Source organism: Tamlana sp. I1 (assembly GCF_015355625.1).
In the GTDB taxonomy this organism is placed as follows: Bacteria; Bacteroidota; Bacteroidia; order Flavobacteriales; family Flavobacteriaceae; genus Pseudotamlana.
On record NZ_JACLAF010000009.1, the window covers coordinates 57,672 to 173,014 of the forward strand.

The 115,343-nt window shown below is 33.2% G+C and carries 95 protein-coding genes and 1 pseudogene (2 of these 96 cut by a window edge); 39 read left to right on the forward strand and 57 right to left on the reverse strand.

The genetic code is table 11. From position 1 onward, the window contains the following. Both H6X70_RS09535 and thrA read right to left on the reverse strand, forming a co-directional pair. A protein-coding gene (locus H6X70_RS09535; protein ID WP_194767583.1) for a homoserine kinase crosses the window boundary here: on the reverse strand, positions 1–428 show its 5' portion. The gene continues 496 nt to the left of window position 1, outside the view; only the first 428 of its 924 coding nucleotides appear in the window; the start codon lies at positions 426–428; its stop codon lies beyond the left edge, outside the window. Between the two features lie 66 nt (positions 429–494). Further along, the gene (gene thrA, locus H6X70_RS09540; RefSeq protein WP_194767452.1) at positions 495–2,939 is read right to left on the reverse strand and encodes a bifunctional aspartate kinase/homoserine dehydrogenase I; all 2,445 of its coding nucleotides are present in this window, start codon (positions 2,937–2,939) and stop codon (positions 495–497) included. A gap of 342 nt (positions 2,940–3,281) precedes the next feature. Here thrA and H6X70_RS09545 point away from each other — a divergent pair, with 342 nt between their 5' ends. Beyond that, entirely contained in the window at positions 3,282–4,856 is a 1,575-nt protein-coding gene (locus tag H6X70_RS09545; protein WP_194767453.1) for an NAD(P)H-hydrate dehydratase, read from the forward strand. A 177-nt stretch (positions 4,857–5,033) separates the two neighbouring features. Here H6X70_RS09545 and H6X70_RS09550 read toward each other — a convergent pair whose 3' ends face one another. From H6X70_RS09550 to H6X70_RS09580, 7 genes are all read right to left on the reverse strand, one after another. Then, complete coding sequence (locus H6X70_RS09550; RefSeq protein WP_194767454.1) at positions 5,034–6,407, reverse strand: TlpA family protein disulfide reductase; 1,374 nt, start codon at positions 6,405–6,407, stop codon at positions 5,034–5,036. Between the two features lie 199 nt (positions 6,408–6,606). Further along, a complete protein-coding gene (locus tag H6X70_RS17020; RefSeq protein ID WP_194767455.1) occupies positions 6,607–8,250 on the reverse strand; it encodes a polysaccharide lyase family 7 protein in 1,644 nt (547 codons plus the stop codon). 228 nt (positions 8,251–8,478) lie between these two features. Next, positions 8,479–9,333 carry a substrate-binding domain-containing protein gene (locus tag H6X70_RS09560; RefSeq protein WP_194767456.1) on the reverse strand — a complete coding sequence of 285 codons (855 nt, stop codon included), beginning with the start codon at positions 9,331–9,333 and terminating at the stop codon, positions 8,479–8,481. Positions 9,334–9,346: 13 nt separating this feature from the next. Continuing rightward, positions 9,347–10,216 carry a nucleoside phosphorylase gene (locus H6X70_RS09565; protein ID WP_194767457.1) on the reverse strand — a complete coding sequence of 290 codons (870 nt, stop codon included), beginning with the start codon at positions 10,214–10,216 and terminating at the stop codon, positions 9,347–9,349. Beyond that, positions 10,206–11,147 carry a DUF1835 domain-containing protein gene (locus H6X70_RS09570; RefSeq protein WP_194767458.1) on the reverse strand — a complete coding sequence of 314 codons (942 nt, stop codon included), beginning with the start codon at positions 11,145–11,147 and terminating at the stop codon, positions 10,206–10,208. The genes H6X70_RS09565 and H6X70_RS09570 overlap by 11 nt, the downstream gene beginning before the upstream one ends. A 3-nt stretch (positions 11,148–11,150) precedes the next feature. Next, a complete protein-coding gene (locus H6X70_RS09575; protein WP_194767459.1) occupies positions 11,151–11,483 on the reverse strand; it encodes a translation initiation factor in 333 nt (110 codons plus the stop codon). Between the two features lie 65 nt (positions 11,484–11,548). Next, positions 11,549–12,496, reverse strand: coding sequence for an isopenicillin N synthase family dioxygenase (locus H6X70_RS09580; RefSeq protein WP_194767460.1), 948 nt, complete (start codon positions 12,494–12,496; stop codon positions 11,549–11,551). 159 nt (positions 12,497–12,655) lie between these two features. Between H6X70_RS09580 and H6X70_RS09585 the strand changes: the two genes are divergently transcribed. From H6X70_RS09585 to H6X70_RS09595, 3 genes are all read left to right on the forward strand, one after another. After that, the gene (locus H6X70_RS09585) at positions 12,656–14,632 is read left to right on the forward strand and encodes a thiamine pyrophosphate-dependent enzyme (protein ID WP_194767461.1); all 1,977 of its coding nucleotides are present in this window, start codon (positions 12,656–12,658) and stop codon (positions 14,630–14,632) included. Between the two features lie 31 nt (positions 14,633–14,663). Beyond that, positions 14,664–15,065, forward strand: a complete 402-nt coding sequence (locus H6X70_RS09590) for a 3D domain-containing protein (RefSeq protein ID WP_228530324.1) — start codon at positions 14,664–14,666, stop codon at positions 15,063–15,065. 184 nt (positions 15,066–15,249) lie between these two features. Continuing rightward, positions 15,250–15,921, forward strand: coding sequence for a hypothetical protein (locus tag H6X70_RS09595; RefSeq protein ID WP_194767462.1), 672 nt, complete (start codon positions 15,250–15,252; stop codon positions 15,919–15,921). Between the two features lie 87 nt (positions 15,922–16,008). On the opposite strand, the gene mgrA is transcribed toward H6X70_RS09595, so the two are convergent. Both mgrA and H6X70_RS09605 read right to left on the reverse strand, forming a co-directional pair. Beyond that, the gene (gene mgrA, locus H6X70_RS09600) at positions 16,009–17,022 is read right to left on the reverse strand and encodes an L-glyceraldehyde 3-phosphate reductase (RefSeq protein ID WP_194767463.1); all 1,014 of its coding nucleotides are present in this window, start codon (positions 17,020–17,022) and stop codon (positions 16,009–16,011) included. Between the two features lie 120 nt (positions 17,023–17,142). Continuing rightward, positions 17,143–19,428, reverse strand: a complete 2,286-nt coding sequence (locus H6X70_RS09605; protein ID WP_194767464.1) for a S9 family peptidase — start codon at positions 19,426–19,428, stop codon at positions 17,143–17,145. A gap of 284 nt (positions 19,429–19,712) precedes the next feature. Here H6X70_RS09605 and H6X70_RS09610 point away from each other — a divergent pair, with 284 nt between their 5' ends. The 10 genes from H6X70_RS09610 to H6X70_RS09655 all read left to right on the forward strand — a co-directional run bounded on the left by H6X70_RS09610 (position 19,713) and on the right by H6X70_RS09655 (position 30,788). Continuing rightward, positions 19,713–21,266 carry a DEAD/DEAH box helicase gene (locus H6X70_RS09610; RefSeq protein WP_194767585.1) on the forward strand — a complete coding sequence of 518 codons (1,554 nt, stop codon included), beginning with the start codon at positions 19,713–19,715 and terminating at the stop codon, positions 21,264–21,266. Positions 21,267–21,368: 102 nt separating this feature from the next. Further along, positions 21,369–21,821, forward strand: coding sequence for a cold-shock protein (locus H6X70_RS09615; protein ID WP_194767465.1), 453 nt, complete (start codon positions 21,369–21,371; stop codon positions 21,819–21,821). 43 nt (positions 21,822–21,864) lie between these two features. Next, positions 21,865–22,779: an EamA family transporter gene (locus tag H6X70_RS09620; RefSeq protein WP_194767466.1), complete on the forward strand. Its 915-nt coding sequence runs from the start codon at positions 21,865–21,867 to the stop codon at positions 22,777–22,779. Continuing rightward, positions 22,769–23,608, forward strand: a complete 840-nt coding sequence (locus H6X70_RS09625; RefSeq protein WP_194767467.1) for a DMT family transporter — start codon at positions 22,769–22,771, stop codon at positions 23,606–23,608. The genes H6X70_RS09620 and H6X70_RS09625 overlap by 11 nt, the downstream gene beginning before the upstream one ends. Positions 23,609–23,751: 143 nt before the next feature. Beyond that, a complete protein-coding gene (locus H6X70_RS09630) occupies positions 23,752–24,756 on the forward strand; it encodes a glycosyltransferase family 9 protein (RefSeq protein ID WP_228530325.1) in 1,005 nt (334 codons plus the stop codon). A 339-nt stretch (positions 24,757–25,095) separates the two neighbouring features. Then, positions 25,096–26,496 (forward strand): copper-containing nitrite reductase, encoded by a 1,401-nt coding sequence (gene nirK / locus H6X70_RS09635; protein ID WP_410529868.1) that lies wholly within the window; start codon positions 25,096–25,098, stop codon positions 26,494–26,496. A gap of 12 nt (positions 26,497–26,508) precedes the next feature. Beyond that, positions 26,509–27,282: a formylglycine-generating enzyme family protein gene (locus H6X70_RS09640; protein WP_194767470.1), complete on the forward strand. Its 774-nt coding sequence runs from the start codon at positions 26,509–26,511 to the stop codon at positions 27,280–27,282. Between the two features lie 3 nt (positions 27,283–27,285). After that, a complete protein-coding gene (locus H6X70_RS09645; RefSeq protein ID WP_228530326.1) occupies positions 27,286–27,996 on the forward strand; it encodes an SCO family protein in 711 nt (236 codons plus the stop codon). 340 nt (positions 27,997–28,336) lie between these two features. Further along, positions 28,337–29,800 (forward strand): circularly permuted type 2 ATP-grasp protein, encoded by a 1,464-nt coding sequence (locus tag H6X70_RS09650; RefSeq protein WP_194767471.1) that lies wholly within the window; start codon positions 28,337–28,339, stop codon positions 29,798–29,800. Between the two features lie 10 nt (positions 29,801–29,810). Continuing rightward, a complete protein-coding gene (locus tag H6X70_RS09655; protein WP_194767472.1) occupies positions 29,811–30,788 on the forward strand; it encodes an alpha-E domain-containing protein in 978 nt (325 codons plus the stop codon). A gap of 18 nt (positions 30,789–30,806) precedes the next feature. On the opposite strand, the gene H6X70_RS09660 is transcribed toward H6X70_RS09655, so the two are convergent. The 4 genes from H6X70_RS09660 to H6X70_RS09675 form a co-directional block, all read right to left on the reverse strand. Beyond that, complete coding sequence (locus H6X70_RS09660; protein ID WP_194767473.1) at positions 30,807–31,724, reverse strand: transglutaminase N-terminal domain-containing protein; 918 nt, start codon at positions 31,722–31,724, stop codon at positions 30,807–30,809. Then, a complete protein-coding gene (locus H6X70_RS09665; RefSeq protein WP_194767474.1) occupies positions 31,725–34,286 on the reverse strand; it encodes a circularly permuted type 2 ATP-grasp protein in 2,562 nt (853 codons plus the stop codon). It abuts the gene before it with no gap. A gap of 62 nt (positions 34,287–34,348) precedes the next feature. Then, positions 34,349–37,681: a DUF2126 domain-containing protein gene (locus H6X70_RS09670; RefSeq protein ID WP_194767475.1), complete on the reverse strand. Its 3,333-nt coding sequence runs from the start codon at positions 37,679–37,681 to the stop codon at positions 34,349–34,351. Positions 37,682–38,051: 370 nt separating this feature from the next. Continuing rightward, complete coding sequence (locus tag H6X70_RS09675) at positions 38,052–38,867, reverse strand: DUF1853 family protein (protein ID WP_194767476.1); 816 nt, start codon at positions 38,865–38,867, stop codon at positions 38,052–38,054. 65 nt (positions 38,868–38,932) lie between these two features. Between H6X70_RS09675 and H6X70_RS09680 the strand changes: the two genes are divergently transcribed. The 5 genes from H6X70_RS09680 to H6X70_RS09700 all read left to right on the forward strand — a co-directional run bounded on the left by H6X70_RS09680 (position 38,933) and on the right by H6X70_RS09700 (position 44,064). Next, positions 38,933–39,523, forward strand: a complete 591-nt coding sequence (locus tag H6X70_RS09680) for a DUF4251 domain-containing protein (RefSeq protein WP_194767477.1) — start codon at positions 38,933–38,935, stop codon at positions 39,521–39,523. A 93-nt stretch (positions 39,524–39,616) separates the two neighbouring features. Continuing rightward, a complete protein-coding gene (locus tag H6X70_RS09685; RefSeq protein ID WP_194767478.1) occupies positions 39,617–40,963 on the forward strand; it encodes a DEAD/DEAH box helicase in 1,347 nt (448 codons plus the stop codon). Beyond that, the gene (locus tag H6X70_RS09690) at positions 40,963–42,276 is read left to right on the forward strand and encodes a DEAD/DEAH box helicase (RefSeq protein ID WP_194767479.1); all 1,314 of its coding nucleotides are present in this window, start codon (positions 40,963–40,965) and stop codon (positions 42,274–42,276) included. The genes H6X70_RS09685 and H6X70_RS09690 overlap by 1 nt, the downstream gene beginning before the upstream one ends. Positions 42,277–42,355: 79 nt before the next feature. Then, positions 42,356–42,805 carry a KTSC domain-containing protein gene (locus H6X70_RS09695; protein WP_194767480.1) on the forward strand — a complete coding sequence of 150 codons (450 nt, stop codon included), beginning with the start codon at positions 42,356–42,358 and terminating at the stop codon, positions 42,803–42,805. Between the two features lie 266 nt (positions 42,806–43,071). Continuing rightward, a complete protein-coding gene (locus tag H6X70_RS09700) occupies positions 43,072–44,064 on the forward strand; it encodes a metal-dependent hydrolase (protein WP_194767481.1) in 993 nt (330 codons plus the stop codon). On the opposite strand, the gene H6X70_RS09705 is transcribed toward H6X70_RS09700, so the two are convergent. The 9 genes from H6X70_RS09705 to H6X70_RS09745 form a co-directional block, all read right to left on the reverse strand. Beyond that, complete coding sequence (locus H6X70_RS09705; RefSeq protein ID WP_194767482.1) at positions 44,061–44,960, reverse strand: DMT family transporter; 900 nt, start codon at positions 44,958–44,960, stop codon at positions 44,061–44,063. The two genes, H6X70_RS09700 and H6X70_RS09705, sit on opposite strands and share 4 nt — an antisense overlap. A 265-nt stretch (positions 44,961–45,225) precedes the next feature. Continuing rightward, on the reverse strand, positions 45,226–47,448 hold the full coding sequence (locus H6X70_RS09710; protein ID WP_194767483.1) for a nitric-oxide reductase large subunit: 2,223 nt from the start codon (positions 47,446–47,448) through the stop codon (positions 45,226–45,228). A gap of 540 nt (positions 47,449–47,988) precedes the next feature. After that, positions 47,989–48,942: a tRNA dihydrouridine synthase gene (locus tag H6X70_RS09715; protein ID WP_194767484.1), complete on the reverse strand. Its 954-nt coding sequence runs from the start codon at positions 48,940–48,942 to the stop codon at positions 47,989–47,991. Between the two features lie 62 nt (positions 48,943–49,004). Then, positions 49,005–49,913 (reverse strand): alpha/beta hydrolase, encoded by a 909-nt coding sequence (locus H6X70_RS09720; RefSeq protein ID WP_194767485.1) that lies wholly within the window; start codon positions 49,911–49,913, stop codon positions 49,005–49,007. 393 nt (positions 49,914–50,306) lie between these two features. Next, positions 50,307–51,467 (reverse strand): iron-containing alcohol dehydrogenase, encoded by a 1,161-nt coding sequence (locus tag H6X70_RS09725; protein WP_194767486.1) that lies wholly within the window; start codon positions 51,465–51,467, stop codon positions 50,307–50,309. Between the two features lie 20 nt (positions 51,468–51,487). Beyond that, on the reverse strand, positions 51,488–52,486 hold the full coding sequence (locus tag H6X70_RS09730) for an NADP-dependent oxidoreductase (RefSeq protein ID WP_194767487.1): 999 nt from the start codon (positions 52,484–52,486) through the stop codon (positions 51,488–51,490). An 11-nt stretch (positions 52,487–52,497) separates the two neighbouring features. After that, positions 52,498–53,130 (reverse strand): NAD(P)H-dependent oxidoreductase, encoded by a 633-nt coding sequence (locus H6X70_RS09735; RefSeq protein WP_194767488.1) that lies wholly within the window; start codon positions 53,128–53,130, stop codon positions 52,498–52,500. Positions 53,131–53,134: 4 nt separating this feature from the next. Further along, positions 53,135–53,800, reverse strand: a complete 666-nt coding sequence (locus tag H6X70_RS09740) for an NAD(P)H-binding protein (protein WP_194767489.1) — start codon at positions 53,798–53,800, stop codon at positions 53,135–53,137. Between the two features lies 1 nt (position 53,801). Beyond that, on the reverse strand, positions 53,802–54,386 hold the full coding sequence (locus H6X70_RS09745) for a TetR/AcrR family transcriptional regulator (RefSeq protein ID WP_194767490.1): 585 nt from the start codon (positions 54,384–54,386) through the stop codon (positions 53,802–53,804). Positions 54,387–54,611: 225 nt separating this feature from the next. Between H6X70_RS09745 and H6X70_RS09750 the strand changes: the two genes are divergently transcribed. From H6X70_RS09750 to H6X70_RS09780, 7 genes and pseudogenes are all read left to right on the forward strand, one after another. Further along, positions 54,612–55,541, forward strand: a complete 930-nt coding sequence (locus H6X70_RS09750; RefSeq protein WP_194767491.1) for a DNA/RNA non-specific endonuclease — start codon at positions 54,612–54,614, stop codon at positions 55,539–55,541. Positions 55,542–55,550: 9 nt separating this feature from the next. Then, positions 55,551–56,495, forward strand: coding sequence for a CHAT domain-containing protein (locus H6X70_RS09755; protein ID WP_194767492.1), 945 nt, complete (start codon positions 55,551–55,553; stop codon positions 56,493–56,495). A gap of 18 nt (positions 56,496–56,513) precedes the next feature. After that, positions 56,514–57,545, forward strand: a complete 1,032-nt coding sequence (locus H6X70_RS09760; protein WP_194767493.1) for a LytR C-terminal domain-containing protein — start codon at positions 56,514–56,516, stop codon at positions 57,543–57,545. A gap of 41 nt (positions 57,546–57,586) precedes the next feature. Next, a complete protein-coding gene (locus H6X70_RS09765) occupies positions 57,587–59,365 on the forward strand; it encodes a patatin-like phospholipase family protein (RefSeq protein WP_194767494.1) in 1,779 nt (592 codons plus the stop codon). 386 nt (positions 59,366–59,751) lie between these two features. Further along, positions 59,752–61,293 (forward strand): SLC13 family permease, encoded by a 1,542-nt coding sequence (locus H6X70_RS09770; RefSeq protein ID WP_194767495.1) that lies wholly within the window; start codon positions 59,752–59,754, stop codon positions 61,291–61,293. Positions 61,294–62,137: 844 nt separating this feature from the next. Further along, positions 62,138–63,646, forward strand: coding sequence for an SLC5 family protein (locus H6X70_RS09775; protein ID WP_194767496.1), 1,509 nt, complete (start codon positions 62,138–62,140; stop codon positions 63,644–63,646). A gap of 140 nt (positions 63,647–63,786) precedes the next feature. After that, positions 63,787–65,370 (forward strand): annotated as a pseudogene (locus H6X70_RS09780) (RagB/SusD family nutrient uptake outer membrane protein). 325 nt (positions 65,371–65,695) lie between these two features. Here H6X70_RS09780 and H6X70_RS09790 read toward each other — a convergent pair. Then, positions 65,696–66,409: a GntR family transcriptional regulator gene (locus H6X70_RS09790; RefSeq protein ID WP_194767498.1), complete on the reverse strand. Its 714-nt coding sequence runs from the start codon at positions 66,407–66,409 to the stop codon at positions 65,696–65,698. Positions 66,410–66,723: 314 nt separating this feature from the next. Between H6X70_RS09790 and H6X70_RS09795 the strand changes: the two genes are divergently transcribed. The 5 genes from H6X70_RS09795 to pbpC all read left to right on the forward strand — a co-directional run bounded on the left by H6X70_RS09795 (position 66,724) and on the right by pbpC (position 77,570). Continuing rightward, on the forward strand, positions 66,724–68,469 hold the full coding sequence (locus H6X70_RS09795; RefSeq protein ID WP_194767499.1) for a hypothetical protein: 1,746 nt from the start codon (positions 66,724–66,726) through the stop codon (positions 68,467–68,469). A gap of 23 nt (positions 68,470–68,492) precedes the next feature. Beyond that, positions 68,493–68,861: a hypothetical protein gene (locus tag H6X70_RS09800; protein WP_194767500.1), complete on the forward strand. Its 369-nt coding sequence runs from the start codon at positions 68,493–68,495 to the stop codon at positions 68,859–68,861. A 63-nt stretch (positions 68,862–68,924) separates the two neighbouring features. After that, the gene (locus H6X70_RS09805; protein ID WP_194767501.1) at positions 68,925–69,446 is read left to right on the forward strand and encodes a hypothetical protein; all 522 of its coding nucleotides are present in this window, start codon (positions 68,925–68,927) and stop codon (positions 69,444–69,446) included. Positions 69,447–69,718: 272 nt separating this feature from the next. After that, entirely contained in the window at positions 69,719–75,223 is a 5,505-nt protein-coding gene (locus H6X70_RS09810) for an alpha-2-macroglobulin family protein (protein ID WP_194767502.1), read from the forward strand. After that, the gene (gene pbpC / locus H6X70_RS09815) at positions 75,213–77,570 is read left to right on the forward strand and encodes a penicillin-binding protein 1C (RefSeq protein ID WP_228530329.1); all 2,358 of its coding nucleotides are present in this window, start codon (positions 75,213–75,215) and stop codon (positions 77,568–77,570) included. The genes H6X70_RS09810 and pbpC overlap by 11 nt, the downstream gene beginning before the upstream one ends. Positions 77,571–77,613: 43 nt before the next feature. On the opposite strand, the gene H6X70_RS09820 is transcribed toward pbpC, so the two are convergent. Next, entirely contained in the window at positions 77,614–78,057 is a 444-nt protein-coding gene (locus tag H6X70_RS09820; protein ID WP_194767504.1) for a TlpA family protein disulfide reductase, read from the reverse strand. 279 nt (positions 78,058–78,336) lie between these two features. Here H6X70_RS09820 and H6X70_RS09825 point away from each other — a divergent pair, with 279 nt between their 5' ends. After that, positions 78,337–78,516 (forward strand): adenylosuccinate synthetase, encoded by a 180-nt coding sequence (locus H6X70_RS09825; protein ID WP_194767505.1) that lies wholly within the window; start codon positions 78,337–78,339, stop codon positions 78,514–78,516. 57 nt (positions 78,517–78,573) lie between these two features. Here H6X70_RS09825 and H6X70_RS09830 read toward each other — a convergent pair whose 3' ends face one another. From H6X70_RS09830 to H6X70_RS09840, 3 genes are all read right to left on the reverse strand, one after another. Then, positions 78,574–79,359, reverse strand: coding sequence for a LytR/AlgR family response regulator transcription factor (locus tag H6X70_RS09830; protein WP_194767506.1), 786 nt, complete (start codon positions 79,357–79,359; stop codon positions 78,574–78,576). A gap of 6 nt (positions 79,360–79,365) precedes the next feature. Further along, positions 79,366–81,075, reverse strand: coding sequence for a tetratricopeptide repeat protein (locus H6X70_RS09835; RefSeq protein ID WP_194767507.1), 1,710 nt, complete (start codon positions 81,073–81,075; stop codon positions 79,366–79,368). 62 nt (positions 81,076–81,137) lie between these two features. Continuing rightward, positions 81,138–81,686: a hypothetical protein gene (locus H6X70_RS09840; RefSeq protein WP_194767508.1), complete on the reverse strand. Its 549-nt coding sequence runs from the start codon at positions 81,684–81,686 to the stop codon at positions 81,138–81,140. 228 nt (positions 81,687–81,914) lie between these two features. On the opposite strand from H6X70_RS09840, the gene H6X70_RS09845 reads away from it, so the two are divergent. Then, complete coding sequence (locus H6X70_RS09845) at positions 81,915–82,262, forward strand: hypothetical protein (protein WP_194767509.1); 348 nt, start codon at positions 81,915–81,917, stop codon at positions 82,260–82,262. 486 nt (positions 82,263–82,748) lie between these two features. On the opposite strand, the gene H6X70_RS09850 is transcribed toward H6X70_RS09845, so the two are convergent. Further along, positions 82,749–82,997: a hypothetical protein gene (locus tag H6X70_RS09850; RefSeq protein WP_194767510.1), complete on the reverse strand. Its 249-nt coding sequence runs from the start codon at positions 82,995–82,997 to the stop codon at positions 82,749–82,751. Positions 82,998–83,113: 116 nt separating this feature from the next. After that, a complete protein-coding gene (locus tag H6X70_RS09855) occupies positions 83,114–83,362 on the reverse strand; it encodes a hypothetical protein (protein WP_194767511.1) in 249 nt (82 codons plus the stop codon). A gap of 807 nt (positions 83,363–84,169) precedes the next feature. On the opposite strand from H6X70_RS09855, the gene H6X70_RS09860 reads away from it, so the two are divergent. From H6X70_RS09860 to H6X70_RS09880, 5 genes are all read left to right on the forward strand, one after another. Then, the gene (locus H6X70_RS09860; RefSeq protein ID WP_194767512.1) at positions 84,170–87,271 is read left to right on the forward strand and encodes a metallophosphoesterase; all 3,102 of its coding nucleotides are present in this window, start codon (positions 84,170–84,172) and stop codon (positions 87,269–87,271) included. A 952-nt stretch (positions 87,272–88,223) separates the two neighbouring features. Next, entirely contained in the window at positions 88,224–88,844 is a 621-nt protein-coding gene (locus tag H6X70_RS09865; RefSeq protein ID WP_194767513.1) for a YqaA family protein, read from the forward strand. A 59-nt stretch (positions 88,845–88,903) separates the two neighbouring features. Next, complete coding sequence (locus H6X70_RS09870; RefSeq protein WP_194767514.1) at positions 88,904–89,206, forward strand: nucleotidyltransferase family protein; 303 nt, start codon at positions 88,904–88,906, stop codon at positions 89,204–89,206. A 164-nt stretch (positions 89,207–89,370) separates the two neighbouring features. Continuing rightward, positions 89,371–89,667, forward strand: coding sequence for a DUF3817 domain-containing protein (locus H6X70_RS09875; protein ID WP_194767515.1), 297 nt, complete (start codon positions 89,371–89,373; stop codon positions 89,665–89,667). Then, on the forward strand, positions 89,664–90,908 hold the full coding sequence (locus tag H6X70_RS09880) for a mechanosensitive ion channel family protein (protein WP_194767516.1): 1,245 nt from the start codon (positions 89,664–89,666) through the stop codon (positions 90,906–90,908). Before H6X70_RS09875 ends, H6X70_RS09880 begins: the two co-directional genes overlap by 4 nt. A 193-nt stretch (positions 90,909–91,101) precedes the next feature. On the opposite strand, the gene leuB is transcribed toward H6X70_RS09880, so the two are convergent. The 5 genes from leuB to H6X70_RS09905 all read right to left on the reverse strand — a co-directional run bounded on the left by leuB (position 91,102) and on the right by H6X70_RS09905 (position 96,620). Then, positions 91,102–92,160, reverse strand: coding sequence for a 3-isopropylmalate dehydrogenase (leuB, locus tag H6X70_RS09885; RefSeq protein WP_194767517.1), 1,059 nt, complete (start codon positions 92,158–92,160; stop codon positions 91,102–91,104). Positions 92,161–92,415: 255 nt separating this feature from the next. Beyond that, positions 92,416–93,939, reverse strand: a complete 1,524-nt coding sequence (locus H6X70_RS09890; protein ID WP_194767518.1) for an alpha-isopropylmalate synthase regulatory domain-containing protein — start codon at positions 93,937–93,939, stop codon at positions 92,416–92,418. A gap of 3 nt (positions 93,940–93,942) precedes the next feature. Next, entirely contained in the window at positions 93,943–94,539 is a 597-nt protein-coding gene (leuD, locus tag H6X70_RS09895; protein ID WP_194767519.1) for a 3-isopropylmalate dehydratase small subunit, read from the reverse strand. An 88-nt stretch (positions 94,540–94,627) separates the two neighbouring features. Continuing rightward, complete coding sequence (gene leuC / locus H6X70_RS09900) at positions 94,628–96,022, reverse strand: 3-isopropylmalate dehydratase large subunit (RefSeq protein ID WP_194767520.1); 1,395 nt, start codon at positions 96,020–96,022, stop codon at positions 94,628–94,630. A gap of 211 nt (positions 96,023–96,233) precedes the next feature. Next, complete coding sequence (locus H6X70_RS09905; RefSeq protein ID WP_194767521.1) at positions 96,234–96,620, reverse strand: acyl-CoA thioesterase; 387 nt, start codon at positions 96,618–96,620, stop codon at positions 96,234–96,236. Between the two features lie 236 nt (positions 96,621–96,856). On the opposite strand from H6X70_RS09905, the gene H6X70_RS09910 reads away from it, so the two are divergent. Next, positions 96,857–97,273: a glyoxalase gene (locus H6X70_RS09910; RefSeq protein ID WP_194767522.1), complete on the forward strand. Its 417-nt coding sequence runs from the start codon at positions 96,857–96,859 to the stop codon at positions 97,271–97,273. 177 nt (positions 97,274–97,450) lie between these two features. Here H6X70_RS09910 and H6X70_RS09915 read toward each other — a convergent pair whose 3' ends face one another. The 21 genes from H6X70_RS09915 to efp all read right to left on the reverse strand — a co-directional run. Further along, positions 97,451–98,131, reverse strand: coding sequence for a DUF2461 domain-containing protein (locus H6X70_RS09915; protein WP_194767523.1), 681 nt, complete (start codon positions 98,129–98,131; stop codon positions 97,451–97,453). A gap of 102 nt (positions 98,132–98,233) precedes the next feature. Further along, the gene (locus H6X70_RS09920) at positions 98,234–98,422 is read right to left on the reverse strand and encodes a hypothetical protein (RefSeq protein WP_194767524.1); all 189 of its coding nucleotides are present in this window, start codon (positions 98,420–98,422) and stop codon (positions 98,234–98,236) included. 37 nt (positions 98,423–98,459) lie between these two features. Continuing rightward, positions 98,460–98,621, reverse strand: a complete 162-nt coding sequence (locus tag H6X70_RS09925) for a DUF1328 family protein (protein ID WP_194767525.1) — start codon at positions 98,619–98,621, stop codon at positions 98,460–98,462. Positions 98,622–98,931: 310 nt separating this feature from the next. Next, positions 98,932–99,477 carry a hypothetical protein gene (locus H6X70_RS09930; protein ID WP_194767526.1) on the reverse strand — a complete coding sequence of 182 codons (546 nt, stop codon included), beginning with the start codon at positions 99,475–99,477 and terminating at the stop codon, positions 98,932–98,934. A 6-nt stretch (positions 99,478–99,483) separates the two neighbouring features. After that, positions 99,484–100,068 carry a hypothetical protein gene (locus H6X70_RS09935; RefSeq protein WP_194767527.1) on the reverse strand — a complete coding sequence of 195 codons (585 nt, stop codon included), beginning with the start codon at positions 100,066–100,068 and terminating at the stop codon, positions 99,484–99,486. Positions 100,069–100,208: 140 nt separating this feature from the next. Next, complete coding sequence (locus H6X70_RS09940; RefSeq protein ID WP_194767528.1) at positions 100,209–100,985, reverse strand: tRNA pseudouridine synthase A; 777 nt, start codon at positions 100,983–100,985, stop codon at positions 100,209–100,211. 9 nt (positions 100,986–100,994) lie between these two features. Then, complete coding sequence (gene hisIE / locus H6X70_RS09945) at positions 100,995–101,594, reverse strand: bifunctional phosphoribosyl-AMP cyclohydrolase/phosphoribosyl-ATP diphosphatase HisIE (protein WP_194767529.1); 600 nt, start codon at positions 101,592–101,594, stop codon at positions 100,995–100,997. 38 nt (positions 101,595–101,632) lie between these two features. Beyond that, the gene (hisF, locus tag H6X70_RS09950; protein ID WP_194767530.1) at positions 101,633–102,388 is read right to left on the reverse strand and encodes an imidazole glycerol phosphate synthase subunit HisF; all 756 of its coding nucleotides are present in this window, start codon (positions 102,386–102,388) and stop codon (positions 101,633–101,635) included. A gap of 68 nt (positions 102,389–102,456) precedes the next feature. Then, positions 102,457–103,191 carry a 1-(5-phosphoribosyl)-5-[(5-phosphoribosylamino)methylideneamino]imidazole-4-carboxamide isomerase gene (gene hisA / locus H6X70_RS09955; protein WP_194767531.1) on the reverse strand — a complete coding sequence of 245 codons (735 nt, stop codon included), beginning with the start codon at positions 103,189–103,191 and terminating at the stop codon, positions 102,457–102,459. 37 nt (positions 103,192–103,228) lie between these two features. Beyond that, on the reverse strand, positions 103,229–103,588 hold the full coding sequence (locus tag H6X70_RS09960; protein WP_194767532.1) for a four helix bundle protein: 360 nt from the start codon (positions 103,586–103,588) through the stop codon (positions 103,229–103,231). A 17-nt stretch (positions 103,589–103,605) separates the two neighbouring features. After that, entirely contained in the window at positions 103,606–104,199 is a 594-nt protein-coding gene (gene hisH, locus H6X70_RS09965) for an imidazole glycerol phosphate synthase subunit HisH (protein WP_194767533.1), read from the reverse strand. Between the two features lie 61 nt (positions 104,200–104,260). Next, positions 104,261–105,397, reverse strand: coding sequence for a bifunctional histidinol-phosphatase/imidazoleglycerol-phosphate dehydratase HisB (gene hisB / locus H6X70_RS09970; protein WP_194767534.1), 1,137 nt, complete (start codon positions 105,395–105,397; stop codon positions 104,261–104,263). Further along, on the reverse strand, positions 105,397–106,431 hold the full coding sequence (gene hisC, locus H6X70_RS09975; RefSeq protein WP_194767535.1) for a histidinol-phosphate transaminase: 1,035 nt from the start codon (positions 106,429–106,431) through the stop codon (positions 105,397–105,399). The genes hisB and hisC overlap by 1 nt, the downstream gene beginning before the upstream one ends. 51 nt (positions 106,432–106,482) lie before the next feature. Beyond that, positions 106,483–107,769 carry a histidinol dehydrogenase gene (gene hisD, locus H6X70_RS09980; RefSeq protein ID WP_194767536.1) on the reverse strand — a complete coding sequence of 429 codons (1,287 nt, stop codon included), beginning with the start codon at positions 107,767–107,769 and terminating at the stop codon, positions 106,483–106,485. A gap of 102 nt (positions 107,770–107,871) precedes the next feature. Further along, on the reverse strand, positions 107,872–108,729 hold the full coding sequence (gene hisG, locus H6X70_RS09985) for an ATP phosphoribosyltransferase (RefSeq protein WP_194767537.1): 858 nt from the start codon (positions 108,727–108,729) through the stop codon (positions 107,872–107,874). Between the two features lie 307 nt (positions 108,730–109,036). Continuing rightward, positions 109,037–109,852 carry a prohibitin family protein gene (locus tag H6X70_RS09990; protein WP_194767538.1) on the reverse strand — a complete coding sequence of 272 codons (816 nt, stop codon included), beginning with the start codon at positions 109,850–109,852 and terminating at the stop codon, positions 109,037–109,039. Between the two features lie 14 nt (positions 109,853–109,866). Continuing rightward, positions 109,867–111,903 carry a VWA domain-containing protein gene (locus tag H6X70_RS09995; protein ID WP_194767539.1) on the reverse strand — a complete coding sequence of 679 codons (2,037 nt, stop codon included), beginning with the start codon at positions 111,901–111,903 and terminating at the stop codon, positions 109,867–109,869. Between the two features lie 62 nt (positions 111,904–111,965). Then, the gene (fabG, locus tag H6X70_RS10000) at positions 111,966–112,712 is read right to left on the reverse strand and encodes a 3-oxoacyl-[acyl-carrier-protein] reductase (protein ID WP_194767540.1); all 747 of its coding nucleotides are present in this window, start codon (positions 112,710–112,712) and stop codon (positions 111,966–111,968) included. A gap of 191 nt (positions 112,713–112,903) precedes the next feature. Next, positions 112,904–113,776 carry a succinate--CoA ligase subunit alpha gene (gene sucD / locus H6X70_RS10005; protein ID WP_194767541.1) on the reverse strand — a complete coding sequence of 291 codons (873 nt, stop codon included), beginning with the start codon at positions 113,774–113,776 and terminating at the stop codon, positions 112,904–112,906. A gap of 69 nt (positions 113,777–113,845) precedes the next feature. After that, positions 113,846–114,787 carry a UDP-3-O-(3-hydroxymyristoyl)glucosamine N-acyltransferase gene (locus H6X70_RS10010; protein ID WP_194767542.1) on the reverse strand — a complete coding sequence of 314 codons (942 nt, stop codon included), beginning with the start codon at positions 114,785–114,787 and terminating at the stop codon, positions 113,846–113,848. 6 nt (positions 114,788–114,793) lie between these two features. Then, a protein-coding gene (efp, locus tag H6X70_RS10015) for an elongation factor P (RefSeq protein ID WP_194767543.1) crosses the window boundary here: on the reverse strand, positions 114,794–115,343 show its 3' portion. 17 nt of this gene lie beyond the right edge of the window; 550 of the gene's 567 nt are visible here — the last part of the coding sequence; its start codon lies beyond the right edge, outside the window; the stop codon is at positions 114,794–114,796.

Below are 115,343 nucleotides of genomic sequence, written 5' to 3' on the forward strand. Positions count from 1 at the left end.
GCAGGGGCTAGGTTATCTGCGTGTTCACATTTACTAGCTAAAGCTTCTCCTTTTATAGCAAATTCAGTAAGTTCTGTTTTATTAAATGGTCTTCCGAGAAGCTCGTTCATACCAAAAACACTGCCCACAGCACTTGCTGCACTGCTTCCAATACCACTACCAGGTTTTATGTTTTTGTAGATTTCAATTTCAAAACCATAATCAATGCACAAGGTGTTATACATCGCTAAAGCAGATACACCTGCTACGTTTAATTCGGCTTCTTTAGGTAAATCGAAACCTTCTATATGTGTAATATGAATGCCTTTTTTTTCAACCTTTCTTATCACCATGTCGTCGCCAACACTGTCTAAGCAAAAGCCTAAAACATCGAATCCACAAGCCACATTAGCAACCGTTGCCGGCGAAAATATTTTTATTTCATTCATACTGTCTAGTAAATAACCTTCTGGGGCACTAGAACAAAAACAAGAATCTTTTTTATGTAACATGATTTAGTCGTTTGCAATTCTAATAATATCGGCAAATAATCCAGAAGCCGTTACGTCGGCTCCAGCTCCAGCTCCTTTAATAATCATAGGGTTCTTAGGGTAACGTTGTGTGTAGAACATCACAATATTATCACTACCCTCTAGGTTATAAAAAGGATGTCCCTCTGGAATTTCTTGTAAACTTACGCTTGCTTTTCCTTGGTCGAATTTTGCCACGTATTTTAACTGACAGTTGCTCGCTTTCGCGGAAGCATATAAGGATTGATAATGCGCTTCATCAGCAATTAGAGTTTCATAGAAATCATCAACAGTATCACTTTTTAATCCAGCTTCAGATAAAAATGATTTATTGTCTATATCTTCTAAATTCATCTCAACACCACTTTCTCTAGCAAGGATTAAGATTTTACGAGCCACATCAACACCACTTAAATCAATTCTAGGATCTGGTTCGGTATAGCCTTCAACGCCTGCTTGCTTAACCACATCATAGAATTTAGTAGTGTCGTTAAAATTGTTAAATACAAAATTCAAACTTCCCGATAAAACGGCTTGAATCGAATGGATTTTATCACCTGAAGCTACCAAATTATTAAGGGTATCAATAATTGGTAATCCTGCACCAACATTAGTTTCAAACAATAATGGTGCATTATATTTTAGAGATAAACGTTTTAGTAATTTATAGTTTTCAAAATCACTAGAACAAGCGATTTTATTACAAGCAACCACACCAATACTTTCTCTTAAATACTGAGCGTAAAGGTCGGCTACGTTTTTATTTGCTGTTACATCAACAAAAATACTGTTGCGTAAATTTAAGCTTTTAGTTTTTTCAAAGAAACCTTGTAAAGTTGCAGCTTCACCTTCCTCTAATTGTGCTTTCCAATTGGCTAAATCGATACCTTCTTCAGCAAAAATCATTTTTCTAGAGTTCGATAAACCAACAACGCGCATTTTTATTTTTAAGTTGTCTTTAAGGAATTTCTTTTGTTGATGGATTTGCTCCACCAAACGCTCGCCAACATTTCCAACACCTGTAATAAACACGTTAAGTTGCTTTGTTTTCGACTCAAAAAACTGCTCATGTAACGTATTTAATGCCTTTTTTACATCTTTTTCTGCAATTACAGCCGTGATATTTTTTTCTGAAGCCCCTTGAGCAATAGCCCTAACGTTCACGTTATTTTTTCCTAAGCTGCTAAACATTTTACCACTAATACCTTGGTGATTTTTCATATTATCACCCACAAGAGCAATAATAGATAAACCAGTTTCTATAATGATAGGTTCAATTTTATTAAGTGCGATTTCATTTTCAAAAACAGCATCAATGGCAACTTTAGCATTTTCAGCATCTTTCTCTTCAATTCCTAAACAGATAGAGTGTTCAGAAGAAGCTTGAGTAATCATAATGATGTTGATTTTCTCCTGCGATAACGTTTCAAACAAACGTTTTGAAAACCCAGGAATACCAACCATTCCACTGCCTTCTAAAGTTAATAGTGCAATATTACTTATATTACTTATCCCTTTAACTGGCGCGGTAGAATTGGTTTCATCATTAGAAATAATAGTACCCACAGCTTCTGGCTCTAAAGTGTTTTTAATATGAATTGGAATCCCCAAATTTAAAACCGGTTGTACTGTTGGTGGGTACAATACTTTGGCTCCAAAATGCGATAATTCCATCGCTTCTTGATATGAAATTTTATCGATAGGGTAGGCCTGTTTAACCAATTTCGGGTTGGTTGTAAACATACCACTTACGTCGGTCCAGATTTCAAGTTGGTCTACTTTCAAAGCGGCTGCAATAATGGCTGCTGTAAAATCGGAACCACCACGACCAAGGGTTGTTTGTTCGCCTGCTGCAGATTTCGAAATAAAACCTGGAAGAATCGTGATTTTTTGAGAAGCCGATTTAAAATAATCTTGAATATTTTTATTGGTAACAGTATAATTAACTTCTGCTTTAGTAAAATTAGCATTGGTAACGATAAGCTCTTGAGAATTCTTTCTTTCAGCTGAAAGCCCTCTATTTTTCATCGTTTCTGCAATAATGAAAGACGACGATAATTCGCCAAAACTCACTAATTTATCCGATGTTTTAGGAGACAATTCGTTAATTAGGAAAATACCTTCCAACAAACTCTTTAAACTGTTAAGTTTATCTTCTACGTATTTTAAAATGGTTTCGTTATTGTTAGGGTTTAATGCTTTAACAATTTCGAAATGTCTTTCTTTAATATCTTCAAACGTTTCTAGAAAAGCCTGATCTTTATTTTGCGCTTGTTTTCCTGCTAAAAGTAATTTGTCTGTAATACCACCAACCGCTGAAACCACACAAATTACAGCATCACTTTTACTGTAATTTTCTAAAATACTTATAACGTTATTTATGTTTTTTGCAGAACCTACTGAAGTTCCTCCAAATTTTAAAACCTTCATTTTTTAATGAATTGATAATTAGAAATAATAATTGAAATGTTGCGATTTATAAAACCGCAAAAATAGCCCGAAGAATATATAATTAGCAACCCCAAAGGGTTGTAATGTTTGTAGTTGTACCAAAAAATGTAACTGTTCCTTTTAAAGAAAAGGAGTTTGACAGGGCTGTATTTTGGTTGAATAGATTCATTATAGTTATATAATACACTTCAAAAGTATTATTTTTAAACTTATAAAAAAACTAAAATATATTTTTTGCAGTATTCTTATATTGTATCGTGTTTGATAGAAAAAACGAGGCAAACACTAATAAGTACTGAAAAATTCATAATAAAATAACCCATGAAAATATTTTCAAAAGCACAAATTTACGAAGGCGATAAATTAACTTCCGAAAGGCAAAATATAAGTTCAACCGATTTAATGGAACGCGCCGGAACACAAATTTTTAACTGGATGCATATGCGTATGCAGGGCGCCCAAGTCCCTATTCATATATTCTGTGGTATTGGAAACAATGGTGGTGACGGTTTGGTTTTAGCACGACTTTTAACCATACATGGTTACAACGTAAACACTTATATTGTTGATTATAATGATAAGCGTACCAAGGATTTTTTAGTGAATTATGAGAGATTAAAGTCTGTTACAAAAACCTGGCCTGAACCTTTAAAAAGCGCCGATGATTTCCCTGAAATAGCCTCTAAAGACATTATAGTTGATGCTATTTTCGGAATCGGATTGAACCGTCCGGTTGTAGATTGGGTAAAAGCTTTATTTGCTTATTTTAAAACTTCGGGGGCTTTTACATTATCGATTGATATCCCTTCGGGACTATTTGTTGATAAACCTGTGGAAGATGAAAACGATGTGGTTTGGGCGGGATTTACTTTAAGTTTTGCGTCGCCAAAATTGGTCTTCTTTTTGCCAGAAACCGCTAAATACACCCAGCAATGGGAGGTTTTAGATATCGGTTTAGATCCGGAGTATTTAATAAACACAGAAACCGACACCGAATTGATAGGTAAATTGGATGTATTGCAACATTATATTCCTAGAGAAAAGTTTTCGCATAAAGGCCAATTTGGACACACATTAATTATTGGTGGTAGTTATGGTAAAATAGGAGCAGTAACTTTGGCGAGTCGTGGCGCCTTATCAGCAGGATCAGGACTGGTTTCTGCATACCTTCCTAAATGTGGTTACACGCCATTACAAGCGTCTTTTCCTGAAGCTATGGTGATAACCGATGCAGATGAAGAAAAAATAACAAGTATTAAATTTGATATTGAACCTACGGTAATTGGCTTTGGAATAGGAGTGGGGACAGATACAAAAACGATAGCTGCTTTTGAAGCTTTTTTAAAAACCAACAAAACCCCTTTAGTAATTGATGCCGATGGGTTGAATATTCTAGCAAAGAAAAAAGCTTTACTAAAATTGCTGCCTGAAAAAACCATTTTAACACCACACCCTAAAGAGTTGGAACGTTTAATTGGCTCTTGGGCAAATGATTTTGATAAGCTTGAAAAAGTGAAAGCTTTTTCAAAAAAGCACAAAGTGATTGTCGTTATAAAAGGTGCTTTTTCTATAACTGTTTCAAATGAAAATCTTTACATAAATTCTACAGGAAACCCTGGTTTATCAACCGCAGGAAGTGGTGATGTGCTAACGGGGATTATTTCAGGATTAATTGCCCAAGGCTATAACGCCATAACAGCAGCCATTTTTGGGGTTTACCTTCATGGGAAATCTGCTGATATTGCTGTAGAACAAACCGGTTATGAGAGTTTAATAGCTAGTCATGTTTTAGACTATTTGGGTGATGCGTTTTTAGATTTATTTAAACAACCAGAATTACCAGCTCCAGCTGAAGCACCAAATGAAGAAGCAAAACAAGAGGCTAAAGAAGAATAGAAACAAAAAAGCTGTTTAAAAGATTATACACTTTTAAACAGCTTTAAGCTTAATTATACTGATGCCTTTATTTGAAGAAAATTTGTTGTTCCTAGTGAGTTTTACATTGGCATATAAGTAAAATCAGTATCGAGAATCAAATTTTAGGTTTCAAATAAGCTTTATAATTTACAGATATTAAATACTCAATGCTGTAAATAAATCAACCAACTTAGGGTCTGAAGGTCTTGGAGCATTAGGATCTACAATGTTTCCATCAGTATCAATTAAAATAAATCTTGGAATGCCTTGAATTTGATATTCTTGAACAAAAGACGATTTCCAATCGTTATCGGCTAATAATTGCACGCCTTTTAAGTCTTCAGTTTCAATCATTTTTTTCCACTTCTCTCGATCTGAAACTTTATCAATAGAAAGACTTACAAATTCGATGTTTTTATCGTGGTATTTTTTTTCTAATTCTTTTAAGAAAGGAATCTCACGTTTACATGGTCCGCACCAAGTAGCCCAAACATCAATGTAAACATATTTACCTTTTAAATCGTCCAAAGAGGTAGTGCCGCCTTTGTAATTTTCATAATTTACAAATTTGGGAGATGGTTTTCCTTTTGTAACAGCCGTTAATTTGTTGTACTGTTCTGTAATTAAAGTATTGTTTTTTTCGTTGGTAGAGATTTCATTGTAGGTTTTATAAAACGCTTCAATGTCTTTTGAATGTGCTATACTTTGCTTTGCATAATCAAATAAAATACTGTTTTTAATGCTTTCATTCGGAATTTCGCGAATGGTTGTAAAAAAGGCCTCTTCTTGTGATAATGAATCATTTTTTATTAAAGCTTCAATTTGTTCTTTATAATGACTAGTAACAATGCTTTTATAACTTCTTGATGTTTCATAAGCTTTTTCATCGGAATAATCGAAACCTTCAAGTTCATTTAAAAAATCATCTGAAACTTTAAAGTCGTTATTTTTTGAAAAATATTGATGAGCCTTTTCATAAATGTTTAATGCTGCTAAATAAGTGTAGTTTAACTCCTTTTCTTCTTTAGTTTTGAAGGTTTTAGAAATGCCTTTAGTGTTATTTAATAGGTTTTTTAATGAATCTACCACAGCACGTTGTTTGTTTTTATAATCGTCTTCATTTAAAGTATAAAGTGTTTGATTATCGCCTAATAATTGCTGCCCTTTTTTTAGTTTTTGAACTAAATAATTATTTTCAGGAGCACCTTCACCTGTAATAATAAGTGTGTTCTCGAAATCGTTAGCATCGTAATTTATGTTCAAGTTGTAACCAGGTTCTACATATAAGAAAATAGGATTTTTCCCGTCGAAAAACACATACGATTCGTGTTCTAAATCTAGCGTGTCTTTAAAAGTTCCATCGCTAGATGTTTCTATTTTTTCAGTAAACGTTCTGTCGTAAGTATTAATGGTAAGTTCGCCTGGTAATTTATTGGTTATGGTTCCAGAAATAATAGCATAGTTCGGTTTTTGTTCATTTTTGCATGCAAACACCGAAATAGCTAGTGTTAATAAAAGTAGTTTTCTCATTTTAAAATTATTGATTTGCCCAAATGTAATAATTTGAAATATGGTTGAGTCTATTTTAAAAATATATTAACATTTGGTTTATTCCTTTTTTACTGAATTACAAGATGTTATAAATTGTATTTTAAATAATTGATGATTTTAAAGCATAAAAAAAGCAGATGAAAAATTCCATCTGCTTTTAAATGTATGTATTTAACGCTTATTTTTTAATAACACGTTTGTTTACTGTACTATTTTTTCCTGAAAATTTGAAAATATATAAACCAGATTTTAAGTTTGATATATCCATTGAACTTCCTTGAATAGCTTGTTTTGAAACTAATTTACCCACTAAGTTGTATATTTCAACAGTTTCAAAATCTTTTGCATTAGAAAAGTTTATAGTGTTTCCTGCAGGGTTTGGATATATGGATAATGTATTAGTATTAGCATGTACATCACCAGTACTTAATGTTGAACAATCTGCATTTTCACCATAAAGTCTTATTTCAGCAATACTAGTCCAACCTGTATTGGCGCTATTGCCGTTTCCTGTAATTTTCACATAACGCCCATTGCTTCCTGTTAAATCAAATAATTGTTGATCATTAACAGTATGCCCCGCAACAGCACTATTTTGGTTTGCAATAACGGTGGTAAATGCATTTCCGTCTTGAGAAACTGCAACATCAAAATTAGTGGTTCTTTCGTCTGCTTTTAAGAAATAAATTCCAATATCGGTTAAATCACGATTACAACCTAAATCTAATGTAATAGAAACTTCAGGCTCTGTTTTGGCATCTCCAGTCCAATAATAACCCGTATCAACAATACCATCATAAGCGTAATGCGGACTAACATATTCTTTTCCTGCGCCAACTTGGGTGCCAATCGCAGTAGCATCAAGAATTGTAATTTCATCAACTGCAGGATCTGTAGAACCTGGAGGCGGAGGGTTAACACCACCTTCGCTACCACCATCAGCAACACCATTATGAATCACACTAAAGTTATAAACTTCAACCTCACCGTAATTTAATGCACTAGGGTCGTAAGTAAGTCCATCCTTTTTTGCATACTCTTCTTCTTTAGAAACATTAGATTGGGTATAATTCCCAACTTTAAAGTAAGATTGGTCATAATTACGATCCAGCACGTAATCTCTAGTAGCTATTGGGTTACCATCTTCATCTTCATTCGTTGTAACTAAATACTGAGCAGCATTAGCTCTACCGCTATCATAAAGTGCTTTTAGGCCACCTGCTTCAGAATAATAACAATAATGTTTACCGTCGATAACTTCAAAAATCACTTCATGTTTAGTACCTAAAACATAATCTGGTATAATGGTAACATCATCTCTTAATACACCACCATTAAATGATAAAAACAAATGTGATCCTTCTAAACGCAGTACCATGGCATCATCAATTCCTGCGGCTTTATCTCCATGGATTTGAGTCGCTACCAAATGATCTTTATAAGTTGGTAAGTGCGTAATCGCTTGCTCCACATAAATAACATGTTGTCCAGCTGTAGTCCAGTAGATATCTAAAGTTCCATCAGGAAGTCTTTCACGAAGCTCCGATCTGATGTAATTTGAGTTTGCTGTAGATCCGTTACTTCCGTTAATTTCTACTCGAAAAACAATGGCATCTTCTGCATTATTTACATAGAAGTAGTCTTGATTTGGGTATTCACACAATGGTTTTTGTTCAGAACCATCGGGTTTTGTAATCTTCCATTGGCTACAGTTTGTCATTAAATCTGCAGGAATGGTTTGTGCAGATACGGGAGCCATGAACGACAAAAGCATCAAGCAAATTGTGAATAAGCGTATGCTGTTTTGTAAGTTTTGTTTCATTTTTATTAATTTAGGGTTTGTTGGTTTTTAGTTTAAAAACTGGTAAACCTAATTGGTTAACCAGTTTTAATTTCAGCGAATTTATATAAAACTACCTAAATAGCCAAATGAATTTTTACGATATTAATAAGCTAGCATAAATTATAATATAATTATGTGCGACTTAATTCGTAAACGATAAATAAAGATTTAGAAAACCAGTCTTGCGTTGATGGTTTACAAAGATAGTTACAAAAGGTGAGTTAAAACTTTGTAGTCAACTATTTCAGGTATAATATCTAAGGCGAATAATTGATTTTGAACTTCCATTATGGTAGCTTCATCAATTAAGCTTTGCGACCATTCGGTAAGTGTTAACCATTCTTGCACATCTTCTAATTTTAAACTATGACGCTTAGCAATACTTTTATCAATATTAGGAATGGATTTAAATTTTGAAGTGGTGTTATTAATAATTTGGAGTATGGTTTTTAAATGTGAAGGGTGCTGTTCAATAAATTCTTCACGAGCAGCAATCACAAAACATGGCCAAGGGGTAGGGCAATTGGCTATGCGTCTAAATACACCAGCATCTACTATGGGTTTAGTCATAAACTTTTCCCATAAAAAATAATCAGCTTTGCCTTCAGTTAACCCTTTAACAGCACCTTCTAAAGTGTTTATAATTTCGAAATCTAATTCGGTTTTTAAATCCCAACCATGGTTTTCAGCATTAATATACGCCATTAAATGTGAGCCGGAACCGTAACGACTAATTGCGGCTTTAGTCCCTTTTAAATCGTTAACAGTTTTATAAGTTGATGTATTTGCAACATGAACGCCCCAAATTAAAGGCGACTGCACAAAAGTTTGAATAATTTTACTTGGGTTGCCTGCGATAATGTCTTTAACAATACCTTCGGTTAAAATAACAGCCATGTCGATATCACCGCTTCTTAAAGCCTTACACATAGCGCCTGTACCATCAGGATAATCCTGCCATCTTAAATTGATGCCTTCTTTCTTGTATGCGCCTTCTTTTAGAGTTAAATTCCAAGCTAAGTTAAAATGTTCTGGAACACCGCCAATGTTTATTTTTTTCATAGTATAAAGGGATTTAACCAATAAGCTTATTTAGTGTATATAAAATAAGCTGCTCTATAGTTGCTGAAGGATTTTTACTGAAAGTACCATTTGCACGATTCGCAATAATAGCATTTAAAGATAAAGCTTCATGACCGAGTAATTTTGATAAGCCATATATCGCTGAAGTTTCCATTTCAAAATTTGAAATGCAGATGCCATTAAAATTGAAAGCATCCATTTTGGTGTTCAAATTAGGGTCTTGAACAGCTAATCGCAATACACGCCCTTGTGGACCATAAAATCCGCCAGCAGTTGCTGTTAAGCCTTTATGTGTAAGATCGCTTTCTAACAGTTTTTCTAAAGTAGTACTCCCTTTTATAACAATTGGTCTCGCTTTATTCGCACTCCAATTGGTGTGTTTTATAAAAGCGTTTTCTATATCGGGATTGGAAATCGTTTCCGTTTTATAAGCGTGTAACATACCATTAATATCTAGGCCATGCGTGCTTAACACAAAAGCATCTACAGGAATGTGTTTTTGTACAGAGCCCGAAGTGCCAATTCTAATGATATTTAGTTTTGTGATATGCTTTTTAGGTTGTCTTGTTTCAAAATCGATATTAACAAGCGCATCCAATTCATTTAAAACAATATCGATGTTGTCTGGGCCAATTCCTGTTGAAACTACTGTTATGCGTTTGTTTTTGAAAGTACCAACATGAGTTTTAAATTCACGTTTTTGAGTTTCGAATTCTATAGCATCAAAATGCTTAGATATTTTATTGACACGATCTTGATCGCCCACCAAAATAATGGTATCTGAAATATGTTCGGGTTTTAAATTTAAATGATAAATACTTCCATCTGGATTTAAAATAAGCTCTGAATCTTTAATCGTCATAATGCACAGATTTGATGAGTTTGTTTTCAGTACGACTAAAATGAAAAGCTGCTTTTTTTACTCCGCCATAAATCATTTGATTATCAATTGTATCGGCGAAATTGTGCTGATTTTGAAGTGCTAAATGGCCGTCTCTATTCAGTTCTAAATGGTCCTCTTTTATTGTGTAAAACACACCTAACTCATCAATGATTCGTTTTAACTGAAAATCTCCATAGCCAAAAAAACCTTGATAATTTAAAATGTATCCTAGCAAATGATTTTTCGATGTTATTTTTTGTGTATTTAAAATGACTAAAATATTACGCTCCAAATCATTTAAACCCGAAACAGCATCAGGAAAACGTTCTAAATGTGCTTTAAGGCAATTGCTTAAATAATCGAAAGAAGAACTTTTTACAATTAAAGGTTTTAATAAATTATGATCTACACCACAATATATACTCCACACATTTGTTGCCATTTCTAGGTCTTCCGCGTTAAGCAGGACTTTGTTTTTATAATGCTGAAGGAGTTGTTCTGAAGATAATTCCGAAAGGCCTTTTAAGTTCTTACTCCCTTTAACACGGCCACTGCAAACTAAATAGATGGGCAAATTAATTTTCTTCTGCTTTATTAAACTGATAACTGCCACCATATTAATATGGCAAAACAAATCATACTCAAACCACAAAACGATTTCAGAATAACGACTTGAATGATTTAACTTCTCCAATTCGTTTTCAATAAGTTCGTTATCGACTTCAACATCATAAAATTTTTTAAAATGAACTTTTCGCAATTCTAAAAATTCTTCCGAAAATACTTTTTCAGTTGTTGGGCCTTCACACAACATGGCCTGCCAAGTTAAATAGTCGCCTTCAACCTTTAATTCGGTTAAAAGGTTGGTTAAAACCGAACCATTTGTAATATGAAGTGTTTGTTTTTCCATTTTTTAACCGCCTACGCGTTTTACATTAAACCCTTTTTCCTTAAGCATTTGCATGATTTTATCGCGGTAATCCCCTTGAATAATAATTTTATCATCTTTAAAACTACCACCTACACTTAATTTGGTTTTGATTTCTTTTGCTAATATTTTAAAATCTTCGGTAGCCCCCGTATAGCCTTCTAAAATGGTAATGGGTTTGCCTTTTCGTTTTTCATATTTACATAAAATCGGGTCGTCTTGCATCCAGATTTTAGTTGAATCGGCTTCATTTTCAGTGCTGCTTTCTTCCTCGATATGATCAGGAAATAAATTTTTTAATTGGTCTTGTAAATCCATAAGATTCAATACTATTTATAATTTGAAGTTACGCTAAAAAAAGGGTAGGGAATAGCTTCAATCTTTTATTTTATTAACCCTAATTCTTTTAATCGTTCGTTTAAAAATTCGCCAGCTGTAATATCTTCAAAAGCTTTCGGATTTTCGGCATCCACACAAACATCTAAAACATCAAGTTTCATAGCACTAATCGGGTGCATAAAAAACGGAATGGAATATCGCGAAGTTCCCCAAAGCTCTTTAGGCGGATTAATTACACGATGAATGGTCGATTTTAATTTATTATTAGTGTGTCTGGAGAGCATGTCGCCTACATTTATCATCAATTCATCGGGCTCGGCTATAGCGTCAATCCATTCGCCTTTATGGTTTTGCACTTGTAAACCACGGCCTTGAGCGCCCATTAACAATGTAATTAAATTAATATCACCATGAGCTGCAGCACGTTCGGCGGCTTTTGGTTCTTCGGTTATTGGCGGATAATGAATGGGGCGTAAAATAGAATTCCCATTATAAATATATGTATCAAAATAAGTTTCTTCTAATCCTAAATGTGTTGCAAGGGCTCTTAAAACATATTTTGCTGTTTTTTCAAGCATTTTATAAGCTTCTTTTCCTGTTTTATTGAATTCTGGAAGTTCTTCAACAATAACATTTTCAGGATATTCTGCTTTTAGCTTGTCGTTATTTTCAACATACTGTCCAAAATGCCAAAACTCCTTTAAATCGGCTTCTTTTTTGCCTTTTGCACTTTCTTTTCCAAAAGACACATAACCACGTTGGCCACCAATGCCCGGAATTTCATATTTCTGTTTGGTTTCAAGAGGTAAATCAAAAAAGTTTTTAACTTCTTTATATAGATTTTCAACTAAAGTGTCGTCTAAAAAATGACCTTTTAATGCTACAAAACCAATGTCTTCGTAGGCTTTACCAATCGCGTCTACAAATTTTTGTTTTCGATTAGAATCATTAGAAATAAAGTCGTTTAAATCGACACTAGGAATTGTATTCATGAGGAATCATTTAAAAATGTGGTTTACACAAATGTACAAAAACATTGCAAAAATTGTACGCCTACGGAAAGGCTTATGTACTAATTAATAATTCGCATTTTATGGTATATTTGATAAAGCATACAAGCGAGAATTTATAAACAAAACGGCTACATACACATGGAATATAATTGTGAAAACCTTGAAAACTCGACCTTAATTAACTTGTACAAAAACATGCTGTTACCAAGGTTAATTGAGGAAAAGATGCTGGTTCTATTACGTCAAGGCAAAATAAGCAAATGGTTTTCTGGTATTGGCCAGGAGGCTATTTCTGTTGGTGTTACTATGGCTTTACATCCGGAAGAGTATATTTTACCTATGCACAGAAATTTAGGCGTTTTTACAAGCAGGAACATCCCATTACACCGTTTGTTTGCACAGTGGCAAGGTAAAACTTCAGGTTTTACAAAAAGGCGTGATCGTTCGTTTCATTTTGGAACTCAAGACTATAAAATAGTGGGGATGATTTCGCATTTAGGTCCGCAATTAGGGGTTGCCGATGGTATTGCTTTGGCAAGCAAATTGAAAAACAAAAAGCAAGTTACAGCAGTTTTTACAGGAGAAGGCGGTACCAGTGAAGGCGATTTTCATGAAGCTTTAAATGTGGCTTCCGTTTGGCAATTACCAGTTCTGTTTTGCATTGAAAATAACGGTTATGGTTTATCAACGCCAACTCATGAACAGTATAATTGTGAAAATTTAGCCGACAGAGGAGCTGCTTACGGCATGGAATCGCATAGTATTGATGGTAATAATATTGTTGAAGTATTTTTGGAAGTCAGTAAAATTACCGAAAGCATGAGAAATAATCCAAGACCTGTTTTAATCGAGTTTAAAACCTTTAGAATGCGTGGTCATGAAGAGGCTAGCGGTACCAAATATGTTCCAGAATCGCTTTTTGAAACTTGGAAAACTAAAGACCCGATTGCAAATTATGAAAGCTTTTTAAAAGCTGAAAATATTTTAAATGAAGCAGAAATTATTCAAATAAAAGAAGCATTTAATAATAGTATTCATAAAGAATTAGAGCTTTCATCAGAAGAAAATGAAGCTATTTATAATGAAATAGATGAATTAAATGATGTTTACAAAACATTTGATTATCAGAATATTAAAAACAATTCAGAAGCAAAAGAAATACGATTTATTGATGCGATTTCTGAAGGTTTAAAACAAAGCATGCAGCGGTATCATGATTTAGTAATTATGGGGCAGGACATAGCAGAATACGGTGGTGTTTTTAAAATAACAGAAGGTTTTTATGAGGAATTTGGTAAAGACCGCATTCGAAATACGCCCATTTGCGAATCGGCAATAATTGAAACTGCTATGGGGCTTTCCATAGCAGGGATGAAAAGTGTTGTAGAAATGCAATTTGCAGATTTTATTTCATCAGGATTTAATCCCGTGGTTAATTATTTAGCAAAATCGCATTACCGATGGGGACAGCATGCCGATGTGGTTATAAGAATGCCTTGTGGTGGCGGTGTTGGAGCAGGGCCATTTCATTCGCAAACCAATGAAGCTTGGTTCACAAAAACCCCAGGCTTAAAAGTAGTATATCCAGCTTTCCCTTACGATGCCAAAGGCTTACTAGCAACAGCTATTAACGACCCCAATCCCGTCTTGTTTTTTGAACACAAAGGTCTATATCGAACGGTGCGCCAAGATGTTCCTAGTAATTATTTTACTTTGCCTTTTGGAGAAGCTTCATTAATACGTAAAGGGGATGCTATTACGATAATTTCATACGGAGCAGGTGTACATTGGGCATTAGAAGTTTTAAATAACAACCCCGATATTTCGGCAGATTTAATAGATTTGAAAACCCTTCAACCCTTAGATGAAACTGCAGTTCTTACTTCAGTTAAAAAAACAGGAAAAGCCATTATTCTTCAGGAAGATTCTCTTTTTGGAGGGATAGCAAGCGATATTTCAGCATTAATCATGGAGCAAAGTTTTGAGTATTTAGATGCCCCTGTAAAGCGTGTCGCGAGTTTAGATACGCCCATACCATTTGCAAAACAGTTGGAAACTCAATATTTAGCGAAATCTAGATTTGAAAAGGCTTTAAAAGACTTATTAGCGTATTAATGCTTATCTTAAACACACTAAAACAATAATTTTGAGACTATTTTTACTTTTTATTTTATGTGTAGTTTGTAGCTGTAAAGAGGAAGACAAAACAGTGGTTGATCATTTTGTGTGGGGCTCAAAAATAGTAACAGCATCGGCATACAATTCTATTCCTGCACAAACGAGTCCGAATCCACACATCACAGCTTTTGGAGATAGTTTATATCCTGGACTTAAATATATCGCCGTTTCAAGAGATTTACTACATCACGAGCTAAAATACAATACGCTTGTTAAAATCGAAGGGCTTGAAGGCGTGTATATTGTAAAAGATAAAATGCATTCCAGATGGAAAAACCATATTGATATTTATATGGGACTTGATGTAGATGCCGCATTGCAGTGGGGCAGAAGAAAGGTTTGTATTGATTACGGAATGCCTGAAAAATAAGTGCTATTTTCTATTTATAAACTTAATTTTTGATTAAATCTACCTGTTTCATGCTAGTTGTATTTTGGAATGATAATTGTTAAACATCTACTAAAAAAGTAACGGCAATTCGTTGTGTTTCAAAGAAAAAAATATCTTTGTTGTTATTAAAACAGCGAACCCCAACAAAAAAATTAGAAGATTAATGAAATCTTATGTTTTATATATTTTAATGATTTTATTCTCACTATCAGGTTATTCTCAGATAGATAGTAGAAAAAAGTCTTTTAGCATCCCTGCTGTCGAAGCCCCTAAAGCACCTTCAGAAGTAAAACCAATTGAACCCGAAAAAGAAGAAAATAAAGAACTTGATTTCGAACTTCCAAAACCCTCTCAAAACTTAGATTTTCCTAAAAAAGAGTTTTCCATGTTTTCTGACGAACAATTTGGAGACCCAGGTGAGTTGTATATCGATAATATCAACAAAAACATAGAAGATATTAGGTTGAGCAAAAGAGAATTAGAACTTAGAAACGGTAGTTCGGTCGACCAATTTTTAGGAGACTTTAATAGTAAGGCAAAATCTGTAAACGTGGTTTATAGAGATCATGGTTACCCCGATGGTGATGTCATTCAGGTTTTGGTTAATGACGATATTGTTCATGCTCGAATTTTTTTAAACCGAGGTTTTCAAGGCTTTAAACTAGAATTACAACCAGGTATTAACAAAATAGATTTTCTTGCTTTAAACCAAGGCCAATCCGGTCCTAATACGGCAGAATTTAAGGTCATGGATGATACTGGTGCTGTAATTACCCACGATCAATGGAATTTATCTACAGGGGTAAAAGCCACGGTTATTATAACAAAAGAGTAATGGCGGTTTTCACTCTTCATGAATTATAAATAACCCCCAAATAAATTCAGGGGTTTGTTTTATTAATGCGCTATAAACAATGAAGAATTAAGAAATAATCTTTTCAATAGCGCTAAGTTCTTCACTTGTAAATATTAAATTATCTAAAGCTTTCGCGTTTTCTTTTAGTTGATTTGGTGAGCTTGCACCCACTAAAACAGAAGCAACTTGTTGCTGTCTTAAAATCCAAGCAATAGCCATTTGCGAAAGTTTTTGTCCGCGATTTTTAGCTATAGCATTAAGTTTTTGGATTTTACCAATATGATTAGACACCACGTCTTTATCTAAATACGATAAATCTTTTGAAGCTCTAGAACCTTCAGGTATTCCGTTTATATATTTATCGGTAAGCATACCTTGCGCTAAAGGTGAAAACGCTATACAACCCGCCCCAGTTTCTTCTAATGTATTTAAAAGACTGTCTTCAATCCAACGCTCGAACATTGAATATCTGGCTTGATGCAAAATAAATGGCACATTTAATGCTTTTAATATTTTAGCAGCTTTTTGTGTTTCGGCAGGTTGGTAGTTTGAAATCCCAACGTATAAAGCCTTTCCTTGGCGTACAATATCGGCCAAAGCGCCCATGGTTTCCTCTAATGGTGTTTCGTAATCTGGTCTGTGATGATAAAAAATATCAACATAATCTAAACCCATACGCTTTAAACTTTGGTCTAAACTAGAGATTAAATATTTTCTAGAACCGTTGTTTCCGTAGGGACCAGGCCACATATCATATCCTGCTTTGGTAGCGATGAATAATTCATCTCTGTACGACTTAAAATCATTTTTATAAATGGTTCCAAAATTTTCTTCAGCCGAACCATAAGGCGGACCATAATTGTTGGCTAAATCGAAATGGGTAATACCTAAATCGAACGCTGTTCTAAGAATGTTTCTACCTTTTTGAAGGTTGTCTATAAATCCGAAATTATGCCACAAACCAATAGACATAGCTGGTAAAAGCACGCCGCTTTTTCCGGCTCTTTTATAAGTCATAGATTCGTAACGTTTTGAATCGGCTAAGTAGTTTTGAACGCCCGATTTATCATTTATTTGCATGATCATTAAGTTTAGTTACTGTAAAAATAGTTAATATTTCACGAAAAGAAATGATAAAAAAAGCCTTATGTTGATTAAAACATAAGGCTTAAGCTGTATTAAAATTTAATTTAAAGCAGATTAATTATTTAAATGCTTCGCATAAAAACCTAACATGGCTTTATATAAATCTAATCTATTTTCTTCTTTATGAAACCCATGTCCCTCATCGTATTTCACCATATAAGGTACATCATTACCTTTAGCTCTTAAAGCTTCAACAATCTGGTCGGATTCATCAATATTAACCCTAGGGTCATTTGCACCTTGAACAACAAGTAGTGGTTTTTTTATTTTATCAATATGAAAAGCAGGAGACACCTCTTCCATAATCGTTTTTTCTGAAGCTACGGCTTCATCATACCAAATTTCTTTAAGGATTTTTAAGTATGGCTTCCAATACGGAGGAATGGTTTGCATGAACGTAAATAAATTTGAAACCCCAACATAATCAACTCCGCAGGCATATAAATCTGGCGTTTTAGTTAATCCTCTTAAAACTGCGTAACCACCATGACTTCCGCCGTAAATTGCCACATTCTTTTTGTCTACCCAGCCTTTATCAATCACATATTGCAAGCCGTCTTCAACATCGTCCATAGCCTTTCTTCCTATTTGTTTAAAGCCAGATTCTAAAAACGCTCTACCATAGCCACCAGAAATCCTAAAGTTAACTTGCAATGTTGCATAACCACGACTTGCAAAAAGTTGTGCTTCAGGATTAAAACCCCATGAGTCTCTAATACCTTGTGGGCCACCATGCGGATTTACAATAACTGGTACTTTTTTACCTTTTAATGCTTCTTTTGGTAAAGTGATGTAACCGTGTATATGTTGGCCATCTCTACTTTTAAACGAAATAGGTCGCATTTCAGCCATATCGTCTTCTTTAAGATTTGGCATGAGGTTATAAAGTAGTTTGAATTCGTCTTTTACAGCATCGTAAGCATAGTAAGTGCCGTATAATTTATCACTTTGAATGAAGATTAAATATTTATCCTCTTCATCGGTTACGCCTGCAATAGAGTAATTGTAATCAGGAAATTTAGATGTGATTCTTTTATGTAATTTTTTGTAATAATGACTTACAGGAACAATTTCTTGCTTTTCACCTTCATAAGAGAAATAATCCAATTCATAGCCTCTTTTTCTAGATAATCGTAAACCTGAAACATCATAATCTTTGTTAGAAAACAATTTTTTAATAATCTTGTCCTCTTTTAAATCATATAAATAAACCTCAGATTTATCGCTGTCTAAATTTGAAATCACATAAGCGTCATCAGGGTTTTCGCTAGCATAATTAAAAGATGAAATACTAAAACTATCTTTCCAGTTTAATTTCTTTTTAATCTCGTAATTTTTTCCGTCTGTTGTGTAATATAAATCAACATTTACACCATCACGTAATCTTGTAAATCCACGAAGATTTCCATCTTTATCAAATTCATAGCCATCAATAGGATTCGCAGCATCATCATTTTTATAAAGCTGAACTAACTCTCCAGTTGTAATGTTGATTTTATAAGGCTCGAATATTTGAGGGTTGTTTTGATTCATAGAAATAATCATATGGTTTTTGTCTTCTTTTAAACCATTAAGAATATTCACTTTTACTCCATCAAAAGGAGTTAATTCAACTTGATCTGTACCGTCTAAATTCACGGCAAATAAATGGTAATTTTCATCACCACCTTTGTCCATAATATATACCAAACGATTGTCGTTAGCCCATCCAAAACCGCGAATTAACTCGTCTTCTTCTTTTATAACCTGTTTAACTTCGTCGGTTTCTAGGTTTTTAACATAAACATGGTTTTTTGCTTCGGCATCTTTTTCTTTATACGCTAAGTAATTGCCGTTTGGCGAGAAAGAAAATGCACTGGCTTTAGGTTTTTCAAAATAATCTTCAACCGAATATTTGTATGTCCCTGTGCTAAAACTTGCAAGTTTGTCTAAATCTTCATCGGAAGTTGGTAACGTAATGTTTCCTGGAAGCGTTTTTACAGTTTTTTTCAATGTTAAGGGATGGTCTTCAGTACCTGTTTGAGACAAAGTACCTTCAAAAGTATGGTTTGTATAAGTACCTACATATTTTAGACCAACTTGTTTAAATTTAATAGTTAAAATATTATCTGCGAATACAATTTCATCCATCGGAATATCAGTCACCCCTTGCGTTGGACTATCCATGGTACATGTTAATCCTGTTCCTTCGCTTTTAATGTTAAAAAGTATGGGCACTTCTGTTTTTTGGAGCGCTATATTTCCTGCCCAAGCTCCGGTAATATCTTGTGCGTTTGCTTGTAAAATCATGCCTAAAAATAAGCATAATGTACCGCATAATTTAATAATTGATGTTTTCATTTGAGTGATTTAAATTAAAAAATGGATTAAAAGTTAATTAAAATACTAAGTTAGAAGTAGGGAATTACAATTTGTTACAAATTTTCAATAAAATGTTGAATTTTTATTAATGAAACATAAATATATCACTTTTTAAAACAACTTTTTGCGTTTTGGTTTAGCTATTAACATGTTAATACTCTTACGCTTAATGCATTCTATGAAAATGTGTTTGAATTTTAAATGAAATCATGCTTGCTAAACCCTTTAAAGATGTTATTTTTGCACGTCATAAAAATTTTAGCATGTCGGCAACAAGAGCGGAATTAGCAGAAAGGAAAGAAGGAAAAGATTTATATAGCTACCAAAAAGGGGCTATAGACAAAATATTTAATGCTTTTGAGGAATCTCCAGATGATTATCATTTGCTATACCAATTGCCTACAGGTGGAGGGAAAACGGTTATATTTTCTGAAATCGTTAGGCAATACCTGAAAAACCACAAGAAAAAGGTATTGGTGATGACGCACCGTATTGAGTTGTGTCGCCAAACTTCTAAAGTTTTAACCGAATTTGGAGTGCACAATAAAGTGGTGGACAGTAAAGCCGATTTAAGTGATCAAGCAGATTATAGCTGTTTTGTAGCTATGGTTGAAACTTTAAATAATAGGTTGAATGATGATAAACTTGATATTTCGGATATTGGTTTAGTAATTATTGATGAAGCGCATTACAATTCTTTTACGAAGTTGTTTAAATTCTTTAGTCAGTCTTTTATTTTAGGTGTTACTGCAACGCCATTAAGCTCGAGTATAGAGTTGCCAATGACTGATAATTACGATGAATTAATTGTTGGTGAAAGTATTGAGTCTTTAATTGAAAACGGCTTTTTAGCACGTGCCGAAATGTTTACCTATAACGTTGGTTTAACCTCTTTAGTAGTTGGTGCTAACGGCGATTACACAGTTAAATCATCGGAAGACCTATACACAGATAACGATATGCTATCCAAGTTGTTACAAGCTTATGAAGAACGTTCAAAAGGTAAGAAAACTTTAATATTTAACAACGGTATTAACACCTCTTTACATGTTTACGATACCTTTAGAAGAGCAGGGTATCCTATTGCGCACTTGGACAACACAAATTCTAAAAAAGAACGTGCTGCCATTTTAAAATGGTTTAAAAATACACCAGATGCTATTTTAACTTCTGTAAGTATTTTAACAACTGGATTTGATGAACCTACAGTAGATAGTATCATTTTAAATAGAGCAACAAAATCGTTAACCCTTTACTATCAAATGATTGGTCGTGGTTCGCGTATTCTAAAAAACAAGAAAACTTTTTCTGTTATCGATTTAGGGAATAACTTCCACCGATTTGGCCCATGGGGAGAAGATTTAGATTGGCAACGTATTTTTAAATCGCCTACTTATTATCTAGATTCTATTTTAAGCGACGAAGATTTAGAAAGCAATTTCAGATACGAAATGCCCGATGAATTGCGTGAAGAATTTGCCAAATCTAAAGATGTGTATTTCGATGTGCAAAAAACCTATGTGGACTCTATTCGCAATGGCGAGTCTTCAAAAGTGGTTTTAGAGCGTTCTATCGAGCAGCATGCCAAAATATGTATAGAAAACAGTGAGGATGTTTATGATGCCTTAGCATTAGCTAAAATGCTTGGCGATGATATCGATTTTAGAATTCAGCGCTATACAAAATGCATCAGTAAAAGCACTTATAACTTTGTTGATTGGTTAAAAGGAGACTACCGAAAAAAACTAAATGCTTATTTGCGATCAAATTTTGATGAAGTTTTTGAGGAAATCCACGGATATGCGCCAGAAGAATAGTACATATTAGCAATTATAACATATATAATTATCGCATCCTTAAAATAAGGTTTATCTTTGCAGTATTATTAACTCACAAAAATCTCCACGATTAAATAAACTATGGCAAAGTCGCAAGTAACCTTTAACAAAATTGAAAAAGAAAAAAAACGTTTAAAGAAAAGAGAAGAAAAGCAAAAAAAGAAAGACGCTCGTAGAGCTGAAGCTAAAGAAAACCCACAAGGTATTCAATTTGCTTATGTTGATTTCAACGGAAATTTAACAGACACACCACCAGATCCAGCTATGCGCGAGAAAGTAGAAGCTGAAACCATCGAACTGGGTATTCCTAAAAAAGAAGATAGAATAGAAGAGGAGCCAGCTGCAAAAGAAGGTAAGGTGTCTTTTTTCGATCATTCTAAAGGTTTCGGATTTATTATTGACAGCATTAATCAAGAGAAATATTTTGTTCATGTTAGTGGGACATTAGAGCCTATTGAAGAAAATGACAAAGTAACTTACGAATTAGAGCGTGGTCAAAAAGGCATGAACGCGGTTAGAGTTAAAAAGATTTAACATCCTATTATTGTAGTACACACTACACATCCATTAACATAATATGAGTATATCGCGAAAATCGATTCTTATAATTTTAGCTTTTTTTGCCATTTATGTTATTTGGGGTTCTACTTATTTACTTAATAAAATAGCGGTTACAGAATTACCTCCGTTTTTTCTGGCAGCCGTACGGTTTCTTACCGCTAGTATTTTAATTTTTATTATAGCTAAAACCTTAAAAATTAGTTTAAAAATTAGTTTGCCGCAATTAAAAAATGCGGCTATAGCTGGTTTTTTGTTTTTAACCTACGGCAACGGCGTAGTTGTTTGGGCATTAAGATATGTAGATAGTGGCTTTGCTGCTTTAGAAATTTCTGCACAACCTTTAGTTGTACTTGTGTTGCTAAGAATTCTTAAGGGAAAACGTATTTCACTTATGTCTTATGTTGGAGTCGTTTTAGGATTTATTGGTATTTTTCTATTGGTTGACCAAAAAGAACTCTTAAACCAAGAAGGTCAAATAGTAGGCATGATTACCATATTTACCTGTATGATGAGTTGGGCTTATGCCAGTATTTTTGTGGGGAAAGCAGATTTACCTACTAATCCTTTTGTAAATACAGGCTATCAAATGTTAATGGGCGGCCTTTTTCTTGCTGTTATCAGTTTGGTCTTAAATGAACCATGGTCGTTACCCGCGACATGGGAAACTAATGTACAATGGGCTATGCTAGGCTTAGTGCTGTTTGGTAGTATTATTGCTTTTACTGCTTTTAATTTTTTATTAAGAAACGTGTCTCCAGAAAAAGTTTCCACTTCAACCTATGTAAACCCTATTATCGCCTTGATATTAGGCTGGTGGATTTTAAACGAACATATTACATTACAATCTATTTGTGCTGCTGTTGTTTTGCTAACAGGGGTGTATTTTATTAATTCAAACCGACAATTTAAACTCAGGCCACATGGACGTTAAAAAAGCAATACAATTCATGCTAATAAGCACTTTAGCGTTTGCATGTATGAATGGTATCGTTAAACAATTGGCACATATAGATGCTTTTCAGATCGTATTTTTTAGATCGGCGAGTTCCTTGTTTTTCACATTCGGATTCTTAATTAAGCATAAAATCCCCGTTTTAGGAAATAAAAGAACCCTTTTAGTTTTACGCGGTTTAGTAGGGGTAACCTCTATGGCGCTTTTCTTTATGGCTACCAAATTCTTGCCTATTGGTACAGCAGTTTCTTTACGTTATATGGCACCAATTTTTGCCGCCATATTCGCGGTACTTCTATTAAAAGAAAAAGTAAAACCCATTCAATGGTTCTTTTTCTTTGTTGCATTTGCTGGGGTTATTGTTTTAAAAGGTTTTGACGCCAATTTAGATGTATATGGCTTATTCTTAATCTTTGTTTCTGCAGTATTTAGCGGATTAGTTTACATTTTAATTAGTAAAATAGGGAAGGCAGACCATCCAGTTGTTGTTGTAAATTATTTTATGGTCATTTCAACTATAACAGGTGGTATTTTGTCAATTTTTAATTGGACAAACCCCGTAGGCATTGAATGGCTGTTTTTGTTTGGTCTTGGAGTTTTTGGTTATTTCGGACAAGTATACATGACCAAAGCTTTTCAAATAGCTGCAACCAATCAGGTAGCGCCACTTAAATATTTAGAAGTTATTTTTACGGTACTTTTTGGCGTATTTATTTTCGGCGAAATTTATTCTTTATGGAGTTTATTAGGTATAGCCATGATTATTGGCGCTCTTATTTTAAACGCGTTGTACAAAGAAAAGAAGTAGGCGGATTTTGTTTGATAAAATATAAAATGCCGTTAAATATAACTTTCATTGATTTCATAATTACTAGTTTTACAAATTATCATTTTAGAAATAGCTTATAAATGACATTTAAATCACGGATAAACAATATAAGACGACGTATTATGCGCAGTCTTACTAAACGCGTAGGAAGCTCATATACAGAACCTCAAAAAGGTGACCTTAAAATTGAAGCCATTAAAAAAGTACTCATTATAAGGCCAAATCACCGTTTGGGCAATCAATTATTACTAACGCCTCTTGTACAGGAAGTCATTAATACTTTCCCTAATTGTAAAATCGATTTATTCGTAAAGGGTGGAGTCGCACATCCTGTTTTCGAAAATTATAAGGAAATTTCAGAAATTATAAAGCTTCCTAAGAAACCCTGGAGCCATATTTATAAATACATAAAATGTTGGGTTTCTATTAAAAGCAGGTCTTATGATTTGGTAATTAATGGCGATAAAAATTCGTCTTCAGGGCGATTACTTACGGAAATAGCCAAAGCGAAATTTAAAATTTTTGGTGATGTTGATGAAGCTATCATTAAAAAACATGCCGATTATAAGCATATTTCAAAATATCCCATTTATAATTTAAGACATTTTTTACAGCAGTTAGGTGTTGAAACTAAAAATGAAAAAGTACCACTTTTAGATATTAAACTTTCTAAAGATGAAATTGAAAAGGGAAAAGAAGTTTTAGATAAGGTTATTAAAAATGACAAAAAAACCATTTGTATTTATACCAATGCCACAGGAAATAAATGCTATTCTGAAGACTGGTGGGAAACCTTTTATGCCCGTTTACAAAAGGAATACAGCGATTTTAATATCATTGAAATGCTGCCTATCGAGAATATCTCTAAAATCAACTTTAAGGCACCAAATTTTTACAGTGAAGATATTAGGGAAATGGCAAGCATCTTTAAAAATACAAGCATTTTTATTGCCGCCGACAATGGCGTAATGCACTTAGCGAGCGCGTCCTTAACTCCAACCGTTGGATTCTTTTCGGTAACTAATATGGATGTTTATAAACCCTACGGAAACGGAAGTGTAGCCCTTCAAACCAATGAAACTACTATTGAGGATTGGATTGTAGCGATTGATTCAATTATTAGGTAAATTTTAATAGAGTTATGTTATACTTTTAGAAAGATATATCATATTTATTTTATTACGGATGGCATTCTTCTTATAATGCTATTATATCTTTTTATTCTTCTAGCTCATGTTTATTAGATGCTTACATAAAATTATTTTTATGTAAATAAATCTGTCCAATAGCTAAATCCTTTCAGTAATTTGTGCTTATATGATAAATGTCATATTTACGATAAGTTTTCAGTTGTACATTTCGGACATAATTATCCTATTTAATATTTTATAATCTACCCAATAATAAACTATACTAAAATGAAAAAATCAAAATACTTATTAAGCTCCTTTGTTCTCGCTTCATTGATGCTATTGTCATGTGGAAATAAAGAGGAAAAAGCTTCTGAAAATAGTAACGCAGACATCCCTGTTAGCCGAGAAATGATTGCAGAATTAACATCACCACCAAACGTACCAACACCTGTAGGTGCAAGAAAAGCAAAGAAACTCATCGTTGAAATGGAAATTCTTGAAAAAGAAGGTGAAATGACAGATGGTGTAAAATATATGTACTGGACTTTTGGAGGTACTGTGCCTGGTAGTTTTATTAGAACTCGAGTAGGAGATGAAGTTGAATTTCATTTACAAAACCACCCAGACAATAAATTACCACATAATATCGATTTACATGCGGTAACTGGTACTGGAGGAGGAGCAGAGTCTTCTTTTGTTTCTCCTGGTCATGAAAAAATTTTTTCTTTTAAAACTTTAAATCCTGGATTGTATGTTTACCACTGTGCTACGGCACCTGTAGGAATGCATATTGCTAACGGAATGTATGGTTTAATTTTAGTAGAGCCAGAAGGTGGTTTACCTCATGTAGATAAAGAATACTATATCATGCAAGGTGATTTTTATACTAAAGGAGCCAATGGGGAACGTGGTTTACAACCTTTTGATATGCAAAAAGCAGTCGACGAAAATGCCGATTATGTGGTGTTTAATGGTAAAGTTGGTGCTTTAACCGGAGACAATGCACTTACTGCTAAAGTTGGAGAAACCGTTAGACTTTTTGTTGGAAACGGCGGCCCTAGTTTAGTATCATCTTTTCATGTTATTGGTGAAATATTTGATAAAGTTCATATTGAAGGTGGAGAAATGATAAATGAAAACGTTCAAACTACCTTAATTCCTGCTGGTGGTGCTGCCATGATAGAATTTAGAGTAGATGTGCCTGGAACATTTATCTTAGTAGATCATTCTATATTTAGAGCTTTTAATAAGGGAGCTTTAGGAATGTTAAAAGTAGAAGGAGAACCAAATAAAACAATCTATTCTGGTGAAATTAGCGAAGGTATTTATTTACCTGAAGGTCCTGGAATTCAAAACATGCCAACAACTGATGAAATTGTTGCTTCTGAAATTCCAGCAAAATCATTTGAAGAGCAAATGGAGTTTGGAAAGCAAGCGTACATGCAAACGTGTTTTGCTTGTCATCAAGCTGAAGGACAAGGGATACCAAATGCATTTCCTCCTTTAGCAAAATCAGATTACTTAAATGCAGATGTAGATCGTGCCATTGGTATTGTTTTAAATGGTTTAACTGGAGAAATTACGGTTAATGGTAATAAATATAACAGTGTAATGACTAGACAAATGCTTTCTACAGATGAAGTAGCAAATGTATTAACATACGTTTACAACAGCTGGGGTAACTCTAAAAAAGTGGTTACTAAAGCCATGGTTGAAAAAGTTAAAAACAATTAATAATATTAAAAAATGATAAACCAAGTCTTTAGATTGTTCATCCTTTTTACGGTGTTTCACACATCTATTTATGCACAAACTAAAGACATGGTTTTTATTGAAGGTAGTCGGTATATTCCTTTATATGGAAGAGACTCTACAGTAGTTGAAGTGAAAGATTTCGAAATGGATATTTATCCAGTATCTAATTCAGATTATCTATCATTTGTAAAAAATAATCCAAAATGGGAAAAATCCCAAGTCATTGCGCTTTTTGCAGACAAAAGTTATTTGGCCAATTGGGACTTAGATTTAAAACCTAATCCTTCTATAAACCCACAAAGCCCTGTAAATTATGTATCGTGGTTTGCAGCAAAAGCATATTGCGAATGTCAGGATAAACGACTCCCAACAGTTGATGAGTGGGAATACGTAGCTATGGCAGATGAAACTACAAAAGATGCTAGGGTAAAACCAGAATATAACGCTCAAATTCTTGCTTGGTACGAAACGCCTCGTACTAATGAAAAAGTTATAGGAATAACGCCTAAAAATGTTTGGGGTGTTTATGACTTGCATGGTTTAGTTTGGGAATGGACTCAAGATTTTAATTCGGTTTTAATCACAGGTGAATCACGTAAAGATGTTGACAAAGACAATACTTTGTTTTGTGGAAGTGCCTCATTAAACGCAACAGATTTAATGAATTATGCCGCATTTATGCGATATGCCATTCGAGGAAGCTTAAAAGCCAAATATTCTATGAAAAATTTAGGCTTTAGGTGTGTTAAAGATGTAAAAGATTAAGACATGAAACAGATAAAAAATAGTTTTAAAATATTGGCATTAGTCATGCTTTTGGTTTCTTGTAATTCATCTAAAAAATCAGATGATGTTTCTGCTTATCAGTGTCCTATGCAATGCGAAGGTGAAAAGATGTATTCGAAACCTGGAACGTGTTCTGTTTGTAAAATGGATTTGAAATTAGTCGAAGCCGATTCAAAAGTATTAAATACTGATGAAATTTCAGAAACCTCGATTTTCAATTTAACTTCAAAATGGCATACTGAAGAAAATGAAACCATTGAATTAACCGATTTAAAAGGAAAAACCTTAGTTATCGTCATGATTTATACCTCATGTAAAGCGGCTTGTCCAAGATTAGTTGCCGATATGCGAAATATAGAAGCTCAAATTCCAAAAGAAAACCTTGATAAATTAAATTTTGTATTAATAAGTATCGATCCAGAAAATGATACTCCAGAACGGTTAAAAGCGTTTGCAATAGAGAATTATATGAACAGTGGACAATGGACTTTTTTACAAGGTACAGAAAGTGGTGTTCGGGAATTTGCAAATGTGCTGGCCATGAAATATAAACAGATTTCTCCAATAGATTTTTCGCACTCAAATATTATTAGTGTCTTCAATTCTAAGGGTGAATTAGCACATCAACAAGAAGGTTTGGGAGTAGATAGTAAAGAAACTGTAGCGACTATTTTAGAATTAACACAAAATTAAAGATTTAGTTATTGATATTGAATAAAAACTCGTTTTGTAATGATTTCATTTTCAGAAATATAATAACTTAAATTATAATTTATTTGAAAATTAAAGTCTAAAACTAAGATTTTTTAATAAAAAATTTTATCAAATCCTCAGTAAAACCTTTAAAAAACACTTTATTGTGTGATTTTTAAAGGTTTATTTTTTTTATACATATAAAAAACACGTATTTTTTACTAAATCCTCATCGTACAAATAGGACTAATAAAAACTGCCTGTGTGAATTAGTAATTTGTCCTTAAATATTTATTAAATTTAATGAATAACTCAAGGCGTAATCACTAAATTAAAAGATTTGAAAGACCCAGTTAACCTTCCATTATTTTCATCATACGAGTATGATTCTAGGTTTTATGATGAATTATTTTCTAAACGAGATGATGTTAGAGTCATTTATAAAACGTTATTTGAACTTTTTGGGGCTTACTCCGTTTCAGAATTTAATCGTTTAAATATTCAGGCGAAGGATTCTTTTTTTAATTCAGGTATTACATTTCAAGTGTACGGTGAAAATGAGGTGAATGAAAAAATATTCCCTTTTGATTTGTTTCCTCGTATTATCGATCATGATGAATGGGAAACTATAGAATCAGGAGTGTTGCAACGCAGCAAAGCTTTGAATCTTTTCCTTTGGGATGTTTATCACGATCAAAAAATTATAAAACAAAATATTGTACCAAAGTCTTTAATAGATTCCTCTGTTAACTTTTTACCAGAGATGATTAATTTTGATCCGCCAGAAGGCATCTACAATCATATTTCTGGAACAGATTTAATCAAACACTCCGATGGACAATATTATGTATTAGAAGATAATATTCGTTGTCCTTCGGGAGTAAGTTATGTTATAGGAAATCGTGGTGCGGTAAAACATGCGCTTTTTGGGGTTTTTAATCAGTATAAAACACATACGGTTGTAAATTATGGTTCTAAACTTTTAGAAACTATGCAGTCGGTAAAACCAACAGGAGTAGATAATCCTGTCTGCGTAATCTTAACACCAGGTGTGTATAATTCTGCTTATTACGAACACTGTTTTTTAGCAAAGCAAATGGGAATTCTATTAGTTGAAGGACGGGATTTGTTTGTTGAAAACGACTTTGTTTATATGAAAACCATTTATGGTATTGAGAAAGTTGATGTTATTTACAGAAGAGTAGACGATTTGTATATAGACCCTTTAGTTTTTAAAGCTGATTCTTTACTAGGAGTTCCTGGTTTATTTTCGGTGTATTTAAAAGGGAATGTAGCTCTAGTTAATGCACCGGGAACAGGAGTTGCAGACGATAAAGCCATTTATACTTATATGCCCGAAATTATCAAATACTACCTTGATGAAGATCCTATTTTAAATAATGTACATACATACCATTGCAGTCGAAAGAACGAATTGAGCTATGTTCTGGAAAATATTGATAAGTTGGTGGTAAAACCTGTAGATGAATCAGGAGGATATGGTATTTCAATAGGTAATAAATTAACTAAAGAAGAGATTGAAAAAGTAAAAGAAAACATAAAAAAGGATCCGAGAAAGTACATTGCACAGCCTATCATGTCATTGTCTACACATCCTACTTATATTGATGACAGCCAGTCTTTTGAATCTAGACACGTCGATTTAAGAACTTTTACCTTATTAGGAAAAGATGTTGATTTTGTATTGAAAGGCGGATTAACAAGAGTCGCATTAAAAAAAGGAAACTTGGTTGTAAACTCATCGCAAGGAGGAGGATCAAAAGACACTTGGGTATTAAAATAATAGAATATTTATGTTAGCAAGAGTAGCAAATAATTTGTTTTGGATGGGGAGATATATTGAACGATCTGAACATGTAGCACGGTTTTTAAGAGTCAACTATTTTTCATCACTGGATGCTCCCGACGAATTATCACAGTCTAGACAATTTGTTTTACGCTCCATAATGTACATGGCGGCGAACGAAATTATTGATTCGGATATTATTCTGGAAGAAGAAGAAGTGTTATATAATGTTGGCTTGAATATAGATTCGTCTTATTCTATCGTTAACGGTTTTATTAACGCACATGAAAATGCAAGAAGTGCAAGAGATTTAATTTCTAATGAATTATTTGAAACCGTTAACCGTGTTAAACATGTTATAAAAGGATATCCCGTTGAAAAATTGGTTAAAAGTCAATTATACGATTTCACTACCATTGTAAGTAATGCTACATCTGATATTAAAAGTAAAATACAAAGTACACTCTTGCATGATGAAGTTTATGCCATTATTATGTTAGGGATTAATATTGAACGAGGTTTACAGGTGGCGCGTATCATTAACTCTAAAGTAAGTGATGCCAGTACAGTTAAAAAGATTTATGGCGATTTGGTAGATGGTAATTACCAGTGGGCCACTTTATTAAAATGTGTTTTAGCTTACGATATGATGCGTAGGAGCTATAAAAAATCACCCGAAAGAACGAATACCTTAGAATTTCTAATTTTAAATTCTAAATGTCCACGCTCGATTAAAAACTGCTTAAATCAAATGAATAAATACATTTGTATGATTTCTAAGCAGCATGAAAAACCTGTTAATTCAGCAGCTTTTTTAATTGGTAAAATGACCTCACAATTTGAATATAAATTAATTGAAGAAATTGATAATAATTTAGAAGAGTTTATGGCTGAATTGATTGACAAACTGGCTACTATAGCTGTAAAATTAGAGGAAGATTATTTCGATATTTCACATACTTTAGATGCTAAAGCCAAGGCTTAGGGAGTAATTTGCTTTTCTTTAGACCTTCTTTTCTATGGTATTTTCTTTTGCTGGACGTAAATCAACAGATACTTCCATATCATTTTTTCCTGTGGAATAAATCACACCTTTAAGTGGTGGGACATCGTAATAATCGCGGCCATGTGCTACCACAATATGCTGGTCTTTTGGCACCTGATTGTTTGTAGGATCGAAATCTACCCAACCAAATTGAGGAATAAAAACAGAAAACCAAGCATGGGAAGCGTCGGTCCCAATTAATTTTTCTTTGCCTTCCGGCGGAACAGTTTCAATATAACCACTCACATATCTTGCAGGTAACCCCATAGAACGTACACATGCAATAGCTACTTGAGCAAAATCTTGACAAACCCCTTTTTTGGCGTTCATAACCTCGTCTAGAGGTGTAGCAATATTTGTGAATCCTGAAACAAAATCAAAGTCAATGAAAATACGTTGCATGAGTTCATGAGCAGCTTCATAAAGTGATCGACCTGGTTTAAAGGAAACTTCGGCGTACTTTTTTATTTTCGGAGACATTTTAGTAATCAAAGGAGAAAATAATACATACTGTCGCGCATTGATAATGTCGGGCTCAATGCCTTTTAATAAAACTAAAGCTTCTTCTATGGTTATCTTATTTCTAGCTTCGATGTTTTCATTTGAAATTTGAGATTTATAGTCTCTAGCAATTTTACTTCGAGCAATAACCGTAAGTTCTTCGTGATTTTCCTGAATAGAAAACGTCGCAATGGTATTTCCGAAAAAATCAACTCTTTCAGAAACTTCACTAGGCGTAGGACTAATTTCTAAACGATAATCCAGTAATTCTTGACCTGGAAAATTTTTAGGTTTTAAAGTGACTAGATTATGACAAAAAGAAGCGCCTTGCTCGTACTTGTATTTGGTTTTATGCCAGAGATCGAAAACTACCATTTAATTTGTAATGTTACGTTTTACTAACTGTTTTTGTTGTAGTGAATGATTGAAATAGGTGTCTGAAATAGACATAGAAGTCACATGAAACAAATCACTTAATTTAGAAAATAACTGATCCAATTTCAAGCGTATTTTGGTTTCACTGTCGACTTCAAGAATACTATCAATATCAATATTTTTCACTAAACTAAGCGCTTTTTCAATATTTTTTAAGCACTCTGTAGGTTCTCCATTGGGGTTGTTATTAGGTAATTTGCTAATGTCCTTTTGTAACCTACTTATTTGATAAGTTAAAGATCGCGTGTATTCTTGATCTAAAAGTAGCAGTCTAACGACGTTTTCTAAACTTAAATAGGATTTATAACTGTAGCGGTATATGTTTAAACTCTCATGACTAGATAATAATGATTCTAGAATTTCGTATTCTAAATCTTCGTCATGATTAACCACGATAAGCGCTCTAAATTTTTCAATGGTCATGGAAGCTTCTTCTAGTTGCAAACCAATAAAATAGAGTAGTAGCCCCTGTTTTACCATAATACTTTCTTCGGTAAGCGCCATGAAAGCAATAATCCTGGTAATAATTTTATCAAAAAAACGTGTTAAGCTATAGATGCTATAATTTTCTTCAGATTTGAAATTTTTCCAAATTTTATCAATACTGTCAAAAACGCGCCACATGTCTTTTGACCATAAATTTCGAAGCGTGAAATACGACCCATTAAAACTTTGTAAACTTTGAGCAAAACTTCCAATACGTTTTTCATCAATGATAACTGAAACAATTTCTTTTAAAGGATCTTTAAGAAGTGCTTCAGCGTTCTCTTCATCGTAAAACCCAGGAAATGTAGAAGTTATTGTTGTAATGGAATGATATAAAATATTTAAACACTCGGGGTCAGGTAGGTATTTATTATTGTACTGCACATTGGTCATTCGATTCAATACCATACGAATGTATCGCGCTGTGAGTAAAGTTCTTGCCACGTAACGTCCAGACCAAAATAAATTTTCGGCAGTATTACTAGGGACGTCATTTATGCTGGCGATGTTATTCGGTAAGCTTTTATTCCAGGAGTAGAGGGCTAAGTGTGCTTGATTTTGATCACCAATAACCCAAAAATCTTTACTGGTTCCTCCACGCTGATTTGAAACAAAAAGTTTCTCGCGTTCGGCAGCCACACGTACCAAACCACCAGGCATCACACTATATTGATCATCTTTAGCGATCGAAAATGTGCGACATAACACCTTACGAGGTTCTAGTTTTTCATTAAAAAAATTTGGTGCTGTCGAGAAATATATTTTCTCCTGAGCTACATACTGGTTTGGATTAGTAAGTATATTTTTCTTTAATTGTTTGAGTTCTTTTTTACTTAAAAACTCACAGAATATGATGTTTTCACGCTGAGAGCGATCTATTTTTTTAACAACAAATGATGTGAGATTTTCAAAAACATGGTTACGTTCCTTTTCTTGTCCGCACCACCAAGAAGCAATTTGAGGTAAAATAAGGTCTTCTTTTAAAAAATATTTACAAATATTTTCCATGAATGGAATAAGACCAGGGTTTTCAAGAACACCACTTCCAATCGGGTTTACAATCGCTACATTTTGAAGTCGAACTACTTCCAAAAGTCCAGCGACCCCTAAATATGAATCTTCACGAAGTTCTAACGGGTCCATAAAGGCATCATCAACACGACGTAAAATAACATCAACTTGTTTTAGGCCTTTAAGCGATTTCATCCAAACCTTACCATTTCTAACAACTAAATCGTTTCCTTTTACTAAAGGATAACCTAAAAAAGTTGACAAGTACGCATGTTCAAAATAGGTTTCATTATGAGGACCAGGGGTTAAAATAACCACATTAGGATTTTCTTTATTTCCTGGTGCTGCCTTTAAAAGCAGTTGATTAAAATCTTTAAAAAACTCTGAAGGTTGAGTAACATGAATATTATCAAAAATCTCAGGAATCACTTTGCTTTTAGAGAAGCGATTCTCTAAAGCATAGCCCATACCTGAAGGTGCTTGAGTGCGGTCATTTACCACCCACATGCGTCCGTCGGGACCGCGAGCTAAATCAACAGCATGTATTAATAAGTTTTTTGCTGTTTTGTAATCAATTTGGTCGCAAGCACGTAAAAATCCACGATGCGCATAAATCACTTCAGGAGGAATGATTCCGTTTTTAAGTAATTTACGTTCACCATAAATATCTTTAAGAATTAGGTTTAGCAGTTCAGAACGTTGCTTAATACCTTTTTCAACCAATTCCCATTCTTTTTGTTGAATGATGAAGGGAATGATATTTAAATTCCAAGGTCTGTTTAAACCATTCGGATCGTTGTAAACATTGTAAGTAACGCCGTTTTCGGCTAAAAGCCAATCGATTTCCGATTGCTTAGCAGCCAGTTCTTTACTCCCAATTTTCAATAAATTATCCAACAGAATTTTCCAATCAGGTTTGATTGTTAGTTCTGAAGTTAGTAATTCGTCATATTTACTAAAATCCTTAAAGTAATTTTCAAATATGCTATTTTCTTTCGTCTCCATTAATTAGGAATCCTTATGCTTTAAGAGACTTTCAACTTCATAAGAAGTCGATAAATTTCTCTTTATTTTTTTCTTAAATCCAGGGTGTAAGGGAATTCAAAATTAACAGGCAATTCTTTATATTTAAAACGTTTAGAGCTTCCTTTTTCTTCAACACTTCTATTAGGATTTTCCTTATCTGGATTGATATTTTCAACCGGATCAATTTCCCCTTGCGTATGACCAAACTCCCAAAAACGATTTATTCTTCGAGATTCTGCTTCAAAACTATTCACAGGGTACTTCTCATATGATCGTCCGCCTGGGTGCGATACAAAATAGGTGCAACCACCAATAGATCGTCTATTCCAAGTATCAACAACATCAAAAACTAAAGGTGTATCCACAGGAATAGTAGGGTGCAATGCAGAGTACGGATCCCAAGCTTTATACTTAACTCCGGCTACATATTCGCCTTTAACTCCAGTGCTTTTTAATTGAACTTTTACACCGTTGCAAGTTAATACAAATCTTTCATCTATGAAATTAGAAACTTTAACTTGAAGTCGTTCTAAAGAAGAGTCTACGTAACGTGCTGTACCACCTCCGGTCATCTCTTCACCTAATACATTCCAAGGCTCAATTCCAGCTCTTAATTCTAAGTGAATATTATTAATTTCTACCATACCATGAAGTGGAAATCTAAACTCAAAAAACGGATTAAACCATTCCTCTTTAAAAGCATAGCCAGCTCTGTTTAATTGTTCAACCACATCTTTAATATCTTCACGAACGTAATGTTCAATTAAGAATTTATCATGCAATTCGGTGCCCCAACGCACTAAATTGTGCTCATAAGGTTTTTTCCAGAACCAAGCTACTAGTGTTCTTACCAGCAACATTTGGGTTAAACTCATTTGTGGATGTGGTGGCATATCAAATCCACGTAGCTCTAGAATGCCTAATCGTCCAGAAGACGAGTCTGGCGAATACAATTTATCAATACAAAATTCGGCGCGATGCGTATTTCCTGTAAGATCGGTTAGTAAATGACGGAATAGGCGATCGGTAAGCCAAAAAGGGACCTCCTCATCTTCGGGAATTTGAGCAAACGCAATTTCTAATTCGTATAAATTGTCCATACGGGCCTCATCAATTCGTGGAGCCTGACTGGTTGGACCAACGAAGGCTCCAGAAAATAAATACGTTAATCCGGGGTGATGTTGCCAGAAGGTTAGTAAACTTCTTAATAAACTAGGTTTACGAAGTAGGGGACTGTCTTGCGGACTAGTTCCACCTAAAGTCACATGGTTTCCACCACCAGTTCCCGTGTGTTTCCCGTCGAGCATGAATTTTTCGGTACCCAAACGCGATTCTTTTGCAAGCCTGTATAATGTAAATGTGTTGTTACATAATTCTTCCCAGTTTTTCACAGGATGTACATTCACTTCTATTACCGCAGGGTCTGGTGTGATTTTTAGAGATTCTAACCTGTTATCTTTTGGAGGCTCGTATCCTTCTAAAATTACGGGAACATTAAGTTCTTTAGCAGTCATTTCAATGGATGCAATTAAATCTAGAAATACTTCGGCAGACTCTAAAGGTGGAAGGAATAAATATAGTTTTCCATCTCTAATTTCAGAACACAGCGCGGTGCGCACGAAATAGTTTGGTTGATTATAATCAATTCCAAAATCGCAATAATCTTTATAACGTGCTTTTACAATATTTTTAAAACTTGGAAGTCTGCCTTTAATACCAAACAGTTCGGGTTCGTAAATAGGAAAAATTTCATGTTCTGGTTTAGCTTCCAAGGAGGCTAAAGGTAATCTCAACCCAATAGGGGAGTCGCCTGGTGTTAAAAACAGGTGTTGACGCCTAAAGGTCCATGCACTTGTAAACCATTTGTTTTCAGTTTTATTTAAAGGCAGTAAGTAACCAACTGGGGTTGATGTCCCTTTTTCAAAAATGGCGTTTAGTTTTTTCTTTGCCAGCTCGTTATCTTCATCATCGGCTGGGTTATAATCGGTAGGTAAATTACCTTGTTCCCATAAGTAATAGAAAGGGTCTTCGTAAGTAGGTAATATATGTTCGTTTGTAACCCTTAAATATTTGGTAAGGGTTTCTAAGAATTTTTTATCGGTATCAGCTGGAATTGTAATATTATCTGTGTAAGTGGCTAACAGGTTTTTATTATACCAAATTGGTCGACCATCTTTACGCCAACAAATTTCAATTTGCCAACGTGGTAAAGGTTCACCAGGATACCATTTTCCTTGGGCGTGGTGAAGCACACCACCTTTTCCAAAGGCTTCATGTAATTTTATAGATAAATCTTTAGCTAATTTTCGTTTTAGTGGTCCGTCGGCCGTCGTATTCCATTCAGGAGCATCTAAATCATCAATAGAAATGAACGTAGGTTCGCCACCCATAGTTAAACGAACATCTCCTTTTTGAAGTTGTTTTTCAACCTTATTTCCAAGTTTATAAATGTCTTTCCATTGGGCTTCCGTGTAAGGTTTTGTAACTCTTGGCGATTCGAAAATACGGGTTACCGAATTTTCAAAAAAGAATTCGGTTTCACAAACATCGGTAGCTCCCGAAACTGGGGCAGCACTCTCAAAGGAAGGTGTACATGCCAGCGGGATATGACCTTCGCTAGCAAGCAGTCCAGAAGTGGCATCAAAACCAATCCATCCTGCTCCAGGTAAATACACTTCAGCCCAGGCGTGTAAATCGGTGAAATCTTCTTCAGGACCTGAAGGACCATCTAAAGATTTTTCATCAGATTTTAACTGAACTAAGTACCCAGAAACAAATCGAGCGCCAAAACCGAGGTGACGTAAAGTTTGTACAAAAAGCCAAGCGAAATCACGACAAGAACCATTTTTACGTTCTAGAGTTTCCTCACAAGATTGCACACCAGGCTCCATACGGATGTTATAGCTTAAATATTCGTATATCTTCCTGTTAATATCAATTAAGAAATAGATTGTTTTTCGCGGCGTATAATCGATTGTTTTTATAAAATCTTTTAGTAAATCGCCATTATCGGTAATTTCTAAATAGGGAAGAAGCTCTTTTTTAATAGTATCAGTATATTCAAAAGGATACTCTTCTGCAGATTCTTCAATAAAGAAATCGAAAGGATTAATGGTCTTTAAATCGGCAATAATCTCGACATCTATAGAAAGTTCGTCTGTTTTTTCAGGAAACACTAATCGCGCTACATAATTTCCAAAAGGGTCTTGCTGCCAATTAAAAAACTGCTCTTCTGGTTTAATTTTTATGGAATAAGACTCAATTGGTGTTCGTGAGTGTGGCGCTGGCCGCAGTCGGAATATATGTGGGGATAAAGAAACTTTTCTATCGTACTTATACTTTGTTTTGTGGGAGATTACGATTTTTAACGCCATAAATTACCGTGTAAATAGCAGATTTACTGCTTGAGTTTAACTTAACACCAACTAAAATTTAAAAAATAAACCTTTTGAAAAATCTAATATACCCTCTTTAAAATGAAAGGAAGTAATTTTTACTATTTCAAAATGATAAAAATATTAGTTAATTATAAAATTAGTAATAAAAGCTTAAAAACCTTCTGAAAATGTATATATAATAGCTCTGTTTTTATGTGAAAATGATAGTTTTTTGATGGGGTTATTATGATATTCACACATAGCAATATTAATCAAACTAATAAAAGGTCATTCAATATTGTATTCTATTACGATATTAGAACCACTTTAATGGGCTTTTGATTATAAATATCACTTTTGCTATTGATTAATCCCACCAAACCACAAAAAACTTTTCAATCATACCATTCGGGTATTTAATCCAGCAAAGTGGTGCTATTTTTTGGTTTATTATAGGAGTGATTTTCTCTTTAAACAAAGGGAACTTCAGCCATTCAACATGATTGTGAGTTTCCTGCAACCAATCCAATTTATTAGGAATATAGAATTTACAATTTGAAAATTGTTGAATTTCAGATAAGTGAATATAGAAGCCCTGAATACACTTCTTATTAAGTAATTTAAACGCAACTGATTTGTTATATGGCGTAAACAATTGTGCTTTAAAATATACATTTTGCACAATGGCTTCAGGTTTTAAACTTAATGCTTTTAATACGGGAACTGTGTACGCGTTATAAAGTAGTGGTAACTGTTTATCTTTTAATTTTTCAAGCTTTTTCACCAACGAATCGTTCCTGTTTGGGCCAATCCAATGGTCAATTTCTGTATTGCCATAATTAGGATCAAATAAATAGAATTTGTAAATAATTTCAAGATGAACAGGCTGTTCACCTTGTTTTAAAATACAGTCAATCTCGCCAATAGTTTGGTTCTCTTTTTGTATTTGTGTGTTTTCTAAAAGCATTTCAATACCTGGAATGGCTTTTAATTCTGAAAACACAAACTGCTCTACACGTTTGCCTAAACGTAAATTTAAAACGCTATGGTCTCTAAATTTTGCAGTTGGTTGTTTACTGTGTGAAAACTGTTTTAAACCTAACAAATCATGCCCTTCCCAAAGCAGTGGTGTATTAAGATAACCTTGGTACTGCAATTGTATGTTTGTTGATTTATGGTGCATTCTGAATTAAATTTATCTATGTTTTAAAAGCACAAGTTTCAAAAAAAACTCTAAATTGTTTAAAATTGACTTCAAAAGTAGAACTTGTAATTTTTATAACCATGAAATTAAATTGTATTAAAATAGTTTTTAGTTTTTTCCTGCTCACTATCCTTGCCTGCGGATCGTCTAAAAACACAGCGACACAAGCAGAAATAGACCATTTAAACACGCTTATAAAACAGAAGACATTTAGAATTGAAAACGATTGGGCATATCCAACAGCCTCATTAGCCATGCAGCAAGCTTCTCAATTATTGCCTCCTGGAAATTCTGGCAATGCTGTAAATTTAATAGGAAACAGTAATTTTTTAGCCATTGAAGGCGATAGTATCACGTCATATTTACCTTATTTCGGCGAACGCCAAATGGGTGGCGGTTATAGTAATGATGATGGTGCCATTCAATTTAAAGGCACAATGAAGGATTATAAAGTCACTCCAAATAAAAATTCTGGTTATGATATTTCTTTTGAAGCAAATAGCCATTCTGAAAATTTCTCGGTGAATTTAATCATCTTTCCGAGTTTAAAATCTGAAATCATCTTAACAGGGAGTAAACGAACGCTTATAAAATATTCAGGACGTATTGTACCACAAACTGATAAAGCAGAGTAGTTAAACTGCTTTTTACTATTCCTAAATGAATAACAATCACTATTCGTGGTGTTGCCAGCAAAAGTGTGGTTATCTTTGCTGAAAAATAAATTTATGCTTAAACAGTTTTCAGATCTAGGAATTAGTGAACCCTTACAACAGAGTTTAATCGGTTTAAATTTTTCCGAACCAACGCTTATTCAAAAAAAAGCCATTCCTTTAATTCTAAATCAGAAAGAAGATCTTGTGGTTTTAGCGAAAACAGGAAGCGGAAAAACAGCGGCTTTTGGCTTACCATTAATACAATTAGTCGATCAAGAAAACACAAGCATTCAAGCTTTAATTTTAGCACCTACACGAGAATTAGGTCAGCAAATTTATAATAATTTAGAGTCATTCGCCACGGATTCTCCAAACATAAGCATAGCTTCTTTATGTGGTGGAACTCCCATAAAACCTCAAATAGAACGTTTAAAAACACCAACACAAATTATAGTTGCAACCCCTGGACGTTTAGTTGATTTAGTAAAAAGAGAAGCCATCAACCTGAAAAGCATAAATTATTTTGTTTTAGATGAAGCTGATGAAATGATTAGTGGATTAAAGGAAGAAGTAGATACTATTATAAAAGAACTTCCTAAATCTAGAAGAACTTTATTATTTACAGCCACCATGCCTGGCTACATAAAGCAATTGGTTCAAAATTACATGTCTAAACATGTCATTCATATTGAAGCCGACATGGAAACCGTTGGTCATCAAGGTATCGACCATCAATATGTGGTTGTAGAGCCTATTGAAAAACTAGAAGTTTTGCTTCATTTTTTATCTTCTAAAGAAGGGCAACGCGGTATTATATTTTGTAAAACTAAAGCAGCAGTTAATAAATTAGCAAAGAATTTAGCTATCAATAAATTTTCATCTGGGGCTATTCACGGTAGTCTCACTCAAGGGATTCGCGACCGCATTATGGGCCAGTTTAGAGAAGGTCACATTGATATTTTGGTTGCCACCGATTTGGCCGCTCGTGGTATTGATGTAAAAGAGGTAGCCTATGTAGTGAATTACCATTTACCAGACACTTATGATGCTTATGTGCATAGAAGCGGAAGAACAGCAAGGGCAGGAGCTAAGGGGCTTTCTTTAACCATCTTGCAACAAGAAGAAGTTGTGGATATCGCCGATTTTGAAAACGAATTAGGCATCACATTTAAAACATTTATTAAAGCCGATGCACAAAGTATTGAAGAAAACAATGCTTTAATATGGGCTAAAAAAATATTTAAAACCAAGCCCAATCGCGTGGTTCCCGAAGATTTTAAAGCCAAGATAAAAACCATTTTTCATCATTTAACTAAGGAAGAGCTTGTTGATAAAATTTTAGCAAATTACTTAGCGCAAAACACCACGGCAACTCCAAACCCAGAAGCTACTAAAAAGCATAAAAAGAAAAAGCAATAATGGCTAACGAGATAAAAAATCAACAGGATATTTTAAATAAATTGAATATTCAAGCCTTAAACCCCATGCAGGAAGAGGCTTTTTCGATTATCGAATCTAATAGAAACACTGTTTTATTGTCGCCAACAGGAACGGGTAAAACACTAGCGTTTCTATTGCCTTTGTTAGAAGTTCTAGACATAGAATCTCAAGAAATCCAAGCTTTAGTTATTGTGCCTTCAAGAGAATTAGCCATTCAAATTGAACAAGTGGTACGCTCGATGGGTTCTGGCTTTAAAGTGAATGCTGTTTATGGTGGCAGACCTATTTCAAAAGATAAAATTGAAATAAAGCATAATCCAGCCATTTTAATTGGTACGCCCGGCAGATTATTAGATCATTTTGATAGCAATCGTTTTGATAAAACCAGCATCAAAACACTTATTTTAGATGAATTTGACAAATCGTTAGAAGATGGTTTTGAAGAGGAAATGAAAGCCATTATTGGGCAATTGCCAAGCATTAACAAACGTATTTTAACATCGGCAACTCAAGGTGTTAAAATTCCTGGATTTGTTAGATTAGATAAGCCTATTACGGTCAATTATCTAAACACTAAAAAAGTATCGAAATTAGCTATAAAAACCGTCGTTTCCCCAAAGGCGAACAAACTAAGAACCTTGTTAGATTTGGTAGAACATATTGGTGATAAACCAGGGATTATCTTTTGTAATTTAAGAGATAGCATTAACGAAGTGAGTGCTTTTTTAAAACGCAACAAAATTAGTCATGCGTGCTTTTCTGGAGGCATGGAGCAAAAAGATAGAGAAAGGGCATTAATTAAGTTTAGAAACGGAAGTTGTCAGGTTTTAGTAGCTACAGATTTGGCTGCTCGTGGGATTGATATTCCAGAAATGAATCATATCATCCATTATGAATTACCACGACACGAAGAAGAATTTATTCATAGAAATGGAAGAACAGCCCGTGTAAACGCAAAAGGAACAGCTTATATTTTAAAGTGGGAAAATGAGTTGTTACCAGAATTTATTAAAGATGTAAAAGGCATCAATATTTCAAAGAAAGCGCCTAAAATTGAGCAGTTTTGGGAAACTTTATTTATCTCTGGTGGCCGAAAAGATAAAATTTCAAAAGGCGATATTGCAGGGTTATTTTTTAAACAAGGCGGTTTAAGCAAAGAACAACTGGGAGTAATAGAGCTTAAAGTAGACTGTGCATTTGTAGCAGTTCCGTTAGCTATAGCGACTACTTTAGTTCAAAAACTTAACAACAGCAGATTAAAAAACAAAAAAGTTCGCGTAACTATTTTATAATCAGTGCTTTTTTAGTTGTTGTTTTTTGTATTTCATGTGATTATTACACGTACTTTTGCGGCTTCAAAATAAAGATAAGATGAAGCGTATTAATGAATATAAAAAACTCTTTGGAGTTGAAAATCAAATCGAATTAAAAGCCCTTAAGAAAAGCTACCGCGATTTGGTTAAAGCATGGCATCCAGATAAATTTCAAGATGGCGACGCATTAAAAGAAGAAGCTGAAATTAATAGCCGTAAAATTATTGATGGCTATCACTTTCTTGTCAGTATTGCACCAGAAACCATTGCAGCGAACTTAGAAGCGTATACAGAAACTATTACAAATTCTGGAATTGCAGACTACAACCACAAAGGAATGTTGCTAGAAATTACGTTTCTTGACGGCACAACTTATGAATATTTTGGGGTTACAAAACAAGTTTATATTAAAATGATTAACAGTAATAAACTGAATCGTTTTGCCAAACGTTCTATTTATCCTAATTATACCTACAGAATGGTAAAACGCGAACTTGAAACCGCTTAAAACGCTGTATTTTAAGATTTTTTTTATAAAGGAGGTTGCCTATAAAGTATACTAGATGTCATATTGAGCCTGTCGATATATTTTAACTGATTGCTAATCAAAAACGGTTTCGACAAGCACAACCTGACAAATCAAATTTAATTTACTTTTTAGACTGCCTCTTTTTTTATCGCATTATTTCAACTAAATTGTGAGCTAATAAATTCCAATTTTTATTTCATAAATTCTTCGGCGAAATGCTAAATAGCCACTATTTTTGAAACTCTATGGATTCACTCACGCAAATTGTTTTAGGTGCCGCAGTTGGCGAAGCTGTTTTAGGGCGTAAAATAGGGAATAAAGCCATGTTTTACGGAGCTATTGCTGGCACGATTCCAGATTTAGATGTTTTAGCATCTCATGTTACAGATACGGTAACGGCTCTAGAAATACATAGAGGTTTTACTCATTCCATAGTCTTTTCGGTTGTTTTCGCACCAATATTTGGTTGGTTGGTCACGCGATATGAAGCTTTTAAAGACAGAAAAGCTTGGTCTTGGTTGTTTTTCTGGGCCTTTTTAACGCATCCGCTTTTAGATGCGCACACCACTTGGGGAACACAACTGTTCTGGCCTTTTGATTTACGAATTGCTTACAAGAATATATTCGTTATCGACCCGCTGTATACCCTGCCTTTTTTAGTGTTTTTAATTTTAGCCATGTGCCAAAATCGCATATCTGTAAAACGGCGAAAATTAAATAATCTCGGACTTCTAGTAAGCTCCATTTACATGATTATTACATTAATTTTAAAAGGAGTTTCTTTTACTAAATTTGAAGCAGCACTGAAGCATCAAAACATTGTCTATTCCGAATTAGACACGCGACCTGCACCATTAAATACAATTTTATGGACTGCAAATATCGACACCGAAGAAGCTTATTTAGTGGGCGATTATTCCTTTTTCGACACCAAACCCATAACATTTCATAGGTATGCTAAACATCATGAATATATAGCCGATTTAAAATCTAACGAGAAAATGCAGCGTATGATTCATATTTCAAAAGGGTGGTACACCATTTCTGAAATTGGTGATACTTTGTATTTTAACGACCTCCGTTTTGGAACTATGGGTGCGAATTCAGAAAACTTCGTGTTTCAATATGAAATTATAAAAGCTGCAAACGGTGAAATTTCATTTAAAGAAATGCCTAAACAAGCCATTGATGCCAAACAATTAATGCGCGATTTATGGACGCGTATTAAGGGGAATTAAGAATACAAAATCAAAAATACCCCTAACATAATTCCAGCTAACGGCACCAGTTTTTTACGTTTGTTTTGTTCTCTAAATACAAGTCCGCCAACGACTACCGCAATAATAATCTGACTTCTTTTTATGGCAGAAAGTATCATAATTAAAGCTTCAGGATCTTGCAAGGCTTTAAAGTAAAAATAATCGGCCGTTTGAAGTAATATTCCAACAGCCGGAATGGACCATCGCCATTTAAAAGCCTTTCTTTTTTCAACATGCGGAAACCAAGTAATGACTAAAATAACAAGCAGAATAAGCACCGTATAAAAGCAAAACCAAAATTGAAGCGTTTGCGGATTTAATTCTAAATTCTGAATTAAAAACTTATCATACAAACCACTTGAAGCCCCCAAAAATGTAGCGGCTATAATGGCTAAAATCCATTTATTACGTTTAAAGTGAATGCCCTCTTTTTTGCCAATTTTCGAATATAAAATCACAGAACCAATAATCAAGAAGAAACCAATCCATTGTAATGGATTCGGACGCTCCTGATAAATAAAAATGGCACCAATAAAAGTGAAAAATGGACCGGCAGAACGAATGGGTGTTACAATAGTTATGGGTAAATGTTTTAAGGCTTGATAAGCTAAAACCCATGAGGCAGCCATAATAGCCGATTTTATAAAAATAAATCCATGTTTTTGCCACGGAATATCTTCAATATAAAAACCTAACGATTTAAAATAATCTGGGTCAAAATAAGAGCCTAAATAAAAGGGGAGAAGCAGTAAAAACCCCGAAGAAATGGTTCCTAAAAGCACAGGAAAAACCTCGTTTCCTTGTACCGCATGCTTTTTACATAAATTATGTAATCCTAAAAATACAGCCGATAACAGGCCCAAATACATCCACATGGCCGCAAATATAGTTTTTTAGAAGATTTTGAGCTTTTGTTTTTTTGACTTTATCATAATAAATATGATCTTCTAAAAAGTACAACTTAATGATGCGAAATAATTCATTTTACACCCCATCTAAAGGTTATTCATTTAAAATGATTTCAAAAAAACACACCTTATAGTTTTAGTTCTATAAGGTGTTAGTTTTTTAATAGATAGTTTAAATAGAGAGTAAAAACAACACTCTATTTTCTATCGCTTTCATATTTAAATGTAATACTTATTCTGTTTTTCGTTTAAAATTGTAAATCGTTTCTTCAATAGTAAACCAACAGAAATAAAAGATACCTACAGAAAAGATAATATCTCCAATCATTCTTAACCATTTTAAAGTTTGAACCGTCGGGGAGTATAATAATTCAGATTCTCTAGCGAATGAATACCCTTGAGTTATTGAGGTATATGCTTGAATAATCCCGATAGGAAGTAAACTAAAAATAACCATGGCGACTAGACCAATATTTAGTAACCAAAAAGCGCGTTTTAGTTTTTTACTTTGCCAAGCCCTATCAGAATAAAAACGTAAACAGATTAAAATGAATCCCATGCCCAGCATCCCATATACACCAAATAAAGCGGTATGTGCATGTACAGCAGTTGTGTTTAAACCTTGAATGTAATACAAAGCAATAGGAGGATTAATTAGGAAACCGAAAACACCGGCACCAACAAAATTCCAGAATGACACAGCAATAAAGAAAAATATAGGCCATTTGTATTTTTGCATCCATGGAGTGCTTTTTAAATGGCTCCAACTTTCTCTAATTTCAAAGCCCATAAGGGTTAAAGGTACTACTTCTAATGCACTAAATGTAGCCCCTAAAGCAATCGCTTGTACAGGAGTTCCTGAGTAATATAAGTGATGTAAGGTTCCTATAATTCCTCCAGCTAAAAAGATAGAAGCTGACGCTACAGAAACACGCCCAGCAGTTTTTGCTGAAATGATTTTCATTTGAGAAAAAATGTATGCAATAACTACGGTAGCAAAAACTTCAAAGAAACCTTCTACCCAAAGGTGAACCAGCCACCATCGCCAATAGTTTATCACAGGTAAGCTGCTGTTTTCACCGTACATAAGTCCAGAGAAAAAGAACATACCAATAGCCATTACAGATATTAATAAGATGATTAATAAATGTTTTGAAGCATCATTTTTACGAATAGCATAAATAATATGACGACTTACCATAATCACCCAAAGAATTAAGCCAATACCTAAGAAAATTTGCCAGAAACGACCTAAGTCCATGTATTCATAACCTTGGTGTCCAAAAAAGAAATTTGTTGTTAAATCTAAAAATTGGTGTACACCTAACCATTCTCCTGCCATGGAACCTAAAACGATTACCAATAAAGCAAAAAACAAGAAGTTAATACCAAAACGTTGGTATTTCATTTCTTTCCCAGAAATCATAGGCGCTAAAAATAAACCTGTTGCTAACCAAGTTGCAGCAATCCAAAATACAGCCAATTGTGTGTGCCATGTTCTTGTAATGGAATAGGGTAGGAAACTTGATAAATCGAAACCAAAAAACGCCTGACCTTCTACGGTATAATGTACTGTTAAAGCTCCTAAAAGTACTTGTAGAGCTATTAATAAGGAAATGACCAAGAAGTATTTTAAGATCGTTTTTTGAGATTTGAAAAGTTTCAAATTTGTTAAAGGATCTATTTCTGGTTTTTCAAGGGATTCTCCTTTTTCATGATTTAATAAGTAATAATAGGTTAGAATACCAATGAATAAAAGTAATAACACAATGGATAGTCCCGACCAGATTATAGAGTCATCAGTAATAATATTATCAATTAAAGGTTCATGAGGCCAGTTAGAGGTATAAGTATAGTCTTTACTAGGCCTATTCGTGCTAGCAGCCCAAGAGGTCCAAAAAAGAAAAGCGTTTAATTGCTTTAGTTTTTCAGGGTTAGTTAAAGCACCTACAGGAATAGCGTATTCTGCTTTTCCTTCAGAGAAAATAGACGTATAATGTTTAATGTTTTCTTTAATAGCAGCCAATCGCATTTCAGAAATAGTAATCGATTTATCAGTTTTATTAAAAGTATTTGTTCTAATATCCTTAATTAAACGTGCTTTAATAGCTGCTTTTTGTTCAACATCTAAGGCATCATAACTTTTATTAAAATCATTCTTAGCCCAAGCGTTTAACATGTAAGTAGCTTCTTTGTGAATCCAATCTGCAGTCCAATCTGGTGCGACGTAACTTCCGTGTCCCCAGATAGAGCCGACTTCCATACCGCCTATAGATTCCCAAACATTTTGACCAATTTGAATATCGTCTTTGGTGTATAAAACAGTATCTGTTCCTTTAACAATAACAGTTTCTGGAAGTGGGGGTTGGGTTTGGTACACTTCAGTTCCAACCCAAATTAGTGCGATGAATGATAAGGCGACAACACTAATAAATGTAATCCATATTTTTTTCATGAGGTTAAGCTTTTTATTGTTCTATAGTTATTATTTAAGTTTTATTTTTCATTGGGCTTGATCTGTCAAGCCTGGATGTTATTTTCACTTTCCTAGTTTCTCATATATCTTGGCCTTTGCATTCAAACTCACCAAGGAGTAGTCTGCTATTAATACCATTAAATTAGGCTGTTAATGCTTTTAATAATGATATTTCTAAAATATCATCATTCAATTATTTCACTGTTAGTTTTTTTTTTGTGATTCATAAACGACTTTTTTAAAGGTGTTTTATAAAATTTTTAACAAATCTAAAGCAATATTTTAAATAGGACAAATTTATCCTATTTAAAAATTCAGATTTTTATTAACCTTCTGAAAATTAGGATTCAAGTTGAATTTTAAAAGAAAATAATTACGATATATTTAGAAAAAAAATATGATAAGTAAATACAAAAAGCGGAAGTTTATTAACGATATAAGATATTAGTCTGTTTGTAAACCTTATGAAAAAAGATTATAATTAATTTACGAATATTGAAATGAGAAATTAAGGAGATGTTAATTAACACTTTCTGCTTTAATAATTTGACTCACAGCTTGCCTATATTTTACAGGATTTGAAGCCTTTTTAATGGCTTTATAAGTTTTTTGTGGATTTGATGTCGCTTGTGAAAAGTACTCCCAAAATCCTAACATTTTCATCTTTATAGGGGTTGGGCCAGACAAATACGCGTCGTATTGCTGATAAATTGTATCGTGAAATTCTGAAAAAATAGCCCAACGGTCTTTTGGGTATGAAGTCGTGTTATTTTTTATCATACTTGGTAAAAACGGATCGGCAATTAAGCCACGACCAATCATAAAGTGATCGATTTCTGGGAAGCGCTTTTCAATGGCTTTAAATGCTGAAACGCTTGTTATGTCGCCATTATAATACAATTTGTGCTTAGTACTGCTGATGCATTTTTCAAAAGCATCTAAATTCACAGGGCCTTTGTAAAGTTGCTTTCCAATGCGCGCATGTATGGCAATACTTTTAAGCGGATATTGGTCTAAAACAGGAAAAGCATCTAAAATTTCTTCAGCATTTTCGTAACCCATTCGCATTTTCATAGACACTAGAATATCGGTTTCGTTATGTGCTTTATGTAAAACGTCGTTAATTCTATTGGGGTTGCAAATTAATCCAGAACCCATTCCAGATTTTGTTACCATGGGGTACGGGCAACCTAAATTCCAATTTAACTCTTTATATCCTAAACTTTGTACGTACTTGGCAACAAATAAAAACTCGTCGGGATCGTTAGTAATTACTTGCGGAATGACCTCTAAAGTCGTGTTGTTTTCAGGCAATAAATCGTTTTGATACGATTGCTTAATTTTCAGTTTACCATTTAACCGAATGTACGGTGCATAAAAAGTATCAATACCACCAAAATAATGGTTAAAAGCATTTCGAAATCTGAAATCGGTAAAACCTTGTAAAGGCGATGAAAGTAGAGTAGAAGCCATCCTGTTATTTAGTTGGGCAAAGATAGGACAATTGATTGATGATTTATTGCATCACATGCATATCATAAAGTCTTTTTAATTCTACCTTGAAAAAATTCATTATCGTAAATCACATTTCTAACAAAAATAAAGGCTTGATGCAAATCTTTATTAGGAAGATTAAAAATATCGTGCTTTCTATCTTTGTAGGTATACAAAAGGAAACTACTGTTTAGATCGGCTAATTTATCGGTGATTTTTTTCGAGCCTTCTAATATAAAATACCCTTTATCAAAAACATTACAGGAATGATGCGCCGCTTTATCATAAGGCACCACGGGGTCTTTGTCGCCGTGATAAAACACCCCAGGAATATTATTATCTTTTCCAATGGTATTCGTATCAAAAACAGCTCCCGAAATAGAAATTACAGCTGCAATTTTAACCGCTCGATGTCTTGAACTTTTAGTGATTAGTTCGCGATTGTAAGCAATATTTAAAATGGTTTCCGCACCAGCGCTACTCCCTATTAATATGATTTTAGAAGCATCAATTTCGAAATCGGTTTTATAATTTGTTAAAAACAACAAAGCATCTAAAACATCTTGAGCGCCTTTTTTATAAACCTTAAAGATTTCTTTTTGAGGTTCATGACAGCTTACTTGATTATGATCGTGAACCAAGCGGTAGTCTATGCTCGCCACATTATATCCTTTTCTAGCTATATTTTTTGCCATAGACACCATATAACTATCATCTCTTTTTCCGCTATAAAAACCACCACCGTGTACTAAAACCATTAAAGGTCTCTTGTTTAAAGTGTCTGCTGCAGGCTCATAAATATCAAGTTTTAAGGTATCCTTACCTTTAATTGCGTATCTAAAAGTTCGCACATCTATTTCATCAAAAACACTATCAATATAGCGTGTTTGTGCGCTTACCGCGGAAAAAACAAGTGTTAAGAAAAGGCTAGATAAAATACAGCGCATCATTAGAAATTGAGTTAATTTTAAGTGCTAATTTAAATTGAATTTTTAATAAATAACTGCTGAATAGGATATTTTAATGAGTTCGCGCTAGTATAAAATATAGCTTTTAGTCATGCTGAACTTGTTTCAGCATCCCATTATTAATGCAACTAAACAACTAGAATCTTTTCCAGAAATGAAACAAAGTTGATTTTCGCTGTAAACTACTGATTGTTAATATCTCTAAAAACACCCTATAATCCTCTCTAGGGGGTATTCATTAACATTTCATTAGAAACCAACCTTCGTATAAAACGAAAAAGGTTGCCCAATTAAGACAACCTTTTCTATAAATAGTAAAACTTTTAAATGTTTTATAATTTCTGAAACGATTTCAGAACATATGTACTTTTAAAATTAATAAGCCATTTTTACAATCCTTTCAACTTTATCTGGAGACAACGATTGATGCTCGCCAAGTCCTAGCCAACCACGATTTGTAAAGCGTTTTGAAATTTCTTCAGCAGTCCCCTCGTAATCATTTGTATAATCTGATAATTTGGTATCAATGCCTAATTGATGGAAAAAATCTACTGTTTTTTCGATGGCAGCATAGGCTTTATCTTCTGTATTTCCTTCGGAAATATGCCACACACGTTCACCATACTGTGCTAATTTTTCTTTTTTAGCTTCAAAATTAAACTTGTAATGACTTGGCGCGATTACCGCTAAAGTTCTGGCATGATCAATACCAAATAAAGCCGTTAATTCGTGCCCCATAGCATGAACTGCCCAATCGGTTGGCACTCCTTTTTGTATTAAGCCGTTTAAGGCCATAGTACAACTCCACATAAAATTAGCAGCTGCTTCATAATCGGTTGGGTCTTTTAAAACTTTTGGAGCCACCTCTACAAGCGTTTGTAAAATACTTTCAGCAAAACGATCTTGCAACAAAGCCCCAATTGGATACGTCATATATTGCTCTAAAACGTGTGTAAAAGCATCGGTTAAACCGTTTGCTAATTGGCGCTCGGGAATAGAACTAATTACTTGAGGATCTAAAATAGAAAACTCTGGAAACAAACCAGGACCGCCCATGGCTAGCTTTTCTTTAGTTTCCTCGCGGGTAATAACTGCGCCAGAATTCATTTCCGAACCTGTTGCTGGCAAGGTTAAAACCGTACCGAAAGGCATGCCTTTTTCGGTTCTTATGTTTTTAGTTAAAATGTCCCAAGGGGTGTCACCTTCAAATAGTGCTGCAGACGATAAAAATTTAGTGCCATCAATAACAGAACCTCCGCCAACAGCTAGTAAAAAGGTGATATTTTCCTCTTTAATCACTTTTAAAGCCTTCATTAAAATAGCGTATTCGGGGTTTGCAGGAATGCCACCAAACTCGATAACCTTTACTTTTGATAACGCTGTTTTAACCTGGTCGTAAATACCGTTTTTTTTGATGCTTCCACCGCCATATAGCAATAAAACTTTAGCGTCTTTAGGAATTTCATTTTCTAGTTTTTCTATGGTGTCCTTTCCAAAAATAATTTTGGTAGGATTTTTAAATTCAAAATTGTTCATCTTGTTTTTCTTTTTGGTTATTAAATTTTAACAATCATTTTTCCTTTGTTCTTACCTTCAAATAAATCGATAAAAGCATTCGGAATCTGGTCAAATCCATCAACTATGGTTTCCGCATAGGTTAATTTTTCTTCGGCCAACCAACGTGACAAATGTGTAATGGCCGCTGGAAATTTTTCAGCATAATTAGAGACAATAAAACCTTGCATTAAGGCACTGTTTTTAACTAAAAATGGTTGTACACTTATACTTTTGGGGATATCTGTATTATTATAAACAGAAATCGCTCCACAAATAATAAGCCTTGCAAACTTGTTAATATTGAATAAAACCGCATCGGATATCGGCCCACCAACATTATCAAAATAAATATCGACACCATTTGGAGCAAGTTTTTTCAGCTCGGCATTAATATCTTTACTCGTATTATAATTGATGCCAGCATCAAAACCAAATTCTGTTTTAAGCAACTCTATTTTTTCATCGGTGCCTGCAATGCCAATAACATGAAGGCCTAGAATTTTTCCAATTTGACCAACAATACTTCCAACAGCACCAGCAGCTCCAGAAACCACTAAAGTTTCTCCTGCAACTGGTTTTCCTATTTGATTTAGACCTAAATAAGCCGTTAAACCTGTCATACCTAAAACGCCTAAATAGGCACTTAAAGGAGCATTTGAAGCATCTACTTTTGTTAAACCTTCACCGGTAGAGGTTTGCTGTGTTTTCCAAGCTAACATGCCGGAAACAAAATCGCCTACAGCAAATTTTTCGTTTTTAGACGCCATTACTTTAGCAACAATTCCAGATTGAATAGGTTTATTTAATTCAAAAGGAGGGACGTAAGATTTGGCATCGCTCATGCGACCTCTTAAATAAGGATCTACAGAAACGTAGCTGGTTTCAAGAAGAATTTCTCCTTCGTTAATCTGTAAATCGACGTCCTCGGTGACAAACTCAAAATCTGAAACAGAAGGTTTGCCTTGGGGTCTCTTTTTTAATAAAATGCTTTTTACCATAATCTTACTTTTTAGTCTATTACCGTTACTAAATCTTCCATTGGTTTTCTAACCTTTACAAGGTTTGATAACCAATCGGCATCGTCTTTTCTGTACCCTAAAGGTAACAAAACGGCACTACGTAAGCCTTTTTCGCGTAAGCCTAAAATTTCGTCAACCGCAGCAGGATCAAAACCTTCCATAGGTGTCGCATCTACGCCTTCAAAAGCAGCGGCAGCAAGCGCTTGCGAAAATGCAATATAGGCTTGTTTTGCGGTATGATTAAAGTTTTCTTCAGCATCCTTTTGCGGATAAGAGTTTAATAACATTTGGCGGTAATTTTCCCAACCTTCGTTTTTAAATCCGCGAATGTCATTGGTTAAATCGAACATATAATTAATTCGGTCTGCCGTATACGTATCCCAAGCCGCAAAAACGAGTAGGTGCGAGCAGTCTGAAATCACCGATTGGTTCCAAGCTACCGGTTTAATTTTATCTTTAAGTTCTTGGTTTTTAATCACAATAATTTCAAAAGGTTGCAAGCCGCTTGATGTTGGTGCCAAACGTGCCGCTTCTAAAATGCGTTCTATTTTATCTTCGGCTACTTTTTCACCATTCATGGCTTTTGCAGCATATCTCCAATTTAATTTATCTAATAATTCCATAGTACTAATTTTTATTTGCTATTCTTTTTATTTCGTTTGAAGGGATTATCGCTTCTTTATACGATGAATTGTTTGCTAAATGTATCATGGCTTTCGCGATACTTTCAGCGTTAATAATTTTATATGCTTTTAATTTTCCAATAAATAATGGTTGGATGATTTTAAAAATAACCAAAGCCATTTTTTCTAAAAATCTGCTTTCATTTCGTTCGCCACCAATTAAAGAAGGCCTTAATATAAAGGTGTTCGCAATGCTTTGTTTCAAGACAGCAGCTTCCATTTCACCTTTAGTTTTATTGTAAAAAACTTTACTGTTTTTATCAGCGCCTAGGGCTGAAATAACCAAAAACGTAGCGATGTTATTTTCTTTTGAAAGTTGCGCAGCATGTACAGGAATACCGTAATCAATTTGTTTATAAAGGGATTTATCAGGCGTTTTCTTTGTTGTTGTGCCGATACAACAATAAACTTCATCGCCTGTAAAATCAGTTTTAAAGTCATTTAATTTTAAAATGTTTCCTGTAAACTGAACAACCTCCTTAGGTAAACCTTCAATTTTTGAACGTGAAAATAATTTGATGGTTTCATAACGCACATCTTCAATTAATTTTTGAAGTAAATGGCTGCCTGTTAACCCTGAAGCGCCTAATATAATGGCTGTTTTTTTCATCTTATTTGCACATTTTTATACTGCTCCAAGCCGCTTGATAAGCTTCTTCCATATGTGTTTTATCTAAAACAAACGCGCCTCTTTTTTGAGTCATCATTAAAAAAGACAAAGGATTTATTGAATAGGCGTACAATAAATAATCGGAAATTGGCTTTATAACACCTTCCTTGCGGCCGCGTTCCCAAAGGTCGAGTAGGGGCTGTAAATGTTTTATCCCTTCTTTTCTGCTGGCTTCATCAATCATTGGCGTGTTATCACATTGGGCTAAAAACATGGCGTTTTCGCAATCGGTAAGTTTAAAATCTGCGATACGTTTCCATATAATTTCGAAACCTTCCTCAACAGTCATCTCTTCATTATAGGTTTCAAAAGCATAATTTGTGTATGCTGTTTTGACTTCTATATAAGTTTTGTTGACTAAATCCTGCTTATTTTCAAAATACAAATAAATAGTTGCAGGCGACACGTTGGCCATTTTTGCAATTTTACTCATTGGCGTGGCATGAAAACCATTGTTGTTAACCAATTCGATGGTGGCTTTAATTAGCGCATTTCGTTTGTCGATACTTTTTTGAAGCTTAATCATAACTTTGAAATCTGATGCAAAGATAATAAAAAATGAACGTTCATTCTTTTTTTAACAAAGAATTATGGAGTTCTAAAATAGATTTTTTTAATAAATAGCATGTATAGAAAAAGAAAGTAAGTCTTTACATCGGATATAAAGTTGATTTTTATAACAAATAATTAAGAAATTTTAAGTATATTTATTTCTCCCTATTAAAGAATTATAATTTAAAGACATCTAACAATGAGCTACATAGGTTCTTTTATGGGAGAGTATGATGTTTCTATTCCTGAGATTTCTTCAAAGGAAATTGAAAAATTTGAGACGCATAGTTTAGACACTGCACATTATTACCTAGACTATATAAATTACAGTGTGTTTCAAAATCCATTTCGAAAATTCCCTTATTTCACAGCAAGCAATATTCATGGTAATCTTTTTAAGGAAATCACTAGAAATGAGTTGTTTTCAGGTAAAGGGGATACATGGAAAAAAGATTCGCGAATTCCTGAAACTGAACAATTAGGTTACGAATTATATAGTGCTGAAAAAAGTGATTTTGACAGAGGTCATCTTACTAAGCGAGAAGATGTACAGTGGAGTGAAGATCGAAAAGTAGCTATAGCTGCAGCCGAATCTACTTTTTTCTACACCAATGCCATGCCACAGGTAGATCGTTTAAATAGGGGTATTTGGAGACAAATTGAAGATTACATATTGCATAATCAAACCATTTCAAAACAAATTAAAATTAATTTATTTACAGGTCCTATTTTTTTGGATAATGACCCAGATTTTGTTACAAAAATAAAAGAAGATGTCATCCAACTTCCTTATTTATTTTGGAAAGTAATTTACTATCAAAATAATGATAAACTTCATAGAACCGCTTTTTTAACCAGTCAGAAAAAACTATTAGAAAAACGACGGATTGTAAAACCGGTTGTTAGGAGCGATGAGCAACTAGAATCAGATTTATTTATGACTTTTAAAGATGCTGAAACCTACCAAGTTCGTGTTGATTTTATTGAAAAATTATCAGGACTGAAGTTTCATGAAGCTGCGGAAAATTTTGTAGAAGAAACACCTGAAGAGCTTATTGTTTCTGGTGTTAATGTACGGTCAGATAAAACAAAAGATATCAAAAAAGCCATAATTAATATAACTCTTTAATTTACAGCTGTGATAAAAATATTACTCATAAAGGTAAATCCCATTGGTACAACCAACTTATTCCTTGATACGGAAGAAAATAATATTGAAGAATCTCGTGTAGCTTCTGCAAATCGAGATTTTTTTGAGATTAAATCTAAAGGCGCAGTAACCAAGGACATGCTACATAGTTGCCTTGAAAGTTACAAACCTCATATTTTACATATTTCGGGACATGGTAGTGCAGATGGCGTGCTTTATTTTCATGATGAAGAAAATGAAAAGGAAGAATTATCAATTAGCATGTTTAGTGAGTTTATTCAGAATTATAAACCTAATCTAAAATGTGTTTTTATGAATGCTTGTTTTAGTTTGAATCAAGATTTTATTGTAACTGAAGATCAAGTAGTTATTGGAATGAATAATGAAGTTCCTAATGATACTGCATTAACATTTTCAAGAGCATTTTACACATCTTTTTTTGAGGGAAAAACTATTATGAATTCATTTCGAACAGCTGTAGATGTTGTGGGTATCGATGGTTTTGGAGAAGAAAGCATTCCTGTTTTATTTGGTTCTACTAACCTTGTTTTGAGCAATAATACATCCGAAAAAATACCTGTTGAAGTTGTACCTACAGAAAACTTCACCTTAATTAGAGCTAAACGCGAGAAACGAAAACGCGATTATTATATCTTAATTGGGGTTACCATTTTAATTTCTATTCTCCTTATAATCGTTTCTTTAACCTCTGGCCAAGATAAACTTTATACACTCGTAGGCTTGCTACCTCTTGGCTTGATTAAATGGTTTAAAGATAAACTTGATAGAATTGAAGACTCTCTAACCTTATTGATGCTACTAGAAACCGAAATTAAACAATTTATGGAAAGGCTTCAAACACCTCCAATTCCTGAGTCCGCTAACGATACCGCAAAAAATCTAAACCAGCAATTTTGGAACATTGTTAAATAATTTATTAAATCAACTATTATGAATGACTTTAATGAAAAGTTTAAAGAGTACGAATCAAAAAATAAAAAAGCAAATAGAACCGCTATAACCATTACCATAATAGGCTTACTTATTTTTGCTGGTTTATTTATGTATAATATCTATCTAGAAAAAGAAAAACAAAAGGACGAAGAAATTATTTTTAAGTATAATAACGAACAAATTAAAGAAACTGAAATAAAAGATTCCATTAATTATATTCAAAAAATAAAACGTGAAGATTCTCTGCAACAAGCCCTTAAAATGGTACAATCAAAAATTAATGAAATTAAAAACGATAAAGGCATTAATAATACGCTTAGACAGAAAATTAATCTAATTCAAGCTGAAGTAAACAATATAAAAGCCATTGCTAGAGACACCATTGTTGTACGTTATTATAAACGCAAAGCTGATGGTAATTTAGTTGAAAAAGCCATACGCAGTATTAACGACCCTAGTTTTCATATTAACTACCGAAAAGTTCCTAACGATGATGGACAGAATAAAGTAAACACTTTATATTTTGGCAAGAATTTAAACAAAAAATACGTAGATGTACTCTATAATAAACTGATTGAAAACAACGTGCAAATTGAGTATTTAAAACCATTTTTAAGTGCAAGAGGTTTTGAATGGAAGCAAAATGCTATAGAAATAGGTTTTGAAAAAACGGCATCTAATATTAATGAAAATGCCAAAACTTATATTAGAATATATAGTTTTAAACCTAATAATAGCATTAAAATAGCTATTAGAAATAAACTGGAGGCTCAAGGGTTTCCTGTAACGCTTTATCCTGATTGGCCTGAAAAACCATCATTTTTCTCAAATAAATCAACAGTGCTATATTACCATGCAACTAATAAAGATAAAGCTGTGTCTATCGCCAAAACACTTACAGAACTCATCAATAAAATGTCTGTAAACCAAGGTGCTGTTACAGATTTTGATGTAAAAATGGGAGGTGGTTATGGTGTAGGCGAAAATGAAAAGAAGCACCTGTTTATTATTCATTATAACGGAAATTAACACTTTTTAACTCTAAAAAATTAAATAAACAATTAACCATTATGGCCGAAAAATCGAACACTTTTCATTTAGGTTTAACTATGGCAGGAGCTGTTTCTGCGGGCGCTTATACAGCAGGTTTTATGGATTATATGCTAGAAGCACTTAATGCATGGGAAGCGGCAAAAAAGCAAAATGAAAACAATCCCAATAGCAAAATTCCCAATCATAATATTATTATCGATGCCATAGGTGGCGCATCGGCAGGAGGGATGGTGAGTATGATTTCTGCCCTAGCTTTGTGTTCAGATCAATTAGAGCCTGTTAAAGAAGTGTCGCACACCAAAACCGGCAATGTACTTTATGATAGTTGGGTGTTTCTTGATGATGACGATAGTTTGTACGACGGCCGAAAAACAGGCAAAACAACTTTCGAAAAAATGCTAACTAATAACGATTTAGAAACGAATAAAACCGCCCCATCGTTACTAAACTCGAAACCCATTGATAGGATAGCAGAACGTGTTTTTGAATCGCTTTCTGAGGATGCTTCGCCAAATAAACTCCCTGAATACATCTCTAAAGACTTTCGTGTTTTATTAACGCTTACAAGCCTACGTCCTTTAGATTATAAGGTAAAGTTTAGCAAAATAAAATCTAAGTTTATGGATTCTACGCCAGGGCATCGCATTAGTAATCATGATGTTGTGGCGCATTTTAAACTAAAATACGATGGGGTAGCCGATAAAGATAAATTCTTGCCTTTTAGTCCGTTTTCTAAGAATTTTGAAACTTCTTCGGGCAAGCCCATACCATCCAATCGAGATTTTTTAATCAAAGTCACCAAAGCAACAGGCGCATTCCCAATTGGCTTGGCACCGCGTTATTTTGATATTGAATTTACAAAGGCATACATCTCAAACAGTTTAACAAAACGAAAAGCGTTTAATGCCGAAATGGATATTGAATTGAGCTTGGATACCAAAGGGCCATTTCAGTTTACAGCGGTAGATGGTGGTGCGATTAACAACGAGCCTTTCGATGAAGTTTTACGATGTCTTGTTGAAAAACATGGTCCGGAAGACCTTCTAAACCCAAAATATGGTACAATTTTAATTGATCCTTTTCCAAATTTTCAGGATAAACTTAGCACTGAAACACCAAACTATCAAAAAAGTAGTATTATGAGTATTGTTGGTGGTTTAATTCCAACCATACTTAATCAAGCTCGAAATAAACACAGTGATACTTATGGTATTGGGTTGTTTAAGCTTATGGCCTTTCCTAGAAAATTAAAATTAGGATCGTTAGAAGAAGCCGATCATCCGCCTTTAGCCACAGGCGGTATTGGTGGTTTTGGAGGCTTTATTGATATTGAATTTAGAAAGCATGATTTTTTCCTGGGACGTAAAAATGCAAAGAACTTTTTAAGAGGTTTAATGTTTATGGAATGTGATAAAAACGATTCAAATAACCTATTCTATAATATTAGTGATGAGTCGATTAAATCATTTAGAAAAATTGTAAAAGATGAAGATGGCTCCAAGAAAATTTACATGCCAATAATTCCAGATGTAAGTAAATTAGATGCTGATGATGAATCAAATCCGTCGCGATATGAGGTTCAAGATTTCCCTAAGTTTGATAAAAAAGCCTTCGAAAAATTAGAAAAACCCATTAGAAATCGTGTAAAAGCTATTTTAAAATTAGAGCTGAATGATAAATTTTCAGGTTGGATATGGGGTTTAACAAAAGGCATTGTAATCAATAAACTTTCAAAATCTGTAACTAAATGGACAATTAAAACCATTGAAGAGGATTTTGCAAAACGGGGGATGTAATTGTCTTAAAAACTCATTTGTTGCTTAAAGAACGCCCCCTATAATTCCTCTAGGTATAATTACTCAAAACCTATCCATATTTGCGTAAAACATCTATAAACAGTAATTTGTAATAATTTTTTATATTCTAAATATTATGACTTCGGCAAGTTCAGCCAGACATAAAGCTTTAGATCTGAGTTTTCTGCTAAAAATAAAATCCCTTTGTTTGAAGTATTATAAAGATGGGGGTTAGGGATGTTCAATCTATTAGCCATACTATTTATCTTCAAACAAAAACTATTCAAATTAAAATTTATAGCTCTAAATTCTAATCCTTTGCAAAATTCTTCTTTAATTGCTTAAAATAATCATCAGCTTAAAAACCAATCAAATAGCAATATTCTATGGCAAGTTTAGAACAAAAAGCAGCGATTAACATGAAATTAATAGCCGTTGGACTCCTTGTGTTCTTCGGGATTATTTTCTTCGTAGATCTTCAACCAGGGAAACCAGAAGTTACCTATACCGCAGCAATTGCTTTGTTAATGGCTTTTTGGTGGGTTACCGAAGCCTTACCCATTGGCGTCACTTCGTTTCTTCCTATTATTTTATTTCCTGTGCTTGGTGTTTTAGATGGTAAAGCCATTTCCAACGCCTATATTAACTATGTTATTTTTCTGTTTATTGGTGGTTTTATTATGGCATTGGCCATGGAAAAATGGGACCTTCATAAGCGTATCGCCTTAAAAATTTTAGCTGTAGTTGGCGGGAGTCCGTTTCGAATTTTACTAGGGTTTATGCTCGCTTCATCATTTTTATCCATGTGGATGTCTAATACCGCAACCGCTATGATGATGCTTCCTATTGCTTTTTCGGTAACCACAGCTTTAGAGGAAGTACATGGCAAGGTAAACATGAGTTCGTTTGCTGCGGGTTTACTGCTTTGCATTGCTCATGCCTGTTCTATAGGTGGCATTGCAACGCTTGTGGGGACACCACCAAATTTATCATTTCTAAGAATTTTCGAAATTATTTACCCTAATGCTCCAGAAATTTCATTCGGACAATGGATTTCCTTCGCATTTCCTATTACGGTGATGATTTTTATTTTTTCATTGGTATTGCTTTACATCACTTTTAAACCTAAAGCTAACATTGAAAAATTAGATGCCTATTTCTTCAAAAATAAATATGCAGAACTAGGAAAAATCACCACAGAACAAAAGCGCGTTTTTGTTTTATTTGTCGCTCTTGCTGTATTATGGGTTTTTAGAGCCGATTTAAATCTTGGGTTTGTAAATATTCCGGGATGGAGTTCTGTTTTTAAAAATCCGAAGTATTTAAATGATGGTACGGTAGCTATGTTTATAGCCTTATTATTATTTATAATACCTTCATCCAAAAAAAATGAAGGTCTGGTAACTTGGAGCATTATGCTTAAAATTCCGTGGCATATTGTTTTTCTATTTGGTGGTGGCTTTGCCTTAGCTAAAGGGTTTATAGATTCGGGGCTATCAAACTATGTTGGCGGCCTGTTAAGCGACACAAAAGAGCTATCGCCCGTAATGCTTGTTGGCACTTTAACCGCGTTAATGTCTACACTTACAGAGTTTACATCTAACACTGCAACCACAGAGATGATACTACCTATTATGTCTGGTTTAGCATCAGAAATTAGAGTAAATCCGCTGTTAATCATGATTCCTGTGACTTTGGCAGCATCCATGGCTTTCATGTTGCCCATTGCCACACCGCCAAACGCCATTGTTTTTGGTACAGGAAAATTAAAAATGATGCAATTGGTAAAAACAGGCTTTATAGTTAATGTTTTTTCGGTCCTTATTATTGTTTTAATGACTATGCTTTGGGGGACTATAATTTTCAATATTGATCCCGCAGTTTTTCCAAAATGGGCAGAACAAATCCCGGAAACGGTAAAGCATTAGTTCCGTGAAAATTTATACTTATTTTAATTTTTATTGCTACTGTAGAAAGGCTCGTAATAAGTAATATTAGACGCGCTCTATATAACAAAAGAGCTACTACTTATGATTTAATTTATAGTAATATGATAAATACGCTTTTAAAGTTAGCAATTATCTTGTTTAATCATTTTTAGCGTGGGTTTTATTGATATTCAGTTAAATAAAATAAGTCTAAATTTTAAACACGTGTTAAGCTTAGTTAGAAACGTTAAAATTCCGTAATTAAAAAGTTTAAGAGAAATAAAACTCTATTGTTTATAGTCAATTTCACTCAAACATGTAAACGATGAAGAAAGTAATATTAACAAAGGTCACCTTACTAAGGGAGTAGATGTACAATGGGTGAATTTTGAATAGCAGCTATATATGCTGCCGAATCTACTTATTTATAAACCATTCTTTGCCACAGATAGACCGTTTAAACAGGGATGTTTAAAGGAAAACAGGCAATTGCATAATCAAACCATTTCAAACCAAAATATAATTAGTACCAATTCTGTATTGAAATTACTGTAAAATATAATGATGATTTTTTCTTTATAAAAAAACTTAAAAATAAAGCATAGCCGTAGTTAGGGTATTTTTTATGTTGAATCCGAAAAAATTCAAATATTTTACAAGAATCAACTTGTATGTACAAGTAAAATATTATATTTGTTTTTTAATACAACCTACATTTTAATATTAATGATCGTAATATCTCTCTCTCTATTTTAATTCATAATAAAAAGAAATTTCTTATCAAACTTAATTAGGTAAAGAGGTTAGATTGTTGGCTAAAATTTGTAGGATTAACTAATAGATTATGAAAACATTGGAATTATTAGATTATGTGGTTTTTGGTATTTACTTTTTGTTAGTTATAGGAGTTGCCATATACGTATCTCGTAAGCCAAAAGGACATAAACGCAATGCTGAAGATTATTTTTTAGCAGGACGTTCCTTACCATGGTGGATTATTGGATCATCCCTTATTGCTTCTAATATTTCAACAGAACAAATTATTGGTATGAATGGCACTGCTTTTGAAAGTGGAATAGCTGTGATATCTTATTCCCTTATTGGGGGAGCTATTTCTATTTTAATTGTTGGGAAATATTTTCTTCCAAAATTTCTAAAGGGACAAATATATAGTATGCCTGAATTTCTAAAAAAACGTTTTGGGAGTAAAGTGAGTACTTTAATGAGTGTTTTTTGGATCTTAGTGTATGTCTTCGTTAACTTAACTAGTGTACTTTCATTAGGTGCAATTACTTTACATGCTGTTTTAGGAATACCAATTATGTATGGCGTAATTGGTTTGGCAGTTTTTTCAGCAATTTATACTATTTATGGCGGACTTTCGGCTGTTGCTTGGACAGATTTTATTCAAGTTGGAGTTCTTATTGTAGGAGGGCTAGCCGTTGTTTGGTTGGGCTTAGATCAGGTAGCTCTAAAGTATTCTGAGGCAGGGGTAATAGATGGCATTTTAAAACTTGTAGAAGTACAATCAAATAAATTTCATACAATTCTACCTGCTTCTCATCAAGAATTACCTTGGACTGGAGTCTTTTTTGGAGGCCTTTGGATAGCAGCGTTAAGTTATTGGGGTTGCAACCAATATATAATTCAAAGAGCTTTGGCAGCTAAAAACTTAAAAGAAGCTCAAAATGGGTTGCTGTTTGCTTCAGTATTGTCAATAATTGTAGCAATTATTATTGTGATTCCTGGGGTTATAGCTAGTGAATTGTTTACAGATAGAATTGGGACTAGAGATGAAGCTTTCCCTGTTTTAATAAGGGAATTACTTCCTGTAGGATATTCTGGTTTAGTAATTGCGTCATTAATTGCAGCCATAATATCTTCTTTAAATTCTATGTGTAATAGTGTGGCTACAATTTTCACAATGGACGTATATAGAGTTAGTATTAATCCAAATGCAAGCAGTCATCAAATGGTGAAAATGGGAAGAATAGTTACAGGGATTTCTTTAATTATTGCTGTCCTAGTAACACCTGCAATTGCATCAATGGGGAAATTATTCGCATTTATTCAAGAATATACTGGATTTGTTACTCCTGGGGTGTTGTGTATTTTTCTTACAGGACTGTTCTGGAAAAGAACTACCAGTAATGCGGCCCTAAGACTCACTAATTTAGAATTGGGGTATAACTTTACAGGAAGACTTCTTGATCAGATAGGGATGTCAGCTTGCCGTATATATATGGGGGCTTCAAACCTTTTTACCATTACTAACTACTCTGGTTTAGATCCAGAAGATTCGAGGTTTCCTACCCCAACAACATTTGTGTCGGGATTAAACATAAAGCTTTAATATGTAGGGATTAGGTTTGTGTTTTATTGGTGATATTATGTATTTAAAAAAAATAACAAATCGTAAGAAATATTAATAATTCACCAATTTAATGTGGAATTAAATCATTGAAACAAATTAAAACAGAAAATTAAAAAAACATGAAAAATTATAAAATAAAATTTTTACTCCTTGGTCTTGTAGCTTTTATAAGCTCCTGTGAAGCCGATTTGGAGGATGTAAAACCAAGACAGGAATTAGAAGAGACCTATTTTTCATCAGAACTCAGAATCCAACAAGCCGTTGGAGCAGCCTATGCTAAGTTAGCAGATATTTACGGCGCGCAACTAAATGCTGCTAGCCCACAGGGCGCTATTTTATTACCTGCAGATGATGTAACCTTTGACGGTGAAGGTAATTCTTTTGAAAACTTTTCAGGACTTACTGCTGGTAGTGGTCTCGTGAATCATTATTGGAAGAGGTATTACGAACTTTTGGCTAGAACAAATTTTGTTTTAGAAAAAATAGAAGAACCTGAAGTTAGTAAACTTTATGAGACTGCAGATTTAAAAGATTGGAATGAAGGGGAGATGAAGTTCTTAAGAGCTTGGTGTCACATAAAGTTATGGGATATGTTTAGAAAGGCTCCTGTAATGGATAGTAGAATAGGGTCTCCTGAAGATGCTTACTTGCCACCGTCTCAGGATTTTGAGGCTCTTGATTTTGCTATTGCAGATTTAGAAGAAGCTACTGCTTTATTACCGGTAGATTGGGATAATAGTAATAAAGGTAGAGTATTTAAAGATTCAGCTTATGGTTTATTGGTAAAAGCATATGTAATGCGTGCTAACTATAGTAAGGACTTACAGTATTATACTAAGGCGATTGCGGCATATTCAAAAATTACAACACGTTCTTTAATGCCTCAATTTGGCGATAATTTTGATTATCGAACAGAGAACAATATGGAATCTTTATTTGAGTACCAAGCGAGTTTTAATGCGACACAAGAGAATGCGTGGTTGAATAATGACTTCGGTGGCGGTGTAGGTCAAATGGGAGCGTATTACCACTACTTTACTGCTCACTGGGGGAATTATAGTTCGGGCATTTTTGGACCTACACAAAAGATCATAGGTGCTTTTGACTCCAATGATCCTCGTGCTGAAGAAACTTTTAGTAGCAATCCAGATAATTTAAATTGGTCATTGTGGTTTATTGATCCTAATTGGACTAGGTTTAATGGCTATCACTATGTAAAATATGTAAAAGCGGAAAGAGGAAATAACTATGATGATACATGGTTGTTAGGTTCTGCAAATAATCCACGTTTATTAAGATATGCAGATGTCAAATTACTTGTAGCTGAAGCTTATTTACAAATTGGAGATCAGGCAAATGCCTTGATGCAAGTGAATGATATTAGAGAGCGTGCGCGTTTCTCAACTCCTAATGGGACAGAGGCAGCTGCACCACTTGCATTACCTTCGGTAACGATGCAAAACATTATGGATGAACGTTACAGAGAATTAGCAGCTTAGGATGGTATAAGATGGACGGATTTAAGAAGGTGGCACGCAGCTGGCATAATAAATCTAGACAATTGGACTTCTACAGACTTCGGTTATCCTTATGCACCTGAAGGGTTCGGGTTTGAGACACACAATCTACTTTACCCTATTCCAACTTCAGAACTTAATAGTAATCCATTGATGGCCGAATCAGGTAATAATCCTGGATATTAAAATTATAAAATTCGTTGAATTTTAGTTAGTTAGTTTGTTTAGTTAAAGGCAGAAATTAAATATTTCTGCCTTTTTTTTAATTTGGCGCATTCAGATTTTAGCTTAATTACAGAATAGTCGAATATTAAAACCAAGAATTGATAAAATATCAGTCTTGGTTTTTTGTTTTTTAATTAAAATCTTGATGTATTAAAGTTTATAGGTGCAATTATAACATAGCTATGGACTAAACAACATTTTACAGCTAGTAGTTTTTTCTTTGACACCAAAAGTATCAACTAAAGAATCCCTAGGAATAGGGTTTAGTTTTACAAAACACACATTTTTACAAAAAATAACTATTACGAATTGGATATTCTGAGGTATTACAGTATAAAATACTATATAAAAATAGGTCCGACCGACTAGTTTTAAATCGAATAGATATTTGTAATATTGGGTCGCCAACAGGGGTATCTAAATTTTTAGCCACTTCTTTAGTTGCCGCAATAGACCTTAATTCTTGTTCAGACCCTATAATTTCTATGTAATGGTTTTGACTAAGGGTTTTAAAAAACGATCCGTCTACAAAATCTTCAGATTTTATAAGTTCTAAGGCATGTTGTGAGTACCAGTTATTTTCTAAAACAATTGGTTTATTGTTAATATATCGAACTCTTTGAAAGTAAATAGAATCTGATTTTTTTTCTTCTTCCGAGAGCGGAAAAATGATTACGGGATCCCATTTTGAAATTTTGGGTTCTTTTGTGATTTTTGTTAAAACCTCATAATCGGGTGTAGAACCTGAAAAGCCTCTTACAGTTAACAATCCGATTGATTTACTGCGTCTTATAACTTTACTACCTTTTCCTTGTTCTTTTTCTATAAATCCCTCTTTTAAAAGTTCTTCGAGTGCTTTTCGGACGGTCGTACGTGTTGTTGAAAACTTACTGCATAATTCATTTTCTGAAGGGATGTAATGATCTTCAGGATATGTGCCAGACTGAATTTTTTTCTTTACAAATTCATAAATTTGTTTGTACTTTTTCAACTTCTCCATATATATCCAATTATTTCTAACAAATATAATATTATCTTTTCTTTGTAACAATTCCTTTTTGATGTTTATCTGCTTTATGGAATCTGACTAATTTATTGATCCTGGACTTATCTAATTTTGTGATTGTTTGAGTAAGTTTTTTTGTGGTTCTAACAATGAAATTATCATTAATCTATAGTGTGTAATCTACTCACTTTTGGACCTACGACACAGAACAGAAATCCAGTATAACAGACTTAAAATCCTGTATTTTTTTGTTAGTAATATTTCTTACATTTATTCCCTGAAAATTCAAACTAATTAAAATTATAAATTTGGAAAAACCAATTGGCGATTTACATTGTCATCCATCATTTAAACCAACTAATAACCCAGAAATAAAAGACATTTGGACCTACAAAAACAACTCCAATACTAAAGACCTCTTTCAGGGCATTTTAGGCGTTAGTCCCAGACGTTGGTTGGTAAATATTTTTGTTAAAGACTTAGCACGCTACACCCAATCTAACCTAGATAACTGTTATGAAGGTAATAATAGACTGCTTTTTTTGTCTATTTACCCTATAGAGCGTCAGTTTTTAAAAGTAGACCGACCGTTTTCAACATCAACTTTCTTGCAACGGCTTATTTTAGGAAAAGTCTTTGGTATAAAATTAAAGCTAGATATCGACTCGAGAATCTTTCGAATTCTCACAGGGTTTTCAGAAGACAACGTTAATTATTATTTGAAAAATGCCTACGAATCGGAAGTTGTAGATTATTTTGATGCAGATTTAAAAACCGAATACCAATACCTTAAAAACAGCGATTTAAGTAGTTCTTCTAATATTTCAGATGAAAACTGCCCATCCTTTCAATTGGTTTCTAATTACGAAGAATATTTAGAGCTTACCAACAAAAACATTATTGCAGGCATTGTAACTATTGAAGGCATGCATGCTTTAGGGCAGTATAAAACCAGCGATTTGTTTGGAATTAAAAGCATAAACGAGCTTCAACCAGAAGCACAAACCCAGCTTAAAAACCATTTTATAACTAACGTTTCCAGACTAAAAAATAAAACAGAATTTGAGTTCACGCCCTATTTTATAACCTTTGCCCACCATTTTAACAACCTGCTTACAGGTCATGCAAAAAGCTTTGGCGAAGCAAAAAACAAATCGGTTCCAGGTTTTTCAAATGTATTTAATCAAAAAAAGGGGTTAGATCTCGGGATTAGCGATTTTGGCAAAGAACTTATTATAAATCATTTGCTTTCAAAAACAAACGGGCAACGCATTCTTATAGACACCAAACACATGTCTTTAGAAGCTCGAAATGATTATAATGCCATTGTAAAAGACTTTAGAAGGCGCAACGATACGGTGCCCATAATTATAAGCCATACCGCCATTAACGGAATTTCAACACGTGCTAAAGCTGCCGAAAAAGAAGACACCAATCAGCTCGATAAAAACTCATACGTTAGCCGTTGGGACATTAATGTAACCGATGAAGATATTATTGATGTGTTTGAATCTGAAGGTATTATTGGTGTTTGTATGCACGACGGAAGAATGCCAGGAGGGAAGTTTAAAGCCTTACTTAAAGGCTATAAAAAAGGTAACATTCAAAAGGAATCGGTAAGCAGGCTGCATACTCAAATGTTTTTAACAAATGTATTTCATATTGTGAAAATTAATTTAAAACACATTAGAAAACATAATGAACAACATCCAGAAGCTTGTATTCCTGAAGTTGATGCTTGGAAAACCATGTGTTTAGGTTCCGACAACGATGGTATTGTCGATCCGTTCGATAATTTTAGTACCGCAAGTACTTTTGGAGATTTCAAACAGCGTGTTGAACAGGCTATAACTTGTAATTTTCATAAACCTTGGAAAAAATTTAGAATACTTTGTATAGAAGAGGATTCGTACCACTTTTTTAATGAAACAGAACTCCAAGATTTAATGCAAGGCTTAAGTCCTGAAGCGATTTCCGATAAAATATTTTCTGATAACATTCAACACTTTTTGTCTAAATTCTATACGAAAGCGTATTTAAATGATGACGTGTAACAGCCAGTAATCAAACAACTTATATGGGGAAATTTTACAAAATAATTCTCGTAATTATTTTAATAATTAGCACTGGAAATTTACTAAAAAACCTATTTAACGACCATGCTTTAAATAGGATTCTAGAAAATTTAGAGCTCACTAAACAAAGTTTAAACGCTGCTATGTTATCCAATAATAAAGCGCAAGACGAAATAAAAATCATGCAAATTCGGCTAAGCGCTTTTAAAACTAAAAATGAAGCCCTGCAAAACGAAATAGACATAATTAATTTAGAGGCCGAACGCTTAAAAGTGCTCACCTTAGAACGACGCGACGAAATAGATTTAGAGCTTAAAACCAAAAGAGAACGCATACTAATACTACAAAACAAAGACCAGGCATTGGATTAGTTATACACAGTCCTTATGAACAAAATCTACATAGTTTTAATATTTATTTTTTCAATAAACAACATGCTATTTTGCCAAAGCGCTGTAGAAATAGTAGCAGATACCACAACTATTTATAGCGGATATTCAACAGAATTAGAGAAGCCCATTGTAATAAACGGCTTTACTTTTATGAAAAACAGTGCCGATGTAAAACTTTATGTTTTTAATGAACAAAGCTATAATCATTTTCAAGAGTTAAGGAAGTTTCTAAAAGAAAACAGCAGTTTTAAAACACACGACATTATTGAAGAATTAAATAATACCATTGCCAAAAACCATTATTTGTACACCAATTTGTCTAAAAAATGTAAAGCTCAGCAACTTCTGTTTAATGAAACTACTAACGACTTTGAGCAGCATTTAAACACATTAGAACAAACGGTTAATCTCACTCAAAATTCATTAATTCAAGCCAATACCACTTTAGAAATCGCTACCGAAGAACTAAAAGCCTATCGAAAAAAACAATTCTGGAAAAACTTTGGATACGTGGGTGGGGGAGTTGCAGCAGGGTTGATTATGGGGTTTTTGATGGCTAATTGATGATTATATATAAAATCGAAACATCCACTTGTTTTTTGCATCATTTCTAAAAATTAACAACCCATTTTTTGCCCCGTCGAATGTTTATTTGCTGTTAATAAGTTTTTTAAAAAACAGGAAAATTAACTATACCCATAAACGCATAACATGTAAATTTATTCCCTCAAATCATACTATTAATACTACATGCTAACTATTGCTTTTTGTTGTTATTCTTTATTTCATATTTCAAGCTAGCATACTTACAATAAACACATTATACAAATCCTTTTATGTTATTTACCAGAAAAATTATTCCTTTTGCCTTATTTTTAATTGTACTTGCTTGTAAAAAGGAAGCACCTAGTATCACCCCAGAAAATATCTATAAATTTAATGATTACGTGTCTGAGGTGACATCGGGTATTATTTCTACAAATTCTGAAATAAAAATTGTTTTAATGCAGCCTGTATCAGATTGGACGGCTAATATTGAACTGGATAATTCCATATTAAAAATAAGTCCAAATGTAAACGGAAAAGTGGTTGTTTTAAATAATAGAACTCTTGCTTTTGTTCCAAATGAACGATTAGAGCAAGATACGAGATACCGTTTAAAATTAGATTTAGGAGCTTTACAAGAGGTGCCAAAAGACTTTGAAACTTTTGAGTTTGACGTTAAAACTATAAAGCAGGATATACATGTTTCAACCAACTATTTACAATCCTATTCGAATGACTGGCAGTATATTGAAGGTGTTATAAAATCCAGTGATGATATTTCTGTAGTTACAGCGCAAAAGTTAGTGACAGCTAAACAAGAAGGAAAACCACTACACGTCAAAATCGTTTCAAATAATCCAATGGGTAAGCATTTTAAGTTTATTATTGATAGCGTACAACGCTTCGAAAACAATAGCGAAGTCGCTATTAGTTGGGACGGAGAACCTTTTAAAATTGATAGTGAAGGTGATTATGATTTTGAAATTATAGGAAAAAATAATTTTGAAGTTGTTGGTGTAAATGTTGTTGATGGGGGCAACCAAAAGCATATTGAAGTAAATTTTTCAGATCCATTAGATTTAAATCAAAACCTAAGTGGTTTAGTTGCATTACAGGATATGACTTTAAACTTTACTATAGATGGGAACGTATTAAAAATCTACCCAGAAAGTACACCTGATGGTGTTTACAATTTGGAAATTTACAGAGGTATTAAAAGTGTTGATGGTTATAAAATAAAGCAAAATGTAACCAAAGAAGTTACTTTTGAATCCTTCAAACCAGAGGTCCGTTTATTACAAAACGGAACCATTTTACCAACTTCTGAAGATTTAAAATTTAATTTTGAAGCAGTAGCTTTAAAAGCGGTAGATATAACCGTAATAAAAATTTATGAAAACAACGTTTTACAGTTTCTGCAAGACAATGAGTTAAATGGTGATCAAGATTTAAAAAAAGTTGCCCGACCCATAGCCAAAAAAACTATTAAACTAGAGGATTATTCATCAAAACTAAATACCTGGCAAGCCTATTCTATCGATTTAAAAACCATTATAAACCCAAATCCAGGTGCTATTTATAGGGTACAGATTTCTTTTAAAAAAAGCTACTCATTGTTTGAATGTCATGATAACGGAAACGATGATGATATAGAGGAGGAAGCAGATAATTATGATACTGAAGATGCCGAAACTAGTTATTGGGATTCCGATTATTATTCTGAAGACTATTCTTGGAGAGATAGTGACAACCCGTGTAGTAAATCCTATTATTCAAACAAAAAAGTAAGTGCTAATATTTTGGCTAGCAATTTGGGGGTTACGGTTAAAAAAGGGCAAGATGGTTCTTACTTTGTAGCCGTTAGTGACCTTATTAATACAAATCCTGTAGCTAATGTTTCAGTAGTATTTTACAATTATCAACAACAAGTTATAGGCAAGCAAGAGACTAACAACGACGGCCAATTAACCTTTGATGCTACTAGTCCTGTTTATTTTGTAGTAGCAACAAAGGATAAACAATCTACTTATGTAAAACTTAAAGATGGCAACGTACTTTCTGTTAGTAAGTTTAATGTTTCTGGAGTAAGTTTAAAGCGTGGGTTAAAAGGCTTTATTTATGGTGAACGTGGTGTTTGGAGACCCGGAGACACCTTGTTTTTATCGTTTATGTTAAATGATAAATCCAATAAGCTTCCAAAAGAGCATCCTGTAAAACTTGAATTGTTTAATCCTCAGGGAACTGTGGTTTACCGACATATCGAAACTAATGGATTGAACAACTTATACCATTTTAAAGTGCCAACGAGTCCAGATGATCCAACAGGAAATTGGGGAGCAGCTATACATGTTGGTGGTGCGACATTTAGAAAGCCAATTAAAATTGAAACCATAAAACCAAATCGTTTAAAAATTAAGGCTGATATTAATGCTGATTTAATAACGTCTCAACAGACCATTAAAGGGAAACTTAATGTGGTTTGGCTACATGGTGCAATTGCTAAAAACTTAAGCGCCGATACCCATATAAAACTATCACAAAAACATACTACATTTAAAGCTTTTCCTAGTTTTGAATTTAATGACCCAACCCGCATTTTTAGTCAAGAGCAACAATTGGCTTTCAATGGTAAAACCGACGAAAACGGCAACGCTGTATTTTCTTTTAAACCAGAACTAGAAAATTTAGCTTCTGGTATGCTAAAAGCGTCATTAATAACCAAAGTCTATGAAAATGGCGGTGATTTTAGTACAGATGTTTTTAGTGTAGATTATTCACCTTTTAAATCCTATGTGGGAATTTCAACACCTAAAGGAGATGCTGCAAAAGGCATGCTGTTAACAGATGTTAAACACCGTTTCGATATTGCCACAGTAAATGAACAAGGCAAACCTATTGCGGTTTCAGATTTGGAGGTAAAAGTGTTTAAAGTTAACCAAAACTGGTGGTGGAATGAATCAGACAGCAATTTGTCTTCTTTTGATACGAGCTCAAGTCACAACGAAATTTTCAGTAAAAACCTAAGTACCAATGCTAATGGAACAGGTTTTTTTGAATTTGAACTTAAATATCCAGATTGGGGACGCTTTTTAGTCTATATAATTAATAAAGAGAGTGGTCATGCTACAGGAAAAACGGTATTTATAGACTGGCCAGGTTGGGCAGGAAAAGCTAGAAAAGGAGATCCTAGTGCGGCAACAATGTTGTCGTTCTCTACCAACAAATCAACTTATAATGTTGGAGAAACAGCTATAGTAACCTTTCCTTCAAGTGCTACTGGTCGGGCATTGGTTACTGTAGAAACAGGCACTAAAGTATTAAAATCCATTTGGGTAAAAGCAGTTAAAGGCGATACTAAATTTGAGTTACCTATTACTAATGATATGACTCCCAACGTCTATATTCACATTAGTTTATTACAACCACATAAGAACACCAAAAACGATTTACCAATAAGAATGTATGGTGTTTCTGGAATTACTGTGGAAAACCCAGAAACTAAATTGTCGCCTCAAATTAATATGCCCGATGTATTACGTCCGGAAAGTAAAGTCACCGTAAAAATCAATGAGAAGAACGGCAAACCCATGACATATTCTATTGCGGTTGTTGATGAAGGCTTATTAGATCTTACACGATATAAAACACCTAATCCTTGGGAAGTTTTTTATAAGAAACAGGCTTTAGGTGTAAAAACTTGGGATATTTATGATGCTGTAATTGGCGCGTTTGGTGGCAGTATAAATCAAGTATTTAGCATTGGTGGAGATGGTGCTATACTAATGAACAAAAACAAAAAAGCTAATAGATTTAAACCAGTTGTAGCATATTTAGGGCCGTTTGAACTTGGTAAAAATAAAACCAATTCACACAGTTTTAATATGCCTAAATATGTGGGTTCTGTACGCACAATGGTCGTGGCACACAATTCTGATGATGAAGCTTATGGTCAAACCGAAAAAGCAACACCTGTAAGAACGCCGTTAATGGTATTAGCATCTATGCCTAGAAAAGTAACACAAGGTGAAAAGCTACGCTTACCAATTACTATTTTTGCTTTAGAAGAAAAAATTAAAAAAGTCTCTGTATCCTTAAAGAACAATGCTATTTTTAAAGTGATTGGTAAATCTTCACAAACTGTAAACTTTACATCGCCAGAAGAGAAAATGGTTTATTTTGATGTCGAAGTTGCTCAAAGCGGGCTTGGTACAATGGAAGTTATTGTAGCTGGTCATGGTGAAAAAGCATCCTATAGTTTAGAAGTGGATGCCGTAAACCCAAACCCAATAACTACAGAAACCATAGATATTATTTTATCGCCAAACAGTTCGAAAACTATAAATTTTGAAACTTTTGGTGTTGTTGGAACCAATAGCGCACAACTTGAAGCATCAACATTTAAATCGCTTAATTTTAATGAACGTATGCAATATTTAATACGCTATCCGCATGGTTGTGTCGAACAAACTACGTCTAGTGTGTTCCCTCAGTTGTATTTAAATGATGTATTTGATTTAAGTGCTGATAAGAAAGCTGAAATTCAAAAAAATATTCGAATTGGTATTGATAAATTAGCCAAGTTTCAAAAAAACAATGGAGGTTTTTCGTATTGGCAAGGAGAAACAGCTGTTGATGATTGGGCGACTAGTTATGTGGGGCACTTTTTATTAGAAGCCGAGAAGAAAGGCTATGTACTGCCACTTAACTTAAAAAAGAATTGGATTAGCTATCAAGAAAACGTATCTAAATACTGGAAAAAGAGTAGTAGTGCTACAGATTTAGCACAAGCATACAGACTTTTTACGTTAGCTTTAGCAAACGCAAGTGATATGGCTTCTATGAACAGATTAAGAGAATCTAAAAACTTATCAAACGAAGCAAAAATCAGATTGGCAGGCGCTTATGTATTAGCGGCAAACCAAAAATCAGTAGCAACATCTATTTTAAATTCTTTATCAGAAAATCAAGTTCCTGAAGACGACGCTTATAGCAGCACTTATGGTTCATTAAATAGAAATAACGCCATGGCATTAGAAACCTATGTGTTATTAAACGACACCCCGCAAGCCAAAATATTATCAGATCAATTAGCGATTGCCTTAACCGATAAATCCTATATGAGCACACAAACTACAGCTTATAGTTTATTGGCTATAGCTAAGTATGCTAAACTTGTTGGGGGTAAAGGTGTTAAAATTGAATACAGAAATAATGGTTCCAAAAGCAAAACGATATCAACCAATAAATCATTAGCTACTCGCGAACTTATAGTCGAAAAGGGGAAAAATAAAATCCTTTTGGAAAACAAAAAAGATAACCTTGTTTATGTTACTATTTTAAATGCAGGTATTCTACCAATTGGTGAAGAAAAGGTGATTCAACAAAACCTGCTTGGTAATATTATTTATAAAAATGAAAAAGGTAACACCATTGAGCCTTCTAAAATTCAACAGGGAACCGATTTTATTGCAGAAATTAGCATTACCAATCAAACCAGTAACCGTATAAAAGATATGGCGTTAACCTGTATTTTTCCATCGGGTTGGGAAATTGTAAACACACGATTTACAGATTTTGGATCCTTTGCAGAAAACAAGGTAACTCATGAGGATATTAGAGATGATCGCAGTAATTTTTATTTCGATTTAACAGGATTGCAAACTAAAAAATTACGGGTATTATTAAATGCATCGTATCTTGGTAAATACTATTTACCAGGCATGCAATGTGAAGCCATGTACGACGATAGCTATATGTTACGAACAAAAGGCCAATGGATTGAAGTTGTTAAATAAACTTATTAATCTCATATCAAGGAACAAAATAAAATCAGTTGTCATACTGATTTTATTTGTTCTATATACCCAGTGTTTACCTACCGAGTTATTTAATACCCCAACGTCCACGGTTATAGAAAGTAAAGAAGGCGTGTTACTAGGCGCTTTAATTGCCAAAGATGGACAATGGCGCTTTCCTATTAGCGATACCATACCTAATAAAATTAAACAGTGTGTCCTTAATTTTGAAGACGCCTATTTTTATAAGCACCCCGGATTCAATCCGGTTTCTATTTTTAAAGCCCTAAAATCTAATATAACTAACGGAAGTGTAGTTCGTGGCGGTAGTACCATCACACAGCAAGTCATTAGGCTGTCGCGACAAGGCCATGCACGTACCTATTATCAGAAACTTATAGAACTTGTATTGGCCACACGTTTAGAGATTCGTGCTTCAAAAGAAACCATTTTAAAAACCTATTTAGCCAATGCGCCATTTGGAGGAAATGTAGTTGGCTTAGATGCGGCATCATGGCGTTATTTTGGTATCGCGCCAAGCCAATTAACATGGGCTGAAAGTGCGACTTTGGGTGTGTTACCTAATGCACCAAGTTTAATTTACCCCGGAAAGAACCAAAAGAAATTACTCGAAAAAAGAAATAGATTGCTTAAAAAACTCTATGAAAATGCCATAATAGATTCTTTAACCTTCCAATTAGCATTACAAGAAAAACTACCTCAAAAACCGTTTCCTTTACCAAATTCAGCACCACATTTACTACAAGAAATAGCTAAAAACAAGTCCGGACAACGTGTTACAACATCTATAAATCATCAAATACAACGTCGAGCAAACCGCATAGTTAAAAAGCATTATAATAACCAGAAACAGAATGCTGTTAACAATATGGCGGTTTTAATTTTAGATGTTAATACCAAAAAAGTACTGAGCTATATAGGCAATTCGCCCACAACAAAAACGCATCAAAAAGATGTAAACATTATAAATGCACCACGAAGTACGGGTAGTGTATTAAAGCCTTTTCTTTACATGGGTATGCTAGATAAGGGCAAAATACTCCCCAATACCTTAGTAGCAGATGTACCTACTACAATTTCAAATTATAAACCAGAAAATTTTAATTTACAATATACAGGTGCTGTTTCTGCAAGAAAAGCATTAGCGAGATCCTTAAATATTCCAGCTGTTAGAATGCTCAACCATTATGGTGTAGAAAGTTTTTATGACGAGTTACAAAAATTAAACTTAAAACAATTAAATAAAGGCTCAGACCATTATGGCTTATCTGTAATTTTAGGCGGTGGTGAAAGTTGCTTATGGGATTTATGCAATGCCTACGGATCTTTAGCTGGTACTGTAAATAACTATTTAGAGCATTCTGCACAGTACAACACTCAAGAATTTGCTCCTTTTTCATATTATAAAGAAGAAAAAATAAAGAAAGGTTCCTTAACTCAGGAAAAAAACATTTACGATGCAGGTAGTATTTATTTAGGGTTTGAGGCCATGACAGAAGTAGAACGGCCCGAAGAAGATTCAGCATGGGAATATTACAACTCGTCCCAAAAAATTGCTTGGAAAACGGGGACTAGCTTTGGTGGTCGCGATGCATGGGCTATAGGGGTTACCAAAGATTATGTAGTCGGGGTGTGGTTAGGAAATGCCGATGGTGAGGGGAGGCCAAATTTAACTGGTGTTTCTAGCGCAGGACCCGTATTATTCGACCTATTTAATATACTACCAAAATCTAGCTGGTTCCAAAAACCTTACGATGCTCTGGTAGAAGTAGATGTTTGCACTAAAAGTGGATATCTGGCTAACCCGCTATGTGATAAAACAAAACAATATATTTCTAGTGTTGGATTACGCACTAAAGCCTGTCCTTTTCATACTCTTGTACATCTTGACGAAACAAATCGCTACCGGGTGCATGCCTCCTGCGAGTCTTTAGATGCTATTAATTCAGAATCTTGGTTTATTTTACCTCCATTAATGGCTTGGTATTATAAAAAACAAGATGCTACTTATAAAAATATGCCACCATTACGCTCAGATTGTAAAGGAGAAACCTTAGCCAATATGGACTTTATTTTTCCAGAACCCCATGCCTCTATTATTTTACCTAAAAATTTCGATGGTGAAATTAATAAGGTGGTATTTAAATTGGCACACTCTAGAGCGAACACTAAGGTTTTTTGGTATTTAAATGAAGAGTTCCTTAAAACTACAGAAGTTTTTCATCAAATAGACATTAAACCCCAAACAACAGGAGAACATACGATTACTGTGGTTGATGCTTTTGGCAATGAGCTGAAACGAACCATATACGTTAAGAGGGAGTAGGTTTGTCTTAGAAACCAAATTGCATAATTTAGATGTTAGTATATCACTTATTTGTTTCTACAAGACTTTCTAGCGCATAAAATAAACGGTTTTGGGCATTATCTTGCGATCCAAAAATAGAACGAAACAGCTCTCCTTTTTTTGAAATTAGTAGCCATTGTGGAGTACCTTCTGCATTAAATTGGTCAAAAACTTTGTGATGTTTGTCTATATAAATAGGAAACGGATTTTCGCCACTCGTAAAAATGCTTTTAATAGAAGCTTTTGTGCCTTCTCTATTTACAAAATCAGCATGAATACCAGCAACTTGAATGGATGGATATTGCTGCTGAAACTCGTATGCCAAAGGAATGGCACGTCCTGTACACCCCAAACAATCATTGTTGTAAATAATAAGCAGCAAAATTTTATGTTTATAAGCTGTCATTAAATCTACAGGAAAGCCATCTAAATCTAAAACGGGTATCGATTGTATTATAGGATTCATTTTTAGCTTTATACTATTCTTAATACATGCAAATTTAGGAATTTAATACTTTGAGGAATTTATATATTAAGTTTCTTATTAAAATTTCACTTAATAATAGGACGGGATTAGGTGTGGAATGGATTAGCTCGACTAGTTATTTTTTTGTCATAAACAAAACAAAAACAATTGGTAAAACTAGAAATCACATGACGTCAATATTTTTTTTGGATAGAGACCATAAAATCTATTTAAAACGCCTAACTTTTAAGAATTATAAATCATTAAATAATTAAAACTATGCATCCCTTTTATAATTTATTAGTATTACAACTCCCCATGGGAACACCAAATCCAGACGACAATAAGCCACTGGATTTATCAGACCCTTTTGAGGTTATTGTATTTATAGTATTACCTGTAATTATTGTAATCCTTTATTTTCTTTGGAGAAAACAAAAGCAGAAGAATAAAAAGTAAGCACTTATTTTTAATAACCTGTATACTAGTCTTTTATCAAAAAAGAATAGCTGCCTTTTACAAGGTCTTGAATAAATTTAAAATTTCAACACGATGTGCTTTACTAACAGGTATTTTTTTATCCTTTATAAAAAGCATATTACCTTCAAAACCACTTACAGCCGAAATATTGACTAAATAACTCCTATGCACTCTAAAAAATGTTTCTTTAGGGAGTTGTTCCTCGAAATTTTTCAACCCTGTAGAATATAAAAACTGATCATTTTCGGTATGGATAATGGTATAATTATTATCGGCTTCTAGAAATTTAATAGCCTCCATAGCCACCCTTTCGTAGTGATTGTTCTTTTTAAGAAACAGATCGTTTTTTATGCTTATGGGTAGGTTGTCATTTTTGGGAAGGGTAGTGGCATCAGCTAATTTTTCTTCCTTTTTATTTTGATTTTTTTGTTGCTTAGAAAAATTAGACAAGGCCAATTCGATAGCAATACTTATTTGTCTGTCGTTAAAAGGTTTCAGTAAATAGGCATCCGGTTCAACCTGCTTAGCACGATCAATCACTTTAGCATCGGTGAGTGAACTCAGAAAAATTAAAGGAATGTTATATTTTTCATTAATTAAATGCGCTAATTCAATACCATCTTTATCACCTTTAATCATGATATCCATAAGAATAAGATGAATATCGGTCGTTTTCTCTAATAAGGCTAAAGTACTTTCGGCAGAATCTGTAACCCCTACAATTTCATAAGACATATCTAGAAGTCGCCATGAAATATCTTGCGCTAAGAGTTTTTCATCTTCAACAATAAGGATTCTAATAGTAGAGCTTAACGAATTCATAAAAAGTTAAATTACTAAATTTATTTTCCACAAGGTACCATGATCGCTTTCAACGGTAACATTTCCGTCTAGCTGATCAATTAATGAGTTAATTAATTGCAGTCCTAGTGAGTTCTTTTTGTTGCGTTGTGAAGGCCCGAATCCTTTTCCATTATCTTTTACTTCAATGTGTAAGCCTTTATCATTAGCATGTGCTAGGATGTCAAGCTTAGGATCGGGATTGTCCTTAAAAGCATGTTTAATGGCATTGGTAACAATTTCATTAATAATTAAAGCAATAGGTATGGCTTTATCAACTTCAACAGTAATAGGTTCAATATTGAAGTTTGTTTTTAACTCTGTACCGTAGCCATAAATCAGGTTTAAAACAAGCTCTTCAACATAATCTTTTAAATCAATTTTGGTTTCTAAACCATCTTGATATAACTTACTATGCACGAGAGATAAGGCTTCAACTCTGTTTTTTCCCGAAACAATAATTTCTTTATCCGAATCTTCACTTAGCGATCTGCTTTGCAAATTTAGTAAGCTTGCTACCATTTGCAAATTGTTTTTAACACGATGGTTCAATTCTTTAAGTAGAAAAGCCTTGTCTTTTTCTCTTTTAGATAAATCAACATTAACAATACGCAGGCGTTTAGATAAGATGAACAACCAATAACTTAAAAGAATAAATATTAAAATGCCAATGGAAAGCACAATAGCAATGTTTTTTCTGTTAGCGCTAATCACATTAATGCGTTCTATTTCTAGCTCTCTTTTATTAATAATGTATCCAGCCTTGAGTTGTTCTACTTTCTTTATGTTTTCTTTATTTACAAGGCTATCATGATAAATTTGATATATTTCCTGAAATTTTAAAGCCGCTTTATAATCCTGTTTTTCCTGATTAAATGAAACTAGAGTATTACTAATATCTTGTATTTGTTCTTTTAAACCTGCCTTTTCAGCTATATTAAAAGCATCAATAAGGTGTTTTTCGGCCAATTCTTTGTTGCCTTCCTCGTTATAGATTTCACCCAGTTCTGCAAGACAAATAGAAACGAAATAATCATCTTGTAAAATTTTAAGAATTTCAATACCTTTTTCTAAGGCTAATTTGGCTTTATCAAACTCATTTTTATCCGAATACACCATGCCTAAATTTCCATAAATGTACCCTAATACTTGTTCGTTATCTAAGTCTTGGTTTATTTCTAGGGCTTCCAACAAAGTACTTTCAGCTAGATCGAATTCGCCACTAATTCTATAAGATTCTCCAAGATTAATTAACGTAGAGGCATATCTTAATTGGTCGTTAAGACGTTTATAAATAGATGCAGCTTTTTTTAGATAGATAATAGATGAATTATACTCATGTAAAGCACAATAAACCGTAGCAATTTGTGTTTGAACCGCTGCTTGATTTTCAGTTAAATGAAGCGCTTCATATATGGTTAAGGCTTTAAAGGCAGCCGATAAAGCATTACTATAATTTCCCAAACCCTGTTCAAGTATACCAATACTTTCTAAAGCTTCTGCTTGCAATTTTTGGGAGTTTATTTCTTTAGAAACTTTTAAAGATTCTTCAGCATAAAAAAGAGCGCTATCTAATTTAGGATGGGAATAAGCAATTGACTCTAATAATACAGCGCGCTCTTTTTTTGTGAACTGTTTTGTTTTTAATAGATGAAGTAAACTATCCGATTTTTGTCTATCCTGACTGTAGCATATCATATGTAATAGATAAAGGAAAAAACAAAAAAAGTATTTTAGTCTACAATACATCTCTTAAATAATCAGTGGTCTTTTGAGTGAATTCTAATAAAAGGATCGATTTTGAAAAAATAGTCTCTATTATCAATTTCGAAGGATAAAATAATGGTGTAGTAAAGGTATAACCCTTTTACTTCACAATCTGGTTTTGCTTTACTTTTAACTAAAAAATATTCTTCGGTACTATCTTTATAAGTTCTAGGCGTTACATAAAGTCCACCATCTGGTGCTACCGAGGTATATTTATTATTTTTTTTAAAGATGATGTATTCTTGCCAATCTTGTAAAGTCATAAAAGATTTAGAAGCCTTGCTTAGGTTAACAAACTTTAAATAGTGTAATTTTGGTTGAATATCGCTGCCAGAAAAGTTTATTTTAAATTCTACTTTTTCACCACATTTAAGATTAAAAAAGAAGCCTTTTGAATTACATTTTACAAAAAAGTCTAACAATATAGGGTTATGCTGGGAGCCTTCGCCAATATAAGTGTTTTGAATGGTTTCTTTTAGTTCGTGAAAATCTAAATCAAGATCTAATACAACTTCTTTAGGAGTAAGCGTTTTCTGTGTCATAAATTTATAGTTTGGTTAAATTAAATATTTCAAATATATAGAAATATTTCCCCATCTGTAGTTAAAATCTTCACTTAATAAAAGGATCCATTTACTAAAGGATTCGGTTCATTCACACATTTATTTTTTTATTGGCTTATTAGTCCTGTAAGTTTGACATAATCAAAGTAAAAAAAGGTGCTATCTGTAAACCAGAATAGAGTAGGAGTTTAATTAAATTATATAACTATGAAATCATTGAGTTTAGAAGCAAACATTAACGTTAACGATTTTTACAATATTGCTATGAAAGATATTGGGAAGTTAGTTTCTGGAATATCAAGTGGATCTGCCATTATATTTAATGATACCGGAAAGCAAATTGATTTTTATGTTTATAATTATATAGATTCACTTTGTTGGATAACTATGAAAAAAGTAAAAATTGCACATGGTAGTTATGGTACAATAACAGCATATGGAAAATACTTCAAAATTCATCCTGATAAAAATAAAGTTAATGAATTTTTAGTAGCTCCAAATGAAGCTTATATATATAAAGGACCAGGGGAATTGGTTCATATTGAAAAGGAATAAAAAATACTTTTCAAACAAACACCGCTTAAATTTAGAAGTCTCTCATCTAAATAATGAAAAAGAAGCCACAGTAACACTATTTTTTTGAAGTTTATTGATTATTATGTTTTTAAAAAATATTGAAGGGATTTAAAATTATTACCAAATTAAATTTTTTAAAAACACTGCTATTAACAAGTCCTGAGGAATACCGTTTTTGCTATTAACGGTTTCTTCGGGATTTTTTTATGAATTTTTTTTGGAGTTTATTTCTCTAGAAACCTTTAAAGATTCTTCAGCATAATAAAGCGCGCTATCTAATTTAGAGTGATTATAAGCAATAGACTCTAATAATGCAGCGCGCTCATTTTTTGTGAACTATTTTGTTTTTGATAGATGAAGTAAACTATCCGATTTTTGTCTATCCTGACTAAAACATAACCCATGTAATAGGCAAATGAAAAAACATATAAAGTACTTTTGTTTACTATACATATCTTTTAATTATCAGTGGTCTTTAGAACTAATTTTAACAAAAGGGCATTTACATAAATCATCAGTAGGTTCGTCAGAATTAACATCATCATTGGTTGAATCTTCAGTAACTTCTTCAGAACTAACATCATCATTGGCTGAGTTTTCAGAAAAACCTTCTGTAAGTTCATCAGAACTAACATCATCTTTTTCACAGCTTGAAAGAAGAAACACGCCACACATTAAGATAATTAAACCTTTAGATAATTTTTTTTTGTTCATACTTTTTAAAATTTTATAGTTTACCTACTCATTTTTTTATAGTCCTTTTTCGGTTTATTGAGACTTAAAATTGTATAACGCGCATTAGTATAGAAAACGTTGCATACTTTTAATAATCAGCGGTCTTTTGAGTGGATTCTAACAAAAGGGCATTTACATAAATCATCAGTAGGTTCATCAGAATTAACATCATCATTTTCTGAATCTTCAGTAACTTCTTCAGAACTAACATCATCATTGGCTGAGTTTTCATAAAAACCTTCTGTAAGTTCATCAGAACTAACATCATCTTTGTCACAGCTTGAAAGAAGAAACACGCCACACATTAAGATAATTAAACCCTTAGATAATTTTTTTTTGTTCATACTTTTTAAAATTTTATAGTTTACCTACTCATTTTTTTTATAGTCCTTTTTCGGTTTATTGAGACTTAAAATTGTATAACGCGCATTAGTATAGAAAACGTTATGTACTTTCGCTAAAGTAAGTAAATTATTATACTATTTAAAAGATGTAAGAAAAATATTTTATTAATATTGAATAACCTAAATACTAAAGTTGATTTTGAAAACTGAACTTTTTAGGTATTCTATTTTACATAATATACCTCGTGAGAATCGCGTATTTGAAAATTTATGAATCTTAGTACGGAATATTAAAAATATGGAGAGGGTGAAGATTTACCTATTTTATACAGAAAATATAAATGAATCGGTTCATGAATCAACTAAAACTGAATATCATTAAATTTAAGTTTTTATGAAAGCATTTCGATAATTTTGAATTATTCAGAACACAAAATCTAAATCAGTTATATGCAACGTGAGAATCGTGTATAATTTTTACGAAACCACAATTAACTTGACACAATTACTATCGATATAAGTCTGCGACGTTATATCTGCAATTATGTCAAATAGCGCCAAAAGCGCTATTGCGTAAATTGTAGTTTGTTGTACTATATTTGGTTAAAAGCGAAAGTTTATTACTTCATTTTCTTTGTTTTTTTCTTCTATAATTTTTCTCTACGATGTTAATGGAACACGTTTTTTACGGAGCGACGATATGAGCGTAGTGGAATGACTAATTCGTTAATATAATGTTTATAAGTATTAATTTTACTACTTATTAAGAAGTCAAACTTTCTTATTTTAGTGATAAATTTTACATAGATGAAAATATTACACATTACAGATTTACATTATACAAATCAAATTGGAGGGAGAACTAAACAAAAAAAATTATTAGATAATTTCTTCAATGACTTAGAAAAAAATGTTAATGAAATTGACTTTGTAATATTCTCAGGTGATTTAGTCCAGAGAGGAGATAAAATTGAAGACTTTGAGCTTGCCAGAATTAATTTCCTTGAAAGGATAGTTACTATAGCTAAAATCAACAAAGACAATATTTTTATATGTCCTGGCAATCATGATATAGATAGAAGCGTAGTTTCAAAATCATTAATTAAATATTTAGATGAAGAAATTGATGATAATGAAAAACTGAATGACATTTTTAAACAAAATAATATTGATTTAATCAACAGTCATAAACCCTTAGAAAACTACAGAAACTTTGTGAATGATTATTTTAAAGAATGTACTAATTCTTTAGACTATGTAGAAGAAATGTATTCAACTCATATTAGAAATACCAATGCAGGGAAAATAGGCTTTGTTTGTTTAAATACTGCTTGGAGGTCTGTTGGGATAAATGATGATAATAATTTATTATACCCTATAAGCAAGGTTGATGAAGCTTTAGATAGAATATTATCATGTGACATAAAAATTGTTTTACATCATCATCCTTTAAAAGATTTGCGTTCATGGAATTTATACAAAATTGAAGACGTACTCCATAAGAGATTTGATTTTATGTTAAGTGGACACATACATAAAAACAATCTGAGTCTAGATTTAACTCCTAATGATGGAGTTATTAAATTAGGCTCCTCGGCTAATCTATCTTTTGAAGTTGAATCCCAAATAGGATATTCTTTAATTAACCTTGATTATAACGAAGATGTTTTTAGTGTTGATTTTCGTATGTATGATATAAAAAACGAAGTTTTTTATCCATTAGAAAGCAAAAAATATAATATTCCAACAAATGAAATTCTTGCAAAACAAAATGAATTAAGAAAAAACATTAGAAGACGTTTTTTAGATGAACTTGATGATTCAAAATCTCTTTTTGTAGAAAGTAATAATAAGGAAAACCGTAAAGATTTACTAGAATTAAGTACTAGTCCTGTTCTTAAAGAAAAATCTATTTCTGAAGTTTTAAATGATGATAGTAGTCATCCTGATTATCTTTGGAATAATTTTTTCAAATTCGAAAAAGACTACATTGCTTTTGGCAAAGATAAATGTGGTAAAACCATTATGCTAAAAAAAATAGAATTAGAACTTCTAAGAGATTTTTCTATTTACAATAAAATACCATTTTATATTGATTTAAAATATTGGAGTAACGCTATAAATGATTTTAACTTTTTTAAAGAATTATCAAAATATTATTTTACAAATACAAATGCTGCAATTAAACTTTTTGAAGAAAAGGATTTTGTACTTCTCTTAGATAATTTTCATCTAGAAGATAATAAAACTAAAGATATTCTTGAAAAAATAGTAAGTGAAAACGATAATGTAAGAGTAATAATTTGTTCAATAAGTAGCTCTTTAAATTCATTAGATGCAGCCAGATTTGATGGACGGGATTTAAAGAAGTTATATTTTCATAGATTAAGAAAGATACATATTAAAGAATTAACTAAAAGAAATTATTCTTTTACAGAAGAAAAAGAGAATCAAGTAGTTGAAAAAATAAATTCAATCTTTAAAAAACTTTCTATCCCTTTTAATTACTGGACCGTTTCAATATTCTTGTGGGTATTTAATAAAGATGCTAATAATAAACTGCATAACGATGTAGATTTAATTAATCTTTATGTCGAAAAGCTTTTAGAAAAGGAGCAGTTAACCGTATCTGCATCTTCATTTACTTTTAATAACTATAAAAAATTATTAGCTCATTTTGCTTACTTTTTATTAGTAGAGAATCACAAGAATTCTTATTATGCTAAGTACTCAGATATTATTAATTTTTTTCAGAAATATTTGGATAAGAATCCAAGATTAAGAATAGACCCAAGAGATATTTTTGATTATTTAGATTCTAAAAGTTTATTACGGAAAAAAGACCATGATTATTATTCCTTTAGGTTAAATGGTGTTTTTGAATATTTTGTTGCATATTATATGACTTTAGACCAAGCATTCTTAAACGAAGCAATTGAAGATGAGAATTTCTATTTGTCATTTTCTAACGAATTTGAACTTTACGCTGGTTTTAAAAGGGATAACGTGGAATTTTTAAATAAAATTTACAATAAAACAAAAAAACATTTTTCTACTCTAAATCAAGAATATAACTTAAAAACCACTTCAATAGATACTGTTTTAATAAGTAAAATTGTTGAAGCAGATAAACTAGGGAAATTAATTGAAAAGTATTCTAAAAAATTTCAAGATAGTTTATCTGAAATACAACAGGATGAAATCGAAGAGCAAATTAATAAAGAGATGAAGCTTGATGAGAATCATAGTGAGGTTAAAATAAAAAAAATTAATTCACTTAATGAATCATCAAACTCATTAGAAGAAAGTTTGACGATTTTAGGTAAAGTATTTAGAAATATTGATGATGTTAATGATTCTGATTTAGTTTATCAAATTTTTGATTACATAATAGAAAATGCTTGTTTATGGAGTTTTAAACTTTTAGATGAGTTTGGAGAAATGGATATATCAGAAATAATTAAAACCGATAGTAAAGGAGAAGCTCAAGGTCTTTTAAAACTTATCTCTAATGTAATACCAACGTTAGTCCAAGTAAGGCTTTACGATATGCTTGGACATATTAATTTAGAAGGTATCATAATTGAACGATTAGAAAAATGTAAAACTGATTATAAAAACAATCAGTTTAAATTATTCATTTACACCTTTTTACTTTTAGATATTAATTATTTACAGCATAAAGCTATTGTTGAAGAAATGATACCTTTAATTAAGATTCCAATTATAAAATATTCATTTTTATTAAAATTAAATTATTATTTAAGTTTTAAAAATACTTTAAGCAGTAATGATAGGCGTGAATTAAAAAACAATATACAAAGTCAATACCTTAAATTTAATAATAAAACTGATGTTGGAGATATTCAAAAGGATATTGCATATAAATCAAAAAACAAAAAAGAATAGACTAACGTAATTCGACCTCATAAAATTTTGGTAAAACAATAGGTGAGTGGCGCGTCCATATTTTAGGCTATACAAATACAATTATCCTGTGGATGATTGTAATTGGATACAACACTTAACTAGAAGTTAATTTCAAATTGTATTTAACTAAAAATGTACTTTGGGTACATTTTCTTAACGCTAAATAGTCTAAAATATAGCGTAACGAACCGTAATTGTTTCCAAAAATTTATGCAGTCTTGATTTTTTTGTTTCTTTTTTTATCAAGAAAAAAAGAATTAATCAAAACTTAAGAAGTTCGAAAGTTTAAATCCTATTTTACATAATATTAGTAGTTACAATTAAAAAAAATTAAATAGTAACGAGAATAGAATAAGTGCTTAGAATTTTATTTTTACTCACTTATTTAATTATTTGCAAAAAGCTTTAAAGGAGTTCGTGAATCTCGTAAAAAACTCGATTTCATAAAATTTAAGCTCATGTGGAATTCCATGAGAATCGCGTAGAAAAAAATATGTAGCACAATTATTCAAATACGCGATTTTTAATAAGAGCAAAAAGGTTAGCTTTTATTTTGGTCCTTCGACTGCGCTCAGGACAGGCTATGGCAAGCGTTGGATAATTATTCGCTGATGTTTATTGTTTTAATAAAGAGCTCATGAATGCTTCGCATTTGTGTTATAAAACAATCGAGCGCTTGGTAGTGGCTATTATTTATAAACACAACTACGAAACCACAAAATAGCGCCAAAAGCGCTATTTCGTAAATTGTAGTTTGTTGTACTATAATTTATATTATGTAAAATAGAATATTTTGTACAATATATCAAATCCCCCTTTATCATAAATTCTGTTAAAATTTAAAACCTGTGAATACTTTATGATATTTCAAATCTAAAAGTTTACAAAACTTAAAGAGTTAGCTGTATATTTGTGGTTTCAAATGTCCTAAATGAAAAACACAGAAAAAACTAATAAAAGCACAAAAAACCGAATTCAACTATTACATCAATATTATAGTTACACAGGGTTTTACAGTTTTGTTTGGCAAGCCGTAAAAAGCGCTTTACCATATATAATTGGTGTTGTTGCAGTTATTTATGTTATCAATCATTTTTTTAATATTAATGCTGCCTTAACCGAACTTACCGAAATACTTCCTGCATACGGCGTATTGAGTTTCTTTTTTGTTTCCGAAACGCTATTAGGACTTATTCCACCAGAAATTTTTATCGCTTGGGCTGATAAAATGTATAGTCCGTGGTTCTTCTTAAGTATTTTAGCAGTTTTATCTTATGCGGGCGGACTTGTAGCGTATTGGATGGGACGTACCATTACTCAAATACCATCGGTTCATAATTATTTGGAAATTAAGATGGAAAAGCAACTAAAAAACTCTAAAAAATGGGGTGGTTTTTTAATTGTTGTTGGTGCCTTGTTGCCACTACCCTTTTCAATATCATGTATTGCTGCTGGTATTATTAAGTTTCCATTTAAAGCCGTTTGCCTCTATGGTTCTCTACGTTTATTGCGTTTTGTAATTTACGGCATGGTTATTTTCAACGTTTTATAAGTGCTTTTAAAAGGACAATGAACATTGTTAGAGCAACATAAAATGATTATTTTTGATTTATGAAAATTAACGATAAAAATATAAATCTAATTAAAGAACTATGTGAACAATATAAAGTTCGCTCTTTTTCTGCTTTTGGTTCGGTAACAAGAGAGGATTTTAACCAAGACTCTGACATTGATTTTGTTGTTGATTTTAATGAAAACGATCCTTTCGAATATACAAACTTGTATTTCCAATTAAAAGAAAAGTTGGAAAAGCTACTAAAACGACAAATCGACCTTATCGAGGATAGAGCCATAAAAAACAAATACTTCAGAAAAGAGCTAAACGAAACTAAAGTATTAATTTATGGACAATAAAATAAATGCTTGGTTTGAGAATTTAGAAAGATCAATCAATGAAATAAATGATTTTCTTCCTGATGAAAAGAGTTTTTAAGAAGTAGCTCTAACTAGAAAAATAGATTTTTTTGTAATCCTCAATTATAAACAAACACCATTTCTCATCATAAAAATTAACAACTATGTTTTCATCTATTAATATTTTTAGAATTGTAGCACTTTTAGAAGGTGTGTCTTATATTTTACTACTTTTTATTGCAACACCTATTAAGTATTTAGCCCACGATCCGCAGTATGTTGAGCTTTTAGGCATGCCTCATGGTTTATTATTTGTGGCTTATGTAGCGATGGCTTTTATGTTTAAAAAGGAATTTGCTTGGAACACCAAACAATTTTTAATCGTACTTGTGGCTTCAGTCATTCCTTTTGGAACCTTTTACATTGATAAAATGTATTTGAAAAATTTAAAAACGAAATGAACACTTTAAAACGTCAGTTTTTTAATTATCTAATTTCAACAGGGATAGATGAAGATCTTGCTAAATATTTAAATGTTATTGTCCTGTTAGTAGGCTTACTCCTGCTTATTTTTCTGATTGATTTTATCATTAAAAAGCTTATTATTCAAGCTTTTTCTAATTTTTCAAGTCGTACTAAAACAAATTTTGACGATTTATTAGTGGCCAATAAAGTGCCTAGAAACATTGCCCACATCATCCCATTTATTGTTGCTTTAAAGTTTATTCCAGATATTTTTGAAGACTTTAAAGATTTCGAAATCTTTGTTGAAAAGTGCTTACAGGTATTCTCTATTTTGTTAACCCTTTGGGTAGTTCGAAGCCTTTTAAACACCCTGAAAGCTTATTTAAAAACCTTATCGCGTTTAAAAGACAAACCTATAGACAGTTACATACAGGTTTTTATGATTTTCGCCTGGACTGTTGGCGTTTTTTCAGCAATAGCTATTATCACAGGAATTCCTTTTATAAAGTTTATTACAGGAATGGGAGCCATTTCGGCCGTTATCCTTTTGGTTTTTAAGGATACTATTCTAGGTTTTGTAGCCAGTATGCAAGTAGCTATAAACGATATGGTGCGTATTGGCGATTGGGTCACCTTTGAAAAATATGGTGCCGATGGCGATGTGATTGAAATTAATTTAGCCACAGTGAAAGTCCAAAATTTCGATAAAACCATCACCACTATTCCGCCTTATGCCCTTATTTCCGATTCGTTTAAAAACTGGCGCGGCATGTCTAGCTCGGAAGGAAGACGTATAAAACGAGCACTTTTTATTAAACAAGATGGTGTTAAATATTTAAGCAAAGATGCAGTTGAAGAACTTAAAAAAATTCAACTAATTAGTGCTTATCTAGAAAATAGACAAAAAGATATTGATGCCTATAACAACAATAATGCTATCGATAAATCACTTTTGTTAAATGGGAGAAATTTAACCAACCTTGGCGTTTTTAGAAAGTATATCGATTCGTATTTAAATAATCATTCTGCTATTAATAAAGATATGATGATTATGGTGCGCCAATTAGCGCCTACAACACAAGGGATTCCTCTAGAAATCTATGCTTTTAGCAGCGATAAACGTTGGGCAAATTACGAGTATATTATTGCCGATATTTTCGATCATTTAATAGCGGCTATGCCCTATTTTGATTTAGAGATTTTTGAACTGCCTAATAATTCAAGTTTTAAAGCCTAGAATTGACATCTTATTTTTCAGTAAAAACAATAAAATAAACTTGATTTCATACTAATTCTTTTAGTGTTTTGGAACACGAGTACCTTTTACTTAATTGAGGTTATTTTTTAACTATAATCATATGGTATGGGACAAAAAAAATCTGCTAGTTAAAAAACTAGCAGATTTTTTTATTTAAAAAGTTTATTGCTCTTTAGATATTAGCAGCTAAAAAGTCACCAACTTCTTTAGTTCCGTAAGCTTTTCCACCATCGGCTAAATCTTCAGTAACAACACCTTCAGCTAAAGCTTTATTTACAGCATCTCTAATCGCTTTACCTTCTTCTGGTAAATTAAAAGCGGTTTCAAACATCATGGCTGCAGATAATACTGTCGCCATTGGGTTTGCAATATTTAATCCTGTTGCTTGTGGGTACGACCCGTGAATTGGTTCAAATAAAGCAATATCAGATCCCATAGATGCCGAAGGCATTAATCCCATAGATCCTGAAATTACCGAAGCTTCATCCGTTAAAATATCACCAAAAAGGTTTTCAGTAATTAAAACATCGTAGCTATTTGGCCATTGTACCAAACGCATTGCAACCGCATCAACAAACTCGTAACTTACTTCAACTTCTGGATAATCTTTTTCCATGGCTTGAACCGTTTCTCTCCATAAACGCGACGTTTCTAAAACGTTGGCTTTATCAACACAACATAATTTTTTAGAACGTGTCATGGCCAATTCAAAACCTTTTTTAGCCAAACGTTGCACTTCTGCTCTGGTGTACACACAGTTATCAAAAGCCGTTTCTCCTCCGTCTCTTCTACCCTTTTCACCAAAGTAAATACCTCCAGTTAATTCTCTTAAGAACACTAAATCGGTGCCTTCAATACGCTCTTGTTTTAAAGGCGATTTATCCAATAAAGATGGGAATGTAAACGTTGGACGCACATTAGCAAATAAACCTAATTTTTTACGCATTTTTAATAAACCTTGCTCAGGTCTAACTGGCGCAGAAGGATCGTTATCGTATTTCGGGTGACCAATAGCACCAAATAAAACAGCATCCGAAGCCACACAAACATCATGCGTAGCATCTGGATAAGGTTCACCAACAGCATCAATCGCCGCAGCACCTGTTAAAGCGGGTTTCCATGTAATTTCGTGTCCAAATTTCTTAGCAACAGCATCACTAACTTTAACTGCTTGGTCTATAACTTCTGGTCCTATACCGTCTCCGGCTAAAAGCGCAATATTAAATTTCATGTGTTTTATTTTTAATCTTTAAATTTATATTTTTTGTACCACCTTAAGTGATTTCAATTTATTTTAAAATGATATTAAAAGTTTGGGCGTTCCCTACGCTAAAAAAAGTACCAATTATTTGATAATTTTCAAATAACGCTCCGGTCGGGTTTTCACTACTTCCGTCTCCCGTCTTCTGTCACCTGTCTTCTGTCAATTTTTCAACCCAACAAACTCCCGTCTCCCGTCTTCTGTCTCCCGTCTAACACACACCTCTCAACTAATAATAATATTCAACATTTTCTCAGTGGCAATAATTGCCGATACCGTTTGATCGGAATCTAAACCACGTGTTTTAAATTCTTTCTCATCGTTTTTCCAAGTAATAATGGTTTCACACAATGCATCCGAACGACTTCCAGGAGGAATACGAACCACATAATCAATTAAATGTGGTAATTCCATTAACTTTTCATTCTTAAAAATGCTTTTTATAGCATTCATAAAGGCGTCAAACTGACCATCACCTTGAGAAATTTCTTCAAAGGTCTCGCCTTCAATAGTAATTGAAACGGTTGTTGAAGGTTTTAAACCTTTTGAGTGTGTTAACACATAAGAGTTTACCTTAATTTTTTCTTCGTAAGTTCTATCTAAAACATCCGAAATAATATATGGCAAGTCCTCTTTTGTTACCACTTGTTTTTTATCACCTAACTCAATAATACGTTGTGTGACTTTTTTCAAGTCAGCATCATTAAGCTGAAGTCCTAATTCTTGTAAATTCTTTTGAATATTAGCTTTCCCAGAAGATTTTCCTAAAGCATATTTTCTAGTTCTGCCAAAACGTTCTGGTAACAAATCGCTAAAATACAAGTTGTTTTTATTGTCGCCGTCGGCATGTATACCTGCAGTTTGTGTAAAAACATTAGCACCAACAATTGGTTTATTTGCAGGAATTACTACTCCAGAAAAATTTTCAACCAATTTGCTAACTGTATATAAAACCTTTTCGTTTACATTGATTTTAATATGCGGCATAAAATCGTTTATAACCGCAATAGTACTAGACATTGGCGCATTTCCTGCTCTTTCGCCCATACCATTCACTGTTAAATGCAATCCGTCGGCGCCTGCGTTTAATCCTGCCATCACATTGGCCACACCCAAATCGTAATCGTTATGAGCATGGAAATCGAAATGTAAATTAGGATATAGGTCTTTAATTTCTTTTATAAACAGAAACGATTCTTCTGGCGTTAAAACCCCCAAAGTATCTGGAAGCATAATACGCTTAACAGGTTGAGTTGCTAAAAAGGCTAAAAACTCAAAAACATAGTCTTTAGAGTTTCGCATCCCATTACTCCAATCCTCTAAATAAATATTAGTTGTAATATTGTTTTTTTGAGCTAAAGCAATGTTTTCTTTTATTTCCTCAAAGTGCTGATTAGGCGTCTTTTTTAACTGATGAGTTAAATGATTTAATGAACCTTTTGTTAGCAAGTTTTGAACCTTCGCTCCTGCTTCCTGCATCCATTTTAAGGACACGCCATTATCAACAAAAGTTAAAACTTCAACAGTTTCTAGATAACCGTGTTTAGAAGCCCATTCGGTAACATCTTTAACCGCTTGAAGTTCACCTTCAGACACACGTGCCGAGGCAATCTCAATACGATCAACCTTTAATTCTTCCAGTAAAAGTTTAGCAATTGTTAGCTTCTCAGAAGCAGAAAACGACACACTCGAGGTTTGTTCACCATCGCGTAATGTCGTATCCATTATTTCTATTTTTCTAAAACTCATAGTTTAGAAAGGGCGTGATTCAGTGAAACTTTCAATCTCACTTTTCATGTTTTGTAAATAGTCGATATCATCAAAACCATTTAACATGTTGCCTTTTTTATAACCATTAATATCAAATGATTCTTGAGTACCAGATGATGGTAAAGTAATGGTTTGAGCTTCTAAATCAATCACTAATTCTGTTTTAGGATCGGCGTAAATTGCTTCAAAAATTTCATTTAAAAACTCTGGAGATATTTGCACAGGCAAAACCCCAATGTTTAAACAGTTATTTTTGAAAATATCTGCGAAGAAACTTGAAACCACACAACGGAATCCGTAATCGTAAACCGCCCAAGCAGCATGCTCTCTAGAAGATCCAGAACCAAAGTTCTTTCCTCCTACTAAAATTTTACCACCGTAAATTGAGTTGTTTAATACGAAATCTTGTTTTGGTGAATCATCACCATTATATCTCCAATCTCTAAATAAGTTGTCTCCAAATCCATCACGCGTTGTCGCTTTTAAGAAACGTGCAGGGATGATTTGATCGGTATCTACGTTCTCGATTGGTAAAGGAACTGCAGTACTAGTTAATGTTGTAAATTTATCGTAAGCCATTTTTTTTTAATTTAAAAGTGAAAAGTTAAAAGTGAAAAGTTTTAAAAACATTGACTTTAATTTTTAACTATTCCATATTCATTAATATTTATAAAAGCGTTCTTGGATCGGTAACAACACCTGTAACAGCTGCAGCTGCAGCCACTAACGGACTTGCTAACAAAGTTCTTGATCCAGGTCCTTGACGTCCTTCAAAGTTTCTGTTTGACGTACTTACTGCATATTTTCCAGCAGGAATTTTATCATCATTCATTGCTAAACATGCCGAACATCCTGGCTCTCTTAACACAAAACCAGCTTCTTCAAAAATATCTAATAAACCTTCTTCTTTAATTTTAGCTTCCACAATGTGCGATCCTGGTACTAACCAAGCTGTTACGTGATCTGCTTTTTTTCTGCCTTTAACTATCGATGCAAACGCACGGAAATCTTCAATACGACCATTGGTACAAGAACCAATAAATACGTAATCAATTTTCTTTCCAATCATTTGCTCATCTTCAGCATAACCCATGTAAGCTAAAGATTTGTCGTAAGTGGCTTTTCCACCTTCAACAGATTCCGCAGAAGGAATATTTTTAGAAATCCCCATACCCATACCTGGATTTGTTCCGTAGGTAATCATAGGTTCAATATCGCTAGCATCAAAAGTATATTCTTTGTCAAATGTTACACCTTCATCCGTTTTTAACGTTTTCCAGTATGCCATAGCTTTATCCCAATCTGCTCCTTTTGGAGTCATTGGGCGACCTTTAATATACTCGAAGGTTTTTTCATCTGGAGCAATCATACCACCACGGGCACCCATCTCGATAGATAAGTTACAAACCGTCATACGACCTTCCATAGACATGTTTTCAAAAACATCACCTGCATATTCAACAAAATATCCTGTTGCACCAGAAGTTGTTAATTGAGAAATAATATATAAACCAACATCTTTAGGTGTAACGCCTTTGCTTAATGGCCCGTTAACGCTAATACGCATTTTTTTAGGCTTTGGCTGCATGATACATTGTGTGGTTAAAACCATTTCAACCTCCGAAGTACCAATACCAAAAGCAATAGCTCCAAAAGCACCGTGTGTAGATGTATGCGAATCGCCACAAACAATAGTTGCTCCAGGAAGTGTAATACCATTTTCAGGTCCTACAACGTGAACAATACCGTTATTTTGGTGACCTAAGCCCCAGTGACTAATGCCGTATTCATTGGCGTTATCTTCTAATGTTTTTAATTGCTTAGCAGATAAAGGATCTTCAACAGGTAAATGTTGATTGATTGTTGGAGTGTTATGATCGGCAACCGCAAATGTACGCTCTGGATATAACACGCTTAAACCTCTACTTTTTAAACCGACAAATGCTACTGGACTTGTAACCTCATGAATTAAATGACGGTCGATAAAAAACACATCTGGACCATCTTCAATTTTTCTTACAACATGTGAATCCCACACTTTGTCAAACAATGATTTACTCATAAATATCTTATATTTTGTGTTAAAGTAGCTTTAAACCCTAATAAAATAAGGTTTAGGAAGCCATAAAGAAATACAAATTTATGCTTTATTAGATGTATTTAAAACTTAAAGCCACTTTGTTATCTAATTTTTATAAAATTGCCAATGGATAGAATATAAAATGAATTTTATTCAATAGATTCTTAAAATTGATTGTAATTTTCAAACAAAATTACTGAAGCCTATCTTTAACAAATTCTACTTGTGTTTTACCGTGTGGCAAGGGTTTGCCGTCTGGACCAACATTAACCATAACAATATTAGAAATCGTGATAATGGTTTCTCTAGTCATTTTGTTTCTAACTTCGCAACTTAATGTTAATGAAGCTTTACCAAATTTAATAGCCTCAATACCTATTTCAATAATATCACCCTGTTTTGCAGAGGCTTTAAAATCAATTTCACTAATAAATTTTGTAACTACTTTCGGATTTTCCAATTGAATAATGGTATAAAGCGCTGCTTCCTCGTCTATCCAGTCTAATAAACGTCCGCCAAACAACGTACCATTTGCATTTAAATCTTCTGGTTTAATCCATTTTCTTGTGTGAAATCTCATGTTTTTTTAATAATATGTTAGAAATTAATTTGTCTGTTTTTTATAAATCTGAATTGTTTATTTCCGAATAAAACTAGATGTGTTTTTACACAAAAAAAAACACTAAAAACAATACGATTTACTTGAGTTTTTAAAGGTATGAAAATCTTCAATGTTAATAAACTCGTTAATAATTATAATATGAATTTTTACGATAAGCTCGATTAATGGCTACTTTTAAGTAAAATCTCAAAATTATGAACACTAGAAAATCTAATCTTACAAGTATTCGACCAGAAATTTTAAGTGCTACAATTAACGAAAACATGAGCAGCGACGAACGTTTTCAGAATGTGATTTTACGCCCTATTATTAAATTTCAAAATGATTTATTCATTGAAGTTTTTAGAAACTACATAGGAAAACACAAATCTGTTTTTTATGCTTATTCTTTGGAAAAACGCATCGCCTACATTGAAAATGCCATTCAAAGAGATATGAAACTTAGAAATTCTATGAAAGGGATGGTTATTGGGCAGTTTACTGTTGAAGAATACCTTATTTATATTGAAAATTCTTCCGCTTTAAACAAACGTATGATGAATTTGGTTAAAGAACGTTTATTGAGCCAGATTCAATTGTTTGAGAACCCTGAATTATTAGCAGCTGTTTAGCTATTAATTAGTATGAATTACTAATTCTTACTACTGCTGAAGATTAAAAATATTTTAGACACGTATTTCACTGATTTTAAATTCGTGAAATAGGTGTCTAAAAACATAAAGATTAATCGTCTGTCATATCGAACGCAAGTGAGATATTCAAACCATGAAAATCAGCATCTAAAAAACCTAATCAATCAACGATACTCCATTTAAATCACTAGTTAAAACCGCACTCATATAATCGAAATATGGTCGAATGGCTTTAAAAGCATGGTCTATTTCGTTGATAAAATTAGAATCTAACACCTCTTTATCGGTGTATTTCTTAACAAAAATGTATTGTTTTTTTCGTATTAAATCAATGGCTTTATGCGTTTTATCAAAACCTTTAGGGGCTGTTTTTAATTCGTCGCCAACAAGTTCACCCCAAACAGATTTAAAGGTTTTAGCTCCAATAATTTCTCTGATTTCAGAATCGTCTATTTCAAACTCTTTCCTAATTCTAAACAGATCATCTTTTTCTGGTTCCCAAAAGCCTGTTGCTATAAAACTTTCGTTATTTGGCTGAATGTGTAAATAATATCCACCTCGTAAACGTGGTTTTGTTCTATGAAACGAGCCGCCAAAATGGGTTTTATAGGGTAATTTATTTTTTGAAAAACGAACATCGCGATAAATTCTAAATATTTTTAGTTTATCAATCTCGTCATGTTTATTTAGATTTTCTAAAACAGTATTGTAAACCAATTTCATCTCCTTTTCAATAGCCTTAAACTCAGGTTTGTTTTCGTTAAACCAATCGCGGTTATTGTTTTTTTCAAGTTTTTCGAAGAATGTAAAAACGGATTTCGGTACCGATATACTCATAAAATAGTTGTTTTATTTCATACTAAAATACAAAAAGCCCCGAGTAAATCGGGGCTTTCAGTAATAAGTTAACACAATTTGTTGTTAAACAAGTGTTATGGGTTACTCTTCAATTTCGTCTGCAAGATCGTCAATAGCATCTCCAACGTCATCGGCCGCATCTTCAACGGCGTCTCCAGCGTCGTCTACAGCTTCTTCAATTTTTTCGCCTGCAGTTTTTTTATCTCTACAACCTGTAAAAACAGTTGCAACAGAAAACAATAAAGCTAAGCCTAATATTATTTTTCTCATGATTTTTAATTTAATGGTTGATTTAAACTACCGCTTTTTATTTTTTCATTACACCTTTCAGCAAAGAGAAAATGAATAAAATAATGAAAATGTAGAAGCATATTTTAGCTATTCCAGCAGCTCCTCCTGCGATTCCACCGAAGCCTAAAACTCCAGCGATTAATGCGATAATAATGAATGTGATTGTCCAGCGTAACATAATTTTTGATTTTTTTGTTAAGATTAATAGCTTACTTAATAATAAACCTACTCCAATGATTAGAGAATTTATTTTTAAATAATTAAACAAAAACGTCAAGATATTTTAGTCGTTAAACCTGTTCTCGATACCATTTTCTAAGGAAAATGACTCGAACTGACATTTTATTCATCATTGATAAACAAAATACATAGCTAGAATTTGTAACTAATTCTGATGTTTTTGTTAAAATTATTCTGTTAAAGTTAGTAAATTAATCCTTACAATGAAAAATGAAATTCCAAAATAACATTTTACTTATATTTGAAACTTATTTAGCATTTGTTTTAAAAACATAACTAAGTCCTATAAGTAAATTAGCTGTTACTTCATTTTCATAGCCTTTAGCCCATAAATATCCCACTCCAAATTCAAAATCAAAATTAAGTCCTTTTGTAATATTTCTACGAAGTCCAAAAGTTGGTATAGCACTAAAAGTTTTTAAAACATCTATATTAGCATTATTTGGTGTCTTTGCCGTAAAAATATCTGGAATGTAAGATAATTGAACAGCAAAATAATTTCCAGAATTATTAATCGTATTTTTTCCTTTTTGAATCCGTTTACTAAAATTATAATAGTAACGAGGTTCTAGTTCAATACTTGTTGTAAAAATAAATTCACTATTTAAAATACCTCCGATGTAACCTATTTCAGCATCAATTAAAAAGGAATCATTTAATGGTTTTTCATAAGCTACCCAGGCTCCTATAGCCCCTATTTTAAAATTAAAATTTTCTTTTAAGCCCTCTTGTGCTTCTCCTTGATTTAATAACCCCAAAAAGGTAATTAAAGAAATAAATATTTTTGATTTCATAGTTGTTTAATTAATATCAAAACCAACGGAAAGTCCTACACTTTTAAAGTGAAGATAATCACTTGTCCTTAGCGCATTATTAAATGTTTTATATAAATTTTGATAGGTATAAATTAAAGAAGTATTTGCAAATAAATTTTTATAAACCCTAAAGCGATATCCAAACATAAACCTAAATAACCAACCAAATTTACTGTTATCGGTAAAATGACCTCCACAATTCAACTCGGTATGTATACTATTTTTTCGAGACCCTCCATTTAACGCAACTCTCATATACAATGGAGCATAGGAGAATTTAGGTTGCGTAAAAGTTTCAATTCCTGAACCTACCCCAAGTGAAATTCCATTGATTAAATAATAATTAACTGACAAATCTACTCCCGTTAGTTTAGTGCTGTTATTGAAATCAAACGGATCGTCATTTTCTAAAAGTGAATCATCATTGAATGTTAAAAACGCAAAAGCTCTTACTTCATAATAAATTTTATGCTTCAAATTATCATTATCAGTTTTTTGGCTATATCCAAAAAAACTGATAGTAAAAATGATAAAGTGAAATATGTTTTTAAAATTCCATTTTAACCCCATGCCATTTACTAAATGCTAAATGCTAATTGTTATTAATGTAAACTTCGAAATAATCAAAGTTAAATTAAACAAAAAAAACAGAGCTACTGTAAACCCGTAACTTTACCAAACACTTTTGTTTTTTTTAAGAAAACATACAATTAAATAAAATCAATTTTATTCAAAATTAACCCTGAGGCAGGTGCGATATATTCCATTTTCACAGTACTATCTGGAAGCAAACTAACACGAATGTCCTCTAAAGTTAATTTCCCTTTTCCAAGATCGATAAGAGTCCCCATCATTAAACGGATTTGATTACGCATAAATCCTTTACCTCTAACACGTAATATGTATGTTTTTTCAGGAAAGTAATTGGCGGTATAAATAGTGTTTTCTACAATTTCACAGGTTAAAATCTCCCTGGTATAAATACCATTATCGGTTGGTTTATAACAATAAGACCTTACGAAATGTTCGCCTTCAAAAAGTTTCGCCCCTTTTTTCATCAATTCGATGTCCAAATCATCTAAAATGGTAGTCATAATAGGTGCGCAAAACGGGTGGCATTTTTCACCAAAAGCAAATAAATACAGATATTCCTTTATTTTAGAATTGTTGATGATGTTGAATTTCGCATCAACTTCACGAATGCTTAATGCACGAATATCCTGTGGTAAATTATAATTAAATAATTCTAAAAAAGCTTCTTGGTCTTCAATGGGTTCTTGTAAAAAGAGTTCGAAAGCAGCACATTCAGCCGACACCATCGCATCTGTTCTTCCAGAACTTAAACTTTTAAAAGGTTTGCCTTCTAAAATATAGTTTAAGGTTCTGTCTACCATAAGATGCAAGGTTTTTACATCCGGTTGCTTTTGCCATCCGTGAAAACGATACCCTAAATACTGAATATTAAAAACGTAGAAATATTTTTTCAAACCTTGGAATTACTTATGTCTTCCTTTCAATTCGGCTTCAATATCTTTAAGCGTGAAGCCTTTTGCTTGAAGCAGCATTAAATAGTGAAATAATAAATCGGCCGATTCATATAAAAACAACTCATCATTGTTATCCATGGCTTCAATAACGGTTTCAACTGCCTCCTCGCCTACTTTCTGAGCCACTTTGTTGATGCCTTTTTCAAACAAACTAGCGACATACGATTTTTTAGTGTCCTTGTTCGCAACACGTTCTGCAATCACATCTTCCAAGGTAGAAAAGAAACCGTAAGACGACTTGTTTTCCTCTGCCCAGCATGTATCTGTACCCTTATGGCATGTAGGACCCGCGGGATTTACTTGAATTAAAAGCGAATCGTTATCGCAGTCGTTTTTAATGCTAACAACGTTTAAAAAGTTACCACTTTCCTCACCTTTTGTCCATAAACGTTGTTTACTTCTGCTAAAAAAAGTAACCTTATTCGTTTCGATGGTTTTTTGATAAGATTCTTCATTCATATAGCCAAGCATAAGTACTTTAGCTGTTGTAGCATCTTGAATAATCGCAGGAACGAGTCCGTTTGAATCGTATTTAATAGTCATAATCATTTCTTTATGTGATACTGAAACCAGTTCAGTATGACGACTTAAAGTCGTACCTCTATATTATTTTTTTTCAATTCTATTTTTAGTTCAGGAATAGGGATTTCACCAAAATGAAATACGCTCGCGGCTAAAGCTGCATCCGATTTTCCATCTGTAAACGTGTCCACAAAATGCTGTACATTTCCAGCGCCTCCTGAAGCTATAATTGGAATGTTTAAAGTTTCAGACAACTTCGCTAAAGCTTCATTCGCAAATCCATTTTTAGTACCATCATGATTCATAGATGTGAATAAAATTTCACCTGCACCACGATTTTCAACTTCTTTTGCCCATTCGAATAAATCGATGTCTGTTGGAATACTTCCGCCTGCTAAATGTACTTTCCACTGCCCTTCAACTTGTTTGGCATCAATAGCCACAACCACACATTGAGACCCGAATTTATTGGATAATTCATTCACTAAATCTGGTCTTTTTACTGCTGAAGAATTTATAGAAACCTTATCGGCACCACATTGTAACAATGCATCAACATGTTCTACAGATGAAATACCGCCACCAACTGTAAATGGAATATTTACCTGTTCTGCAACACGTAAAACCATATCTAAAGTAGTGCCTCTACCCTCTAATGTTGCTGAAATATCTAGGAAAACCAACTCATCAGCACCTTGTTCTGCATATTGTTTAGCAAGCTCGACTGGATCGCCAGCATCGCGTAAATCAACAAAATTAACGCCCTTTACGGTACGTCCGTTTTTAATATCTAAACAAGGAATAATTCGTTTTGTAAGCATCTTTCAAAGTTAAAAGTTAAAAGTGAGAAGTGAGAAGTGAAAATCTTCAAACTTCATTTTAATCTTCGTTATACAAATTTTTCTAATTGCTGAAGACTGATTCTATTTTCGTAAATCGCTTTTCCGATAATAACACCTTCACATCCTAAAGCTTTTAGTTTTGGTAATTCTTCAATACAAGAAATACCTCCAGAAGCGATTAATTTTATGGATTGCCCGCTGCTACTGTTTGTGCAATCTGCAATAATCTCTTGATACAAATCGAATGAAGGTCCTTCAAGCATGCCATCTTTAGAAATATCGGTACAAATAACATATTGAATACCTTTTTTCTGATAGCCTTTTATAAACGGAATTAAATTCTCTTCACTGTCTTCTTGCCAGCCGCTAATCGCTACTTTTCCAGCATTGCTATCGGCACCAAGAATAATTTTTTCACTGCCATATTTTGCAATCCACCCTTCAAAAGTTTTAGGATCTTTCACGGCAATACTACCTCCTGTTATTTGTCTGGCACCAGAATTAAAAGCGATATGTAAATCGGCATCAGCCTTCAAACCACCACCAAAATCAATTTTTAATTTCGTTTTAGAAGCAATTTGTTCCAATACTTTATAATTAACAATATGCTGTGCTTTTGCGCCATCTAAATCTACTAAATGCAGATTTTCTATACCAGAAGCTTCAAACATTTTGGCTACTTCCAAAGGATTTTCGTTATATACTTTTTTAGTATCGTAATCTCCTTTTGTTAAACGCACACATTTTCCGTCTATAATATCTATGGCTGGTATGATTCTCATTTTTGAATATTAAAAGTTAAATATAAAATATTAAAAGTTACTTACGTTGTTGATTCCGCTTTGCTGTGTTAATTGAAGCTACGGTGATGGCTAACAATTCTTTTCCTTCTTTTTGAAGTTTATTTATTTCTTCAGTATGTTCAGAAAGAATTTCCTCAAAAATCTCTAACCAATAAACACTTTCATCAACTTCTTCTTCAACAATTTTTAATTTATTTATAAAGTCTGCTGTAGACTTTGCACGTTGAGAAGCTCTATAATTAGCCCCTACAGAACTTGAACTTCTGATTAATTGATTAACAAAGACATTATATTCTCTAGATTTAGGAACCTTAAAACAAAAAGTCCAACAATCTAAAGCAAATTGTTTTGTTCGTAGAATTAATTCGTTTTTCATTTCAAAACTTTTAATATCTAACTTTTCACTTCTAACTTTAGGAAGTTTTCCAAAATTTTTTGACCTTGAATTCCACTCTTCTCAGGATGAAACTGCACCCCATAAAAATTATTATGTTGTAATGCAGAAGCGTAATTAATTCCGTAATCGGTTTTTGCTATGGTTTCGTTACAGTGCTCGGCATAATAACTGTGCACAAGATACATGTATTCGTTTTCTTTAATGCCTTTAAATAAATCGGATTTTAAATCTTTAATAACGTTCCATCCCATTTGAGGCACTTTTACATCGTTTGAAAAACGTTTTACATTCGTTTGAAAAACGCCAAGCCCTTCTGTATCGCCTTCTTCAGAATGTTTACAAAGCAATTGCATCCCTAAACAAATCCCTAAAACAGGTTGTTTTAAAGTTGGAATTAAGGTATCTAAACCCGATTCCTTCAACATTTGCATCGCTGAACTGGCCTCGCCAACCCCTGGAAAAACAACTTTATCGGCAGCTAAAATTTCTTCAGGATTATTCGATAATACGGCATCAACCCCCAAACGCTTAAAAGCAAATTGTATACTTTTAATATTTCCTGCTCCGTAATTAATTATAACTAATTTCATTCTTTGGCTTTTAGCTTATGGCCTTTAGCTATTTGCAAACAGCTAAAGGCTAATAGCTTCTTTATAACATTCCTTTTGTACTTGGTAAAAACATCTTGTTTGAATCGCGTTTTACCGCCATTTTCATAGCTTTTGCAAAGGCCTTAAAGATACCTTCAATTTTATGATGCTCGTTTACGCCTTCTGCTTTAATGTTTAAATTACATTTTGCACCATCTGTAAACGATTTAAATAAGTGATAAAACATTTCAGTAGGCATATCCCCTATTTTTTCACGCTTAAATTCGGCGTCCCATTCTAGCCAATTTCTTCCGCCAAAATCTACGGCAACTTGCGCCAAACAATCGTCCATAGGCAAGCAAAATCCGTAACGCTCTATACCTAATTTATTACCTAAAGCCTTGTTGAATAATTCCCCAAAAGCAATCATGGTGTCTTCAATAGTGTGGTGCTCATCAACTTCAAGATCGCCATCTACTTTTATGGTTAAATCCATGGCTCCATGACGTCCAATTTGGTCTAGCATATGATCGAAAAATGACAAACCAGTACTAATATCATTTTTACCAGAACCATCTAAATTTAGCTTGATGTAAATCTTAGTTTCGTTCGTATTTCTTGTAATTTCAGCAGTACGATCCTCAAGTTTTAAAAACTCATAAATAGCTGACCAATCGGTACTTTTTAAAGCGATACAATCAAAAATATCTTGCTTTGATGTTTCAATTTCATCAGCACCTAATTCTGGGTTTTCAGACATAAAAATGCCTTTTGCACCGAGATTTTTAGCCAATTCCATATCGGTAATGCGATCCCCTAAAACAAAAGAGTTTTCTAAATCATATTCCTTCGAAAAATATTTGGTTAACAACCCGGTTCTTGGTTTACGAGTTTCAGCATTTTCATGCGGAAAAGTTTTATCAATACAAACCTCTGAAAACACAACACCTTCTTTAGCAAAAGCATCAATAATTTTATTTTGCGCTGGCCAAAAGGTCTCTTCTGGAAAAGAATCTGTTCCCAATCCATCTTGATTCGTCACCATAACCAATTCGTAATCAAGTTCGTTAGCAATTTTAGCCATGTATTGAAATACTTTCGGATAAAACTCTAATTTCTCTAAACTATCTAATTGATAATCAACTGGTGGCTCCAAAACCAATGTGCCGTCGCGGTCTATAAATAATACTTTTTTCATTATATAGATTTTAAGGTATCTATTAATATTTTGTTTTCTTCTGGTCTTCCAACCGTTAATCGCAAGGTGTTTTCGCAACCTGGTTGTGTGGTTCTGTTTCTAATAACAATGCCTTTTTCAATCAATTGATTATAACGTTTTGTGGCATCATCTACCTTAACTAATACAAAATTTGCATCAGAAGGATATATTTTTGAAACATAACTAACCGTTTTTAATTGATCGATTAACACATTACGTTCTTCAAGAATCTCTGAAATCTGTTGCGCAGTTAAAGCTTTGTTTTTTAATTGTTCAATGCCTTTTTGCTGCGTTAATTCATTAACATTATAAGGTGGCTTAATACGGTTTAAAACCGAAATGATTTCTTCGGAAGCAAAACAAATTCCTAAACGAATTCCTGCCATACCGTAAGCTTTTGAAAGTGTTTGGGTCACAATTAAATTTGGGAATTCTGCTAATTTGCTCGCCCAGCTTTCTTCATTTGAAAAATCGATGTAAGCTTCATCAATCACCACAATACCTTTAAATTCTTTAACCAACTTTGAAATGGCTGCTGAAGCAAAACTATTTCCCGTAGGATTGTTTGGCGAACATATGAATAACAATTTGCTGTTTGAATCGGCTATATTTAGAATTTCATCAACTTTTGGTTGAAAATTTTCATCCAATTGTACCGATTTTATATCAACCGCATTAATATTTGCCAACACACTGTACATGCCGTAAGTTGGTGGTAACGTGATGATGTTATCCTGATTGGGTTCACAAAACGCTCTGAAGATTAAATCTAAAACTTCATCGCTCCCGTTTCCTAAAAGGATATTTTTAATAGGCACATTTTTTATCTCTGATAACAATGATTTTACCGTGCGCTGCTGCGGATCTGGATAACGATTTACACCATTTTCATACGGATTTTCGTTAGCGTCCAAAAACACCATAGCATCACTATTGCCTTGAAATTCATCTCTTGCAGACGAATACGGTTTTAGTGCTTTTATGGTTGGTCTTATTAAATCTTGAATATTCATCTTTTATCTCAGACCTTTCAGGTTTTAAAAACCTGAAAGGTCTATATTATGTTAATATTTTAAATCTTTCAGTCTAATTGAAACCGCATTTTTATGGGCTTGTAAACCTTCAGCTTCCGCCATAAGTTCTATGGTTTCTCCAATATTTAAAAGGCCTTCTTTAGATATTTTTTGAAAAGTCATACTCTTCATAAAACTATCTAAATTCACTCCCGAATACGCTTTTGAAAAACCGTTTGTTGGCAATGTATGATTGGTTCCAGAAGCATAATCGCCAGCACTTTCAGGGGTGTAATCACCTATAAAAACAGAACCTGCATTGCTAATCCCTTGAACATATAAATCTTCATTTTTTGAACAAATAATGAAATGTTCTGGGCCGTATTCATCAATTAACTCTAAAGCTAAATTATCGTTTTCAATGTAAATTAACTTCGAATTTTCTATGGCTTTTTCGGCAATCGCTTTACGCGGAAGTACGGCTAACTGACTTTCAACTTCATTGGAAACGTCCTCAATCAAGTCTTGTGATGTTGAAACCAAAATTACCTGACTGTCTGTACCATGTTCTGCCTGACTTAATAAATCTGATGCAATGTATGAAGCATTTGCAGAATCGTCGGCAACAACCAATAATTCGCTTGGGCCAGCAGGCATATCTATAGCCACGCCATGTTTAGTAGCCAACTGCTTCGCAACGGTTACAAACTGGTTTCCTGGTCCGAAAATTTTATAAACTTGAGGAATCGATTCTGTTCCAAAAGTCATTCCTGCAATGGCTTGAATCCCCCCTACTTTTATAATTTTAGTCACACCACAAAGTTGTGCAGCAAATAAAATTTCGGGTGCCAATCGACCTGCTTTATTAGGGGGCGAACATAAAACAATTTCTTTACAGCCTGCAATTTGAGCAGGAACTGCTAGCATTAATACCGTTGAAAACAAAGGTGCTGTACCGCCTGGAATATACAAACCTACTTTTTGAATAGGTCGTTTTTCTTGCCAACATTGTACACCTGCTGTGGTTTCAATTTCTACTTTTGGTGTTTTTTGAATGCTGTGAAAACACTCAATATTATGTTTGGCTAATTGTATAGCTTTTTGAAGTTTTTCAGGCACCAAAGCCACTGCTTCTTGAATTTCTTCGGCAGAAACGATATTGGTTTCTAAAGAAACACCATCAAATTTCAAAGTGTATTTTTTAATGGCTGCTTCTTTTTCAACAGAAACCTCCTTAAAAATTTGATTAACTACGCCTTCAATATCATTAACCGTTTGAGTTGGACGCTTTAGTAATTCTGTCCAACTTTCTCGATTTGGATTGTTTATGATTTGCATTCTGAACTTATTTTCTTTCATTTCCGCGAAGGCGGAAATCTCATGAATTATAACTTTCTTTTAAAAAGCTTTCCGCCTCCGCGGAAATGAAAAAAATGTGCCTTATAGCACCATTTTCTCAATAGGACACACTAAAATACCTTGTGCACCATTTGCTTTTAATTCATCGATAACTTCCCAAAATTCGTTTTTACTAATTACAGAATGTATCGAGCTCCAGCCTTCTTCAGCTAATGGTAAAACCGTTGGACTCTTCATACCTGGAAGTACACTAATAATATCTTGAACTTTATCGTTTGGCGCGTTTAATAACACATATTTTGAATCTCTTCCTTTTAAAACCGATTTAATTCTAAATTGAATGGTATCTAAAATCGCTTGTTTTTCAGCATCTAATTTTGGTGAAACCGCTAAAACAGCTTCCGAAGTTAAAATGGTTTCAACTTCTTTTAAATTGTTTTTAAACAAAGTGCTTCCACTAGAAACAATATCGCAAATAGCATCGGCTAAACCAATATTTGGAGCAATTTCAACCGATCCGTTGATAATGTGAAGTTGGGCTTTAACACCTTGTTCCTTTAAATACATTTCAACAGTATTAGGGTAAGATGTTGCAATACGCTGACCTTCTAAATCCTTTATTGAACTGTAAGCAGTAGTTTTAGGTACCGCGATACAAACACGACAGGTTGAAAACCCTAATTTTTCAACAACAGTAATACCGTTACCTTTTTCTATTAATACGTTTTCTCCAATAATAGCAGCATCAACAACGCCATCCTTTAAATACTGAGGAATATCCCCGTTTCTAAGATAAAATACTTCCACAGGGAAATTTCTTGCCGAAGCTTTTAGTTGATCGATACCGTTATCAATAGAAATACCGATGTCTTTTAAAATTCTCATCGAATCCTCGTTTAAACGACCCGATTTTTGTACTGCAATTCTTAATTTACTCATTATATTGGTTTTATGAGTTTGAAACAATCTGTTGGCATTTAAAAATAAAAACCCGCTTGATTGTCTCAAACGGGTTTAAAATATATTTCGATTTATTCAATACATTTTCACTTCGCTTGAGAGCAAATTTGGAAATGATGATGAGTATGAATAAAAGTCATTTTCTTTATTTTTGTGATACAAATATCTGTAATTTATATTGATAATTCCAAACATCTGTAGGAAATATTCATAAATTCAATTATCTATATTTTTAGTTCTGAAAAAATCAATATTTTTTAACAGAACATTATAAATACTGAATTATTTAATTGTTTCCTAAAATTAAAGGCAATCCTCCATCGCCTGAACCAATAACAATCACTTTACTGTTTGGTGATTCTGATAATTTGATGGTCGCTTCGATACCTTTATCTCTTAAAATTTGATCGTTTAATGACGCACTTAAAATACGGTTTGCATCTGCTTTACCTTGCGCCTCTATGATTTGTTTTTGAGCTTCTTTATCTGCTGTAATTAATCTAAATTCATATTCTAAAGACTCTTGTTCTTGTTTTAATTTACGCTCGATAGCATCTTTTATGGTTGCAGGTAAAGTAACATCGCGTACCAAAACTTCATTTAATTGAATGTATTGATCTTCAACAATATTTTTAGTTTCTTCAAAGATTTCTTGCTGAATAGCATCTCTTTTACTTGAATATAATTGTTCTGGTGTATAACGCCCTACAACACTTCTTGCAGCAGAACGAATAGCAGGAAGCAACACACGCTCCTTATACATTTCACTTTTTTCTTGATGCAGTTTTCCTAAATTTTTAAAATCTGGTTGAAACCAAATTGAAGCTTCTAATTTAATATCTAATCCGTTAGAAGATAAAACATTCATTTTTTCTAATATTTCTTGCTGTCTTACTTCATAGATAAATACTTTATTCCAAGGCGCTACAATATGAAAACCTTCGCCCAATGCAGGTTCATCAACAACAACCCCTTCACCAAAAGTTCTAAATAATACACCAGCCTCACCAGATTCAATGGTTACGGCAGATTTTGTGAGCAACACTAATAAAACTACTGCGGCTATAATAAAAGGTAATGCTACTTTAGGTAATTTTTCCATATTCTATTTTAAATTTAAATTAATCCGTTATATTTTCTTGCAAACCACTCAGCTCCAAGGCTTAAAGCAATAAGACCTAGAAGCCATTTCCAATCGATCAAAGGTGTGTTATTTTTACTACTTTTCTGTACTGAAACATAGCGTTTATCTCCTAATAATTCGTTAATAATTTCAGATGTATCCTCAATAAAATAAGGAGTTCCAGAACTATTATCAGCCAGCTGTTCTAGTTTTGCAACATTAGCATTTAAAAACTGCTGTTCTACATCGTATTCTAAAATTTGAAAACTTCCTGATTTGGAAATATTTTCATTTTTAGCTTTTATTGAAAACTGATATTCTGAAGGCTGTAAACCACTTAAATCGACTTGATAATGGTTGTTTTTTAAAACCAAAGGAAATGTTTTTTCGAAGTTTGAATTTTTATCTGAAACCGTAATTTGAAGCGTTTCACGAGCATCAAAGACATAATTTTTATCGAAATACTCTGCTTTAATTATCACATTGCTATTGCCATCGTAAAACGACTGAAAATCAACATTCAATCTGCTTTTTTGCTTGTTTGAAGCCAAATACTGAACCAATTTTCCGATAAAATCATCAAAATCATGAAACGATTTCTTTTCGACGTAATTATAAGCACGCCATTGCCAAATATTTTCGCCAAACAAAATAGCCTCACGTCTACCGTTATTTTCAAAGGTGGCTAACAAAGGTTCATTTACCGAAACTCCACGAACGGTTTTGTTTATAATAACATCAACAGGGTGTTTAAATTTTACAACGCCATAATTAGAATGAAGTGGCGGATACGATTCAAAATTAATATCATCAATTATAAAAGGCGTATAATTAATATTTAATTCGGCTTGATAATCTTCTTTCTGATTGGTTATACTTTGTTGGTAATCTTCAGAAATACGGTTCATAAAATGTAAATCTGTTTTGGAGCCAATTATCGTGAAATAATTCTTGTTTAAATCTTGTAACTTCTCAAACAAAATTTTAAACTTATTATTTGGTTGATATAATATAATTAATTGAAAATCATTTATTTGATTAATTATATTTCTAGAATCGATAAGCGTTACAAAACGCTGCTCATTACTTTCAATACTCTTTTTAAGCGCGCCAATATCAGGATGCGGAAAATCGCTTACAATAGCAATTTTTGTCTTTTGATTAATAACTTCAACAGCGAAATTTTTAATATTATTGACTTTGTTTTGTTCATTATCTAAAGGCGTAATGACCGCTTTATATTTACTCACACCAACTTGGTTTGCAGGCAATGTAAAATGAACCACCTTAGAATTGTTGTTTTTTGAAAATTTTAAAACCTTCGAATAAACTGTTCTGTTACCATTAAAAACTTCAAATTTTGATGACACTTCAGAAGTACCATTATAAACCAAAATGGTTTCAATTGGAAATTCATTTTTTAAATACGCATAACGATTTACATTTAATTGCTGAATTTTTAAATCGGTGTAAGTTACCGTATCCCCTAAAATAACAGGGTATATGGGGTGATTATATAAATTCGATGCAAAATGATAGTCGTTACCAAAAGTTTGATTACCATCGGAAATTAAAATGGTTGGTGAATTGCTTGTTTTATAAATTCGAGCAAGCTGTTTAAACGCTGCAAAAATATTGGTTTGCTTTTCTAAAAAAGCTAAAGAATCTTCTAAAGGCTGAAGTTTTTCTCCAAAAGTATAATAATCAACATTAAACTTCTCTTTTAATGCGCTATTTGTTTTTATTTCATTTAGAAATTTAAGCGCATTTATATCTTGCTTTAAATTTTTAACAGAGCTTGAATTATCTATAGCAACTATCAAATTTGGTTTTTCAACCGTTAATGTAGTTTGCTCAAAACTAGGGTTTACAATTAAAAGTAAAACAGAAAATATAGTAATAAAACGCAAAAAAGCAAAAAGCATGTTCCTTGTAGACATGCTTTTTGCTTTATAAAAATACTGAAATAGCGCTAATAATAACGCTATAGTTCCAGCAAGTATGATGTAAATAAGTGTTTCTGAACTCATTAAAAAACTTTAAAGTTATCGTGATGAGATTCCCTCATACGAGAGAATGACAAAAGACTTATTTATGTTAGCATACCACCATCAACATTTAGTGTTTGCCCTGTGATATAAGCACTCATATCGCTAGCTAAAAACACACATACATTGGCAATATCTTCAGGAGTACCGCCTCTTTTTAAAGGAATTCCAGCACGCCATCCTTTTACAACTTCTTCATCTAATTTTGCAGTCATTTCAGTTTCAATAAACCCAGGAGCAACCACGTTACTTCTAATGTTTCTTGAACCCAACTCTAAAGCAACAGATTTTGAAAATCCTATAATTCCTGCTTTTGAAGCTGCATAATTGGTTTGACCAGCATTTCCTTTAACACCAACTACAGAACTCATATTAATAATTGAGCCTTTACGTTGTTTAAGCATGGTTCTTTGAACCGCTTTAGTCATGTTAAATACAGACTTTAAATTTACTTCAATAACCGTATCGAAATCTTCTTCCGAAATACGCATTAATAAATTGTCTTTTGTAATTCCTGCGTTATTCACTAAAACATCGATAGCACCAAACTCAGCTACAACTTCATCAGCCAATTTTTGAGCCTCGTCAAAACTTGCTGCATTACTTTTATAACCTTTTGCTTTAACACCTAAGGCGATCAATTCTTTTTCTAATTCATTCGCTGCATCAACAGATGAGCTGTATGTAAATGCTACATTTGCCCCTTGTTGTGCAAAAACTTGAGCAATTCCTCTTCCTATTCCACGACTAGCACCCGTTACAATGGCTGTTTTACCTTCTAATAGTTTCATTTAATTTGTTTTTTAAGTAACTGTAAATATCTAAAAATCTTCTAATTAAAAATCAAGAAGTTTTAAAATACAACAATGAAATAATATGGTTTAATAATTTCAGTATCAACTTCAAATATAGCAAATACAAACGGCTTCAAATAAAAAAACCTTACAAGATTTGTAAGGTTTTTTAAAACTTGATTTATGTTTTATGCTAAAACTTCAGCAACTTTTTTGCCAATTTCAGCAGGAGAATCAACCACGTGAATACCACATGCTCTCATAATTTTCTTCTTTGCTTGAGCTGTATCATCGCTACCACCAACAATTGCACCTGCGTGTCCCATTGTACGTCCAGCAGGAGCTGTTTCACCAGCAATAAAACCTACTACAGGTTTTTTACTTCCACTAGCTTTATACCAGTTTGCTGCATCAGCTTCTAACTGTCCACCAATTTCACCTATCATTACAACAGCTTCAGTTTCAGGATCGTTAATTAATAACTCCACCGCTTCTTTAGTTGTAGTTCCAATAATTGGATCTCCACCAATACCAATAGCAGTTGTAATTCCTAAACCTTGTTTTACAACTTGATCTGCAGCTTCATAAGTTAAAGTTCCAGATTTAGAAACAATACCAACTTTACCTTTTTTGAAAACGAAACCTGGCATAATACCAACTTTAGCTTCACCAGGAGTAATTATTCCTGGGCAGTTAGGACCAATTAAACGACAATCTTTTCCTTTAATATAGTTTGACGCTGTAATCATATCAGCTACAGGAATTCCTTCTGTAATAGTAATAATCACTTTTATTCCAGCATCGGCAGCCTCCATAATTGCATCGGCAGCAAATGCTGGCGGTACAAAAATAATAGTCGTATCTGCTCCTGCTTGTTCAACAGCTTCTAAAACCGTATTGAAAACAGGTCTGTCTAAATGCTTTTGTCCTCCTTTTCCTGGAGTAACTCCACCAACAACGTTGGTTCCGTATTCAATCATTTGGCTTGCGTGGAAAGTCCCTTCGCTACCAGTGAATCCTTGAACAATAATTTTTGAATCTTTATTTACTAAAACACTCATAAGTGATTATTTGGTTATTAATTTTAAAAAAAACAAATGTAATTTTTTGAATTAACTTTTTATAAGAAATTACACTTTTTTTGTTTTCAGAATATCTAATATTTTTGGAATTTGCCTAATTGCAGCTAATTCTTTGAGCTTAACTCTAACTTCTTCAGCAGGGTAGCCAAAATATACCTTACCACCTTCTAAAGATTTACTAATTCCAGATTGTGCTTGAACTACGGCTTTTTTTCCAATAGTAATACCACTTGTACAACCTACCTGCCCCCAAATGGTGACTTCATCTTCAATAATAACACATCCAGCAATTCCAACTTGAGATGCGATTAAGCATTTTTTTCCTAGAACGGTGTCGTGTCCAATTTGAATTTGATTATCTAATTTGGAACCTTCTCCAATTGTAGTATCGCCTGTAACCCCTCTATCTATGGTACATGCAGCACCAATATCAACATGGTTTTCAATAACAACCCGTCCTCCAGATATTAATTGATCGTAGCCTTCTGGACGCTTTTTGTAGTAAAAAGCATTGGCTCCTAATACAGTACCAGAATGAATGGTTACATGGTCGCCAATTATAGCATCATCATAAATACTTACATTTGAATGAATGATGCAGTTATCGCCAATAACCACATTATTTCCTATGAAACAATTGGGTTGAATAATGGTGTTTTTACCAATTTTAGCTGATGCTGAAATGGCAGAATCTGAAGCTACAAAAGGTTTAAAATGCGTTGTTAGTTTATTGAAATCTCTAAAAGGATCGTCGCTAATTAACAATGCTTTACCTTCTGGACATGCTACTTTTTTGTTAATTAAAACAATTGTAGCTGCCGACTCCAGTGCTTTGTTATAATATTTAGGATGATCGACAAATACAATATCGCCCGGTTCAACCACATGAATTTCATTCATGCCTAAAACAGGGAAATTAGAGTCGCCTACAAATTCACATTGAATTAAATGCGCTATTTGATTAAGCGTATGTGGTTTTGGAAATTTCAAAGGGTATTATTCTTTAACACGTTCTTTGTAAGTTCCTTTATCTGTTTCTACTTTAATTTTATCGCCTTCATTAATAAAAAGCGGTACGTTTACGGTAGCACCAGTTTCAACTGTAGCTGGTTTTGTAGCATTAGTTGCTGTGTTGCCTTTAACTCCAGGCTCGGTAGCAGTAACTTCTAAAATCACACTTGCAGGCATTTCAACAGATAATGGTGCGTTGTCTTCAGAATTAATAATTACAGTTACAACCTCGCCTTCCTTCATCAATTCTGGGCTATCTAATGCTGCTTCAACTAATTGAATTTGACTGTAATCTTCAGTATTCATAAAATGATAATATTCACCATCATTGTATAAAAATTGAAATTTATGTGTTTCTACACGCACATCATCCAATTTATGACCTGCTGAAAACGTATTATCTATAACTTTTCCGTTGGTTACACTTTTTAGTTTTGTTCTAACAAAAGCAGGACCTTTCCCTGGTTTTACATGTAAAAACTCTACAATTTTAAAAATATCGTGATTATATCTTATGCATAATCCGTTTCTAATA

What these genes read in the sequence shown, in the direction of transcription:
- thrA (WP_194767452.1), bottom strand. Translation starts at nt 2,939, where the DNA reads ATGAAGGTTTTAAAATTTGGAGGAACTTCAGTAGGTTCTGCAAAAAAC.
- H6X70_RS09545 (WP_194767453.1), top strand. Translation starts at nt 3,282, where the DNA reads ATGAAAATATTTTCAAAAGCACAAATTTACGAAGGCGATAAATTAACT.
- H6X70_RS09550 (WP_194767454.1), bottom strand. Translation starts at nt 6,407, where the DNA reads ATGAGAAAACTACTTTTATTAACACTAGCTATTTCGGTGTTTGCATGC.
- H6X70_RS17020 (WP_194767455.1), bottom strand. Translation starts at nt 8,250, where the DNA reads ATGAAACAAAACTTACAAAACAGCATACGCTTATTCACAATTTGCTTG.
- H6X70_RS09560 (WP_194767456.1), bottom strand. Translation starts at nt 9,333, where the DNA reads ATGAAAAAAATAAACATTGGCGGTGTTCCAGAACATTTTAACTTAGCT.
- H6X70_RS09565 (WP_194767457.1), bottom strand. Translation starts at nt 10,216, where the DNA reads ATGACGATTAAAGATTCAGAGCTTATTTTAAATCCAGATGGAAGTATT.
- H6X70_RS09570 (WP_194767458.1), bottom strand. Translation starts at nt 11,147, where the DNA reads ATGGAAAAACAAACACTTCATATTACAAATGGTTCGGTTTTAACCAAC.
- H6X70_RS09575 (WP_194767459.1), bottom strand. Translation starts at nt 11,483, where the DNA reads ATGGATTTACAAGACCAATTAAAAAATTTATTTCCTGATCATATCGAG.
- H6X70_RS09580 (WP_194767460.1), bottom strand. Translation starts at nt 12,496, where the DNA reads ATGAATACAATTCCTAGTGTCGATTTAAACGACTTTATTTCTAATGAT.
- H6X70_RS09585 (WP_194767461.1), top strand. Translation starts at nt 12,656, where the DNA reads ATGGAATATAATTGTGAAAACCTTGAAAACTCGACCTTAATTAACTTG.
- H6X70_RS09595 (WP_194767462.1), top strand. Translation starts at nt 15,250, where the DNA reads ATGAAATCTTATGTTTTATATATTTTAATGATTTTATTCTCACTATCA.
- mgrA (WP_194767463.1), bottom strand. Translation starts at nt 17,022, where the DNA reads ATGCAAATAAATGATAAATCGGGCGTTCAAAACTACTTAGCCGATTCA.
- H6X70_RS09605 (WP_194767464.1), bottom strand. Translation starts at nt 19,428, where the DNA reads ATGAAAACATCAATTATTAAATTATGCGGTACATTATGCTTATTTTTA.
- H6X70_RS09610 (WP_194767585.1), top strand. Translation starts at nt 19,713, where the DNA reads ATGTCGGCAACAAGAGCGGAATTAGCAGAAAGGAAAGAAGGAAAAGAT.
- H6X70_RS09615 (WP_194767465.1), top strand. Translation starts at nt 21,369, where the DNA reads ATGGCAAAGTCGCAAGTAACCTTTAACAAAATTGAAAAAGAAAAAAAA.
- H6X70_RS09620 (WP_194767466.1), top strand. Translation starts at nt 21,865, where the DNA reads ATGAGTATATCGCGAAAATCGATTCTTATAATTTTAGCTTTTTTTGCC.
- H6X70_RS09625 (WP_194767467.1), top strand. Translation starts at nt 22,769, where the DNA reads ATGGACGTTAAAAAAGCAATACAATTCATGCTAATAAGCACTTTAGCG.
- H6X70_RS09630 (WP_228530325.1), top strand. Translation starts at nt 23,752, where the DNA reads ATGCGCAGTCTTACTAAACGCGTAGGAAGCTCATATACAGAACCTCAA.
- nirK (WP_410529868.1), top strand. Translation starts at nt 25,096, where the DNA reads ATGCTATTGTCATGTGGAAATAAAGAGGAAAAAGCTTCTGAAAATAGT.
- H6X70_RS09640 (WP_194767470.1), top strand. Translation starts at nt 26,509, where the DNA reads ATGATAAACCAAGTCTTTAGATTGTTCATCCTTTTTACGGTGTTTCAC.
- H6X70_RS09645 (WP_228530326.1), top strand. Translation starts at nt 27,286, where the DNA reads ATGAAACAGATAAAAAATAGTTTTAAAATATTGGCATTAGTCATGCTT.
- H6X70_RS09655 (WP_194767472.1), top strand. Translation starts at nt 29,811, where the DNA reads ATGTTAGCAAGAGTAGCAAATAATTTGTTTTGGATGGGGAGATATATT.
- H6X70_RS09660 (WP_194767473.1), bottom strand. Translation starts at nt 31,724, where the DNA reads ATGGTAGTTTTCGATCTCTGGCATAAAACCAAATACAAGTACGAGCAA.
- H6X70_RS09665 (WP_194767474.1), bottom strand. Translation starts at nt 34,286, where the DNA reads ATGGAGACGAAAGAAAATAGCATATTTGAAAATTACTTTAAGGATTTT.
- H6X70_RS09670 (WP_194767475.1), bottom strand. Translation starts at nt 37,681, where the DNA reads ATGGCGTTAAAAATCGTAATCTCCCACAAAACAAAGTATAAGTACGAT.
- H6X70_RS09675 (WP_194767476.1), bottom strand. Translation starts at nt 38,867, where the DNA reads ATGCACCATAAATCAACAAACATACAATTGCAGTACCAAGGTTATCTT.
- H6X70_RS09685 (WP_194767478.1), top strand. Translation starts at nt 39,617, where the DNA reads ATGCTTAAACAGTTTTCAGATCTAGGAATTAGTGAACCCTTACAACAG.
- H6X70_RS09690 (WP_194767479.1), top strand. Translation starts at nt 40,963, where the DNA reads ATGGCTAACGAGATAAAAAATCAACAGGATATTTTAAATAAATTGAAT.
- H6X70_RS09695 (WP_194767480.1), top strand. Translation starts at nt 42,356, where the DNA reads ATGAAGCGTATTAATGAATATAAAAAACTCTTTGGAGTTGAAAATCAA.
- H6X70_RS09700 (WP_194767481.1), top strand. Translation starts at nt 43,072, where the DNA reads ATGGATTCACTCACGCAAATTGTTTTAGGTGCCGCAGTTGGCGAAGCT.
- H6X70_RS09705 (WP_194767482.1), bottom strand. Translation starts at nt 44,960, where the DNA reads ATGTGGATGTATTTGGGCCTGTTATCGGCTGTATTTTTAGGATTACAT.
- H6X70_RS09710 (WP_194767483.1), bottom strand. Translation starts at nt 47,448, where the DNA reads ATGAAAAAAATATGGATTACATTTATTAGTGTTGTCGCCTTATCATTC.
- H6X70_RS09715 (WP_194767484.1), bottom strand. Translation starts at nt 48,942, where the DNA reads ATGGCTTCTACTCTACTTTCATCGCCTTTACAAGGTTTTACCGATTTC.
- H6X70_RS09720 (WP_194767485.1), bottom strand. Translation starts at nt 49,913, where the DNA reads ATGATGCGCTGTATTTTATCTAGCCTTTTCTTAACACTTGTTTTTTCC.
- H6X70_RS09725 (WP_194767486.1), bottom strand. Translation starts at nt 51,467, where the DNA reads ATGAACAATTTTGAATTTAAAAATCCTACCAAAATTATTTTTGGAAAG.
- H6X70_RS09730 (WP_194767487.1), bottom strand. Translation starts at nt 52,486, where the DNA reads ATGGTAAAAAGCATTTTATTAAAAAAGAGACCCCAAGGCAAACCTTCT.
- H6X70_RS09735 (WP_194767488.1), bottom strand. Translation starts at nt 53,130, where the DNA reads ATGGAATTATTAGATAAATTAAATTGGAGATATGCTGCAAAAGCCATG.
- H6X70_RS09740 (WP_194767489.1), bottom strand. Translation starts at nt 53,800, where the DNA reads ATGAAAAAAACAGCCATTATATTAGGCGCTTCAGGGTTAACAGGCAGC.
- H6X70_RS09745 (WP_194767490.1), bottom strand. Translation starts at nt 54,386, where the DNA reads ATGATTAAGCTTCAAAAAAGTATCGACAAACGAAATGCGCTAATTAAA.
- H6X70_RS09750 (WP_194767491.1), top strand. Translation starts at nt 54,612, where the DNA reads ATGAGCTACATAGGTTCTTTTATGGGAGAGTATGATGTTTCTATTCCT.
- H6X70_RS09760 (WP_194767493.1), top strand. Translation starts at nt 56,514, where the DNA reads ATGAATGACTTTAATGAAAAGTTTAAAGAGTACGAATCAAAAAATAAA.
- H6X70_RS09765 (WP_194767494.1), top strand. Translation starts at nt 57,587, where the DNA reads ATGGCCGAAAAATCGAACACTTTTCATTTAGGTTTAACTATGGCAGGA.
- H6X70_RS09770 (WP_194767495.1), top strand. Translation starts at nt 59,752, where the DNA reads ATGGCAAGTTTAGAACAAAAAGCAGCGATTAACATGAAATTAATAGCC.
- H6X70_RS09775 (WP_194767496.1), top strand. Translation starts at nt 62,138, where the DNA reads ATGAAAACATTGGAATTATTAGATTATGTGGTTTTTGGTATTTACTTT.
- H6X70_RS09790 (WP_194767498.1), bottom strand. Translation starts at nt 66,409, where the DNA reads ATGGAGAAGTTGAAAAAGTACAAACAAATTTATGAATTTGTAAAGAAA.
- H6X70_RS09800 (WP_194767500.1), top strand. Translation starts at nt 68,493, where the DNA reads ATGGGGAAATTTTACAAAATAATTCTCGTAATTATTTTAATAATTAGC.
- H6X70_RS09805 (WP_194767501.1), top strand. Translation starts at nt 68,925, where the DNA reads ATGCTATTTTGCCAAAGCGCTGTAGAAATAGTAGCAGATACCACAACT.
- H6X70_RS09810 (WP_194767502.1), top strand. Translation starts at nt 69,719, where the DNA reads ATGTTATTTACCAGAAAAATTATTCCTTTTGCCTTATTTTTAATTGTA.
- H6X70_RS09820 (WP_194767504.1), bottom strand. Translation starts at nt 78,057, where the DNA reads ATGAATCCTATAATACAATCGATACCCGTTTTAGATTTAGATGGCTTT.
- H6X70_RS09825 (WP_194767505.1), top strand. Translation starts at nt 78,337, where the DNA reads ATGCATCCCTTTTATAATTTATTAGTATTACAACTCCCCATGGGAACA.
- H6X70_RS09830 (WP_194767506.1), bottom strand. Translation starts at nt 79,359, where the DNA reads ATGAATTCGTTAAGCTCTACTATTAGAATCCTTATTGTTGAAGATGAA.
- H6X70_RS09835 (WP_194767507.1), bottom strand. Translation starts at nt 81,075, where the DNA reads ATGATATGCTACAGTCAGGATAGACAAAAATCGGATAGTTTACTTCAT.
- H6X70_RS09840 (WP_194767508.1), bottom strand. Translation starts at nt 81,686, where the DNA reads ATGACACAGAAAACGCTTACTCCTAAAGAAGTTGTATTAGATCTTGAT.
- H6X70_RS09845 (WP_194767509.1), top strand. Translation starts at nt 81,915, where the DNA reads ATGAAATCATTGAGTTTAGAAGCAAACATTAACGTTAACGATTTTTAC.
- H6X70_RS09850 (WP_194767510.1), bottom strand. Translation starts at nt 82,997, where the DNA reads ATGAACAAAAAAAAATTATCTAAAGGTTTAATTATCTTAATGTGTGGC.
- H6X70_RS09855 (WP_194767511.1), bottom strand. Translation starts at nt 83,362, where the DNA reads ATGAACAAAAAAAAATTATCTAAGGGTTTAATTATCTTAATGTGTGGC.
- H6X70_RS09860 (WP_194767512.1), top strand. Translation starts at nt 84,170, where the DNA reads ATGAAAATATTACACATTACAGATTTACATTATACAAATCAAATTGGA.
- H6X70_RS09865 (WP_194767513.1), top strand. Translation starts at nt 88,224, where the DNA reads ATGAAAAACACAGAAAAAACTAATAAAAGCACAAAAAACCGAATTCAA.
- H6X70_RS09870 (WP_194767514.1), top strand. Translation starts at nt 88,904, where the DNA reads ATGAAAATTAACGATAAAAATATAAATCTAATTAAAGAACTATGTGAA.
- H6X70_RS09875 (WP_194767515.1), top strand. Translation starts at nt 89,371, where the DNA reads ATGTTTTCATCTATTAATATTTTTAGAATTGTAGCACTTTTAGAAGGT.
- H6X70_RS09880 (WP_194767516.1), top strand. Translation starts at nt 89,664, where the DNA reads ATGAACACTTTAAAACGTCAGTTTTTTAATTATCTAATTTCAACAGGG.
- leuB (WP_194767517.1), bottom strand. Translation starts at nt 92,160, where the DNA reads ATGAAATTTAATATTGCGCTTTTAGCCGGAGACGGTATAGGACCAGAA.
- H6X70_RS09890 (WP_194767518.1), bottom strand. Translation starts at nt 93,939, where the DNA reads ATGAGTTTTAGAAAAATAGAAATAATGGATACGACATTACGCGATGGT.
- leuD (WP_194767519.1), bottom strand. Translation starts at nt 94,539, where the DNA reads ATGGCTTACGATAAATTTACAACATTAACTAGTACTGCAGTTCCTTTA.
- leuC (WP_194767520.1), bottom strand. Translation starts at nt 96,022, where the DNA reads ATGAGTAAATCATTGTTTGACAAAGTGTGGGATTCACATGTTGTAAGA.
- H6X70_RS09905 (WP_194767521.1), bottom strand. Translation starts at nt 96,620, where the DNA reads ATGAGATTTCACACAAGAAAATGGATTAAACCAGAAGATTTAAATGCA.
- H6X70_RS09910 (WP_194767522.1), top strand. Translation starts at nt 96,857, where the DNA reads ATGAACACTAGAAAATCTAATCTTACAAGTATTCGACCAGAAATTTTA.
- H6X70_RS09915 (WP_194767523.1), bottom strand. Translation starts at nt 98,131, where the DNA reads ATGAGTATATCGGTACCGAAATCCGTTTTTACATTCTTCGAAAAACTT.
- H6X70_RS09920 (WP_194767524.1), bottom strand. Translation starts at nt 98,422, where the DNA reads ATGAGAAAAATAATATTAGGCTTAGCTTTATTGTTTTCTGTTGCAACT.
- H6X70_RS09925 (WP_194767525.1), bottom strand. Translation starts at nt 98,621, where the DNA reads ATGTTACGCTGGACAATCACATTCATTATTATCGCATTAATCGCTGGA.
- H6X70_RS09930 (WP_194767526.1), bottom strand. Translation starts at nt 99,477, where the DNA reads ATGAAATCAAAAATATTTATTTCTTTAATTACCTTTTTGGGGTTATTA.
- H6X70_RS09935 (WP_194767527.1), bottom strand. Translation starts at nt 100,068, where the DNA reads ATGGGGTTAAAATGGAATTTTAAAAACATATTTCACTTTATCATTTTT.
- hisIE (WP_194767529.1), bottom strand. Translation starts at nt 101,594, where the DNA reads ATGATTATGACTATTAAATACGATTCAAACGGACTCGTTCCTGCGATT.
- hisF (WP_194767530.1), bottom strand. Translation starts at nt 102,388, where the DNA reads ATGCTTACAAAACGAATTATTCCTTGTTTAGATATTAAAAACGGACGT.
- hisA (WP_194767531.1), bottom strand. Translation starts at nt 103,191, where the DNA reads ATGAGAATCATACCAGCCATAGATATTATAGACGGAAAATGTGTGCGT.
- H6X70_RS09960 (WP_194767532.1), bottom strand. Translation starts at nt 103,588, where the DNA reads ATGAAAAACGAATTAATTCTACGAACAAAACAATTTGCTTTAGATTGT.
- hisH (WP_194767533.1), bottom strand. Translation starts at nt 104,199, where the DNA reads ATGAAATTAGTTATAATTAATTACGGAGCAGGAAATATTAAAAGTATA.
- hisB (WP_194767534.1), bottom strand. Translation starts at nt 105,397, where the DNA reads ATGAAAAAAGTATTATTTATAGACCGCGACGGCACATTGGTTTTGGAG.
- hisC (WP_194767535.1), bottom strand. Translation starts at nt 106,431, where the DNA reads ATGAATATTCAAGATTTAATAAGACCAACCATAAAAGCACTAAAACCG.
- hisD (WP_194767536.1), bottom strand. Translation starts at nt 107,769, where the DNA reads ATGCAAATCATAAACAATCCAAATCGAGAAAGTTGGACAGAATTACTA.
- hisG (WP_194767537.1), bottom strand. Translation starts at nt 108,729, where the DNA reads ATGAGTAAATTAAGAATTGCAGTACAAAAATCGGGTCGTTTAAACGAG.
- H6X70_RS09990 (WP_194767538.1), bottom strand. Translation starts at nt 109,852, where the DNA reads ATGGAAAAATTACCTAAAGTAGCATTACCTTTTATTATAGCCGCAGTA.
- H6X70_RS09995 (WP_194767539.1), bottom strand. Translation starts at nt 111,903, where the DNA reads ATGAGTTCAGAAACACTTATTTACATCATACTTGCTGGAACTATAGCG.
- fabG (WP_194767540.1), bottom strand. Translation starts at nt 112,712, where the DNA reads ATGAAACTATTAGAAGGTAAAACAGCCATTGTAACGGGTGCTAGTCGT.
- sucD (WP_194767541.1), bottom strand. Translation starts at nt 113,776, where the DNA reads ATGAGTGTTTTAGTAAATAAAGATTCAAAAATTATTGTTCAAGGATTC.